Source organism: Rhizobium sp. BG4 (assembly GCF_016864575.1).
Lineage (GTDB): Bacteria > Pseudomonadota > Alphaproteobacteria > Rhizobiales > Rhizobiaceae > Rhizobium.
On the sequence record NZ_CP044125.1, the window covers coordinates 837,352 to 945,089 of the forward strand.

Genomic DNA, 107,738 nt, shown 5'->3' on the forward strand with positions numbered 1-107,738 from the left:
GAAATAGCGGAGAACGTCGCGATTATCGCCGCTCGCGAAGAAGTGCAGCGTTCGTTGCCTTCAATTGTGAGACGAGAAGCCTTATCTGTTAAGATGTTCTCGGAAGGCGAACCGAGTGATTCCGAGATCAACGACCTAATGTCAAAATTGGACAAGAATGGAGACAACAAGTGAGAGAGAGCGAACTTTCATTTGTTCAGGATCGGCTCAGAACTGCCCCGATAGATGTTGTCGGGATTATTGAAGATTTGGGTATTGAATACGAGGAAAAGCCCATGCCACCGGGCGTCGATGGGCGCATCGACTTCAATGGGGGAAGTTGCAAGATAACCGTAAACTCGGAGCAATCTCGGCAGCGTAAGAACTTTACTGCCGCCCATGAGCTTGCCCATTACTTGCTGCACCGTGATCTGCTTGAAGAGCGCGGCCACCTTGATCGTCTATTCGATGCGCCGACCGCAGCCAATCCATCTGAGCCATTCAGGCCTTCTCACGAAGTGCAAGCGAACAAGCTGGCAGCGCAGATACTTATGCCGCGTGAAGCAGTCTTGAGCGAGATGGTTTGGCAAGATTACGATCTACAAAAAATTTCGCGCATGTTTGCGGTATCGCCACAGGCGATGGAAATTAGACTCAAGACACTCGGCATCGACCTTGAAGGCGAGCGGCAGCGGGAGCTCCGTGGCGAATTTAACGTGAGAGTATAACAGGGGCACCCACCCATGCCCGTCTACATCGCCCTCATCCGCTCCATCAATGTCGGCGGCACCGGCGCCTTGCCGATGGCGGAACTGAAGGCGATCTGCGATGCGCTCGGGTTCGAGGATGCCAAAACCTATATCCAGAGCGGCAACGTCGTCTTCCGCTCCGCTGACGGCGAAAAGGCAGCAGGCGAGAAGCTCGACGCGGCGCTGGGGGAGAAGCTCGGCAAGAAGCCGGGCGTGATGATCCGCAGCCGCAAGGAAATGGAAACGATCGCCGGAAACGCCCCCTTCCCCGATGCCAAGCCGAGTTTCGTGCTGGTGCATTTCCTGCCGGACGCGGCACCCAAGGATGCGCTCGATAACATGAGCGCGCCGGATGGCGAGGAGGCGGTGGTCTCCGGCCGGGAGATCTATGTCCACTATCCCATAGGCTCCGGCAAATCGAAGCTGAAGCTCTCGGCGCTGAAGGCCGGAACGTCGCGTAATATCAACACGGTGCGCAAGCTTGTGGAGATGGCGGCGGCGCTGGAGAGCTAGCCGCCCACGCGCAAACGCGGGCGGCCATTTGCGTCAGGACGCGGCAGTCGCCGCCTGCCTGCCGCGCAGGAGGACGGCGATGACGAAGCCGCAGGCTGCGGTGAGGCTGCCGGTGAGGAAGACGGCGCTGTAGCCGGCGCGGTCGGCCAGGAGCCCGGCGAGCGGGCCGGTGAGCCCATAGGCGAGATCCTGGAAGGCCGAGAAGCCGCCGAGTGCGGTGCCGCGCAGATGCGGGGCGACGAGGTGGACGACCTCGCGGCCCATGGCCGGGAAGACCATCGAGCAGCCGAGGCCGGTCATGAAGGCGCCGAGAAGCGCCAGATCAGGACTGCCGGCACTCCAGATCAGCATCTGGCCAACCGCTTCCACAGCCATCGAGACGACGGCGACCGTCAGCCCGCCGAAGCGGTCCGGCAGGTGGCCGAAGAGGATGCGCACCAGCACGAAGCCGGTGCCGAAGGCCGTCAGCCCGAGACCGGCATAGGCCCAGTGCTGATCGCGGAAATAGAGCGTGAAGAACGAGCCGATCGCCGCAAAGCCGATGCCCTGCAGGCAGACGACGAGGCCATGCGGCCAGATGCGGCCGATGACGCTCCAGAGCGGCGGGCGGCTAACGGCCGCATGCACGGCGACGGCCGGGATCGGGCGGATCGCCAGAAGCCCGAGCAGCGGCAGGATGGCGCTTGCCGCCATGGTGCCGGTGAAGCCGAAGCGATCGAGCAGCAGCAGGCCGACCGGCCCGCCGACGGCGAGCGCACCGTAGATCGCCGCCCCCACCAGCGCCAGCACCCGGCCGGAATTCTGCGACCCGACGATGCCAATCCCCCAGGAGATGACGCCGACGGCGACCATGCTTTCGCCGAGGCCGATCAGCAGGCGCCCGGCGACCAGCACCGCAAATGAGAGGACGGGCGAACCGAGCGTCAGCCCGGAGGCGAGCGAGACCAGAGCGCCGATCACATAAAGCCCGAGGCCGCGCTGAACAGCGCGTTTGCCGCCCTCTTTATCGGCGAGCGCCCCGGCATAGCCGCGGCTGAGGATGGTGGCGAGAAAGGCGACGCCGACACCAAAACCGGCCCAGCCATTGCCGAGGCCAAGCGTCGCCGTGACATGAACGGGAACGACAGGCAGGGCGACTGCGACGCAGAGATAGGAAATGAACAGAATGGCGGCCAAAAGCAGCAGACGGCGCTGCTCGGGATCGCGGGTCATGCGGAAAGCCATGATATCCTCCTGGCTATTCCTTGGCGGCGGGCACAAAAAAACGCACTCCGACCGGCAAAGGATCGATAAGTGCGTTGCTTGACGTCAAACGCTTACGGCCAGCGAACCGGCATAAGCATGGCCTAATAAAGATTGCGGCCGGTGTCAATGCGGCTCAGGCGCCGAGGACATAGCCTAGCCTGGCGCGGACGGTTTCGAGCACGCCATCGGCAAGCGCGGGGTCGGATTTCAGGATGCCGCGGGAGATGACGATGGCGCCGAGTTCGGCAGCGATCGCGGTGATCGCCAGCGCACGGCGCTCGTCGTCGGTCATCTGCGGCGGCGCGGCGGCGGCGAGCGCCGCCACCATGTTTTCGAACCCCTCGGCGAAGGAGCGGCTGACCTCGGCGCTGCCGCGGGCGATCTCGCTGCCGGAAGCGGTCATCGGGCAGCCCTCCTCCATCGCGTCGCGCATGTGCCGCGACAGCAGGAAATCGAGATAGCCGCCAAGCGTCGGCTGTGCGTCGCCGGCCGACGCCTTCACATCGCTCAGGCTCTTCTGCATGCCGGATTTCAGCGCTTCGGCGGCCAGCATCTCCTTGGACGGGAAATGCGCGTAGAGCGCGCCGTGGGTGAGCCCCGCCTCCTTGGCGACTTCGGCAACGCCGACGCCATCGACACCCCTGATGCGGAACAGACGGCCGGCGGCATCCACCAGCGTTTCACGGTTTGCCGCTGCCTGTTCCCTGGACACCCTGACCATCTGCATTCCCCCGCCTATTGACAGGCCGGATTTTTAATTGCATTTGCAATCAAAGTCAAATGATTGCGATCGCAATCAATAATCACGAGGACTGTCATGCAGGAATTTCTACAGGCCATCATCGACGCCCATGGCGGACTGGAGCGCTGGAACCGGCTGAGCTCGGCCGAGCTCGATCTCAATTTTTCCGGCATCGTGCTGGAAATGAAGGGCTTTCCGCGGCACCTGCGGCCGCATTGCGCCATCGACCTGCGCAGCCAGCGCGTCGTCATCCAGGGGATCGGCGCGCCCGACGAGCTCTGCGTCTATACGCCGGACCGGGTCTGGAGCGAGCGGCCGGACGGCACCGTGACGGCAGCGCTCGATGCGCCGCGCGAGGCGCTGAAGCAGGTGCCGCGCGAGGAACCCTGGCATCCGCTGCACCTCACCTATTTCATCGGCTATGCGCTTCGGAACTACCTGACGATGCCCTTCACCTTTGCCGAACCGGGCATGCGCTTTCGCGATCTCGGCACGCATGCCGAAGCGGGCGAGACCTGGCGGAAGCTCGAGGTCAGCTATCCCGGCGACATCCCGGTTCATACCGCGACGCAGACGCTCTATTTCGGTCCCGACCACCTGCTGCGGCGGCTGGACTATTCGGTCGATGTTCTCGGCGGCGGGCCGGCCAATCATTATTGCTACGACTACCGCTCCTTCGACGGCATCATGGTGCCGATCGTCAGGCGCGTCGTCAGCCCGGTCGACATGGGACCGCTGCAGGCAGGGCGCACGACGATCTTCCTGCTCGACTATGTCGATCTCGTCTTCCACGGCACGAAGGGCTGAGGGCGGCGGCCTTCAGAGCCAATACTTGACCGCATAGACCACCGCCATCACCGCGCCGGTGACGATGACGAACCAGCGGACGATGGCGGCGGGGAGGATGCGGACGAGGTAACCGCCGAGATAGCCGCCGAACAGGGCGCCTGAGAGCATGACCAGCGTCTGCGGCCAGCTGACGGCGCCCTCGAGGATGAAGATCGTCACGGCGGCGATGCTGACGGCGGTTGCCAAGAGGTTCTTCAGCGCCTTGACGCGGCGGATGTCGTTGGGGTCGCCGATTGCCAGCACCGCCGTCAGGATGACGCCGAGACCGGCGCCGAAGAAGCCGCCATAGATAGAGGCGAGCGCCAGCACGGAGGAACCGGCAAGCTGCGACGGCTCGCTGCCGCCGCGGCGGCGCTCCGCCCAGGCGGCGATCTGCGGCGAGAACAGGAAGAGCAGCGTCGCGGCACCGATCAGCGCCGGTACCGGCAGCACGAACAGCCGCTCCGGCAGGGCCAGCAGCACAAGGGCGCCGAGAATGCCGCCGATCAGGCAGATCAGAACCGAGAGGCCGAGTTTGAGATCGAGCGGCTGCAGCTTGCGGTGATCGGCGAGCACCGCGAGCAGATGGCCGGGGACGATGGCGACGGCATTGGAGGCGTTGGCGGTCACCGGCGGCAGGCCGGCGGCCAGCATGGCGGGAAAGGTGAGCAGCGTCGCGCCGCCCGCCAGCGCATTGATGACGCCGCCGGCAATGCCCGCGGCAAACAGCAGAATTGCGATCTCCAGGCTCATCGGCGGCTCCCCATCCCCCTGCCCTAGCTAGCCGCCTCACGCCGCGCCGCCAAGCCGCCGCTGGCGGCGAACGGTTCTGCCTCATGACGATTTTGAGATTTGCCGCGGCAATGCGATAATCGCCTGAGGAGAGAGCGATGGGGCGTCACTGGCGGATCCTGACTGCGCTGCTTTCACTGGCGCTCGTCAGCGCCGGTCCGGCCGACGACGGCCGCTGGTATGCCGGCGACTTCTCCTTTTCCGACGAGCTCGGCGGCTTCCATATCCTGGCCATTTCAGGCAGCGGCACGCGGGACGATCCGATCGAGATCACCGAGGCAATGACCTCTTCCGATCCGGTGACGCTGATCATCCGCGCTGCGAACCCGGCCACGCTCGACACGCTGCGGCAGAACTCCATGCACCTGCGCATGGTGACGGTGAACGAGAGCAAGCTCGCCTGGATCGGCTTCGAATTCGAGCTGGAGGAAATCCGCGGCAAGCCCAGCGATTTCTATGACGGCCTGTCCTTCGGGCAGACCAATCCCAATCCGGATTTCATCTCCTCCGACCGGTTTGCGCATTTCCAGAATCAGTTCGAGAGCTTCGACCGGCTGCGCTTCGACCAGGGCCATGCCGACCCGAAGACCAAGGCGAGCTTCGGCTTCTTCGTCACCGACGTGACGCCGGTGCCGGAATTCTTTCTGGTGCAGGATCCGCTGATACCGGATTCATGAGCGGCTATCAGCCGAGGCTGACAAGCGCCGTTCCGGCGATTGCCATGGCCGCACCGGCCCAGGCATAGGGCTGCGGCATCTTTCCGCTTCTCAGCCACACCATTGGCAGGATGACGATCGGGGTCATGGAGGAGAGCGTCGAGACAATGCCGACGCTGCCGGTTTTCAGCGCGCCCATCAGCAGCGACATGCCGAGCGCCGTGCCGAAGAAGGCGGAGATGACGGCGAGCGGGAAATCCTGCCTTTGGACCTCGCCGGTCTGGCGGCGGATGGCGGGCAGCAAAAGCAGCGCCCAGAAGAAGATGACGGCAAGGCCGGAGCGGACGGCCATGGCGGCGAATGGCTCGACACCGGCGGCCATTGCCGGGCGGGCAAGAAGGCTGCCGACGGCCTGGCCGAAGGCGGTGACGACGCCGAGCGCGATGCCTTTCAGCGACGGGCTTTCCTGCGGCGCGGGCGCCTCGATCGGCTCGCCATCGGCAAGCGGGATCATCGGCGCCGGGCGGCGTCGGCGCACGCCGATGGCAATGACGATGCCGCAGAGAATGAGCGCGACACCGGCGCCCTGCATGGCGCTGATGGTTTCCCCGAAGACGACATAGCCCATGGCGAGCGCGAAGGGCGATGCCAGCGAGAAGAGCAGCGCCGTGACCCGCGGCCCGGCCGCATAGATCGCCGCGAAATAGGTGGTGCTGGCGAGCACGATGCCGAACAGGCCGGAGCCCGCGAGCGCCGAGAACTGCCAGGTGCCGAGCGTCGCCCAGCCGCCGAGCGCCGTCGCTGCAAGCGCCGTCATCAGGAAGGCGGCGGTGATCTGCCAGCGGGCAAGGCGCATCAGCGGCACCCGGCCGTTCAGCTCGTTGATGAACATCGAGCTCAGGGCCATGCAGATGGCGGAACCAAGGGCAAGCGCTTCGGAAATCAGCATAGGGGGCTCCAGGACGGGAGGCATCCATGGCCGTCGTTCCGCAGCCTGTCAATGCATTGCTTAGCAATTGCTTTTATTGCCGGAAGGTCGTCACCGCACCCGCCTTCGGCTGGAACAGCAGCTTGATCAGCGAGCGCAGCACGAGGATCTGCTCGGCGAGGCTGTTCGGCTCCTTCAGCGCCCGCGACAGCACGATGCCGCCTTCGAGAACGGTGGAAACCATATCGGCGAGCTGATCGACCTCAAGCGGTTCGCGCGGCCTGTAGACCGCCATGATCTCCTCGAACATCCGCCCGAAGCGCCGGCGCCAGGCGAGCACGGCGTTGCGGTTAGTCTCCTGGATCTCGCGGTCGAAGATGCGCTCGTAGTAACAGACGGTGGCGACGAGGCAGCCGGGGTGGCCGTTCGGCAGATCGGCGAGCAGTTCGGAGAGCAGCTTGAGGCCGAGTAAAAAAGCCTGGAGAGGATCGTCCGTCAGGTCGCGGGCGCGGCTGAAGATCTCGTCATAGATGCGCTCGTCATTTTCGATGTAGCGGTTGAGCAGCGCCTTGGCGAGTTCGTTCTTGTCGCGAAAATGGTAGAAGAAGCCGCTCTTGGTGATGCCGGTTTCGGCGATCAGTTCCTCGATCGACGTGCCGCCGAAACCTTTCTGCAGCACGGCGGCTTCGGCGACATCAAGGATGCGCGTCCTTGTTTCGGTGCCCTTTTTCATGCGCCCTCCTGTACCGCCGGTACAGTTTTCAGTTGCTGAAACGTTTCGCGAACCGCAACCCGGCAATCGGAAAACGCGAGCAAGCTCCTGATTTCCATAGGCAATAATCTCAAGAGGGGAGAGTATACCGCAAGTCGCCTAGTTTCGCATGCGTTTTAGCGCGAGAACTCTAGTCGCCGGTCTCCGGACGTGCGGCATGTTCAGGGCGGATTTTCAATGGCGAAGTACAGACGAAAACTACCGCAGCTCGGCGGCGGCACCTTCATTACCGATGGCGGCATGGAAACGGTGCTGATCTTTCACGACGGCATCGAGCTTCCGCATTTCGCGGCCTTCGTGCTGCTTGCGTCTGAAGACGGGCGCGACCGGATGCGGGCCTATTACCGGCGCTATCTCGACATCGCCCGGCGCCACGCCACCGGCTTCCTGCTCGACAGCCCCACATGGCGCGCCAATGCCGACTGGGGCCACAGGCTCGGCTATTCCCGCGCGGCGCTGAAGGCCGCCAACGAGGAGGCGATAGGGCTGCTATCGGAGCTGCGCGGCGACTTCGAGCGGCCGGGCATGCCTGCCGTCATCAGCGGCGCGATCGGCCCGCGCGGCGACGGCTACAAGGCCGGCCGGATGGCTGCCGACGAGGCGGAGGACTATCACAGTGAACAGATCTCGACCTTTGCCGGAACCGAGGCCGACATGGTGAGCGCCTATACGCTGACCGGCACCGGCGAGGCGATCGGCATTGCGCGCGCGGCCCGGGCGCACGGCATGCCCTGCGCGATCTCCTTCACCGTCGAGACCGACGGGCGGCTGGCCAGCGGGCGCAGCCTCGAGGAGGCGATCGAGACGACCGATGCGGCGACCGACGGGACGCCCGCCTATTACATGATCAACTGCGCCCATCCGGCGCATTTCGAGACTGCACTCGATCCCAGTCGCGGCTGGGCGAAGCGGATCGCCGGCATTCGCGCCAACGCCTCTCAGATGAGCCATGCGGCACTCGACGAGAGCGAAACGCTGGATGCCGGCGACCCCGCCGACCTTGGCCGCCGATACCGGCAGCTGATGACGCGGATGCCGCAACTGAACATCCTGGGCGGCTGCTGCGGCACCGATCACCGGCATGTGGCGGCGATCTGCGAAGCCTGCCTGCCGCAGGCGATGAGTGCGTGAGGAGGGTAACGCCATGACGAGCCTGAGAAAGAAGCTGAGCCCGCGACGGCTGATCCGGATGGTGACGCATCACCCGGTGTGGCCGAAGACCAAGAGCAAGGCCCGGCAATGCGCCGACGCCGGCATGATGCCCTTCGAAACCGTGGACAGCCACCTGCTGCGCGACATCGGCATCGGCCCGCATGGGCGGCGGTCGACGTGTGAGTGAGTGAAAAGCGAATAGCGAATAGCGAATAGTGAGTAGCGAATGGGGAAGTCCGGGTGCGTTGTGCCCGGGCTTTTTTGGCGTTTCAGACGGGTTTTTTGCCCTGCCTGCGGAATGGTTGACGGCGGGCCTCCTCAATAATAGACCGATATGGTCGAATGCCTACCGATTCGGTTTGTAACGCTCGAATGGCCGCTGAACGCGCCGTTCGGGTGATGGCGAGCCTTTGACCTTTCACATGTCTGGAACACATCACATGAGACTCCTCAGCGAACCCATCGCGATCATCCGGCGGCACAGGCGGGCCTATCTGCTGTTGAACGCCGCCTTTTACGGCCTGTTTGCCTGCGCCATGGCGCTGACGTTGCTTGCGCCCGGACTGCAGGGCTTCTTCAAACCCGATATCGACCAGGCCTATCTGAAACCCGGCATTCTGAAGTCTGTGGCGGACGCCTATGCCAGCGAGAACCTCCTGCTGGCCATCGGACTGACCTTTGCCGTCAACCTTGCGGTTGCGGTGTTCATGACCACGCTTCCGTCGTTGATCATTCCGTTCATCGGCATCCTTGCAGTGCTGCAGCGCGGCATTCTCTGGGGCATCATGTTCGCGCCCATCGGCCCGCATCCGGCGATGCTGATCCCCCATTCGCTCACGCTCTTCATCGAGGGGCAGGCCTATGTGCTGGCAGGCTTTGCCGCCTATGTGCACGGCCGGACCTTTCTGCGCTTCGATCACTATCGCCTGAGCTCTAGCTGGGAAGCCTACAAGGCGGGAACCGTCTCGACAGTCCGGCTCTATGCCGCCGTCATCCTCGCCCTGCTGATCGGTGCGATCTACGAGGTCCTGGAAGCAATCTACATCATCCCGCACCTCCTCTAACCAAACACCTCTCCCCACTTACCCCGACGCCATCATGCGCAGCTCGTGCAGCCGATGACGCATGCCCGAAAGGACCCGAAATGCAGATGAAAACGACCGTGATGCTGACGCTTGCCGCCACGCTCCTGATCTCAGGATGCCAATCGGCGCAGCAATCGATGGACAGCGCCTATGTGACCTGCGCCGATGCCGGCGCGCCCCCCGGATCGTGGCAGCACGAGCGCTGCACGCGAAACGTCTATGCCGAGAACCGGCGGAAATCGGATGAGGCGGCGGCGGCCGTGGCGGTCGGCGTTGCCGCCGGTGCGGTTGGCGCCTATGCGATCTCGCAGGCGGCCAAGGACGACCGCAAGGACTGGGACCACCGGCACCGGCCACGGCCGCGCTGGTAAGCGGTGCAACCCTGAAAGAAATCCGCCCGGGCCGTCATCGGCCCGGGTATTTTAATGGCCGAGCGCATCCATGGCGGCAGCGGCGATCAGGCCACGCCATTCCTTCGAGAGCTTGCTCTGTACAGCGATGCCGGCGGTGACACCGAGCCCGGCAAAGGCGCTGGTGACGCGCACCAGCCTATCCATCTCCAGGTTCGCCAGGTCGATGCCGAGCGCCTCGTACATGACGAAGCCGATTGCCGTCAGTTCCTCATTCTCAGGATCCGGGTTGACGGCGATGCGGTTGCTGAGCGCCGAAATACCGGGGCGTTCGAAGGCGAAATCGATGGAGGCCTCGACCACGGCCCGGTCGCGCTCGATGCCGACAGGCAGCGCTCTGACAGCGGCCGCCATGGCCTCGATATGCGCGCGCAGGGCGTCGATCACGGCGTCGTAGAGCGCCTTCTTGCTGGGAAAGTGGTGCAGCAGCCCCGCCTTGGAGTAACCGACCGCATCGGCGATCTGCTGCAGCGAGGTGTGCTCGAAATCATGCCTGGCAAACAGCGCGGCGGCGCGGTCGACGATCTCGGCGTCTATCTGGGTCCTGGTCGGTCTGAGCATGGGCGGATGTGCGTTGAGGTGATCTTGGATCACCCTATACGCAATAAGGCGGCACTTGTCTGTGTCGCATTTCCGGTGTCCCCGTCTAGTGCTCGGCGCTCGCCACGGCTTCCTTGCGGCGGTGGCCGCTGATTTCCGAGCCGGCGTTCGGGGCGAAGCGCAGGTTCCAGATGGTGGCGGCGAGCGAGATGATGGTGACGACGATGAAGGCGGTCGAGAAATCGTGGAGCTTCGGCTGCTCGCTGCCTGAAATCGTCATCGAACCGTGCAGCGCCAAGGCGCCGATGCAGATGCCGAGCGACAGCATCAGCTGCTGGAAGGTGGTGTAGAAGCTGGTGGCCGAGCTCATGCGCTCGTGGCTGATCTCGTCGTAGGCGATGGTGTTGTAGGCCATGAACTGGAACGACAGGAAGAAGGCGCTCAGCGTCAGCACCGCGAACATGACGCTGACGGGCCACTCCGGGCTGAAGGCGGCGCAGAGGCCGTAGCCGAGCGTGCCGAGCAGGCCGTTGATGATCAGGCTGTTGCGGAAGCCGAGGCGGCGGAAGACCGGGCCGGAGAGCGGCTTCATCGCCATCGAGCCGATGGCGGTGGCGATGACGATCTGGCCGGCGGTTGCCGCCGACATGCCGAAGCCGACCTGGAAGAGCAGCGGCAGCAGGAAGGGCTGCGCGCCCTGGGTGATGCGCGTCAGCGAACCGGCGATCACCGAGGTGCCGAAGGTCGGCACCTTCATCAGCGAGAAATCCATGATTGGCGCCGGATGCTTGCGGGCGTGGCGCAGATAACAGATGCCGAACAGCAGGCCGATGGCGATCAGGAAAACGGCGGCCGAGGCCTCGCCCTCGCGGCTCGACATTTCGAAGCCGAACAGCAGCGATCCCAGCGAAATGCCGGAGAAGATGAAGCCGACGGTATCGAAGGGGCCGATCGCCTTGCCCTTCACCTCGTCGATGAAGATCGACACGAGGATGAAACCGACGATGCCGATCGGCACGTTGATGTAGAATATCCAGCGCCAGTCGAGATAGGTGACGATGAAGCCGCCGAGCGGCGGGCCGATGATCGGGCCGATCAGCGCCGGAATCAACAGCCAGGACATGGCATTGACCATATCCTTGCGGGCGACGCTGCGCATCAGCACCAGACGGCCGACCGGCATCATCATGGCGCCGCCGACGCCCTGGATCAGCCGGGCGACGACGAGCAGGAAGAGGTTCGGCGCCAGCGCACAGGCGATCGACCCGGCGACGAAGACGGCGATCGCCGAACGGAACACGGTGCGCGAGCCGAAGCGATCCGCCATGCGGCCGCTTGCGGGGATGAAGATCGCCAGGCTCAGAAGATAGGAGGTGAGCGCGATACTCATCGACGGCGCATCGACGCCGAAATCGCGCGCCATCGTCGGCAACGCCGTCGCCAGCACCGTGGCATCGACGTTTTCCATCAGCATGGCGCTCGCAACGATCAGCGCGATCGTGCGAAAATTTGGGGCAGCCCGGTCGGTTCGAACGGGGTGGAATATCTGATCCGGCATCAGCAGGGATCACTCGCAATGACGCGGCGAAGCCATTGATGACGACAGGGCCGCAGATGTGAAATGGCATGATGCCACACGGGGGATAACGACGTGTATACGCCCGCAAATGTGGCAAAGGCATGCATTCTGGGAAATGCTGGCATGATGTAACCGAATGGCTACTTGGGTGGGCGCAGGAGGGTAACGTAATCGCTCCCGCATTCCCCCCACCCCACTTTCCCGCTACACTCCAACCCCTGGTGGAGGTTTTCTTGCATGGCGAAGCTTGTGTTTGAGATGAACCAGTCGATCGACGGCTATGTGGATCATGACCGGATGTCGCCGGAGCCCTTGTTCGGCCATTGGGTGAAGCGGACGCAGGAGCTGAGCGCTACCGTCTACGGGCGGACGATGTATGGGCTGATGCGTTATTGGGACGAGGATCAGGAGGGCTGGGGCGATGAGCACCGGGCCTTTGCCGAAGCCTGGCGGAAGCTGCCGAAATGGGTGGTGTCGCGGTCGCTGACGGAGGTCGGGCCGAATGCGGTGCTTGTCCGCGACAATGTGGAGGCGGTGATCGCCGGGCTGAAGGCGGAGCGTGAGGGGGAGATCACGGTTGCCGGGCCGGTGCTGGCGCATAGCCTGGCCGATAGCGGGCTGATCGACGAATACCGGCTCTATACACATCCGGTCGTGCTTGGGCAGGGGCGGCCGTTCTTTGCCGGACCGCGCCCGCCGCTCAGGCTCGCCGCCCATGAGCGGATCGTCGGGGATGTGGTGCGGCTGACTTATGTGCCGGCGTAGCGGCGTAAGCGGCTTGCGCCTCCTCCACCCCGGCCCTACCTATTGAGGCATGAGCTCAGCACCGTCACAGAATGCGCCTCGCGCCGCCGTATTTCCGTTCGACAACAGCTATGCCCGGCTGCCGGCGCATTTTTTCGCGCGCCAGACGCCGTCGCAGGTGGCGGAACCCTGGCTGATAAAGCTGAACGAGGAGCTCGCAGCCGAGCTCGGGCTCGATGTCGAGCGGCTGAAGCTTGATGGCGCGGCGATGTTTTCCGGCAATCTCGTGCCTGATGGCGCCGATCCTTTGGCGATGGCCTATTCCGGACATCAGTTCGGCCAGTTCAATCCGCAGCTCGGAGACGGGCGGGCGATCCTGCTTGGCGAGGTGATCGACCGGAAGGGCAAGCGCCGCGACATCCAGCTGAAGGGCGCGGGACAGACGCCGTTTTCCAGGCGGGGTGATGGGCGCGCCGCGCTCGGGCCGGTGCTGCGCGAATATATCGTCAGCGAGGCCATGTATGCGCTCGGCATTCCCGCGACACGGGCGCTCGCGGCCGTCTCGACCGGGGAACCCGTCTATCGCGAGCGGGTGCTTCCCGGCGCGGTCTTTACCCGCGTGGCGGCCAGCCATATCCGCGTCGGCACCTTCCAGTTCTTTGCGGCGCGCGGCGATACCGATGGCATCAGGGCGCTCGCCGATCATGTGATCGAGCGGCATTATCCGGAGATTTCGGGCGCCGAAAACCGCTATCTCACGCTCTACGAAGCCGTTGCCGAGCGGCAGGCGGCGCTGATCGCCCGCTGGCTGCATGTCGGCTTCATCCATGGGGTGATGAATACCGACAACATGACGATCTCCGGCGAGACGATCGATTTCGGCCCCTGCGCCTTCATGGATGCCTATGATCCCAGCACCGTGTTCTCCTCGATCGACCAGCAGGGGCGCTATGCCTATGCCAACCAGCCCGGCATCGGCCAGTGGAACCTGGCGCGGCTCGGCGAGACGCTGATCCCGCTGTTCGACGAGGATCAGGACAAGGCGGTCGATCTCGCCAATACGGTCATCAAGGGTTACGGCGAGCGCTTCCAGGCCCATTGGCTCGACGGCATGCGCAGGAAGATCGGGCTTGTGTCCGAAGAAGATGGCGATCTCGACCTGATCCAGGCGCTGCTGGCGGCCATGCAGGCCGGACAGGCGGATTTCACGCTGGCCTTCCGGCGGCTTTCCAAGCTCGCGGGCGACGATGCCGCCGAGGGCGAATTTCTCTCGACATTCGATGGCATCGGCGAGGCGATGGGCTGGCTGGTGCGCTGGCGCGAGCGGATCGCATGCGATCCACAATCGGCAGAGGCCCGGAGTGCGGCGATGCTTTCGGTCAACCCGGCCTTTATTCCGCGCAATCACCGGATCGAGCAGGCGATCAACGCCGCCATGGAAGACGGCGATTTCTCGCTGTTCGAGGCGCTGGTGAAGGTGCTGGCCAATCCCTATCAGGATCAGCCGGCATTTGCGGCCTATATGGATCCGCCGAAGCTGGAAGAGCGGGTGCTGCAGACGTTTTGCGGGACTTGAGGCGGACAAAACCGACAATCTGTTCGGTCTCGGCCAGAGCCCCTTTCACCCTACCCACCGGGGTCGAGCCGACGGTCTCGACCCGTCCTTCGGACCCCCGTGGGGGAGAAGGGAAGTCGCCCACCGACCAACGCTACTTGCCGTGGCCTTCGTGACCCGAATGTGCGGCTGAGGCGGTCGCAGCACCCAGCGTCACCGTGCCCTCGAAGCTGGCGAAGGCTTGCAGGGTTTTCGGATCGGCTGTGGCTTCGGCATCCTTGAGAGCAGCGGCCAGCGCGGTCGCGTCGGCGGCGGGGACACCGGCTTTCGCGAGCGCCTCGGCTTCCCTGATCGCATCGCCGCTGCAGAGCAGCGGACGCCAGCCGTGTTCCCCGTTCTGCAGCAGGATGCGGCCGCCGCGGCCGTCCTGTTGCCAGCCGGCGATGGCCCAGCCGCCCTGGACCGTGACCGGGCCGATGGCGAGCGGTTTGGCCGGGGTTTCGAACATCGTCTTCAGCACATTGGAAATCAGCTGCTGCGGATCGCCGGAGGGCGTTTGGTCCATCGGCATGTCCATCGTCGTGCCGTCGGGCATCTGCATCGTCTCGGCATGGGCAATGATAGGTGCTGCCAGCGAGAGGGCGGCGGCGATCAGGATCGGGACGGTTTTCATCATCGTCTCCCTCACGAAAACGCGCGCCGCAGCGGCGGCACGAAGCGGATGACGAGCTGGTCGAAGGCGATCATCGCAAGGATCGCGAGGCCGGTCAGCGGGAAAGCCAGCGAGAAGGCGAGCGCGATCACCCATAGTCCGATATAGACCGAGCGCTGCGGCGGCAGCGGCGGCACGCCGACGCGCCCGAGCGGGCGGCGCTTCCACCACATGACGACGGCGGTGACGCAGGAGAGAATGATCGCGAGGCAGGTCGCCAGCATCAGGAATTGGTTGAACCGCCCCCATTCCTGCCCCTGATGGACATTGATGCCCCATTCGATCGCCTTGCCGAGGAAGGGATAGGCGCCGAAGCTGATATCGACCAGCGGCTTGCCGGAATATTGATCGATATGCAGCGTGCGCTCGCGGGAGAGATCGTCGGGGAAGATCGCCGCGGTATAGACGCCTGATGCGGTTGACGGGATCGCCATGTCGAAGCCCGGGGTGACGCCCGCCGCCTTGGCGATCTCGACGGCCTTGTCGAGCCCGATCGGCTGTTTCGACTGGGCGGCGGCGATATCGGAGAGCGGCACCGGCGCCTTCTCGACGGTCCAGCCGACCTTCGGCAGGATATCCTCCGTCACCTTCGCCGATTTCGGCACGTCGTCCCAGAGCTGCGCCGGATAGCCCATGCCGTGGCTGCCGAGGAACGACTGCACATTGGCGCCCCAATAGCCCGACCAGGGCATGCCGGTGACCGCCAGGAACAGGATGAGAAGACCCGCAAAGGCGCCGGTGACGGCATGCAGGTCGCGCCAGAAGACGCGTCTGTCAGGCGTGCCGCGAACGCTGATGACGCCGCCGGTCTGGCGGCGCGGCCACCAGAGATAGATGCCGGTGACGACAAGCACCATGGCAAAGCCGCCGGCGATCTCCACCAGGCGGTTGGCGAAATCGCCGAAATAGGCAAGGCTGTGGATGTGCTTGACGACGGTGTTGAACTCGCCGGCCGAGGCGACCTTGTCCAGCACCTTGCCATCATAGGGATTGACGAAAACCAGCGTCGGGCCGCCCGCGCCTGAGACCGTGACGATCGCCGAGCGCTCCGGCGTCGCCGGGTCCCTGTAGGTGGTGGCGACGGAGCCGGGGACGGCCGAGGCGGCGATATCCGCGATGGCCTGAGGCGCCAGCGGCTGGCCCGACGCGGCGACGTCGTAGCGATAGGCGAACAGGCTGTTGTTGATCTCGTCCTTGAAGAGATAGAGCGAGCCGGTGATCGCCAGATTGAGCATGAAGGGCACGGCGAGCAGACCGGCGAAGAAGTGCCAGCGCCAGATGGCGCGGTAGAGCGAGACGCCCGAAGCGGCGCTCTCCACCGGCTCGGCGGAGGTGATTGAAGACATGAGAGAATTTCCAGATCCATGGCAGCGCCCGAGACGCAGCCGAAAGCGAAGCACGCCGCCGGGCCGGATGACCGGGGCGCGGGTTCAGGCAGTCAGCGGATCTGCAGGGGGCGCTCGCGGCCCTGTATTCGGCGGGAACGGATCGCGGTGGAAGACGGCGGCGCGCAACGGCACCGCTTCTGAAACGGCATAGCCGAGCGGCGCACCCGACACATCGGCCGGAGACGGCAGCATCGCGGTGGCGCTGATGCGGCAGGCTTCGCAGCCATGATTGTGATCGGCGCCATGCTGGGTCTTGCCGCTATCGTCGGTGACGGTAACGCAGAGCGTCGGCAGGGTTCCATCCGGCAGCGCATAGGCGGAATAATCGGCGGGGCCGGAAAGCTCGGCTGCCGAGACCGGCAGCTGATGAGCAAAGCCGACGGAGACGAGCGCGATGGCGCATAGAATGCGCACCGCCCACTGCTCGAATCTGCGACCAAGATATTTCATGTGACCCCTGCCCTGAAGGCGCGGAAGGGTTGATAGCGGCATCGCCTTCAAAGCTCAATGCGGCATTAGCGCCGATCGCCATTTCGGCCCGTATCCAGCGCATGGCTGCCCTGCGCAGGTTGCGGCAATTGTGGCGGTTGAAAGGCAGAAGTCTCGCTCTATGTGCTTGAGAATGCTTGCGGTGGCAGCCTCCAGCCCTTGCCGCGGGCCTTTTCGCAATTCGATCCCGGCACCCGGGAAACCCTGCCCGCGCTCCGCCCCCGGAGGCGGGTTTCAGCGGGAGATCCTTTCATGGCGATTGCCATAACCTCCATCCTCTTTCTTCTCATCGGACTGGCGCTTGGCGGCGGCGGGCTCTGGCTCGTGCTGCTCGGTGGCAGCATCTTCTACCTGTTCGCCGGGTTGATGTTCATCATCACCGGCGTGCTACTCTTCATGCGCAAGGCGGTGGCGCTCTGGGTCTATGCGGCGCTCGTCGTCGCGGCGCTGATCTGGGCCGTCTGGGAAGTCGGTTTCGACTGGTGGCAGCTCGGGCCGCGCGGCGGCCTGATCATCCTGCTCGGGCTCTGGCTGCTGACGCCCTGGATCCGCCGGCCGCTCGGTTTTGCGAGCCCGACCGGTGCCGTCTACAGCACCAATCCCTGGCCGCTCGGCGTGCCCGTGATCATCGCCATCCTGGTTGCCGGCTACTCGATGACCACGGATCCGCATGATCTTGCGGGCGACCTGCCGAAGGATGTGGTGGCGGCCGCCCCGCCCCTCGGCGGCGACGTGCCGGATGGCGAATGGCATCAATATGGGCGCACGCCTTTCGGCCAGCGCTATTCGCCGCTCGACCAGATCAATGCCACCAACGTCAAGGACCTGAAAGAGGTCTGGCGCTACCAGACCGGTGACGTCAAGCGGCCCGACGATGTCGGCGAGACCACCTATCAGGTGACGCCGCTGAAGGTGAACGACACGCTCTATCTCTGCACGCCGCATAACTGGGCGATCGCGCTCGATGCCAAGACCGGCAAGGAGAAATGGAAGTTCGACGCCAATTCCGGCATGAACCCGGACCGGCAGCACCAGACCTGCCGCGGCGTCACCTATTATCGCGACACGGCGACGGCGGCAGGCCAGCCCTGCGCCGACCGCGTCTACCTGCCGACCTCGGACGCGCGGCTGATCGCGCTCGATGCCGCCGATGGCAAGGTCTGCGAAAACTTTGCCGACAAGGGCACGCTGCATCTCGAGACCGGCATGAAATACAATCCGGCCGGTTACTACTATTCGACCTCGCCGCCGGTTGCCGTTGCCGGCAAGCTGATCATCGGCGGTGCCGTCAACGACAATTATTCGACGCAGGAACAGTCCGGCGTCATCCGCGCCTTCGACATCAATACCGGCGCGCTGCTCTGGAACTGGGATTCCGGCAATCCGGATGTGACGACGCCGCTGCCGCAGGGGCAGACCTACACGACCAACTCGCCGAACAGCTGGTCGGTGCTCTCGGTCGATGAGGGCCTCGGCATGGTCTATATCCCGCTCGGCAACCAGGTGCCCGACCAGCTCGGGATGAACCGCAGCGCCAATGTCGAGAAGTTCTCGTCGTCTGTCGCAGCGCTCGACATCAATGGCGGGCAGCTGAAATGGGTGCAGCAGTTCGTCCACCACGATCTCTGGGACATGGACGTTCCGGCCCAGCCGGTGCTCTTCGACATGACCAAGCCCGACGGCTCGGTCGTGCCGGCGCTGGTGGCGCCCACCAAGCAAGGCGATATCTATGTGCTCGACCGGCGCACCGGCGAGGCGATCATTCCCTTCAAGGAAATCCCCGCCCCCGGGGGCGATCCCGGAAGACAAGACGGCGCCGACGCAGCCGATCTCGGATCTGACTTTCTCGCCCGATCCGCTGCAGGAAAAGAACATGTGGGGCGTCTCGCTGTTCGATCAGCTCGCCTGCCGCATCGAGTTCCACCGCTACAAATACGAGGGCCGCTACACGCCGCCGTCGCTTCAGGGCACGATCGTCTATCCCGGCAATTTCGGCACCTTCAACTGGGGTTCCGTCGCTGTGGATCCGGAGCGGCAGATCATGTTCGGCATGCCGACTTATCTCGCCTTCACCTCGAGGCTCGTTCCGGCCGCCGATATCCCGCCGCGCGGCCAGGACGAGAAGGGCAGCGAACAGGGCCTCAACCGCAATGACGGCGCGCCCTACGGCGTGTTCATGGGCCCGTTCCTCGGACCGCTCGGCATCCCCTGCCAGGCGCCGCCATGGGGCTATGTCGCCGGCGTCGACCTGCGCACCGGCAAGATCGCCTATATGCACAAGAACGGCACGGTGCACGACATGACGCCGCTGCCCCTGCCCTTCAAGGTCGGCGTCCCCGGCATCGGCGGCCCGATGATGACCAAGGGCGGCGTGGCCTTCCTGGGTGCCGCGGTCGACAATTATCTGCGCGCCTATGACGTCACCAGCGGCGCGCAGCTCTGGCAGGCCCGCCTGCCGGCCGGTGGGCAGGCGACGCCGATGACGTACACGACCTCTGACAACAAGCAGTATGTGGTGATGGTTGCCGGCGGGCATGGGTCGGTTGGGACCAAGCCTGGGGATTATGTGATTGGGTATACGTTGCCTTGATGGAGGGTTCTCGTCAGTAGAAGGTCCGTCTCACCCGGAGCCCCCTCACCCTACCCTCTCCCCAAGGGGAGAGCGACTGTCTTCTGCGTCAAGCGTCTTGCCATGGTTTGTTGTCCCTGATGATGGCGTTGAGGATGGTGAGGAGCTTTCGCATGGTTGCGACGATAGCGACGATCTTCGGCTTGCCTTGTGCGACGAGGCGATCGCGGAAGGTTCTGAGGGCGGGATTGTAGCGGCTGGCGACCAGAGCCGCCATGAACAGCACCGCACGCACCTTGCCCCTGCCGCCGCCGATGAAGCTCTTGCCCTTCCACTTGCCCGATTGCCGCGTCCAGGGCGCAAGGCCTGCCAGCGACGCGATCTGGCGACGGTCGAGACTGCCGAGCTCTGGCATCTCGGCCAGCAGCGTGCGCGCGGTTGCCGGCCCGACGCCCGGCACCGATGTCAGCAGCGCTTCGCGCACCCGCCAGACAGGCGACTTGCGGATATGGCCGTCCATATCGGCGTCGATGCTGGCAAGCTCGCGCCTGAGTGCGGCGAGCAGGCGCTGGATACTCTTCTGCGCCTGCCTGTCGCGCACCATGCGCGCCCGGTTCTCTTCCGCCACGATCATCTGCACGATCTGCTGCCTGCGGCTGACGAGAGCCGACAGAGCTTGCGTCTCAGCATCACGTAGCGGCCGGATAGCGGGCTTGGTCGCCGCAACGAAGGCGGCAATGACGGCCGCATCGATCGGATCGGTCTTGGCCCGGCGGCCGATCGCCTGCGCGTAGGCACGCACTTGAGTAGGGTTGACGACAAGCACCGTCAATCCCGCCGCAGACAAGCCTGCTGTTGCCAGGGTCTCGAAACCGCCAGTCGCTTCGAGCGCGATTGCATCGGCGCCGATCGCCTTCAGGCGGCTGGTCAGTTCGCGGATGCCATCGTCGTCGTTGCCGACAGCAAAAGCCTCGCCCTGCGGCCAGACGGCAACGTCGAGCCGCTCCTTCGAAACGTCGATACCGATGATCCTATCCATCTGATCCCATCCTTGCCTAATCGGGCTTTGCTTTCGCAAGCGGCCCTGGCGACTGTTCGGGTTCAATGGAACGGCGGGCGAGGACCCGTGCTCTCCCGCGGGCTTGGTGTCCCAGAGGGGCCTCGGTCTCTCGCTCGCCACCGCTGAAGCCATCAAAGCCTCAAAGCCGGCGTTTGGGAAGTTACAAGGGGAAGTTGGCACAAGAGGCATCGACGGCATTCCCTTCTCCCCAGCGGGGAGAAGGTGCCCAACGGGCGGATGAGGGGGCTCCGGGCGCTGATTTCACCCAGTCAAAGCACAGCCTCAATATCCGTCTGCGCGAAGTCATCCCCCTTGTAGAGCAGCGGCACGCGCTGTTCACGGGCGCAGGCTTAGGCGAAGCAGTCGCCGAAGTTGAGGACGGCCGGGTGCCGTGATTTGCCGAAGCGGGCGTAGGCGGCGATGGCGGCGTGGCGGGTTTCTGCCGGAACGGCGATGACCTCGATCGAGGCGAGCTGCAGGAAGTCTTCGACTGCCTGGTGGGCGTCCGCCACATCGAGGCCGAGGATGCGGGCGACGGCGACCGCCGTTTCCCAGACGGCGAGCGGCGACGTGAGGCGGCGATCGCCTGATTGTAGGCGCGCCAGCAAGTCTGGGCCATCCGCCTCGGATGTCAGGATGGCGGTCAGGGCCGATGCGTCGACAAACATCATCAGTCCTCGTAGAGGCTATCGATGAAGGCCTTGCCGGCAGGCTGGCGGGCTGCGGGGTCGCCTTTCGCTCTGAGCTTGCGGGCGAACTCCATGCCCTTTTCGACAAGCGAAGGCTTGATGCCCTCTCGCTCGATTTCCTTCTGCAGGACCTGCCGCAACAGTTCGGTCTTGGTCTGCCGCCGGGCCTTCGCCAGCCGCTCGACCTCCTCATCCTTGACGTAGAGAGCCATGGGATATCCTTTCCGTAAAAGGGATATACCACACCCCTCACCCGCTGTCAGCAAACCTAGCCATCCACCTTTTCAGCACAACCTTAAATAAGCAAATCCAGCTTCGCGCATGTTTCCGCGCCGATGGTCTGCGCAATCTTTGAGGGAGTCCTTTTCATGGAAATCAACGGCAGTGTTCTAAGCCTTTTCAATCCCTACAATCTTTCCAGCGACCAGCGCGCCAAGCAACAGCAGCAGAACGCGCCGATGCAGACGGAGAGCAGTGCGCGTGAAGTCGGCGGCGGGATGGCGCCGAGCTATACGGCGCCTTCGATCTCCAGCGTGATGTGGTCGATGCAGACGGCATCGGATACGACGATCGCGCAAGAGACGGACGCCGATGTCGAGGCCAAGCAGAAGCACGATGCGCTGCTTCAGGAATTCCAGGACTACGCCAACATGACGCCGGCGGAGAAGATCCGCAAAAGCATCCTCGACCAGATGGGCCTCAGTGAAGAGAGCCTCAAGGCGATGGATCCGGACGCCCGGGCGGCGATCGAAAAGCAGATCGCCGATGCGATCAAGAAGCAGCTTACCGGCATCGACGACGACGGCAAGGGCAGCCAGGCGACGGCAGACGTGCCGCAGACAGCATCCGACAATCAGACCACTTCGGGCTGACCGGTCCCGGGCCGATCGGCACAGTCCGGCGCCCCTTCATAATCCGATTCAAGTCCATGCGGCGGAGATTCACATCTCCGCCGCATCGACTTGATGGAATTGATTATTGCAGCATGCCGGCGGCGATCTTGGCGACTTCGGCAAAGACTTCGTTGAGCTCGGAAACCGGCGCCGTCGCCTCGGCGATATAGGTGGCGACCAGGATCGGCGAGCCGCTTTCCTCCGGCCAGAGGACGGCGATATCGGCGGCCGAGCCGTTATTGCCCGTGCCGGTCTTGTCGCCGATCTTCCACTCCTCCGGCAGCCCAGCGCGCAGGCGGGCGGCGCCCGTGGTATTTGCCACCATCCAGTCGATCAGCTGCGTGCGCGAGGGCTCCGACAGAACCGAGCCGAGAGTGAGATTGCCGAGCGTATCCAGCATCGCATCCGGCGTCGTCGTGTCGCGCGGGTCGTCCTTCTTGCCTTCGTTGAGCGCGGTCTCGATGCGGTCGAGGCGGGTCGAGGTGTCGCCGATCGAGCGCAGCCATTTGGTCAGCTCTTCCGGGCCGCCGAGACTTTCGAGCAGCAGGTTGCCGGCGGTGTTGTCGCTGAGCGTAATCGCCGCCTTGCAGAGCTCGCCGACGGTCATGCCTTCGGCGCCGACATGCTTCTCGGTTTCCGGCGAATAGGTGACGATCTTGTCCTGATCGTAGGTGACGCGGCGTTCGAGATTTTCTTCGCCCTTATCAACCCGGGCGAGCACCATGCCGGAGGCCAGGACCTTGAAGGTGCTGAGCAGCGGGAAGCGCTCGGTCTCGCGATTGGAGAAGCTGACATTGGTGCCGGTGTCCATGACCGAGACGCCGAGGCGCCCGCCCGTGCGCTTTTCGAGTGCCGCCAGCTGCTGGTCGACATCATCGTCATCGGCCCGCGCTCCCGGCACCAGCATGACGGCAGGATAGAGAAGCGCAGAGCCAATCATCAGGCTCCGGCGGGTCAGGGCAATGGGCATGAAATCCTCCGGCAGAATCACCGGAGGACAGAATTAAGGAGCGATTGTGGCGCGATGTCGCCGCGCCAAAAAAGATATCAGGCTGCAGCCCTTGCGCGGCTGACCTCCACCGTCACATGCGACAATTCGCCGATCGCCTCAAGCTTCGCCTTATAGACCTCGGGCGCCTGTGGATCGGCGCTGACGAGGGCGACGATCGCCGCGTGGTGGCCGGGGCCGACCTGCCAGACATGCAGGTCGGTGATGCGGTCGCCGCCGGTTTCGATTGCCTGGCGGATTTCGCCGGGCAGATCCTCGTTCTCTTCCATCGCATCGAGCAGCACGCGGCCGGAGGATTTCATCAGGCCGTAGGACCACTGGGCGATGATGACGCCGCCGACGATGCCCATCAGCGGATCGAGCCACAGCCAGCCATAGACGCTGCCGAGCGCAAGCGCGGCAATAGCGAGCACCGAGGTCAACGCATCGGCGATGACGTGGATATAGGCGGCGCGCATGTTATTGTCGGCGCCGTGGCCGTGATTTCCGGGGGCGTGATGGGCGTGATCCCCGTGGTGGTGGTGGTGACCGTGATCGTGGCCGTGGCCACTAGCATGGCCGTGATGATGGCTCTCGCCGCGCAGCAGCCAGGCGCTGGCGAGATTGACGGCGAGACCGGCGACGGCAACGCCGATCGCCTGGGCAAAGCTGATCGGCACGGGATGGGTGATGCGCAGGAAGCTCTCCCAGGCCATCAGCAGCGCGATCAGCGCCAGGATGATGGCGCTGGCGAAACCGGCGAGATCGCCGAGCTTGCCGGTGCCGAAGGTGAAGCGTGGGTTATGGGCCTGCTTGCGGGCATAGAGATAGGCGCAGGCCGAGATCAGCAGCGCGCTTGCATGGGTGGACATGTGCCAGCCATCGGCGACCAGCGCCATGGAGCCGTAATAGGTCCCTGCCCCGATCTCGACGACCATCATCACCGCCGTCAGCGCGATCACCAGCCAGATGCGGCGTTCGTTGCGGTCGTGATCGGCGCCCAGGAAGACGTGATCATGTTCAAGCGTGTTCGCAGTCATTGCGCAGTCCTCAACTCGTCAGCGGATATAGGTCCGCAGCACTTCCGAAATCTCTTCCACGGCCTCCGCCCGCGCCTTCTCGTCGGCGGCGTGGAGGACGTGTTCATGCAGGTGATCGTCCAGCACCTCGCCGGTCAACCCGTTCAGCGCGCCGCGGATCGAGGCCAGCAGCTGCAGGATGTCGCCGCAGGGCCGCCCGGCATCCAGCGCGCGCTCGACGGCCTCGAGCTGGCCCTTGAGGCGGCTGATGCGGGCGATCAGCTTCTTTTTCTGGTGCTGGGTGTGGGACATGTCTGCTCTCGATTTAATATAGGGGGTACCCTATCATATGTATTCCCTTTCACGAAAGAGCCAAGCTGCCGCAGGTCCATCTTGAATTTATATAGGACTCCTATATATAGGCATCATGGAAACGCCATCTGACCCGACCCCGATCTCACACCGCATCAGCGAAGGCCTGGCGCGTCTGGCAGCCGCCATGCGCAGCGACGACTGGACGCGCGCCGAAGCGACCGGCCTGAAGCCGACGCAGCTTGCGATCCTCGATTACCTCGCCGGGCGCGACCGGCCGGTGCGCGTCAAGGAGATCGCCGTCCATCTCGGCGTCTCGCAGCCGACGGCGACGGATTCGATCGCAGCGCTGGAGCGCAAGGGCTATGCGGAAAAGGCAGCGGCAGCGGGCGACAAGCGCGCGGCGGCCGTGGTGGTGAGCGCTGCGGGACGCGCGATCCTGGCCGAGGCGAGTGCAGCCGAGGGATCGGCGGCAGCGGCGGCGCGGGCGCTTCCCGCCGGTGAACAGGAAGATTTGCTGATGTCGATCGTCAAGATGATCCGGCATCTCCAGGAGGCCGAGGCGATACCGGTGCAGCGCATGTGCGCCACCTGCCGCTATTTCCGCCCCTACCAGCACGATGACGCGGCAAAACCGCATCATTGCGACTTCGTGAATGCGGCCTTCGGCCAACGCGATTTCCGCGTCGATTGCCGCGAACATGAAACTGCCGATCCGGCAACCCGGGCTGCCACCTGGGACGCCTTTCAAAAGGGATAGGCAGGCTCTCCAGGCAAACAGGAACAGGAAAGGAACCGACCATGTTCAGGCCTATACTGACCGGCGCGCTGATCGCCGGCACGCTGGCGCTCGCGCCGAATTTCACTGCTGCCCATTCCGTCGAGGCCAAGCCGGACGACAAGGTGAAGGCGGCGTTCGACATCATCGAGACGCGGATCACCACGACCAGGGACAGCGCCACCTTCTCGACCCGCGTGCGCGGCGAGGCAGGTAGCGAAAAGCCCGCGGCGACAGGCAAATTCGAGGGATCCGGCGTCTATGCCTATGTCTGGCCGACCTCGCTCAACAGCGGCGATATCGGCTTCGAGAAGGACAAGGGGATCGTCGCGCTCGCCGTCACCTTCCATCCGGATTTCGACGATGCCGCCTATGGCAAGCAGAACCGCTCCGTCTGGCATCCGCATTGGGTGGTGCTGAACGAGGACAAGGCCTGCGCCGGCGGGCTGAAGGTCAGTGATATCCCCGAAGGCAGCAAGCCGAAGCTGCCTGCCACCTGGCCGGGCGTGCCGCTTCTGATCGACAGCCCGGAATATCCGACGGCGCTGAAGGGCGATACGGTCGACGTCACCATACCGCTGTCCTTGATCGGCGGCATCAAGGGCGCGTCCTATGATGGCGTGACGGCCGGGCTGAAGATCAACGGCAACCTGCACTCGCCGCTGCTTTGCGTCGACAATGTCTTCAAGGTGGCCTCGGGCAATCTCAGTCTTCCCGGCAAGGTCATGCCCGCCAAGTGAGGAAGGCGCCGGTCCGCCAACTGCCATCGGCGGACCGGCATGTTCCTCTCTCCAGGCAAATGGAAAAGAGAAAGCCGCCCAGACTTACTCCCCCGCATGCGCCGTTTGCAACTGCGCCGGGGCGGGCCGGCTCACGAAAGGATTTCAGCAATGCCGAACGAAACCGCTATTGCCGCGCCGGAACTCGCCGTCAGCCAATGGTTCAACACCAGGACGCCACTGACCCTCGAAGGCTTGCGCGGACGGGTGATCTATCTCCACAGCTTCCAGCTTCTCTGCCCGGGCTGCGTATCCGAAAGCCTGCCGCAGGTGCGCCGCATCGAGCGGCTCTTCGGCCATACCGACCTGCAGGTCATCGGCCTGCACACCGTCTTCGAGCATCACGAGGCGATGACGCCGGTGACGCTGAAGGCCTTCATCCACGAATACCGGCTGACCTCGCCCATCGGCGTCGATCAGGCCGACGGCCAGTCGGACATTCCCGTCACCATGCGCCGCTACGGCCTGCGCGGCACCCCCTCCTCCGTCCTCATCGGCCGCGACGGCACCATCCTCCACCACGCCTTCGGCGTCGAAGACGACATGGCCGTCGGCGCCAGGATCGCCATGGCGCTGGCGGCGCCGGTGAAGGATGCGGGCGAGAGCGCGGGCGGCGGCGATGGCTGCGCGGATGGGCGCTGCGAAGTATCCGAACGCTGACGCCGATTTCCGGCGCCGACATGTCAAATGCAAAAGCCAGACCGGCACCGGCAGTGTACCATCCCTGCCGGCGCGTTTTCATGGGGATGCAACGGCTGACACCGAGCGGCGATGCGAGGTCTCCCGATGGAGAATTCCGGGGATGAACAGCAGGAAGTAAAGGCCGAAGCGGTGGCATCCGCCGCTCCGGCACAAATCGAACCGGCGCTGCGGCGCCTGCCGCAATCCGTGCGCCGGGCGCTCGGCTGGTGCGCAATCACCCTCGCCGTCGCCCTGATCTTCAGCCTCTCCTCGCTTGCGGCATGGTGGCCGCGATGAGCGGCCGGATCGAACGCGGCACACTCGCCCTCATCTGCATCGCGGCGATCGCCGGGCTGATCTATGTGTTTTGTTAATTGCGCAGATACCTCCAAAAGCGCCCGAAAGTGCCATTGACAAAATCGGCGATCTGGAGAATCTATCGCTTCATGATCAAGAACGCGCACATCACCAGCACGTATTTTTGGCTGTACCTGTAAGGGGCGGCTCGACAGATCATATTGTCAACAAGCCGCCGTCAGGCGGCTTTGTTGTATCGGCAGCGTCCTGACGGCAGAAATAGAAAAGGACGCGAAGGCCATGATTGAAATCGAAGACAGCGAAATCTCATTGATACGGGCGCCCGTGGTGACGATCCGCACGGCAAAGCCGCGCGATCTGCCCGAACTCAACGAAATGATCAGCCTCTTGGCGCTGCATCACGGCGATGCCGCAGGATCAACGCCGGAGCAGTTGGAGCGCGATCTCTTCGGCCCGGTTCCGTGGATCACCGCGCTGGTGGCCGAGACCGACGAGGGCTTGATCGGCTACGCCATTCTCTGCCCGCTCTACCGCGCCCAGGAAGGCAAGCGGGGCATGGACCTGCACCATCTTTTCGTGCGCGACGGCCATCGCGGCCATGGCATCGGCCAGCATCTCGTCAACCGCGCCCGCGAGACGGCGAAGACCGCCGGCTGCGACTACCTTTCCGTCAGCGCCGCGACCGGCAATATCCAGGCGCACCGCTTCTACCAGTACATGGATTTCACGGCGCGCCCGGTCACCGGCATGCGCTACATGCAGGCGCTCGCCTGAGCGCCAGCAAGGCTTTTCAGCGGATCACCGGCTCGCCGTGGAAACGGCGCCGGGACGGCTTCGAGACGCCGAAGCCGACTTCCATCATCAGCCGCGGCGCTGTTTTCGGCACCGTGCCCATGTGGAAACCGAACGGATCTTCGACGAAGCCCTGTCCGGCCTTGCCGGTCAGCGTCACCGCGCTGTCACTGCCGTAATAATCGAGGATCTCATCGGCCGGGTGGCCGACGAGCAATGTCAGCTGGTGCTTCATCCGGCGCCGTTTGTGGCTGCCCCTGACATAGATATGCGGACCGGTGTCCTCGTCGACATCGACGAGATAGAAGAAGAATTTCAGCATCCGCCAGTCGTCGAGATCGAAGTGATACTTGTCGAGCGAGGCAAGGCTGCGGTCTGCTTCGCTGGCTTCGGTCGGGAAGCTCCACCAGATGCGGGTGGTGATGAGCTGCGCCTGCGCGCCGAGATAACGCCGGGCGACCGCAGATAGCAGCGGATCCTTCTGCACGGCGAGCACGGCATCGCAATCCAGCGCGCGCTCGAAATGATGGCCGCTCAGGAGCGCGCGGCCGAAGCGCTTCTCGGCATCGCGATGCTCCGATGCGCGAAATTCCAGGCGGCGGTCGAAATTGCCGAAGCACGGCGTCTCCGCGGCAAAACCGGCGATCTCGCGGTGGATATGGCCGGGCAGGACGAGCCCCGAAAACAGCCCCTCTCCCTTAAGGCTATCCACGACATCATCCACCTCGACGCCTGCAAACAGCGACGACAGCACCTGCGGTCCGTCGTTGACGCGCCTGGCCGTCAGCCAATGGGCGCGGCGGCCGGGAATGGTGCGCGCCAAAAGAAACATCGGCAGCCAGGCCGGGTTTTCCCTGATATCGGCGAGATAGGTGGGGATGCGCACCGCCATGCGGCGCAGCTTGCCACCCTTGCGGGCGACGGCTTCAAGATCATTCGACGAGGAGACAGACATGCCGTGCATTCAACTATCCTTTTCTTTCGGAAGACCAGAGTGTTCTTCAGTCAGTCGCGGACGAGAGCTTGCCAGGGCGGCAAGTATTGAGCAGCGCGAGCAAGATTGTGCTGCAATGCGGCATTTCTTTGTTGATAGGAAAATGGCTATACTTTTTGAAACCAAATATAACCATGACGGGACGGTGGATCGACTTGCAACCTTCTCTGCCGGCTGCATTCGCCAAGCTTTGCCGAAGAAGATGGGAACCTCGATACTTCTTTCGGATTAACCCCTGGAGATCGGCACAGTCCTGAGGAGAAAAGCGTGAGCGAGACGAAAGAACAGCTGGCGGCTCTCTACCGCGGCTATATCGATTGCCTGAACGCGCAGGACTGGGCGCAGCTCGGGCGCTTCGTCCATCCCGACGCGGAACGTAACGGCCGGCCGCTTGGGCTTTCCGGGTATCGCGCCATGCTGGAGAAGGATTACCGGGAAATCCCCGACCTGCGCTTCACCATCGACCTCCTGATCTCCGACCCGCCGCATATCGCGGCACGGCTCGCCTTCGATTGCGCCCCAGTGGGGGAGTTCATGGGACTGCCGGTGAATGGCAGGCGCATCGTCTTTGCGGAGAATGTCTTCTACCGCCTCGAGGACGGGAAGGTGCGCGCGGTCTGGTCGGTGATCGACAAGGCGGCGGTCGAGGCGCAGCTGGGCGCTTGAGGATATAAATGAAAAGCACCCCAAGCGGGCTTGGAGTGCTTTCTTATGTGGCCTGCCCTGCGCTTGCGGCGTTCGCCGCCGCCAACGCGACAGCAGTTGCTTACTGCCAGACGACGATCGGGGTCTTCTGCGGTACGCGGTCGTAGAGGTCGATTATGTCCTGGTTTAGCAGGCGGACGCAGCCGGATGAGACGGCCTTGCCGATCGAGCGCCATTCCGGATTGCCGTGCAGGCGGTAGAGCGTGTCTTCGCCATTGGAGAAGATGTAGAGCGCACGCGCGCCCAGCGGATTTTTCAGGCCCGGCTCCATGCCGCCATTGGCGATCGAATACTTGGTGAGCTCCGGCTGGCGGGCGACCATCTCATTCGGTGGCTTCCAGCGCGGCCATTTCTGCTTCCACTGGATCACGCCGTTGCCGGACCAGGCAAAGCCTTCGCGGCCGATGCCGACGCCGTAGCGCATCGCCGTGCCGCCCGGCTGGACGAGATAGAGGAAGCGCGAAGGCGTATCGACGACGATCGTCCCCGGCGCCTGGCCGGTGGGGTCGATGACCTGCCGGCGGTAGAAGCGCGGATCGATCTGCTGATAGGGAACGGCGGGGATCAGGAAGCCGCCGTCTTCGATCGGACCATACATGACTTCCAGTTCGGCATCGGTGGGGGCCGGCGTCGTCTGGAAGAGCCGCGGAACGCGGAAGGCTACGGGCTGGACGCCCGGGGCACTGGATGTGGAAGCGCAGCCGGCGAGCGCGGAGGCCGCGGTCAATGCCGAGAAAGACAGAAAGCTGCGGCGGGAAAGAGGTTTTTCGAAGCTCATGGCCTGGGAGGGACTTCCTTCTGACGCGGAACCGGCCCGTAACGGCAGGCCGGTCCCCGTTTGATTCATTCGACGCAATGAACGTCTCTTTGAAATCTATCGGCCCCAGCTAAATAAACCATAGCTTCACGAAGTCTTGTCCAGCAGTGAGCGCACGATATCGGTGGCGCTGTTGCGCTGCTACATCACCACGATCTCAGCCTTGGCGGAAACCCGGTCGTAGAGATCGACGACATCCTGGTTCAGCATGCGTACACAGCCGGACGAGGTCGCCTTGCCGATCGACTGCCATTCGGGCGTGCCGTGGATGCGGTAGAGCGTGTCCTTGCCGTCATGGAAAATATACATGGCGCGGGCGCCGAGCGGATTGCCGAGGCCGGGATTCATGCCGCCGTTCTCGGCGGAGAAGGAGCGCACGTCGGGCTGACGCTGGACCATTTCGTCGGGCGGCGTCCAGCGCGGCCATTTCTGCTTCCACTGGATCACGCCACGGCCCGACCAGGCATAGCCCTCGCGGCCGAGACCGACGCCGTAGCGCATCGCCTTGCCATTGGGCTCGATGAGATAGAGGTGTTTGGTTCGGGTATCCACAACGATCGTGCCGGGCTTTTCGTTGCTCGGATAATCGACTTCCTGGCGCAGGTACTCGGAACTGACGCGGCTGACGGGAATGGCCGGCAGCCGGAAATCGCCATCCTGCTTTTCGGCATACATGGCGACACTGACAGGATTACTGACCGGCAGGCCGTAAGTCCGGCTGGATGCAGCACTTGGGATGCCGTAAGTAACGCCCGGATCGGTGGCGCCCAAGGTGCGGCCGGGGATGCCGTAGCTCTGATTGTAGATCGTCGCCGGAACGCCGGGCCGCTGCGGCACCGGCGCATCGATCGGGCGCACGCGATTGGGATTGGTGCCCGGCTGATAGAAGACCGGCGCAGTCTCCTGCACGAAACGGGCGGGATCAGTGGCGCCGGTATCGGGGATCAGCACGTTGCAGCCGGCAAGAGACAAGGCAGCAACAGCAAGCCCGGCAAGAGGCAGCACCCGGCGCAAGAATTCCATAAATCCACCCTTATCGAAATCGGCAGAGAAACATATCTGCCGGAAGGATGGCATTTGCGGCTGGCGTGAAGCTGGTGTCGGGGGCGGTTTTTACGCCGCCACGCCCTGGAAGAAGTGGATGCTCTGGGCGATCTCGGCGGGGAGTGCCGAGGTGTGGTTGCCGGCGACCGTGTCGGTTTCGATGCGGATGTTGGCGCGCCGCGCGCGCCGCGCAAGCAGGTCGGCGCGGTCGTTGAAATGCTCCTCTTCCGTGCCGTGGACGACGCGGACCGGGCATTTGAAGCTTTCGGCGTAGCAGAGCGCGGTACGGACCTCGAATTCCCGCTCGTTGCTGTCGTCGAAGCGGATATCCTGCGGGTAGCGGTTGAAGAAGCGGAAGGCGTCCGGATTGCCGGAGATCGGGGCTGCGGCGCGGAACTTGTGGGTCGACATCGCCGCCAGCATGGTCAGCGTGCCGCCGATGCTGTGGCCGGCGATGAACAGGCGATTCTGGTCGACACCAGGCAGGTGCGCCATGCGGTCGGCGGCAGAGAGCACGTCGTCGACTTCGTCGTAGAAGCCGGAGAAATTGCCCATCTGGCCGTTTTCGCCGCGCAGCGACGGCATCATCACCACGAAACCGGCATCCATATAGGGCTTCATCAGCACCCAATGGCCCATGCCCATGGCATTGCCGCCATGCAGGAAGAGGACGGCGGGTTTGGGCTGGCGGGTGCGGGTATATTTGCTGACCCAGGCGCGCAGTTCCAGTTCACTGCCCGCCCCCGAGCGGTAGAAGATCTGGTCGCCATCGGCGGGTGCCACGAGGGTTTCGTACTTGTCCGGCGCCGGGCCTTTCTGCAGCAGCTTGGTGCGGAAATGGCTGCGGACCTTGGCGTAGTCGTGGGAGATCAGCTTGGGCTTTGCGGGAACGTCGAAAGCGCGGGCCATGCCCGGCAGCAGCAGGCTTCCGGCAATGCCCGCAAGAACCGAGCGGCGCTGACGGAAGAAGGCATTCTGGTCATCGGTCATTGTTCAGCACTCTATGTACCCGGCCGCTAAAATGTGCCTGCAAATGCAATGACAACCAATACACATTGTGTTGAAAATGTGACCCTGCGGCATTTTGCGCAGGCGCGTCATTCCGCCGCCCTGGCGTCGATCATGGCGACCAGCGTTTCCAGCCGGTCGGCCTCGTAGCTGGGCTTGTCGGGCCTGAGACGCGAGATGCGCGGGAAACGCATCGCCACGCCGGATTTATGCCGGGTCGAGCGGTTGATTCCCTCGAAGGCGACCTCGACGACGAAGCCGAACTCCTTGTCCGCCCTGACGGCGCGGACCGGGCCGAAACGCTCGGTGGTGTTGTTGCGCACGAACTTGTCGAGCACTTCGAGCTCCTGATCGGTGAAGCCGAAATAGGCCTTGCCGACGGGCACCAGCTGTTCTCCATCCGGCATCTCGGCCCAGACGCCGAAAGTGAAATCGGAATAATAGCTGGAGCGCTTGCCGTGGCCGCGCTGCGCATACATCAGCACGGCATCGACATTATAGGGATTGCGCTTCCACTTGAACCACGGCCCCTTCATGCGGCCCGCCTGGTAGACGCTGTCCCTGCGCTTGATCATCACGCCTTCGATAACCGGATCGGGGGGCGTGGAGCGCAGCCCGTCGAGCTCCTCCCAGGTGGAGAAATCGACGAGCGGCGAGAGGTCGAAGCGGTCGTGCGGCGCCTGTTCGATGATCTCCGAGAGGCGGTCGCGGCGTTCGGTGTAGACAGTGCCGCGCACATCCTCCTCGCCGTCGAAGAGCAGGTCGTAGGCGCGGATGAAGGCCGGGTATTCCTCGAGCATCTTGCCGGTCACCGTCTTGCGGTTCAGGCGCTGCTGCAGGTCGGAGAAGGTGCGCGTCGGGCTGTTGGAGCGCGCCGTGCCGCCGACCAGCAGCTCGCCGTCGACGACGCCGTTGAAGCTGATGGCATCGAGGACATCGGGGAAGGCGCCGGAGATGTCGTCACCGGAGCGGGAATAGATCTTTCGCGTGTCGCCGGAGCGGGAGAGTTGGACGCGAATGCCGTCCCATTTCCACTCGGCGGCATAGTCCTTTGGATCGAGATTGGTGAGGTCGCCCTCCTCGACGGGATTGGCGAGCATGACGGAGTGGAAGATCGCCGGCGTCGCCAGCACCGGCTTGCCGCCCTTGCCTTCCAGCCATGCGAACAGCGATTCATAGGGCGGTTCGAGGCCGTGCCAGAGCGTCTCGATCTCGGTGACATCCTTCGCCCCGAGATCGGCGAGCGCCTGCTTGGCGAGGCGGGCGGAGACGCCGATGCGCAGTGCCCCGGTGGCGAGCTTGATGAAGGCGAAGCGGCCGGAAGAATCCAGCCGGTCGAGCAGGTCACGGACATAGCTGCGCACTTCGGTGCGCCCGAGCGCGTTCATATGGCTGATCACCTCGCCAAGACGCGGCTGGGCAAGCGCCGAACGCTCGATATCCTTCTCATTGTCCCAGACCAGCGAAATGGTCTCGGCGAGATCACCGACATAGTCGTAGGAATAGCGGAACAGCACCTCGTCCATGCGCTCCAGCACGAGTTCGCGCAGCATGGCGGGCTTGACGTTGCGGACTTCGAGTGTGCCGGCGATGGCGGCAAGGCCGTAGCCGCGATCCGGGTCCGGCGTGTCGCGGAAATAGTCGGTGAGCAGCTTGAGCTTGCCGTTTCGCGAGGGGGTGAGGACGAGACGGTCGAGGAGGTCGGCGAAGGGTTTCATGGGTGGGGGCCGCCTGAACTCTGGGTGGGGTACCCCCTCTGTCCTGCCGGACATCTCCCCCACAAGGGGGGAGATTAGCTGGGCTCGCCCGCTCGCTCCAATCTCGATTGTTTGGGGAGATGCGCGCCGCGAGTCGATCTCCCCCCTTGTGGGGGAGATGCCCGGCAGGGCAGAGGGGGGTCGCTGCACACTCCACAATCAATCCCCCTCATCCTCATAACCCACCAGATGCAGAGGCTTCGCCTTCACACCCTGCAGCTCGCACCAGCGCACCAGCGCCTCCTCGCGGCCGTGCGTGACCCAGACTTCCGACGGGTGCAGTTCGGTGATCGTTTCGGTCAGTTCCGGCCAGTCGCAATGGTCGGAGATGACCAGCGGCAGTTCGACGCCGTTCTGTTTGGCGCGCTGGCGCACCATCATCCAGCCGGAGGCGAAGGCGGGGAGCGGTTCGTGGAAGCGGCGCGCCCAGCGGTCGGCGAAGGCGGATGACGGGCCGACGACGATGGCGCCCTTGAAGGCGGATTTGTCGCGGCCTTCGACAGTGGCGGGCAGCAACTCTCCGAGATCGATCCCCTGCCCCTGATAGTAATCGCAGAGCCGCTCCATGGCGCCGTGGATATAGATCGGCTGGTCGTAACCGGCATCGCGCAAAAGGCGGATGACGCGCTGGGCCTTGCCGAGCGCGTAGGCGCCGATCAGGTGGGTGCGCTCGGGAAATTGGCGCAGCGACGCGAAGACCTTGCCGATCTCGTCCATCGGGTCCGGGTGGTGGAAGACCGGCAGGCCGAAGGTCGCCTCGGTGATGAAGACGTCGCAGGGGACGGGTTCGTAGGCGGCGCAGGTCGGATCGGGGCGGCGCTTGTAGTCGCCGGAAGCGACGATGCGGGTGCCGTTCTTCTCGACCGCGATCTGTGCCGAGCCGAGGACGTGGCCGGCTGGATGGAAGCTCACCTTGACGCCGTTGACGGAGATTTCCTCGCCGAAGGCGGCGGCCTGTTCGCTGCCGGCAAAGTCCTCGCCGTAGCGCAGCCGCATGATATCGAGCGTCTGGCGCGTTGCCAGCACATGGCGATGGCCGGGGCGCGCGTGATCGGAATGTCCGTGGGTGACGAGCGCCCGGTCGACCGGCCTGACAGGATCGATATAGAACCCGCCCTCCGGGCAGAAGAGCCCTTCGGGGGCGGGATAAAGCAGGGCGTCGGGTCGCATCATCCGAGGGAAGATAGCGGCATCGCTGCGAAGCGCCAGTAGCGGGCGGAAATTGCGCCGCCCGCTACTTGAGCATGCGCACCACATCGCCCGGCGGCAGCGGCTTGGCAAAGCGGAAGCCCTGGGCCTCCTCGCATTTTGCCCAGCGCAGGAATTCCAGCTGGGCGTCGCTCTCGACGCCTTCGGCGACGACGGTCAGCTGCAGGGTCTGGGCGAGCGAGATGACGGCCGAGGCGATGGCGACGGCGGTCTTGTCGCCGGGGAGCGCCTCGACCAGCGAGCGGTCCATCTTCAGCCGGTCGAAGGGGAAGGTCTTCAGCGCCGCGAGGCTGGAATAGCCGGCGCCGAAATCGTCGATCGACAGGCGCACGCCGAGCCGGTGCAGGCGGCCCATGATGCCGATCGCCTTGTCGACGTCCTGCATGACGGTGCTTTCGGTGAGCTCCAGCTCCAGCCAGCGCGGATCGAGGCGGTGGCGCTCCAGCGCTTCGTGGACGTGGCCGGCGAAATCCGGATCGGCGAATTGCTTGGCGGACACGTTGACGGCGACGGTGACGGGCTTCAGGCCGCGATCCTGCCATTCGCGCGCCTGGCGGCAGGCTTCGTTCAGCACCCAGAGACCGAGCGGGATGATGAGGCCGCTCTCTTCGGCAAGCGGGATGAAATTGCCGGGCGGGATCATGCCGCGCTGCGGATGGTTCCAGCGCACCAGCGCCTCCAGGCCGGTCAGGCGGCCGGAGACGACGGCGACCTGCGGTTGGTAATGCAGGCAGAGATGATCGGCGACGATCGCCTGGCGCAGCTCCTCTTCCTCGGTCAGCGGGATATCGACGCAGTAGTCGCGCTGGCGATTGTGATATTGCAGCCTGTTGCGGCCGAGTTCCTTGGCCCGGTACATGGCCTGATCGGCATTGGCGATCAGCTCTTCCGGCGTGTTGCCGCCCGCGGGGAAGGCGGCAACGCCGATGCTGCTGGTGACGGGGAATTCCGTTCCATCGAGGATAACCGGCCGGGTCAGTGCCTTCTGCAGCTCGCGAAGGCGGCGCTGGATGCCGGCATCGTGGCTGGACTGATGGACGAGGACGACGAGGAACTCATCGCCGCCGAGACGGACGACCATGTCGGAAGCGCGCACGCAATTGACCATGCGTGCGGCAATCTCCTTCAGAACCTCGTCGCCCGCAGCATGGCCGTGGCTGTCGTTGATGTCCTTGAAATTATCGAGGTCGATATAGGCGACGGTGACCTTGCGGTTGTTGCGGCCTGCCTGGAACAGGGTTTTTGCCATGCGCTCCTTCAGGAAGGCGCGGTTCGGCAGGCCCGTCAGGTCATCGTGATGGGCCATGAAATAGATGCGGTCGTCGACGCGTTTGCGCTCGATGGCGATGCCAGCGATATGGGTGGCGACGGCCACCATTTCGCGCTCGTGCTCACTGGGTTCGCGCACCGTATCGGAATAGAGCGCGAAGGTGCCGAGCACGTTGTTCTGCGAGGTCAGGACCGGCGCCGACCAGCAGGAGCGGAAGCCGAATTCGGCGGCGACGCCGCGGAAATCTTCCCAGAGCGGATCGGAGAGCACATCGGAGACGATGACGGTCTTGCCGCGCCAGGCGGCGGTGCCGCAGGAGCCGACCTTCGGGCCGATCGGTATGCCGTCGATCATCCGGCTATAGGCGCTCGGCATGTTCGGGGCCGCACCATGATGAAGCCGGGTGCCGTCGCGGTCGAGCAGCAGGACGGAACCGGTGACGCCATCGAGCTCGGCCTCGATGAGCAGAACGAGCGCCTCGAGGATCATTTCCAACGGCTCGTTGCGGGCGATCATTTCGAGGAGGGCCGACTGGCCGCGGCGCAGGTCTTCCTGGCGCTTGCGCTCGGTAATGTCTCTGGAGACGCCGATGAGGCCGACCACCTCGCCGCGATCGTTGCGCAGCGGGATCTTCGAGGTCAGCCGGCACATCGGCTTGCGGCCGGGCATCGGGATGATCTCTTCCATGTCGAGCGCCGGAACGCCCGTCGACATGATCTCCTGCTCGATATCGAAATAGCGCCGCGCCATCTCGAATTCGAAGAGATCGAAATCGCGCTTGCCGGCAATATCGGCGGCATTCTCGAAATTGTGGCTGCGGGCGACGACGGCATTGGCGAAGACGAAGCGGCTGTCGCGATCCTTGACGTAGAGGAAATCGGGAAGCGCGTGGACGATCGCCTTGAGGCGGACATTCTCGATGCCGTCGGACTGATGGGCGTTGGCGGCCATCATCGCTTCGGTGGCGACAACGAGACGCTTGGTTTCTTCTGCAAGATCGCCGTCAGACTGCCATTGTTTGGCACTCATTTCGTTCATGACGACGCTCCCAACCGGCCCAGGCCGTACGCTGCAAAAGTGACAATAGAAATTGCGAATAGGCTAATGCGCATTCCCTTCGGCTTGCTTAAATGGAAAGGTGAAAGGGCGCCAAATAATCATCTACAAGAGTTTGCGTTTGCGCCCTGCGGTTACTGACAGGCAAGGTTTTCGTGCCAAAAACAAACATCCATTTGTTCCGAAATAGCTATATGTTCCATAGCAACCAGAGGATGCCGCATGGTTGAACGCCGGGCTATACTTGCACTGCTTGCTACGGCGGCGGCCCTCCCCTTTGCGCGCCCTGCCCTTTCGGCCAGCAAGCCGCCGGCGCTGCGCGGCGCGCTCGATGCCTCCAGCATGAAGAAGAGCGACCTGCAGGCGATGATCGACACGGCGACCGGCAGCGATACGCCGCTTTACCTGCCGCCCGGAACCTACAAGGCGACCAATCTCGTGCTGCCCGACCGCACAAGGATCACCGGCGTTCCCGGCGCGTCGCGCATCGTCCATACCGGGCCGCTGAACTCTGCCGAAGGGGCGCGGCGGATCGAGCTTTCTGGCATCACGATCGAAAGCGGCGGCGGCACGGCGGAGGATCTGAACGGCGGGCTTCTGCAGCTGACGGGGATCGGCGCACTCTCGATCGACAATTGCGAGATCCGCGGCGGCACCAAGCACGGCCTGAGGCTGGAGCGCTGTGCCGGGCGGGTGGAGCGCTCGCGCTTTTCCGGCGCCGGACAGGCGGGCATCTTCGCCGTCAATTCGGCGGGACTGACGATCGACGGCAACACCGTGGCCGACTGCGGCAATGGCGGCATCCTGGTGCACCGCTCGGAGAAGGGCGAGGACAACAGCGTCGTCACCGGAAACCGCATCACCCGCATTCGCGCCGATGACGGCGGAACCGGTGAAAACGGCAATGGCATCAACGTGTTCCGCGCCGGCGGCGTGATGGTTGCCAACAACCATATTTCCGACTGTGCCTTCACCGCCATCCGCGCGAATTCCGGCGACAACGTGCAGATCAGCGCCAATCAATGCCTGCGCTCCGGCGAAACGGCGATCTATGTCGAGTTTGCGTTTCAGGGCGCTGTGGTCTCCGGAAACCTCGTCGACGGTGCCGCGAACGGCATCTCGATTGCCAATTTCAACGAGGGCGGCCGTCTCGTCAGCATAACCGGCAACGTCGTGCGCAATCTGAAGCTCAACGGACCCTACAAGCCCGACGTCGCCTTCGGCACCGGCATTGCCGCGGAAGCCGATACGGTGATCTCCGGCAACGTCATCGAAGGCGCGCCTTACTGGGCGCTGCAGCTCGGCTGGGGTCCCTATCTGCGCAATCTTGTGGTCACCGGAAACGTCATCCGGCAATCGGCCGTCGGCTGCGCCGTTTCGGTTGCCGACGGGGCGGGAACCGCGATCATTGCAGACAATGTCTTCGAGGCGATGAAGGATGGCGCGGTCTTCGGCTATGCCTGGGAGAAGAGGCAGACCGGCGAGCTCGCGAAGGCGGGCGCGGAGGCCTTTCCGCATCTGCAGATCGAGCGAAACCGCATCATCTGACGACATATCAAAAGCTTTCATCGGTCCATCAGCCACAGCCACTTTTCCGCAGGCAGCGGCGTTTATAGGGTCCGCGCGAAACCAGAGGGGATACCGACATGCTGAAGATCTACGGCGTTTACCGCTCCCGCGCCTCGCGCGTCTACTGGATGGCCGAGGAGCTCGGCATTCCGTTCGAATATGTCCCGGTTCTGCAGGTCTTCCGGATCGCCGATCCGGCTGCGGCCGGCACGCCGCTCCACACGCGCTCGCCCGAGTTCCTCGACGTCAATCCGATGGCGATGATCCCGAGCATCGAAGACGACGGGTTCGTCATGCACGAGTCGCTGGCGATCACCCAGTATCTCGCCAAGAAGCATGGCGGGGCGCTGGCGCCGAGGACGCTGCAGGAAGAGGCGCTGATCAGCATGTGGTCGATCTGGGCAACATCGGAAGTCGAAGTGCAGACGATCCAGATCGTCAAGACCTATGACAATGGGCTTGAGAATACCGAAGGCGGCAAGTCGGTGATCGCCGTTGCCGCCCGCCAGCTGAAACGGCCGCTCGACGTGCTGGAGCAGCATCTGTCCAGGAATGAATGGATCGCCACCGACCGCTTCACCGCCGCCGACCTCAACATCGCGGAAGTGCTGCGTTACGCGCAGACGGAAGAAGCGCTGTTTACCGCACGGCCGCATATCGACGCCTGGATCAAGCGCTGCCAGTCGCGCCCGGCTTACCTGAAGATGCAGGCCGGCCGCGCCGCCGAGCCCAGCTGATCAGGCAAACAGCGCTTCCGTTTCCTTCATCTCGAAACGGATCCACTCCTTGAACGCGCGGACCTTCTTCGGCTCGCGCGTGCCTTCCGCAGTGATGAAATAATGGCCGAAGCCGGTTCTGGCGCGGATGCCGAAGGGCGCCACGAGCTGGCCGGCCTGCAGCGAATAACCCGCCAGCGTCTGCCAGGCGAGCATCACCCCCTGCCCGGCGATCGCCGCATCGAGACAGAGCGAGGCGTCGTTGAACACATGCCGCGTCGTCAGCGTCGAGCCCGACAGGCCGGCCTCGCGCATCCAGACTTCCCATGAAAACATCGCCTTGCCGTCGATGATGGCGGGGAGTTTCAGGATATCCCGCGGCTCCCGGAGCCCTTCGGCGACGCGCGGCGCGCAGACGGGAAAGACCTCCTGCTGCAACAGCAGCTCCGCCCTGACGCCCGGCCACTGGCCGCTGCCGACGCGGATGCCGAGATCGACATCGGAGGCCGCCGGATTGACGAGCCTGGTCGTGGCATCGATGCGCAGATTGATATCGGGGAAATGCTCGGCAAAACGATCGAGCCGATAGACCAGCCAGCGCGCCGCAAAGACCGGCGCCACCGAAATCGTCAGCGTCGTCTCATCCTTCTTCTGCGCCATCGACACGGCTTCCGAGAGACGCGCCATGCCCTCGCTCAGCGCCGCCAGAACCGCCGCCCCGGCTTCGGTGACCACCATGCCCTTCGGCATACGCTCGAAGATCGCCCGCTCCAGCTGCGCCTCGGCCTTGATGACCTGCTGGCTGACGGCGCCGACGGATACGCCGAGCTCATCGGCCGCCAACTGCAACGAGCCGAGACGGCCAACCGCTTCCAGCGCCCGCAGGCCGTTCAGATGGACGGAGTTCAGGTTTCGCATATAGGTTTTCTATAGTGGGCGCCGCGTAATCTCAATTGAAAACGAGTGTGGGGAGCGCGATATTTCAGGCATCAAGATCGACCGGAACCAACTTTATGCGGGGCTTTGAACGTTGCCGCGCTGCCGTTCCGTTTTGCGAGGAAAGCGAGGATTACCATGTCGCTTCTGAAGTTTTTCTGGAATAAACTGGTTTCGGCTCCAGTAGCGCCTGATGATCCGCTGGCGCATTGCGAGATTGCGGCGATGTCGCAACGGGAGATCGCCGATTTGCCGCTGGGTTTTCCGAAGCCGAAGCCGACGCGGTTTGAGGTGGCGCGGCTGGCGCGGTGCGCGTGAGCTGACACGGTGGCGCTCTCACCCGGAGCCCCCTCGAAGGGTCGGATGAGGGGGCCGCGGGCGCCAAGTTATCGGTCCGCGAGATGCGTTCACCGTGATAGACTCTCCCACGCCGAAATGAGGGAGAACAACGCCATGCCCGAAACAATGGACAGCATCTTCACCCGCCTGATCCGGCTTGCCGAGGAAGCCGGGCTGCCCGGCGTCGAGCAGAGCACGACCTATGGCAATCCGGCGCTGAAGGTTGGCGGCAAGGCGTTTGTTTCGGTGAAGAACGACGAGACGCTGGTGCTGTCGATCGCCATTCCGGACAAGGAACAGCTGATCGAGATGGCGCCGGGGATCTATTTCCAGACGGATCACTACAAGGGCTGGCCGTCGCTGCCGGTCAGGGCGGCGGCGATCGGCGATGACGAGCTGCGCGGGCGGCTCGTCAATGCCTGGCTGTTCCGGGCGCCGAAGAAGCTGGCGGCGACCTACCGGGCTTAGGCCTGGTCTTTCGCCAATGCCGCCTTGACGGCCGGGCGTTCCAGCATGCGGGCATAATGGGCCGCGACCTTAGGGAAGCGGGCCATGTCGACGCCATCGCCGGGGAGCCACTTGGTCATGGTGAAGAGATAGCCGTCGGCGACGGTATACTGCTCGCCCATGGCCCAGGGGCCGGCGAACATCTTGTTCTCGATCATCTCAAAACTCTCGCCCATGGTCTGCGGCACCTTGGCGCTCATGTCGGCGATCGCGGCGGGATCATTGGCCCAGCGGGCGCCGCGGCGGCTATGGGCGTGATTCACATGCACGGTGGAGGAGAGATAGCTGTTGAAGGCCTGCAGGCGGGCGAATTCGAAGGGGTCGTCGAGCGGCGCGAGCTTTGCCTGCGGCACGGTCTGGGCGATATAGGCGAGGATGGCGATGGTTTCCGTCAGCACACCGCGATCGGTGACCAGCGCGGGGACGCGGCCCTTCGGATTGATCGCCAGATAGTCGGCCGCACGCTGCTCGTTGTCCTTGATGCTGAGCTTCTTCGGCTCATAGGCGAGACCCGCCTCCTCCAGCGCGATCAGGCTCGCGAGCGCGCATGTTCCCTGGGCGAAATACAATGTCAGCATGATCGTCTCCCTGTTTTGGGGAGACGTATAGCGTGGCGGCGAAGCGGCTGCCATGAGGAAATCGGACGCAGCCCCGACGCTCCCTCATCTCTGCGACATCCCGTGGGCATAGCCCTAAGGGCACAGAGATGAGGGAGCTGTGCGAGCCCTTACGCCGCCACCGCACACCCCGGCACATCTTCCAGCCGGTGCCAGACCGGGATGCCGCGTTCGCGGGCGATGCGGACGTCGTTGTCGGCGCCCTTGGAGTCACCCGGCAGGCGCAGCACGCCCTCGCAGAGTTCCAGCAGGCGGTGGGCGACGGGGTAGAAAATTTCCTCGTGCAGGGCGTCGCCGATCGTCTGACCGCCCGCGGCATGCCAGACCGGCAGCGCCACCCATTCGCCGATCATCGGCACATGGCCTGCCCGGAACAGCGCGTAGGACGGCTCTTCCAGCCGCTTCAGGTTGGCAGCCATCTTTGCCGGGTCGTCGCCCGTGCCAGACCGGTAGGGACCGGCAATCAAAATCAACATGATCAAAACTCCACAACTCCCGGCCTCATGCACGGGATCTCACGATAATGCGCGAACTTACTTGCTTGTCGAGTCATTTCAGGCAATATCGTGAGGTATCGTAAATTTCCGTGCAGGACCATGCTGACCACACAACGTAAATCCCTGATCCTCGACATCCTGCGCCGCGACGGCCAGGTGGTGGCCAAGCGCGTTGCCGAAGACTTCTCGCTGTCGGAGGATACGATCCGCCGCGACCTCCGGGAGATGGCGGCCGAGGGCTTGCTGAAGCGTGTGCATGGCGGGGCGCTTCCGGTCTCGCCGGATTTGCCGGATTTTTCCGCGCGTCGCGCCGTCACATCAGATGCCAAGCAGCGGCTGGGTGCGCTGGCAGCGGGAATGGTGAAGGCGGGGCAGCTGATCTTTCTCGACGGTGGCACGACGACGGCGGAGATTGCCCGGCGGCTGCCGCGCGACATCGCCTTCATCGTCGCCACCCACAGCCCGACGATCGCGGCCGAACTGGAGCATCATCCGACCGCCGAGGTGATCCTGACCGGCGGGCGGCTCTACAAGCATTCGATGGTGGCGACGGGGGCGGCGGCGATGAGCGCGATTTCGCAACTCAGGCCAGACATCTTCTTTCTCGGCGTTACCGCCGCGCACCCGGTTCACGGGTTGTCGACCGGGGATTTCGAGGAGGCGGCGATCAAGCGGCATATCGCCCGCTGCGCCGTCGAGACCTATGTGCTGCTGACGGAGGAGAAGCTCGATCTCGCCTCGCCCTGTCCGGTTCTCGGTATTGGTGAGGTTTCCGGGCTGATCGTGCCGGAGGGGATTGCGGAGGCGCGGCTTTCTCCCTACCGGGTGCTCAACGGCGCGATCCTCGTGGCATGAAGGGTTCGAGCAGCCGTTCCCGCAGCAGCGCCAGGTCCTGTGGCAGCAGCGTTGCGGCCAGGCCGGCGGCGAAGAGGCCGAGCACCGCATAGGCGGGCACCATGCTGCCGGTTCCGAGATCGAGGGCATTTTCCAGCGGCGCCTGAAGGCCGGCGATCGAGGATACAATCCAGGGCATGCCGATCAGGCGGGCGGGCGCGGCGGCGAAGCCCGGTGTTTGCGCCAGTGCCGTCAGCGCGCCATAGGCGGCGCAGAACCAGAGCAGCCCCTTGAGCCAGAGCCATTCCCCGAAAGGCACGGTGCGCCCTTCCTCGAACGGGATTGCCAGATAGGCGCAGAGGACATTGATGAACAGGAACGCCCCAGGCAGACTTTCGGCGACCATTTCCGGCCGCAGCATGCCTGTCCAGCCGGCCGCGAGGATGCCCGGGAAACCCGCCGAGGCATAGAACCAGAGCAGCGCCGCGGCGGCCCATGCCCATCCGGCCTTGAGATAGCGCAGCCGCGCCACGGTGCAGACCACCATGATCAGGCTCGCAAGCCCCATGCCGGCCGGCTTCATCGCGCCCGACATGGTGAGCACGATCGGCCCGCAGGAACCGGCCACTTCGGCGCAGCCGGACATGGCGACGATCGCCCAGGTGACGTAATCGAAACACATGGAAAAGAACAGGAAGACCGCGACTGCGATCAGCATCCACCAGAGATAGCGGCCTGCAAACATATCCTGCCCTCATGGCATAGAAGGAGTGGAACCTCGCGCCAATGTAGGACAAATTCCGGCGGCCGCACGCGCAGCCGCCGGAATTGGTTTAATCCATATTAGTGTTTGCTGATTTTTGTAAAGCTTATGTGCCGCAACGGTACGAGTCGTTAGGAAAACGCAGCCGTGGCGCGCACCTCGCCCACCACTGCGCCATTGCGATTGTGAATCGGACGGGTGGCGAGCGCCATCAATGCCGCATGCGTTTCGCCGCCCTTTTCGAAAAAGCGGGCGAGTGTGGCGGCAACCATGGCTTCGGCGGCGCGCGTCGTGCCGTCTTCGCATTTCAGTGCGACAGCAATCCCCTGCTCCGGAAGCGTGGCGCAGAAGACGCCTTCGGCACCGGTCTTGGCGAAGATCTTGCCGGGGGCGATCTGCATCAGCGCCGTGCAGGTGCCGCCGGTGCCGGAGACATAGAAGGGCTCGGCCATACAGGCTTCCATCAGCCGCTTCGAGGCGCGGGCGCGCAGCGGCTCAAGGCCATTGCCGGTCGTCATCTTGGCAAAGCCATGCGCCAGGCGCCTCAGCGGTACGGCATAGGTCGGGATGGCGCAGCCGTCGACCCCGCAATTGTCATGGGCGAGCACGGCGCCCGTCAGGCTTTCCATCGTGCCGCGGATTTCCCGCTGCAGCGGATGGTCGTAGCCGACATAGCCCTTGGTATCGATGCCCTGATGGACGCAGGTGCAGACGAAGCCGGAATGCTTGCCGGAGCAATTGTTGTGAAGCGCATTCGGCTTGTCGATCGTCCGGGCTTGATGGATCAGGGTCGCCTGGTTGCCCGACCAGTGGGTGCCGCATTCGAGCGCGCTCTCGTCACGCCCGGCGCGCGCCAGCATCGAGGCGGCGAGCTCGACATGCGCATCCTCGCCGTAATGCGAGGAGCAGGCGAGCGACAATTCGCTGTTGCCGAAACCAAAGGCATCCGCCGCGCCGCTTTCGACCAGCGGCAGCGCCTGCATCGCCTTGCAGGCCGAGCGCGGAAACACCGCCGCATCGGCATCACCCAGCGAAAAGACCACCTTGCCGTCCCCATCGACAGCAACCACCATGCCGCGATGACGGCTTTCGACGAGCGAACCACGGGTGACTTCGACGGTAACGGGATTGGACATGGGGGATTCCTGCGGCTGGTGTTTCGAGAGCAATAGCCATTTGCCGGAGCCTTGCCAACCGCTCAGTCAAAACCATGCTGCAAGCGGCCCAGCGCTGTGGTAGCGTCCCTGCAACAAGGAATTTCCGATGCCGAAACCACAACACCGGATTGCCGTCGAACTGCCGGAAGAGCTGGAGAGCAAGGTCGCCTCGCTTGCAGCCAGCACCGGCCGTTCGCAGGCCGAACTCGTGACCGAGGCGGTGGAGAGCTATATCGCCAACACGGCACGCTGGCAGCAGGACATGCAGGAGGCTCTTGATGGCATCGGCGATGGCGGCCATGACGGAGACGACGTCCTGAAGTGGCTCGACAGCTGGGGCACGGAACGCGAGCTTCCGCGCCCGGCCCTTCGTCCCGTCCGCTGATTTCCCGGCATGGAGCTTCGCTTCAGCCGCCAAGCGCTCGCAGATCTCGACGACCTCAAGCAGTGGCTTGGCCCACGCAGCCCGCAAGGACACAGAAGCGTTGCGGCCGCCCTTTCCCGCTGCATCCGCAAGCTGACCGACCATCTGGATGCCGGCGCCCGACCGCCATGCCTGACATTCGCGAGCTGATCGAGCCCCGCTACGGCTTCATCATTCCCTATACACAGCGCGGCGGCATCATCTGGATCCTGCGGGTCTACAGCGCGCGGCGATATCCGCTGAACCTCACCGAAATCAAACGCCCGCCGGATGCCTCATGACGGGCGCAATTGCGCCATCATGATCGGGAATATCATCCTATCGGCGCTGGTTGAGGGGCTTTGGCGTTCATGCGGTTTTTCAAGAGGCTGTTTCTGGCAATCGCGGTCATCTATCTGCTGCCGGCGATCGCGGCTGCCGGGTGGTGGGCGCTGAAGGAGCGGCCGCAGAGCTGGCGCGAGGCGAAGTGGACGTCGGCGGGCGTGCTGCCAAAGCCGGATGCCGACAGCGAGGCGGCGATCTACATTCTCTCCGCCTCGACGGGCGGGATGAAGGGTGCCGTCGCCAGCCATTCCTGGATCGTTACCAAGGGTGCGGGAGACACTGCCTATAACCGCTATGACAAGGTCGGCTGGGGCTCGCCGATCCGCCGCAACAACTATCAGCCGGATGCCTACTGGTATTCGAATACGCCCCATATCGTGCGGGCGCTGAAGGGACCGGAGGCGCAGGCGCTGATCCCCAGGGTCGAAGCGGCGATCCAGTCCTATCCCTATGCGGCGACCGGTGACTACCGCATCTATCCGGGACCGAACTCCAACAGCTTCGTCGCCCATGTGCTGCGCACCGTGCCCGAACTCGGCACCGTCCTGCCGCCCGATGCCGTCGGGCGCGATTTCCTCACCGATGGCCGTTTCTTCGAGATCGACCCCGATGGTCGCGACATGCATGCGACGCTCTACGGCCTGATCGGCTTTGCCGCGGGGGCGCGCAGCGGCTTCGAGGTGCATTTCATGGGGCTGGTCGCCGGCATCGACATCGCCAATCCGGGCGTGAAGATCCCGGCATTCGGGCGGGTGGGGATTTGATCTCAGTGCAGCGTCACGGCGGGATTGAACACCTGCCCCAAGAAGGAGCGCAGGACATCTCGCGAATGATCCGACGGGATGTTGTGGCCGCAATCGAAGATGCGGAGCTCGACCGGAACACCCGCGTCTGACAGCGCCTCGGAGAACATTTCTGCCTGTGTGACGGAGGCGCGGTCGTCATGCCTTCCATGCAGCAGCAATGTTTCCGCCTGGAATTTGTGGGCGTGATGGAGCGCCGAGCGGGCGCGGAAGGCGTCTTCCGACAGGCCGGCTTCGCGCTCGATCGCCTGACGCAGACCCGGCCATGCGGTGTCAAAAGCGGCTTTCAAATCATAGACGCCGCCGGAGAGGATGATGGCCCGCAGATCATCGACTTGGGCTGCGGCCATGGCCGATGCGACGGCACCGCGGCTGTGGCCGTAGAGCACGATGCGATGTGGATCGACGGTGGGTTGCTGGCGGAGAAATGACAGGGCGGCAATGATTGCCTGCTGGGTCTTCGGGCCGCAGAAATCAGGCGGGCCGTCCGATGCGCCGAAGCCCGGCTGGGAGACGGCGGCCGCCGTGATATCCAGTCTCGACGAGAAGCGGGCGAGCATGCCGGAATCGGCAGCTTCGCTGGCGCCGATCAGGCTGCCGCCCTGATTGCCGTGGACGAAAAGCAGTGCGCCTTTCGGCACCGGATTTGCCGGTTGCGCCTGGATGAGCTCGACGGTTGCCCCGTCTCCCCGGTCGATCAGATGCCGCGTTATCCTGGGCATGAAGGCTCCGCTTGATGAGTGCGCGCAAAAGTAGCGTCGCTTTCGCGAGTCGGCAATCACGCGCCGTCGCACCCCATCACACGAATTGACATCCCCATCACAAACTATCGTTTTCCGATCGCGCCTCGCGGGACTACAGGTAGCGCATCGGGAATCACGTTCATGCCATCTGCCTTCTCCGTCATCATCCGCGAACCGAAAATCCGCATTCCGGCGATCACGCTGGTTGCGCTCGCCTTCACCTATGCCTCGACGCTGCCCTATCAGTCGATCATCGGCATCAACGAGCTCGGCATGAGCGACGGTGCCTATTCGGCGCTGGTGTTCTTCTCGGCGCTTGCGAATGTCGCGACCAGCCTGACGCTGGGGATCTGGTCGGACCGGATGGCCGACAGGCGGCCGCTGGTGCTGATGCTTTCGGTCTGCGGCATGGTGGGCTTCGGCTCGGTCTTCATCTTTCACACGGCGCCGGTCTTCGTTCTCTGCGTGCTCCTGCTGATCCCGATGAGCAACTCGACCTATTCGATCCTGTTTGCCAGCATCCGCGCCACGACCAACCGGATGGACCGGGGTTTGGCGGGGTCGATCTCGTCGACGGTGCGGGCGCTCTATTCGGGATCTTGGGCGCTGGCGCCGGGGGTGATCGGGCTTTATCTGGCGACCGCGCAGTCGATGACGCCGGCCTATGGGATTGCCGGGGCGGCGAGCCTCACCTGCTTCCTTCTTTATTTCTTCTTTGCCGGGAAGACGCCGAAATCTTCCGGGCCGCTCTCGGAGGCGCCGGGTTTCCTGCCGTCGCTGAAGCGCATCCTGCAGCCCTATATCCTGAAGCGGATCATCGCCATGTCGCTGCTGCTCGGATTGCAGCGGCTGAACACCATGCTGTCGCCGCTGATCATCACCCATCCGGCGGGAGGTACCGTCGTCGATGTCGGCTTCATGGCGGGGCTGACGGCTTTTCTGGAAATGCCGTTCATGATGATGTGGGGGACGCTGCAGAAGCGCTTCCGCAACGTGCATATCCTCGCTGCCGGCAGCCTGATCTACTGCCTCTACCTGACACTTGCGGGTTTTGCCTCGGCGCCCTGGCACATCTACGCGCTGGTGGGGATCAATGCCTGCGGCGCCGCGGCGATCCTCAGCGTTCCCATCACCTATCTGCAGGACCTGATCGCCGACCGGCCGGGGCTCGGCAGTTCGCTGATCTCGGTCAGCGTCTTCATCAGCAACGGCGTGGCGGCGACGATCTTCGCGATCGGCACGACGCTGACGGATTATTCGGGAACGGCGCAGATCGCAGCATTCGCCGGTCTGGGCGCAATCGGCTTCCTGCTGTTCCTCGAAAGCAGCAAGCGGCAGCTGAGCCCTGCCTAGGCGCTGATCCGGTAGGCGCAGCGGCGGGCGCCGAGCAGGATGTGTTCGGAGCGCTCGACATCAGCGCCGAGCACGCTGCGGAAGGTCTCGATCTCCGAGCGGCAGAAGCCGGCGCAGACACTGGCGGCGGCACAGATCGGGCAGTGGTTTTCGACGAGCATGAAGGAGCCGTCTTCCTCCCGCCAGCAATCGGCCATGTAGCCCTCGCGGCTTCTGACAGCGGCGAGCTGTCTGACGCGCTCGGACAGTGCTGCGGCCGAGACGTCCTGCCGGTAGCGGGCAAGGGTTTCCGTTTCGCGGGCGGCGATGACGGCGTCGAGGGCGGCTGGGCCGAGCTGCGCCGTGATGATCGAGAGCAGGCCGGCGGTGAGTTCGGCATGGCCGTCGGGAAAGGTCTGGTGGCCTGCGGCGGTCAGCTGCCAGAGCTGTTTCGGGCGGCCGCGGCCGGCGCCCTGCTCCGTCACCGGTTCGGCAAGGCCCTCTTCGGCGAGCTTCGTCAGCTGCTGGCGGGCCGCCTCGGCAGAGATGCCGAGATGGCCGCCGACATCGGCGCCCAATTGCGGGCCTTCGGTCTTCAGCAGAAGCAGGATACGGTTGGCAGGCGATTGGCGCATTTATTTTTCCAAGTTCAGACTTGTTTTAATAACACAAGCATGCAATTTTCCAACTTATAAATTGGAAAATAATATCCGTCAGGGAAAACATCAAGGCATACAGGCATGACCAGCATCGATCAGGGCGCCGCCCCGAAATCCTCCGTCTTCCAGCTCTTCACTCCAGCCCTGCTTCCGGCGACGCTGATGCTCGGCGGCGGCGTGACGCTCTACGCCGTCGAGAGCTACATCATGGCGACGATCGCGCCGTCGATCGTGCGCGATATCGGTGGATTGCCGCTGCTCTCCTGGGTGACGACGCTTTATGTGGCGGCTGCGGTTCTCGGTTCGATTTCGGTTGCGATGCGGCCGCGGGGCATGGGGCTCAGGATCGCCTATGTGTTCGGCGCCGTGCTCTTCGGCGGCGGCAGCCTGATCTGCGCGGCGGCGCCCGCCATGGAAGTGGTGCTTGCGGGACGCGCCGTGCAGGGTTTCGGCGCCGGCATTCTGGCGGCGCTGGCCTATGCCTTCGTGCGCTTTGCCTTTCCCGAACATCTCTGGCCGAAAGCCTCGACGCTCTATGCGGCGATCTGGGGGATTGCGACGCTGCTTGGCCCCAGCGCCGGCGGGTTGTTTGCCGATGGCAGCAACTGGCGCCATGCCTTCATCATTCTCGTGCCGCTCGGCGTGCTGATGGCCGTGCTTGCGCCCTGGCTGCTGCCGAAGGCCCGGGACGACCGGGCGGAGAGCCGGATTCCCTTCGTGCAGATCGCCCTTCTGATCGGGGCCGTGCTTCTCGTCAGCATTGCCGGAACGCTGGAGCATACGGGCGGCAAGGCGCTGCTCGTGGCGCTCTCGGTGATCGCGATCGCGTTGATGCTGGTGATCGAGCGGCGGGGCAGGACGCGGCTGCTGCCGACGGGGGCGGTGACGCTCGTCAAGCCGGTCGCCCGCGTCTATCTCACCATGTTCACGCTGCTCGTGGTGCTGACCAGCGATATCTACATTCCCTATTTCCTGCAGGTCCTGCATGGCGTCACGCCGCTGATCTCCGGCTACCTGACGGCGCTGGTGGCGCTCGGCTGGACATTTGCCGCCTTTTTCAGCGGCAATCTGCGCGGACCCGCGGCCATCAAGGCGATCATCGCCGGATGCGTGATCGAGGCTCTCTCGACGGCGGCACTCGCGCTGCTTCTGGCGCGGGAAAACCATGCGGCCGACATCCTGATCCTCGCACCGGCGGCCTTCGCCATGCTGATGATGGGCTTCGGCGTCGGGCTCGGATGGGCACATCTCGTCACCAAGGTGCTGCAGCTGGTGCAGAATTCCGAACAGGACAAGGCATCGGCGGCGATCTCCACCGTACAGTCGCTCGGCAGCGCCTTCGGCGCAGCAATCGCCGGGGTGATCGCCAACAGCACCGGACTGGTGCATCCGGGCGGGGTCGAGGGCAATATTTCGGCGGCGCACTGGCTCTATGCGGCCATGGCCCTGCCGGGGATCGTGACGGTGGTTGCGGCGCTGTCGCTGAGGGACAAGAGGGGTTGAAGTCCCAACGTCGACCGTTGCAGATGCTCGGGACAGGCCCGAGCATGACGGCGGTGGGGAGTGGATGAAGCCTAGAGCTTCAGCATGATCTTGCCGATATGGGCACTGGTTTCCATGCGGCGGTGGGCCTCGACGACGTCTTCGAGGGCATAGACCTTGTCGATGACGGGTGAGACGCTTCCCGCCTCGAGCAGCGGCCAGACCTGCGAGAGGAGATCGTCGCGGATGGCGCGTTTTTCTTCTGCGGTGCGCGGGCGCATGGTCGAGCCCGTCACCGTCAGCCGCTTGACCATGATCGGCGTCAGATTGACCTTTTCGGCCATCGAGCCGCCGAGGAAGGCGATGATCGACAGGCAGCCGTCCTTGGCGAGCGAGGCGATATTCTTCTCGAAATAGGCCGCACCGATCATGTCGAGCACGACGTCGACGCCCTGCCCCGCGGTTTCCGCCTTGATGACCTCGGCGAAATCCTCCGTCTTGTAATTGATCGCTTTCGTCGCGCCGAGCTTGACGCAAGCGTCGCATTTGTCGGCCGAACCGGCGGTGGCATAAACCGTGGCGCCAAAAGCCTTGGCGAGCTGGATCGCCGTGGTGCCGATGCCGCTGGAGCCGCCGTGGATCAGCACGCTTTCGCCTTCGGTCAATCCGGCCATCTGGAAGAGATTGGCCCAGACGGTGAAGAAGGTTTCCGGCAGCGCGGCAGCCTTGACGGCATCGTAGCCCTTCGGGAAGGGCAGCGCCTGACCTGATGGCAGCAGGCAATATTCGGCATAGGCGCCGCCATTGGCGAGGCCGCAGACCTTGTCACCTATCGCGTAGCCGGTGACGCCGGGGCCGATCGCTACGACTTCGCCGGAGAGTTCGAGGCCGAGAATGGGGCTGGCGTCCTTCGGCGGCGGATAGGCGCCCTGGCGCTGCGCGACGTCGGGGCGGTTGACGCCAACGGCTTCGGTCTTCACCAGGATCTGCCCCTCGCCCGGAACCGGCAGCGGTCCGTTTGCGATCTTCATCGCATCGGGCGCACCGAAGCTTGGCAGATCGACGAAACGCATGGTCGACGGCAGGGGCATATCCGGTCTCCTCATTCCGAAAGCACAGGAGATAATTCAGCGCCGGATGCTTGAAAAGGCGAGAAGTAGCAAAGGCGTCAATTCGCCTCGCCCAGGAGATGGAAGACGAGACCGTCGAGGCTTTCCTTGGCCGCCGCCTTGACGTGAGCGATCTCGGTGCCGACGCGGTTGATATCGTCGATGACGAGGCCATCCGGCAGCTCGAGAACGCCGATCGAGCAGCGCATCAGCGGGAACAGTGCTTCGGCGCCGGAGCGGTCGTGGCCGCGGATGCTGCCCTTGGCGCGGTCATGGTCGGAATAGAGCGCCAGCACATCCTCGTGGAAATCGCTGATCAGGCGGTCGAGAATCTCGCTGAGTTCGGCCTGCGTCCAGCCAACGACGCCGATGAAGAAATCGTCGCCGCCGACATGGCCGAGGAAATGGCGCTCGGCGAAGAAGTAGCGGCGCATCAGCGCGGCAAACAGCGAGATCGCGTGGTCGCCGAGATGGAAGCCGTAGGCATCGTTGAACGGCTTGAAATTGTCGAAGTCGCAGTAGCAGAAGTGGCGCACGCCATCGCCGTCGCGGCCGGACTGGCGCATGAAATCGCGGATAGCGTGATTACCCGGCAGGCCCGTCAGCGGGTTCTGGTCCTGGGCGATCTTCAGCTGCTTTTCGTTGATGACCTTGATGAGCGCTGCGGCGGAGACGACGCCGGCATAGCGCATGTTATCCGTCAGGATCAGGCAGTTGCTGCCTTCCATATTGGCGAAGATCGACATCAACCGCTCGGCATCGCTGTCGAGGCTGACGATCGGGGCGATCTCGACGAATTCGGAGATCGGCCGCTCGTAGATCTTGTTCTTCAGCAGATCGCGGCCGAAGGGGTGGTAGATGTATTGCTTCAGGTGATGTTCGTGGATGATGCCGCGCGGTTCGCCATTGGCATTCAGAACCGGGAAGAAGCCCTGGCGCGGATTGCGGCGGAAGAGCTCGAACACCGTATCGATGCTGTCGTTCTCGAACACCGTCGGCAGCAGTTCGATCTGCTTGCGGATCAGGATTTCGTCGAGCGACTGGGTGTTGCGCTTGTTCTGCCCGAGTTCCTGCAGATGCGGAAAGGCCGGGACGAGCTCCGAAATATGCGTGGTCGGGCGGGCGATGAACCAGCCCTGGACGAGATCGACGCCATATTCGCGGCAGGCCAGGAACTCGGCCTCGGTCTCGATGCCCTCGGCGATGACACGGGTGCCGAGAACATGGGCGATGTTGACGATGTTCTTCAGGAGATGGCGCTTGCGCGGCTTGGTGTCGATATCGGCGACGAAGTGGCGGTCGATCTTCAGGTAATCGACGGCATAGTCGCAGAGCAGCTTCATCTCGCCATGACCGACGCCGAAATCATCGATCGCCAGCTTGAAGCCGGTGCGGCGCAGCTTGGAGACCAGCGCCTCGAATTCCGGCACACTGGTATTGTCGAAGCGCTCGGAGAATTCGAAGCAGACGGACGACGGCGGCAGGTTGGCGGCCTTCAGCTGCTGCAGCAAGTTTTCGATCAGCCGGTCGCCATGCGGGATCAGGCGGACGTCGAGATTGAGGAAGAGCGTCGATGTCGCGTAGTTGCCGAGCGTCGCGAACTTCGCCAGCGCGCGGCTGGCAACCATCTGCTCGAGCGGCAGAAGCTGGTTGGAGCGATAGGCCTCGTCGAGGATTTCGACCGGGGAATCGAAGCCGATCCGCTCCTGCCCGCGCATGAGGGATTCATAGCCGAATACCGTTCCGGTTCCGGCCTCTACGATCGGCTGGAAGGCGTTTTCTACGACAAGCTTTGCAAGCGTCACGATCTGATCGCTGGCATAGCGACGAACGACGCCGGGCGCGACGGCGGCAGTCAGAGACATGCCATTCTCCACTGTGAAGTCTTCTATTTCGCAGCGAAGATGGAGGAGAAGGGTCAACGAACCCTTTCCCCAATGTGAAAGTTTTGTGAAAGCTGCGGACGCCTGTGACGCCCGCCCCACAATTCAGATTCTTCTTATTTTATCAATCGCTTGACTAAGCCGTGCGGCGGCGGACCGCTTCATGATCGGCGAACATGTCGGCCACGCAACGGCCACTGCCAGCATGGCTTTCTCCAGCGAGAACCTCGTCCTTGTATTCGCCGAGCTTGCGGGCGGCATCCCAGAGGCGGAGCGCCTCGCGAACCACTTCGCTGCTCGATGCATAGCCGCCGCTATCGACGGCATCACGGATGCCTGCTGCCTGTACCGGTGATATGGAAACTGTGACCATCGGCATGAAATTCCTCCCTTCGTTTTGCCGGGCAGAACCTGCCCAACGGGGGACGCATGACCATTCTTGGCGTTTTGTCCGGCGGTCCATCGCCGGTGCCTTGGTATGCGTTAATTTTAGACCTGCGTCATATGCTTGTCAAAAAAAGAAATAATCCGTGATCGGGCCTGTGGATTACGGTCATAAACTTCGCCGCAGCGCCAGGCCGAAGGCGAGCATGGTCGAACCCTGCAGCAGGAGATCTGCGGCGAGGAAGAGGCCGAGGATCCAGAGGCTGTTGACCGGCCATCCAAGGGCGATGACGAAGCCCGCGAGCGCGGTGACCACGCCGCTCGCAACAATCCAGCCCCAGCCCTTCACCGGCTTCATGCGTCGGCCGATGAAGGCGCGGAAGACCCCGGCAATGACGAGCGCCACCGCAAGGAACAGCGTCAGTGCTGCCGAAGCGAGGATCGGGTTGATGAAGGCGAAGAGCCCGGCCAACACATAGAGCAGGCCGCTCAGTACCCAGAAGAGGATGTGGTCCCAACCCCTCACCTGAAAGGCATGGGCGAGATAGACGATGCCGCCCGCCAGCATCAGCATGCCGACATAATAGACCGAAGCGACGGTGGCGACGAAGATGTTTGCGAAAGCGATGACGCCGCAGATCATCAGCAGCACACCGAGACCGGCGAACCAGATCCATTTCGAATGCAGGGACGAAGACGGCATTCCCAAGACGCTTGCCATGACACACCTCCTGTGAGCGGGAGATATGTTGCACGATCCCCATCCGGAAAGACTTGACCTTCATCAAGACTTCGCAAGATTTTTATTGATTGGTCAGTCAATCAAAAATAAGGTGACCTCAACTTCGAGAAAGTTGAACGTCATGCCGAAGGTCGGAATGGAGCCGGTGCGCCGCAAGGCGCTTGTAGATGCTGCGCTGCGGGTGATCGGCGATCACGGCTCGCTGACTGTCACCATGTCCGAAATTGCCCGCAAGGCCGGTGTCTCCCCCGCGCTCGCGCACCACTATTTCGGCAGCAAGGAACAGCTGCTGATCGAGACGGTGCGCTCGCTTCTACGCCAGTTGCGCGACGACGCGGTGACAGCGCTGAAGGCGGCGCCTACGCCGCGCGAAAAGCTTTCGGCCGTCATCCGCGTCAGCTTCCAGGCCGACCAGTTTGCGCCCGAGACGATCGCCGCCTGGCTCGCCTTCTATGCCGAGGCGCAGAGCTCGGAAGAGACCCGCCGCTTCCTCGTCATCTACGCGCGCCGCCTGCGCTCCAACCTGCTCGCCAACCTGAAGGCGCTCTGCCCCGCCGATGCCGCAGAACGCATTGCCGAAGGCGCTGCGGCGATGATCGACGGCCTCTATATCCGCCAAAGTCTGAAATCGGCGCCCATCAGCATCGAGGCTTCGATCGGGCTGACGGAGGATTATGTGAACGCGCTTCTGGCGACCGCCACCCGTGCCGCCCCCTCATCCGGCCCTACGGGCCACTTTCTCCCCGAGGGGAGAAGGGACGAACACCACGAGCCCAAGGACAAACGACCATGAAAGCCCAGCCGAAAGCATCGCATTTCATCGACGGCGAGTATGTCGAGGATGACGCGGGCAGCGTGATCGAGAGCATCTATCCCGCAACCGGCGAAGTGATCGCCCGGCTGCATGCGGCAACACCCGATATCGTCGAGAAGGCGATCGCCGCAGCCAAGCGCGCCCAGCCGGAATGGGCGGCGATGAGCCCGACGGCGCGCGGCCGCATCCTGAAGCGGGCGGCCGAGATCATGCGTGAGCGCAACCGCGAACTCTCCGAGCTCGAGACGCTGGATACCGGCAAGCCGATCCAGGAAACCATCGTCGCCGACCCGACCTCGGGCGCCGACAGCTTCGAATTCTTCGGCGGCATCGCGGCGACGGCGCTGAACGGCTCCTACATCCCGCTCGGCGGCGACTTTGCCTATACCAAGCGCGTGCCGCTCGGCGTCTGTGTCGGCATCGGCGCCTGGAACTATCCGCAGCAGATCGCCTGCTGGAAGGGCGCCCCGGCACTGATCGCGGGCAATGCCATGGTTTTCAAGCCTTCCGAGAATACGCCGCTCGGCGCGCTTGCCATCGCCGAAATCCTGCATGAGGCCGGCCTGCCGAAGGGGCTCTACAACGTCATCCAGGGCGATCGCGAGACCGGGCCGCTGCTCGTCAACCATCCAGATGTCGCCAAGGTTTCGCTGACGGGATCGGTGCCGACGGGCCGCCGCGTTGCGGCTGCGGCTGCCAGCCACCTGAAGCATGTGACGATGGAGCTCGGCGGCAAGTCGCCGCTGATCATCTTCGACGACGCCGATATCGACAGCGCCATCGGCGGCGCGATGCTCGGCAATTTCTATTCGACCGGACAGGTCTGCTCCAACGGCACGCGCGTCTTCGTGCAGAAGAAGATCAAGGGCGAATTCCTGAAGCGGCTGAAGAGCCGCACCGAGGCGATGGTGATCGGCGATCCGATGGACGAGGCAACGCAGATCGGCCCGATGGTTTCCTGGGCGCAGCGCCAGAAGGTTCTCGAGTATATCGAGAAGGGCAAGGCCGAGGGCGCAACGCTGCTGACCGGCGGCGGCATTCCGAACAATGTGGCGGGCGAAGGCTATTACGTGCAGCCGACCGTGTTTGCCGACGTTACCGACGAGATGACCATCGCCCGCGAGGAGATCTTCGGGCCGGTCATGTGCGTGCTCGATTTCGACGACGAGGCCGAGGTGATCGGCCGCGCCAATGCCACCGAATTCGGCCTCTCGGGCGGCGTCTTCACCGCCGACATGACCCGCGCCCACCGCGTCGTCGATCTGCTGGAAGCCGGCACATTGTGGATCAACACCTACAATCTCTGCCCGGTCGAAATCCCCTTCGGCGGCTCCAAGCAATCCGGCTTCGGCCGCGAAAACTCGGCAGCGGCGCTGGAGCACTATTCCGAACTGAAGACCGTCTATGTCGGCATGGGGCCGGTGCAGGCGCCTTATTGAGACGCTGAAATTAAAAGAGACCCCTCCCCAACCCCTCCCCACAAGGGGGAGGGGCTAGCTTGCAGCAACCGGTCTGCCCTGAAGCGGGCTGAAACAGCGCAGCGAATTAAGCCCCTCCCCCTTGTGGGGAGGGGTTTGGGGCGGGGTCTTGAAACCACACGCTGAAACCCATCGAGATCCACCATGCAGCAAGCAGATTTCGTCATCATCGGCTCCGGCTCGGCAGGCTCCGCCCTTGCCTATCGTCTCTCCGAAGACGGCAAGAATACCGTCATCGTCATCGAGGCCGGCGGTTCGGATTTCGGGCCGTTCATCCAGATGCCGGCAGCGCTTGCCTGGCCGATGAGCATGAAGCGCTATAACTGGGGCTATCTCTCCGAGCCCGAGCCCAATCTCAACAACCGGCAGATCACCGCGCCGCGCGGCAAGGTGATCGGCGGTTCGTCGTCGATCAACGGCATGGTCTATGTTCGCGGCCACGCCGAGGATTATAACCGCTGGGAAGAGCTCGGCGCGCAGGGCTGGGCCTATTCCGACGTGCTGCCCTATTTCAAGCGCATGGAACACAGCCATGGCGGCGAAGAGGGCTGGCGCGGCACCGACGGGCCGCTGCATGTGCAGCGCGGCGTCTTCCGCAACCCGCTGTTCCAGGCCTTCGTCGAGGCCGGCAAGCAGGCGGGTTTCGAGACGACGGAGGATTACAACGGCTCGAAGCAGGAAGGCTTCGGGCTGATGGAGCAGACGATCTTCGGCGGCCGCCGCTGGTCTGCGGCATCGGCCTATCTAAAGCCGGCGCTGAAGCGGCCGAACGTCTCGATCGTCTATGGTCTCGCCCGCAAGGTGGTCATCGAGAACGGCCGGGCCGTCGGCGTCGAGATCGAGCGCGGCAGCAGCGTCGAGGTGATCAAGGCGAACCGCGAGGTGATCGTCTCGGCCTCCTCCTTCAATTCGCCGAAGCTCTTGATGCTCTCGGGCATCGGCCCGGGCGCGCATCTGCAGGAGATGGGCATCGAGGTGAAGGCCGACCGGCCGGGCGTCGGCGCCAACCTGCAGGACCATATGGAATTCTATTTCCAGCAGGTCTCGACCAAGCCGGTATCGCTCTATTCCTGGCTGCCGTGGTTCTGGCAGGGGGTCGCCGGTGCGCAGTGGATGTTCACCAAGTCGGGCCTCGGCACCTCGAACCAGTTCGAGGCCTGCGCCTTCCTGCGCTCGGCGCCTGGGATCAAGCAGCCCGATATCCAGTATCACTTCCTGCCGGTCGCCATCAGCTATGACGGCAAGGCGGCGGCCAAGAGCCATGGCTTCCAGGTGCATGTCGGCTACAATCTCTCGAAGTCGCGCGGCAATGTCACGCTACGCTCGTCCGACCCGAAGGCCGATCCGGTCATCCGCTTCAACTATATGAGCCATCCGGAGGATTGGGAGAAGTTCCGCCACTGCGTGCGCCTCACCCGCGAGATCTTCGGCCAGCAGGCTTTCGACCAGTATCGCGGACCGGAGATCCAGCCGGGCGAAAAAGTGCAGAGCGACGACGAGATCGACGCCTTCCTGCGAGAGCACCTGGAAAGCGCCTACCACCCCTGCGGCACCTGCAAGATGGGCGCTAGCAACGACCCGATGGCCGTCGTCGACCCGGAAACCCGGGTCATCGGCGTCGACAACCTGCGCGTCGCCGATAGCTCGATCTTCCCGCATGTGACCTACGGCAACCTCAACGGCCCGTCGATCATGACCGGGGAGAAGGCTGCGGATCATATCCTCGGCAAGCAGCCGCTGCCGCGGTCGAACCAGGAACCATGGGTCAACCCGCGCTGGGCGGTGAGCGACCGGTAAAGGGGCTAGTGGTAGTCGTCTTCGCGTTGGTGGCGGATGGCGGCAATGGTGACGGCCTGGCTTCCGTCGATGTGAAAGAGAACCACATATCCCGAAGAGCCAAAGGGTACCAGCAATTCGCGCATCAGCGTATTCTCGGCGCTCGCCTTGCGGCACGAGAATGGGAATTCCTCAAGCACGACCAACGCCTTCATGATGGCATCATAGGCGCGGTCGGCGAGGTCGAGGTCGTAGGCGATAAGATAATCGTAGAGTCGGTCGAGGTCTTCCAGCGCCTCGTCGGTGAAGCGAAGCTGATAGCTCATTCCTGCCCGGCCGCACGCTTTGCCTTGGCGGCATCAAGCTTGGCCTTCAACATGGCCATCACGTCTTCAGCACTGTGATAGACACCCGTCCGCTCGGCTTCCGCCAGCGACGCCAGCCCCCGCGCGATAAATTCCGCCTGCGTCTTGCGATAGTGAACCTGACGCCGCAGCGAGTCTTCCATCAGCGCCGACAGGGTCTCCCCTTCCTTCAGCACACTTTCGGCGGCAGCGCGCAATTCGGGATCGACACGGAGGGACGGCAGGGTTGCGGTTTTCATGGGGCGCTCCATGCGTTGCAATTGCGATGCATGATGCTCTTAAAGTGATTTCCTGGCAAGTCCGGCGCTAGCGCCGATAGGGTATCCGTATGCCGGGATCCCCCGCCGGAAAATCCTTGGTGTTGCGGGTGACGAGCAGCATTGCGTGAACCTCGGCGGAAGCCCAGATGATCGCGTCGGGCAGCTTGATGCGATGTTCCTGCCTGAGACGTACGGCGCTTTCGGCGATACTGCCGTCGAGCGCGATGACATCGAAGCCGTTGAGGAAGCCGCGGGTGGCGGCGGCGTGCTCCGGTCTGGCGCCGATCAGCACTTCCATCCAGGTGATGATGCTGATCGAGCGCTGCTCGTAGCGCAGCAGTTCATCGCGCGCCTCAGGCACGGCGTTCAGATAGTCGATCAGGATATTGGTGTCGAAGAGCGCCTTCACCATTCGCTGCGGAGCTTTTCCTGATAGGCCAGGCCATCTACGGCCTGATCGCCCCAAAGGCCGAAGGCTTCCTCATCCTTCAGCCGGTCGCGGCGTTTCAGGAAATCATCGACGGCCTCGCGGATCAGCGATGCACGCGAGACTTTCTCTTCCCGGGCGATCTCATCCAGTGCCTTAAGCTCGGCCTCGCCGATATCGATCAATGCGCGCATACTCGGACCCTGATGATATCAGATATGTATATCATACTCCGCCGATACGGAAAATTCCATGCCGAACTTCAAGTTCAGAATCAACTAGAGGAAACCAATCCATCGTCCCGCCAAGAGACTCGCAATCCAGGCGCAGAGGGAGATACCGGCGGCGTATCGGATGCGGCGTGGTGCGATCTCGTCGGCGAGCGTGTGGCGCCAACCCTTCCCTGTATGGATGAGGATGGCGTTGAGGATGCCGAGGGCGATGATCGAAAGCTTGGCGAGGAAGGCGGGGTTCTCCGCATATTCGGCCGGGCGGACGCTGAAGAGGAGTGCGCCGGTGAGGATGGCGAGGGCGAGGCCGGTGGCGGCGGCGGTGGAGAGGAAGGGGCCGATGACGGCAAGCGGGACGGACTGGAACCAGCCCATGAGCCTGAGATCGAGCGGCAGGATGGCGCCGATCAGCAGGCCGATCGACAGGATGTGGGCGGCGTTGACGACGATATAGAGCAGCGCCGAGCGCCGGAGGGCGGCGGCCGGCGGTGCTGCGGCGATCCATTCGAAGAGGTCTGCGGTCATCCGTCAGTTCGTCTGGATGCGTTCGGGATAGATGTCGTAGCGCTTGCCTGAGACTGTGATGCGCACCGCCTTCAGGCGCTTCTCGCTGGCGTCCTGCGAGCGGTTGCCGAGGGCGACGATGGCGTCACCATTCTTCGCCGAGCCCTCGATGAAGCCCGAGCGTTCCGTCTGGCGCGGATTGCCGAGCTCGACCCGCCAGACGCCATCGGCCGCGGCAACGTCGAGCGACGGATGCGGGCCGCCCATCGAAATCTGCTGGATCGTGCCCGTCAGCTCCATCTGCTCGGCCTCCGCCCAAGACCAGCCGTGATGGGCTGCGGCGCCTGTTGCGAAGACTGCGGCGAGTGCTGCGGCGGCGATCGATTTCCTGATCATGGATATGCGCATGTCATGCCTCCCTACCCTGTTCCGGCAAGGGGCAAGTGGCGCGGTGGGCATGCTTGGGAAGGTATTTCACCAAATGTTGAAACAAGGGGTGATCTTTGCCGACGATTGGGACTAGAAGGGGATGCCCCCATCACGTGCCAGAGTTCGCCATGCCCTCCTCCCATCGCAATTCCAAGCTGCTCCGCCGTTCCCGCGTCATCTGGGGATCCTTTTCGCTCTGGCGGCCGCGGCTGGTCTTCTGGTGCGGGGCGCTGGCGATCGGGGTGATCAGCGTCGGCTTTGCCAAGCTCGCCGATCTGGCGCAGAAGGCCTTTACCGGACTGACATCCTCGGGCGAGTGGGCCTTCCTGCTGCCGCTGGTCCTGACGCCCTTCGTCTTCATGCTGTCGGCCTATCTGGCGGCGACGCTGTTTCCGAATTCGCAGGGCAGCGGCATTCCGCAGGCGATCGCCGCCCGGCATCTGCGCGACGAGGAAGACCGGACGCGGCTCTTGTCGCTCCGGATCGCCTTCGGCAAGATCGTGCTGACGGTGCTCGGGCTGTTCTCGGGCGCCTCGATCGGCCGCGAAGGACCGACGGTGCAGGTCGGCGCGTCGATCATGCTGGCGGTCGCCCGGTTCGGCGGCATGGCACAGGCGCGCGGGTTGATCCTGGCGGGGTCTGCAGCCGGTATCGCGGCGGCGTTCAACACGCCGCTCGCCGGTATCGTTTTCGCCATCGAGGAAATGAGCCGCACCTATGAGTCGCGGGCCAACGGGCTGGTCCTCACCGCGGTCATCCTCTCCGGCCTTGCGGCGCTGGGGCTTTCCGGCAGCTACAACTATTTCGGCGAAGCCTCCGTGGCGCCAACGCAATTGCGCGACTGGGGCCTCGTGCTGGTCTGCGGCATCGGCGGCGGGGCGCTGGGTGCTGCCTTCAGCGGCTTTGCCCTGCATTTCGGTCAGAAGATCCGCCGCTGGGCGCAGCCGCAGCCACTGAAGCGCATGCTTGTGCTGGCCGGCATCTGCGGGCTGGCGATTGCCGTGATCGGCATCCTCTCCGGCGGCACGACATTCGGCACCGGCTACGAGCAGGCGCGCGGCGCGGTCGAGGGCCATGCGCTGCCGCTGCTGTTCTTCGTCGAAAAACTGGCCGCCAGCTTCCTGTCGATGATTTCAGGCATTCCGGGCGGCATCTTCGCGCCATCGCTTGCCGTCGGCGCCGGTTTCGGCAGCACGGTCGGCTCGCTGCTCGGCACCAGTGTCGCACTCGCCGCCATCCTCGGCATGGCCGGATATTTCTCCGGCGTCGTGCAGGCGCCGATGACCGCCTTCGTCATCATTCTCGAAATGACCGGAGACCACCAGGCCGTCATCCCGATCATGGCCGTCTCGATGATCGGCTATGTGACGTCGCGCATCCTGTCGCGCGAGCCGCTCTATCACGGCCTGTCGCGCGTCTTCATCGCCGCGGCCATCCGGGCGCGGCGGGCGATCGAGAAGGAAGAGGTGGCAGGCTAGGCGAGCATCCGCGTCACGACGGCGCCCTTTGCGGGGGCGACGGCGTCGGCGATCGTCGTCGAGAACAGCACCTTGCGGGTGGCGTCGGCGACTTTGGCGAAGACGTGGCGGATTTCGCAGTTCTGTTCGCCGTCGCAATCATCGCATTTGCGGTAGGCGGTGATCGACAGGCAGGGAAGCGGCGCGATGGGGCCGTCGATGATGCGCAGGATTTCGCCGAAGGTGATCATGTCGGCTGGCTTCAGCAGCAGATAGCCGCCTGCCTTGCCGCGGCGGCTGACGACGATGCCCTGATGTTTCAAGTCGAGAAGGATCTGCTCGAGGAATTTCTTCGGAATCTTCTGCTGGGCGGCAATGTCGGAGATCATCACCGGTTCGTCGGCGTCGGCCTCGGCCAGCACCGTGAGCGCCCGGAGCGCATATTTTGCTTTCTGCGTAATCATTTCAGACCGTCACACACACCTGCGGCCCGTGAGCCCCGCCGCACTTCAAGCTTTGCTTTATCCCCTATGGCACAGCCAGCATGAACGGAATTTGAACGTGCCGGCAAAAGCCTTGAGATACAAGCATTTTGGCCCTGTTTTTCAAGCTTGGCCAATGGGCTTAATTCTACGTCAAAATTGCGTCTTCCGCATCTTTCGGCGCATCACTTCAGATTTCGAATTGACAGGCGGCGTGTAACTCTACTAAATCACTAGACATTAGCGCTGCCCGCCGGTTTTCATCGCCGGGGCGGCTGCTTTTCTGCATTGCGGCAGCTTCGGAGAGATATTTGCTCCTGCTTATGCTGCTTTCGAAATCCCTTTTTCTGTCCGATCCCTCCTCCAGCTGCGATACTCCGGCCAACATCGAGGACAGGATTGCCATGACTGTTATCCATACAATCGAAGAGGCCGAGGCGCTGAATGCCAAGCTCGCGTCTCTCGACCTTGCCGGAAGGCTGGCCTTTGTCGCCGGTCTCGGCGGCCGCGCCGTCTTCACGACGTCGCTCGGCATCGAAGACCAGGTGATCACCGCCGAGATCGGCAATCACCGTCTGCCCATCGACGTCGTGACGCTGCAGACCGGACGGCTCTTTCCCGAGACGCTGGCGCTGATCGACGAGACCGAGAGCCAGTACGACATCAAGATTTCTCGCTACGAGCCCGAACAGGCCGATATCGACGCCTATGCGGCGAAGTATGGCCTGAACGGTTTCTACGAAAGCGTCGAAGCCAGGCATGCCTGTTGTGGCGTGCGCAAGCTGAAGCCGCTTGCGCGCGCACTCAATGGGGCAACCATCTGGATCACTGGTCTGCGCCGCGGTCAGTCCAACAACCGCGCCGACACGCCCTTTGCCGAATATGACGCCGAGCGTCATCTCCTGAAGGTCAACCCGCTGGCCGACTGGGATATCGACGTGATCAAGGCCTATGTCGCCGACAACAGCGTGCCGGTGAACCCGCTGCATGCGCGCGGCTATCCCTCGATCGGCTGCGAGCCCTGCACCCGCGCCATCAAGCCCGGCGAGCCCGAGCGCGCCGGCCGCTGGTGGTGGGAGCAGGACGAAAAGCGCGAATGCGGGTTGCATGTTGCTGAAGAGGCGTCGGCGATCCCGGCTGCTCAGTAAGCGAGGGCAACGCCTGGAGCCCCCTCATCCGGCCCTTTCGGGCCGCGCGGCGCAACGCCGGTGAGGCCACGAAGCAAATCACGCAGAGACATCTCTGCACACGAATTGAGAAGTCTGGAGTAGGAAATGCCCGATACCCGCAAGGATACGGAACTCAGCAATCCCCAGAGCAGCAAGCCGCCGCTCGATCCGCACCTGAAGGCACTTGAGAACGAAGCGATTCACATTTTCCGTGAGGTCGCCGCCGAATTCGAACGCCCGGTCATGCTTTACTCGATCGGCAAGGACTCCTCCGTCCTGCTGCATCTGGCGCGCAAGGCCTTCTATCCGGGCCGCGTCCCCTTCCCGCTGCTGCACGTCAATACCGGCTGGAAGTTCGCCGAGATGATCACCTTCCGCGACAAAATCGTGAAGGAATATGATCTCGACCTGATCGAGCATATCAATCCGCGCGGTGCGGCCGAAAACATCACGCCGTTCACCTACGGCTCGGCCCGCTATACCGACATCATGAAGACCGAGGCGCTCCGTAATGCGCTCGACGCCGGCAAGTTCGACGCGGCCTTCGGCGGCGCGCGCCGCGACGAAGAGGCAAGCCGCGCCAAGGAGCGCATCTACTCGTTCCGCACGCCCGACCATCGCTGGGACCCGCGCAACCAGCGCCCCGAGCTCTGGAACGTCTATAACGGCCAGATCCGCCAGGGCGAAAGCGTTCGCGCCTTCCCGCTGTCGAACTGGACCGAGGTGGATATCTGGCGCTACATCCAGGCCGAGGACATTCCGATCGTGCCGCTCTATTTCGCCGCGAAACGCCCCTTCGTCGAGCGCGACGGCATGATGATCGATGCGACCGATCCGCGTCTGGAGCTGTTGCCCGGCGAAACGAAGCAGGAGGATTACATCCGCTTCCGCACGCTCGGCTGCTTCCCGCTGACGGGCGCCATCCGCTCGAACGCCACCAGTCTTGAAGAGATCATCGCGGAGTTGGAAATCGCCACGGTTTCCGAGCGCCAGGGCCGCGCCATCGACCGGGACCAGTCCGGCTCCATGGAAAAGAAGAAGCGTGAAGGATATTTCTGAGATGACCGCAGCAAACCTCGCCAACGCCGTTGCCCAGCCCGCAGCAGAGCCCGTTGCGGCCCTGCGCGACACGCGGCCGTTGCGCCTCATCACCTGCGGTTCCGTCGATGACGGCAAGTCGACGCTGATCGGCCGCCTGCTCTGGGATACCAAGGCAGTCAAGGAAGACCAGGCCGCGACCCTGCAGCGCGATTCCACCGGCAAGCAGAACGATCTCGGCCTGCCCGACTTCGCACTGCTGCTCGACGGCCTGCAGGCCGAGCGCGAACAGGGCATCACCATCGATGTCGCCTATCGCTATTTCTCGACCGACAAGCGCTCCTTCATCGTTGCCGATACGCCCGGCCACGAGCAGTACACCCGCAACATGGCGACCGGCGCCTCGACCGCCGATCTCGCCATTCTGCTGGTCGATGCCCGCGCCGGCATTCTCGAGCAGACGCGCCGCCACGCGACGATCGCTTCGCTGATGGGCATCAAGCAGTTCGTGCTGGCCGTCAACAAGATCGACCTGACGAATTACGATCGCGCCGGCTTCGACAAGATCACCCACGAATTCAAGGAATTCGCGCTGTCGCTCGGCGTCAAGCAGATCACCGCGATCCCGATGTCGGCGCTGAAGGGCGAAAACGTCGTCTATTCCGGCCAGGCAGCAATGCCCTGGTATAACGGCCCGACGCTGGTCGAGACGCTGGAGCTTGCAAGCGTGCGCTCGGGACAGTCGACCGGCTTCCGCCTTTCGGTCCAGCGCGTGTCGCGCCCGGGCGAGAGCTTCCGCGGCTATCAGGGCACGGTTGCCGGTGGCTCGGTCAAGCCGGGTGACAGCGTCATGATCCTGCCGTCGGGCATGGTCGCCAACGTCTCCAAGATCGTCACCTTCGACCTGGTGCGCAACGCCGCCGTTACCGGCGATGCGATCACGCTCGTTCTCGACCGCCAGGTCGATGTTGCCCGCGGCGACATGATCGTCTCGATCGACGCACAGCCGCAGACCGGCATCAACTTCGACGCCCAGATCGTGGCGCTGCAGCCTGAGGGCATCGAAGCCGGCAAGCGCTACTGGCTGAAGAGCGGCAGCCGCCGCCAGCGTGTCCAGGTGCAGCCGATCGCGCAGCTGGAACTGAAGTCCGGCGCCTGGGCTCCGGCCGACCGGCTCTACATGAACGCCATCGGCAAGGTTCGCCTGGTATTCGACGAAACGGCGATCTTCGACCCCTATGAGCAGAACCGCGCATCGGGCTCCTTCATCCTGATCGATCCGGAAACCAACAACACGGTTGCCGGCGGCATGGTGAGCGGCAAGCGCAGCGACGTCAGCGGCCTGCACGGCGGCGACGCCCGCGTCATTCTCTCGCTGCCGGCCGATCTCGCCGAGCAGATCATGGCAAGCGAACTCTTCGCCAGCCGCCGAGACGAAGCGCATGTGCAGCGGATGACCGCCGCAGAAGCCGCCGATCTCTGGAAGAACGCCGCCAGCGATATCTGAGCGGCATTCCGGAACGGATAAGACCTGCGATGACCGGCCATTATTTTGGCCGGTCATCGAGAGCGTCTCTCAGAGATGAGATTTCTGAAGCGCGGCCTATAGTTCGCCCGTGTCTTCCCGAACCTTCAGGATGCGGTCGATAAGACCCCATTCCAGCGCTTCCTCCGCCGTCATGAAGCGGTCGCGATCCATCGCGCGCTCGAAGTCTTCGTAGGAACGTCCGCAATGCTCGGCGTAGAGCCGTGTCATGCGGTGCTTGGTCTTCTGCATTTCCTCCGCATGGATCAGCATGTCCGACGCCTGCCCCTGGAATCCGCCCAGCGGCTGGTGAATGTGGATGCTGGCATTGGGAAGCGCCGTGCGTTCGCCCGGCTGGCCGGACATCAGCAGGAACGAGCCCATCGAGCGGGCGGTGCCCATGCACAGCGTATGCACGGGGGCGCGGATGTAATGCATGGTGTCGTACATGGCGAGGCCGCTGGTCACGACGCCACCCGGCGAATTGATATAGAGATGGATCGGCTTTCTGGGATTTTCCGCTTCCAGAAACAGCAGTTGCGCGCAGACGAGCGCCGAGACGGTATCGTTGACCTCGCCATTGAGGAAGATGATCCGCTCGCGCAGCAGCCGGGAATAGATATCAAAGGACCGCTCCCCTCGGCTGGACTGTTCGACGACCATAGGGACGAGTTGCATCGCTTCGCGCATCGGCGACCTCCAGGCTTTCAGATTTTGAGGGGGAAGGCTCGCCGTCAGGCGGCGAGCATGAGCAGCGGGCTGTTGCTGTTTGCCGGCGCTCTGGTCATTTCATCGAGCCTCGCGTCCGTGAGCTCGTGGACGATCCGCAGGCACGTGCCGCCATCGGCATTCGGGGTGAGCGTGAAGGTCACGATACTTTCAAAAAAAGGCGGCGTGTCGTCGCGCAGCCTGTAGCGAACCTGCTCACCGGGGGTGACCGATATCGCATCGGGATCGGCCAAGGATTCCTTCGGCAACCACCTTTCCCTAAGTTCGGGAATGGTGACGGCGCGCCAGACCTTTTGTGGCGGATCGCCGAGGTCGAACTCCAGCTCGATGCCGCTCTCCTGCTCGCTCACCTGCGCTTCGCTCATTGATCCATGTCCTTCAGCAAGACTTTGAGTGCTGCGATACGGTCCGGCCAGTAGGCGCGGTATTTCGCCAGCCACTGGGCGATGAGAGCCAGCCCATCGGGATCGACCTCGTAGATCACGAACCGCCCCTGCCGCTCCTCCCTGACGAGCCTTGCGCTGCGCAGAACCGCGAGGTGCTGCGACATCGCCGGCTGGCTGATCTCCATGCCCTCGCGCAAGGCGCTGGCGTTCATGCTGCCTGCCGCCAGCTTTTCAAAGATCGCGCGTCGGGTCGGGTCTGCCAAAGCCCGGAAGAAATCGTTCTCTATCATGTGAACACATAAGCACGCACTTATGCGATTCGCAAGCGATTTCGCGGCAGGTTTCTGGCGGCGTTATGGAAATTGCGTCTAGCGTGTGGAGCCGCGCTCGACGATCTTGAAGCCGAAATCGACATGGGCTTCGTACGGCTCTTCCTCGCGGACAGCCTTCAGCAGCATATCGGCGACGCGGTGGCCGATATCGTAGCGCGGGATGCTGACCGTCGTCAGCGCCGGTTCGCAATGGATCGCGTAGTCGAGATCGTTGAAGCCGCAGATGCCGATATCCTCGGGGACGCGCAGGCCGCGCGTCCAGCATTCGAGAAGCGCGCCGACGGCGAGGTCGTCGCTCTGGCAGAAGACCGCGTCCACATCCGGCGCAACCTCCACCAGCTTGCTGAAGAGCTCGCGTCCGGCGCCGATGCCGATTGCACCCACCTGGCTTGCGACCAGTGCCTCGTCGAAACAGCCGGCTTCGCGCATGACATCGGCATATCCATCGAAGCGGCGGCGCGGGCGGGTATCGCGGCGGCAGCCGACGAAAGCGATGCGGCGGTAGTTCTTCGACAGCAGCATGCGGGTGGCGGCAGCACCCGCCGCATAGTGATCGACGGCGGCGACCAGGCCCTCGGCCTTCTGGCTGGAATCGACGATATGGGCAACGGGGCAGGCAGCGGCGCTTAGCAATGGCGCCAGCGCATCGTAATATTCCGCGCCGGCAACGATGATGCCGGCCGGCTTCTGCGCCAGGAAGGATTTCAGCTGGTTCATTTCCTGGTCGGGATCATAGAGCGTATTGGCATATTGGACGCGCAGGTCCGTCGCCCGCAGGCGATCCTCGATGCCGCTCATGATATCGGTAAAGGAGTGCTGATGGAGGGCTGGCGTAATGACGCCGACGACGCCGCTATGGCGGCTGGCAAGGGCGCGGGCCGCGAGGTTGGGGACATAACCCATCTCATCGACGGTGCGCAGGATGAGCTGACGCAGATCTTCGGAAACGATCTCCGGATTGCGCAGTGCCCGGGAGATGGTGATGGGACTGACGCCCACCTTCTTAGCGACATCGCTCAATCTGACATGCGCTGAGCGCTTGCTTTCCCTACCCGGCACTTGATTCCCCATTCCGGCATTACACGCTGCGAACCCCTCCCCCTTCGACTCGCAGATGCCTTTGTGAAGAGAAATTAAATTAGAGTCCACTAACCCTTTTGCTTTTGCGACGAAAGGCTAAGCAAAGGGCTGCGTTTGCAGCGCTTTTAGATACGCTGGAGGCCGCCTGCTGGATCACAGCCCCGATAGAACTGTCCAGATTCCGGGAAAATAGACGATTTTGGAATGGTACGAGCCGCAGCGCAGCCTATTCCATGGCGACGAGGATCTCGCCGCTTTCGACCATTTCGAACATCGAGCTGTCGATCAGCCTGACGGCATCGCCTTCGGCAGTGCACCAGAAGCGGGCGCCGACATAACGGCGCGGCCCGGCGGCGGTCTGGCTGAGGATCACGTGGCGGCGCTCATAGAGCCTGACCGGCAGACCGTTACTGTCGATACAAGCCCGCTCGCTGATCGTCTCGACCGTCTTCTCGCCGTCCATGTCCATGAGGATGTACTCGCAAAGCCATAAAAGAAAAAACCCCGCCGAAGCAGGGTTTTCGGCTGGTCGGAGTGGCAAGATTCGAACTTGCGACCCCCACGTCCCGAACGTGGTGCGCTACCAGACTGCGCTACACTCCGTGACCAGCGGCGCCTCTATAGAACGGCCCATCTTATTGCGCAAGCGCCAAATTTCAAAAAACTGACGCATTTTTTCGAGGCCCGCGAATGGCCGCTTGGGACGCCCTGAACTGCAACAAAAAGCCACACCGGCCGCAAATTTCGCGAATGCGAATGAAGGGCAATTTTCTTTTGCCGGGTTCCGCGCTAAAGCCCTTTCCGGGACAAGCGGAAACCGCTCGGACATAGCGATTCCCGCCGTCGAATGCGCGACAATTCAGGGACGATACATATGAAACTCCGCACCTTTGCCGCGGCCGGGCTCGCTATTGCGCTTGCCGGCTGCACGACCATTCCTTCTGCCGGCGATCCCGTTTCCGCACGCTGGAACGGCCAGTCGGCCGGAAAGTTCTTTGCGGCCTACGGCCCGCCGCTGAGCGACGCCGAAAACGGCTCCTCCGTCGTCTACACCTGGAAGGGCGGCTACAAGACCGTGCGCGTTCCGGCGAAATATGCCGAAGGCGACAACGGCAAGCGCGGCAAGCAGACGGCACCGGCGCGCACCATGTACCTGCGCTGCCAGGCCGAAATCACCACCAATTCCGACTACACGATCCGCAGCATCCGCACGGTCAACGACATGCCCGGCGAAAGCGGCAAGTCCTACTGCGCCGAATTCCTGGCCCCGGCCCAGCCGGCAGGCTGATCGGGATCAACGATCGGGTTTGATGCAGGCGGCCGAGAGGCCGCCTGTTTTCGTTTGTGCCCCTCAAAACTGCTGGTGACCGAACACACGAAATCGACCGATAATCCCTTCGCTCGAAGCCCCGGCGAGCCATGCACGCATTATCGATATAAACTTGCGTTGCGCACAAAAATGTGCGCATTTAAGAGGGCGAATGAAACGCGAGCAGCTTCTGCGTGACCTTCGAAAGCTCGCCAAGGAAAGGGGCAAGCAGTTCGACGTCTATGAAGACCGGGGCAAGGGATCGCATTATCGCGTCACGTTCGGAGACCGTTTCACGACGATAAAGTCGGGCGAGCTTACGCCCGGCTATGTCCGGCTGATCAGAAAGCAGCTTGGCGTCGATTGAACGCTGAGGCACGGAGAGAGCACGATGCGATATGTCTACATGGCAAATCTCGAAACCGATCCCGACGGCGGAATGCTTGTGACCTTTGCCGACGTGCCGGAAGCGATCACCCATGGCGAAACGCTTTCCGAGGCGCTGAGCAATGCAAGGGAAGCGCTCGGCCTGGCACTGCGGGGTATCGTTCAGGAAGGGCGAGCGACGCCGGAACCTTTGGCCGTTGATGGTGTGGCAGTGGCCGTCGATGCGGAGGAGGCAATCAAGCTCGCGGTCATCGAGGCGTTCCGCGAGGCCGGAATTTCGAAACGGGAGCTGGCGCGGCGGCTGAACAAGAGCGAAAACGAAGCCCGCCGCATCCTCGACCCGGACCACCCTTCCAAGCTCAGCCAGCTGCAGGATGCAATGCAGGTACTGGGCAAGACGATTGTCATTTCCGTGCTGCAAGCGGCGTAGGGAAGACAAGTAGAACCCAAAACAATGGCTGGGGCGCCAGGAGCCCCACTGATTGATGGATAACATCCAGAAATTATTGTAATTATTGACTTATGCCGCTGCCGTGAGCTACCAACGTGTACTACTTGCGTGTACTACCGGGGAGCAAATGGCCGATACTCGATACCTGAAACAGCGGCGGCAGGGCTGGTACTTCGCGATGAAGGTTCCTGCCGATTTGGTCGACAAAATAGGCAAGTCAGACATCGTGCAATCGCTGCGCACCCGAGATCTGACGCAAGCGCAGAAAGATCGCTGGCCACTGGTTGCGGAGTGTACCGCACAGTTTGAAGTCCTCCGTGGCAAGCGCACGTGGACACCTACAGAAATCGAGGACAAGGCACAGGAGGAATACGAAGCCACGCTGAAGATGCTGGCAGAGCACAACGAAAGCGAGGAGAACGTCGATATCTTCGCCGAGCTTGAAGCCGAGAAGCTGGAGAGCGGGAAGCTCAACGATCTGGACCATGCCCTCGTTTCGGCACGCATTGCAGCGGCAGCGGGACGCAGAGCTGTCATGGACGGGAGAACCTTCACCCTGCCACGCGCCTTCGGACGCAACGGCATCGACATGGAAACCCTCCAGCCAGTCACTTTGAAGAAGCGAAAGACCGGGGAAGCCTTCGCCGACGCGGCCCGTCGCTACATCGAGGAAATCCAACGCGACAGCTCTGCGAAGCTCACAGAGCAAACACGCGGTCAGTACGAAGCCGTGTATCGTCTGTTCGACCAGTGGGCGGGCAAGCCAAGCCTGGATGAGGTTGACCGTAAACAGGCGGCGGAGTTTCTCGACAAGATTGCCACCCTTGACCCTCACTGGGGTCGAAGCCCGCAGACGAAGCAGCGGACATTCAGCGAGATTGTTAAGGATTTCGGCAACCACGAAATCGGACTTAGCAACAGGACGATCAACCGATACGCCACGGCCCTTTCCATGGTGTGGCAGTGGGCCAAGCGACGGGGTCTGTTGACTAGCGAAAACCCGTGGGAGGATCAGTACCGCAAGATCGGTGAGAAGCGGAAAACCAAAAAGCTCCCCTTCACCGTCGAAGAGATGAGGAAGCTTCTAGCCACACGACCGGAAGTTCGCCCAGCAACGCAGGACAACTCCAACACACTGGCGTGGCTATGCCTGATCTCCGCATACAGCGGGATGCGCTTGAACGAAATGTGCGATCGCAAGGTCGTCGATATAAAACAGGAGGACGGAGTGTGGTATTTCAACATTACCAACGCCAAGTCAGAGGCGGGTGACCGCAAAGTGCCTCTCCACTCTCGCCTCATTGCTGCTGGCCTGCTCGACTTCATGCGCCATCATAAGAGCGAGTGGCTGTTCCCCGCATTGAAGCCCGGTGGTCCCGACGGTAAGCGATCATGGTACATCTCGAAACGCTTCACGGAGCGCCGACGGGCACTGAAAATCACCCGACCTGACGAGCGAACTGGCAAAGATCGCGTTGACTTCCACTCATTTCGCCGTAGCGCCATTAAGGTGCTTGAACGGGCAAGACTTCCACAAACGGAAGTGGCGCAGGTTGTCGGCCATGATCGGGAGGGGATCACATTTGGCACCTACAATCCCGATGGTCTCGATATTCACGCTCTTCAGCACGTTGTCGAGGCGATCAGATACCCTGAGATTGAACAGGCCTCTGCGGCGGCTGCATGAAAGAACATGCGCAAAGGTCGCTTCTTAAGGCTCTTCGATAGGCCTTCACGGCCGCATCGACACAAGGGGCCATTTCCCGTTAAGAGGTGTCGGCCATTTTAGGCCTCTGCATGTCTGAACGATATAGGACGCCTGACAGCGTCTCCACTGCGAAGATTGGCAGGTTTCTGGCCCCGAGATTTCCGTACCATAGTTCCCGCCTTCGTGCTGTTTTCGGTCCATTGAGATCGAGGCCTTGCAGCTGGAATTTCGGCAGCAGGGGGAACCGTCGCGGTTTTTTCATCGGTACCTTACTGCATGCAATAGCAGCAAGGGGAAGCGTCTCCGACTTCTTCGTCCAGACCAAGGCTGTGTTGCCGTTCATGCTGTCACTGACACCTCAGACCACCCCTTCGGAAATACCTCCACTGTGATGACCAGAAAATCGTACTCTCGAATTACCACGTAATTAGGGAGAAAGAATACGGTTGTATTATATGGGATTGGAGCAACCCCTGATTACCCCTCACTTAAGAAGAAGGGAGAAGACCAATATCGAGAATGAACTGGAATAGAGGATGACTGATGAAATCAGGATCATCTCTATTTGTTCTTCATGGGTGTGATATTCATGAAACAAACCCTAGTGCACTTATGGTTTCCCTCGCGTCTCCCTGAGGTATCCTTTCCGGGAACGCCGAGAAGACCATCCAATCCCGCACAGTCCTTTCGACGGACGCTCGACACTTGAGAGTGCGGTGGTCGGCCATCATCGTCATGGCTGGCCCGTTCTCATGGGTGTGGTGACCCTCGGTCCTCTTATCGCAACTGCTTGGCTTAGCCTCGTGGTCCTGCTGACGAGAGGGCCGGTCTAAGTTGCCACCCCGCCAAGATCGTCACCAGCACAGCCATTAGAGAAATCCATGCACCACGAAACTTCCCCCGGTCGGGCGGATGGCGAAGCTATGCCTTCAGCTACATCGACCACGAAAATCGTCATCAAGCCCGTCCACCTCGACAAGCGCGGGCAAAATTACTCGGTCTCCCTCGAAGCAAAGACCCTCATCGCCAAGACCCGCAACCCTACCGCCGATGCTTGCCGCCGTCTGATCGCTCTCGGTCTCTCGGGCCGGCTTGAGGTCTGGGACGATGAGCGGGCATTTCCCCGCATGATCATCCCGGACATCAGCAAGGCGGCGAAACTGACAGTCGCTGAGAGTGCCACGCAAAGCCCCCGTATTGTGCCTTATCAGCCGTTCCATTCTTCCGTCTTTGCGACAGAAGCAGCGATATGAACTACGTCGAGGAGATATTAGACAGGAAGACCGGCGAACTGGTCTCGGTCGACAAAGGCGATTGGATCACCATCGCCGAACTCGCAAGGTTCCTCGGTTTCGGTCGAAGACGGGCGACGACAGTTCTCCGTCATCTGGACTTCCTGCAAATCGAGGGAGTTGGCCGTGACAGTCGCCACCGCATTGCTGATTGGGTCGTTCAACGCGGCTGGGGCAAACGCCTCCACCGCAAGACGGACAAGTTCCCCTTCGATGTGATTGGGCCTGATGCGGTCCAATGGATCAAGGAACGCTGGCAAGGCGCTGTCACCGCCATTGAGCGAGAGACGTTCAGCGGACCAGTGGCCGAGGCCAAGGCTGCTCTCGATGGCTTCCAAGCTGCTTATGGTCGCAAGGAAATGACTGTCCAGATGGAGGTATCCTGGTTGGCTGATATCTTCCCCGACCTCACGCAGGAGCAGATGAGCAGCATTCTTGATGTCTCTCAGCAGTTGGTGAGCCGGTTCCTGTCGGTCCGGTCTGAGCAGTTGCAGAGGGCCAAGGCCCTGAAAGCGTCGTTTCGATGATCCGGTCTTGGAGACAGGGTGTAGTACTTGTCTCGCCTGGGCCTATACGGAAGGGTACAACACCACGAAAAATGACCATTGAACCTGATCGCCACCGGTCTCCCCGACCCCGGCATTGACCACCACCCGATAGCCATTCCCGCTAATGGCATGTCGGCGTAAATGGACATCGGGCGTTTGGCCGGTGTCTCAGCCTTCGTGATCGCTGACGCCTCTAAACGGCCACCGCCGCGTAAACGCAAATAGCGGTCCCGCCTTACCCCTTGTGGGCAACCTTCCAATGCGTTCCATGCGGAACCGTCAGTTATCCAGAGGTTGCCTGTGAGGGGGCGGGGTCATTATCGACCATCCCGAAATGGTGAGCGTGAAATTTCGAAACCCCAATCAGATACAAAGAACCCGCCAGTTCCCCCCGTGCCCCTCTCCGGGCCGCAGGCAGAGCCTAACGGTCATACCTGCATTGTGTATCGGTCACCTTTACTCGTAGAAGCGGCTCCAATGAGAACCCGGGCCTTAACGTCACATCCACCGTGGTGCTGCCGTATCCAGAGCTGACGTACAGCGTTGAATATCCCTGAAAACTCCTGCGGCTGGGCAATAGGTCGTCTCTGTGCTCCATTCGAGCTTCGACATCGCAGCTAACACTGAACGTCCCTTCGACATCTCTGTCTCCGTTATACTCAACCGTGACCGTATAATCACAACTACTATAGCCGCCACTGATGTAATCCTCTTTGCAGTCGAGATCTGAGTTGCTTATCGAGAAAGGCGAGGTGTAACGAGGCGCTTTAGGCCCTGCCTCTGGGGGTGAGTTGGGCGGGGTACGAGACACCTCCGCAATGAACTTCTCCCGCACCCAACCCGTCTTCGTTGCATTATCGATGACGGCACCGATCTCTCTCCAATCGCCAACGTGTCCACTGAGGATCGCAATCTTCATGCCCAGCGGTAGCTCTGCGACCACGGCGCCCTGTGTGTTCGGCTGTGCACGCATGTTAAGCTTTTGCGTCACCACTACACCGAGCTTCATCTCCTCAGCCCGCATATCACACGGAATGAAAACCACCATGCAGGTAAGCATAGCGCAACATCTATGTATCATCGTATCCCCACGCGCCGTAAATGCGGGTGCAGTCTGCACCTGTCGCCCGCCTTAACGTATTCATATGATTGCATTGAGCGCCATGTTGCACATTGCTTATCCCCAGCGCATCCAGTGGTGTGATTTAAGTACACCTCACGAGAACCATTGCCGAACTGGTTCGATAAATACCGATTGACAAATCATATCGAACCAAAGATATGAGAACCACCCATAACGAACTGAGGTGGTTTTCCATGCATGTCCGCGCGTATCTCCGAGCCAGCACCAAGGACCAAGACGCCAGCCGCGCAAGGGACGACCTGTTCCGCTTCGCCTCCGAGCGTGACCTGAAGATCGCCGCCTCCTATGTGGAGAACGAGAGTGGCGCGACCTTGGCCCGTCCTGAACTGTTCCGGCTGCTCTCAGACTGCCATCCCGGTGATATTCTCCTGGTGGAGCAGGTCGACCGCTTAAGTCGGTTGAACGCTGCCGACTGGGAGAGACTGAAGGCTCAGATACAACAGCGAAGGGTGAAGGTGGTGGCCTTGGACCTTCCTACATCGTGGATGATGGCCACGGCCGACAAGGACGATATCCAGAGCCGCATGCTGGACGCCATCAACGGGATGATGTTGGACATGCTCGCAGCGATCGCCCGCAAGGACTATGAGGATCGTAGAAGACGACAGGCGCAAGGTATCGCCAAGGCGAAGACTGAAGGTATCTACAAGGGACGGCCTGAGGACGCCGAACGAAACGAAGCCATCATGAAGATGCTCGCAAACAAGCAGAGCTGGAACAGCATTGTGAAAGCCACCGGATGCTCCCGTTCGACGCTATCAAGATTGTCGAAACGCGTTGCTGCGTCGACCTTGCCGTAATTGCATCGACGGTGCTCCGTGGCCCCGATTATGTGTTTTCGTGCCTAGCGAAGGCCGGCGGCCTCGAACTGGTCGACCATGTTGATCAGGGTGTGAGTAGCGCTACTGAAGTTAGCCATTTGATCCTTGAGGCCATATGCCCATTTTTCTCCATGAAAAAGGTTGTTGCGAAGTCGATACGTTATGAAAAGTAACGCTTCGAGTTGGTCACTCGGCGAGGTGGCCTTGCCTGTCAGCACTTCAGAGGCCTTTTCCTTCGCAGCAACCTCGCCTCCCTTGCGCCATTTTAGACCATCAAATCGCCCATCTTGGTGGCCATTTGGAAAGTATCGCTCGCTGAAATGTTTTAGCGCCGTTTGAAAGGCCTTTACATCGATGCCGTTCTTGCTCTCCCTCAACTTCTCTACTGCCGCTCTAATAGAGGCGACGTTTGCATCTTTCCCGCAAACTACGTTTTCGAAGTAAGTCCATACGACCGAAAACTCCTCGATCGCTCGAACCTCACTTGCTTCCAGGTCGCCGTAGCCATGCGCACGCGTGAGAAGCCATTGGCTCACATTCATCTTCCCCTCCTCGAGCTTCAACCGTTACACTGCGCATCGATTAATGTGCGCTAGCAACCTCTCGTAACAACAACTCCGCCTGGGCCAACACGGTTTGAACGGCATCCTGCTCCAGATCAGGCGGATATCCGAACTTCTTGAGGATGCGTTTCACCAGCACCCGCATCTTCGCCCGAGCGGCTGCCCTATGCTGCCAGTCGACGGTTACAGACTTGCGCATTTGCTCAACAAGCTCATGGGCGATCACTCGAAGCTGGTCGCTGCCCATAGCCTGAACAGCGCTGTCATTGGCCGCGAGGGCATCGTAGAAGGCAATCTCCTCCTGCGAGAGGCCCAACTCTTCTCCCCGTGCGGCTGCGGCCTGCATCTCCTTGGCGAGCGCTATCAGCTCTTGGATCATCTCGACGGTGGAGATCGCGTTGGCATGGTAGCGGGTAACCGCCTCCTCCAGCCGCTTGGAGAATGCCTTGGACTGGACCACGTTGGTTTGTGAGCGGCTCTTAATCTCGCCATTCAGTAGCTTCCTCAACGCCTCCAGCGCGAGGTTCTTCTTCGCCATACGCTGCACGTCGGCAAGGAACTCATCTGACAAAACGGAGATGTCCGGTGACTGCAGCCCGGCAGCTTTGAGGATGTCGATGATCTCGGCATTGGCGACAGCCTGATTAAGCAACTGCTCGACAGCGAGCGACTTGGCCTTGTCCGACATCTTGCCGGTTGCGGTCGTCTTCACGAGCGCAGCGCGTACGGCCTGGAAGAAGCCTACCTCGTCGCGGATTTCTGCTGCGGCATCGCTTGCCGAGGCGAGCGCATAGGCCTTGCTCAATTCCAACACTGCATCCTGATAGCGACGATGTGCCTTCTTCTTGGCCTCGATGCCCTCGACCTTGGTGGCTTCCTTGTGCTGCCACTTCAGTATCCAGTCGATGCCATCAGCCAAAGCCTTCAAGCGCTGCTGCGGGGCGCCAGATATGCCGAGGCTGTAGTCGTGACCATTGAACATCGCGCGCACGATCTCGTACTTCTCCAGAAGGACGGCAACGGCTTCCTCCTCATCGATGCCGGTCTTATCTCGGTCGGACTGGGAGTACTGTGCCAAAGCCTTCTTCAGGTTCTGGGCAATGCCGATATAGTCTACGATCAGCCCACCCGGCTTGTCCTTAAAGACGCGGTTGACGCGGGCGATCGCCTGCATCAGACCGTGGCCGTGCATGGGCTTGTCGACATACATGGTGTGCATACAGGGCGCGTCGAAGCCGGTCAGCCACATGTCGCGCACGATCACAAGCTTCAACGGATCGTCGAGCTTGCGCGCTCGCTTGGCGAGATCGTCGCGCCGCTTTTTGTTGCCGATGTGCGGCTGCCACTCCAGCGGGTCGGAAGCCGAGCCGGTCATCACGATCTTGATCGCGCCTTTGTCGTCATCGTCCGAATGCCAATCGGGCCGAAGCGCAACGATCTCATTGTAGAGGTCGACACAAATGCGGCGGCTCATGCAAACCGCCATTGCTTTGCCCGGCAAGCCTTCAACGCGTTTCTCAAGGTGCGAGACGAGATCGGCCGCAACCTGGGAGAGGCGCTTCTTCGAGCCCACCAGCCGCTCTACGGTCGTCCACTTGGCCTTCTGCTTCTCCTGCTCGCTCAAAGCGTCGTCTTCGAGCATCGCCTCGATCTCGGCATCGATCTTCGGCTTCTCGTCTTCGTTCAGCTCGATGCGGGCCAGCCGGCTCTCGTAGTAGATCGGGACCGTCGCCTTGTCCTCGACTGCCCGGCTGATGTCGTAGATGTCGATGTACTCTCCGAAGATAGCCGGCGTGTTAACGTCGTCTGCCTCGATCGGCGTTCCCGTGAAGCCGATGAAGGAGGCATTTGGGAGAGCCTCGCGGATGTAGTGGGCGTAGCCATAACGGCGCTTGCCAGTTTCCTTGTCCAGCTTTGCGTCGAACCCGTACTGGCTACGGTGAGCCTCGTCCGCCATGACGATTACGTTGCGCCGGTCCGTCAGCATCGGGAAGCGTTCCTCACCCGCCTCGGGCGTGAACTTCTGAACGGTGGTGAAGATCACCCCACCTGATGCCCGGTTCAACAGTCGCCGTAGATCGTCCCGGCTATTGGCCTGCTCGGGCGTCTGGCGGATCAAATCCTTGCAAAGGCTGAAGGTGCCGAAGAGCTGATCGTCAAGGTCGTTGCGGTCAGTCAACACGATCAGCGTGGGGTTCTCCAGTTCCCGCGAGCGGACGATCAAGCCTCCGAGAAACGCCATCAGGAAGCTCTTGCCAGAGCCTTGGGTATGCCAGATCACGCCGATCTTGCGGTTGCCGTCCGGCTTTGCCGCCTCGATGGCGCTGGCAATCGCTTTACGGGCACCGTGGAACTGGTGATACCCGCCGATGATCTTAAAGGCGCCTGCTCCCTGGTCACCGAATACGATGAAGTCGCGGATGAGCGCAAGGAACCGTTCCTTGTCGAACACGCCCCGCAGCAGCGTATCCATCTCGTAGGGACCATGCGGCGTGAAGTCGCCAGCCGCGCCCGTCACAGAGCGCCAGGGCATGAAGCGCTCCTCGTCTGCTGTTAGCGAGCCGATACGAGCCAGCATGCCGTCGGAGGCGACCAGCACGGCATTGGTGCGGAAGAGCGAAGGCACCTGGGCCTTGTAGGTCTGAAGTTGCTGGAAAGCGTGGTCGATGGTCGCAGCCTCGCTGCCAGCGTTCTTCAACTCGATGATGCCGAGTGGCAGACCATTTACGAAGACCAGCACGTCCGGACGACGGGTGTACTTGCCCTCGACGACGGTGAACTGGTTGGTCACAAGCCAGTCGTTGTCGCCAGGGTTGTCGAAGTCGATCAGCCAGACCTTGTCGCCTTTTACCTCCCCATCGCCGATGCCAAATTCGACATCGACGCCCTCGGCAATCAGCTTGTGAATGCGGCGATTTTCCTCCACCAGCGAGGGCGTCTCGGTCACCAGTAATTGCCTGATCGCCTGCTCGCGAGCTTCAGCTGGGATTGTCGAGTTCAGCCGCGCAACGGCCGACCGCAGGCGTTCGATCAGCAGAACATCGCCGTAGGCCTCACGGGCGGGTGCGATGCCATCGGGAGAGACCACCGCTGCGTTCTCGTAGGAGTAGCCCAGATCGCGGAAGGTGCCGATCACCGCCTCTTCGACAAGGCCTTCGTTGAAGCCACTCTTGCTGTGTTCGGAAGCTGACTGCGTGTAGAGGACGTCGCCCATCACCAGACCTCGAAACGTTCAAGATTGCGCTCACCGGCTCGCTGCAGTAGCGCGGATCGAAACTCTTCTTTGATCACACCGGCATCGCGGAAGGCGGTGGCCAAGTCGTCCACATCAGGGATTGCGGCGAGCCAAAGGACCTCAAACTCTGCTGCTGTCAGTCGCTCGACTTCTTTCTGAAGAAGCGGTGCCAGAATGCTGTCCCAAGGCTCGTCGTCTTCAAAGTGCGGACCATTTTGGGCATCGTGGCAAAGCTCATCCCAAAGGCTTTTGTGATCGTAGTCGCCACCAAATACGCCAGAAGCATGCTGACGCTGGAGGGCATGGACGATCCTCCCTGCCGCGCGCTGATTGTATTCTGCCGCGAGGCGAACCAGGGCAGACAGCGCCGCATTCTCCAGACCATAGCGAGCGCTGGAGGCGGCCATCATCTTGCGCCCTTCACTGCGTCCAGGATGGCATCCAGATCTCCAACTGTCTTTGGCACGAAACGCCACGCGTCCCCGCGATGCAGTCGGTCCATGGTCTTTAGGGCGGAGTGTCGGCCATACTGCATTCCACCCTTGGGACTGGGCACCGAGTATGTCTCAGTTCCTGGCCGTCCTTCCCCACACAAAGCCCTTGCCGCCGAACCATCGATTGCTCTCGCCTCGCACCAGAACTGCAGGCTGTTGCCTTTCACGATGACCACGACCTCGACGCCGCCGAGCGCCGCATTCGGCACAATGTATCGGCGGGCGTGGACGTTCTGGTGCTTGGACCGGTGAACCGCCGCCTCCTTGTCCAATCTCGCAACGGCTTGCTTCTTGATTAATTCCGCCTGTGGTGTCACTGCGCCGCCTCCAATACTTCATCCGCTTCCTGAAGCCGGATTTCGCCAGACATCAACTTAGGAAGGAGGATGTCGCGGGTCGCTGCAAGCGTGCCAGATTGGTCGGAATTGCATGTAACCAGGTCTCGTAGAGGCCCTACAACCTCGTCAAACGCAGACTGCAGGCTCTTTGGAGCGACTGTCACCACCAGACCTCCAAGCGAGGCAGCGTTTAATTCGGTCTGGCCGGTCGAGCCATGCCCCAAGGTTTCAATCAGGCTCTGCTTGTCCTCCATGAACAGGGACAGGATGAGCTTGGAGATTTTGGACGCGTCAGCCCGGCAAATCGTGACGTGACTATCAACTGTGGCAGCCTCCTTCAGTCCACGAACGGTCGCCACTCGGCCAAGGGTGCCGACACCCGTGGAGTTCACAAGCACGTCGTCTTTCTCAAGCGCTCGCTCTTTGGGCGCCCTCTTCGCCACATCGTGCCGTCGGGCAAGCGTGAAGTTCACCGCTTTGCCACGAATGCATTTTTGGTTGATTACGAGTACCCCGTCATCGCAGTAGGACGGCGCGATGCCACGCTTTAGCAAGGTGACGACCGAGGCGACCTCTGCCTCTCTCCATCCCTCCGGCAGCCCGTTGTCCCCGAGCCTTATCGGGAAGAGATCGGCGAGCGCTTGCGCCCGCTCGACATCGGTGACGAGGCCTCCCATGATCTCGAAGGGGTCGGATGCGCCCTCAAGCTTGCGGCGGGTGGGGCCGAAATCGACGAACCAATCGCGGAAGATCGCCTGCGCCATCGCCTCCAGCGTTTCGTTCATCCGCCGGTTCAGTTCGATCTTGTCATCGAGGGAGCCAATCACTTCCACGATCCTCCGCTGCTCCTCTATGGGCGGCAGCGGCAAATGCAGCTTTCGCATGTCGCGAATGGGGAGTTGTGGCTGCGCGCTTCCGGATGTCAGCGACTTAATCTGCTTATCAAACGATGGAGATCGAACTGCGAAATAGAAGAAGCGTGGCAGTAGTTTGTTTAGGTCAGGCCGGAGGATCACCATCCCTGAGTTTATGCGCACGTTGGCATATTGAACTGTTGGACCATAAAAGGCGAAATTGCCTACGGTTCCTCTCGTTGTGACTACGGTGTCGTTGCGGAGGAGCCTACCTTTTCGAAGCTTGCGGTCACGCTCTTCGGATATGAAAGCGCATTGATCGAAGGCGAAACCATCGGCTGTGACGTTTCCGGCATTCAGAAAAAGGCAGTAGCCGGCGGGAGTGAAATCGGCTTTCTTCGGGTATTCCGCGCCACGGTCACCATCTATAATCTCGACTGGATAGTCCTCCAGTTTCAAGATTGGCCACTCACTCATTTGCAAGCACCCCGTTAAGGGCGGTCTCGATCCGCTCCTCCAACGCTCGCCCCTCAGCAAACTGAGCCAGCAGCGTCTCCCTCAATCCCTCGAACTTCTCGGCAAACGAAACGCCATCGTCCTCTGCATCCGCTGCTCCGACGTAGCGCCCCGGGGTCAAAACATGTCCGTGCGAGCGCACCTCCTCCAAGCTGACCGCCTTGCTGAAGCCGGGCTCGTCCGTATATTCCGCCCAGCCGTTCTTCGCCAGTATTTCTGGCTTCGAACGCCAGCGGTGAAAGGCGCCCGCGACCTTCTCAATGTCCTCCCCAGTGAACTCGCGGCGAACACGGTCCACCATAAAGCCAAGCTTGCGGGCATCGATGAACAGGATTTCACGGCGCCGGTCGCGGTGGCCATTCGCGCTCTTGTCGCGGGCCAATATCCACAAGCAGGCGGGTATCTGCGTCGAGAAGAACAGTTGGCCCGGTAGCGCCACCATGCAGTCCACCTGATCAGCCTCGATCATTGCCTTGCGGATGTCGCCTTCGCCGGACTGCTGCGAGGACATCGAGCCGTTGGCCAGCACCACACCAGCCGTGCCGCGAGGGGCGAGATGGTGGATGATGTGCTGTAGCCAGCCGAAGTTGGCATTGCCTTTGGGTGGCACGCCGAATTTCCAGCGGGCATCCTCCGCCAGCCGCTCGCCGCCCCAATCGGAGATGTTGAAGGGCGGGTTCGCGAGGATGAAATCGGCTTTCAGGTCCGGTAGCTCGTCGCGATGGAAGCTGCCCTCGTTGTTCCATCGGATATCGGCATCGATACCCTGCACGGCGAGGTTCATCTTTGCGAGGCGCCACGTGGTGTGATTGATCTCTTGCCCATAAATGGCGATGTCGTTTCGCCGTCCGCCGTGCTCCTCGATGAACTTCTCTGACTGCACGAACATACCGCCCGAGCCGCAGCAAGGATCATAGACGCGTCCCTTATAGGGCTCCAGCAGCTCGACCAGCGTCCGCACCACAGAACGGGGAGTGAAGAACTCGCCACCACGCTTGCCCTCGGAGCTGGCAAAGCCCGATAGGAAGTACTCGTAAACGCGGCCAAGCAGGTCCTTGGCCTTGTCCGAACTGTCATGCATGCCAATGTTGGAGAACAGGTCGATCAGCTCGCCGAGCATTGTCTTGTTCAGCGTCGGGCGGGCGTAGTTCTTCGGCAGTACGCCCTTCAGGCCCTCATTGGAGGGAGCCTTCTCGATCGCCTCCATCGCCTCGTCGATCAGCTTGCCGATCTCCAGGCGCTTGGCGTTCGCCTGCAGGAACGTCCAGCGCGCCTCCTTAGGCACCCAGAAGACGTTTTCGGCAAGATACTCCTCCGGGTCTTCGGCGTCCGCATACTCGTCTGCGTCAAGCTTCGCATGGAGCCCGTCGAATGCATCGGAGATGTATTTCAGGAAGATCAAACCAAGAGCGACGTGCTTGTACTCCGACGGCTCCAGATTGCCCCGGAGTTTATCCGCCGCCTTAAAAAGCTCAGCCGTGAAGCTGAGGTCACCATTCACTTCTTTCGCCACGTTTGCGCCCCCAAATCAGTGGGGATGACGATAGGATGTGGGCATGGCGGGTGTAAAGGACAAAGCGCAAGCCTCAGTTGTCCACCCAGCGTGTACCACTGACGTGTACCGCCGGCGACACACGCAGGCACCTAAGTCGTTGAATTTATTGCATAAATTCAGTGTGGCTGGGGCGCCAGGATTCGAACCTGGGAATGCCGGTACCAAAAACCGGTGCCTTACCGCTTGGCGACGCCCCACCAGAGCTTTTGCGGAAGCGAGGCCTGATTAGCAAAGGTGGTGGCGCGTCACAATCACTAAGTTCGGCGGGCCAGCATATTTCTGTGCGCGCGGGCGGCAGGCGTGGTAGGTCTTCGGGCGAGATATGAATGCCTGCCGGAGTTGCCATGAGCCAGTACCGTGCCCGCCCGCCTGCCCTTGCGACGCTGCTGCTTGACGATGCCGTGGTGCGCATCACCCGCTGGGATTTCGAACCGGGGGCAGATACCGGGGTGCATACGCATGGCTATGGCTATGTCGTGGTGCCGATGACGGATTGCGCCTTTCTGATCGAGGAAGGGGCGGAAAGCCGCCGGGTGGATATCGCCAAGGGTGCCGCCTACCGGCGCGAGGCGGGTACCGAGCATAATGTCGTCAATGCCGGCGATCAGCCGATGTCCTTCATCGAGATCGAATACAAGTAGATCATGCCGAGCCCGCGATTCGACCTGAGTTTCGACCCGGCCTACGGCACGCCCGTTGCCGTTGCGCCCGGCATCCAGCGGCTGACGGCCAACAATCCGAGCCCGTTCACCTTTCACGGTACCAACAGCTATATCGTCGGTGCCGGCGATACGGTTGCCGTGGTCGATCCGGGGCCGGAAAGCGATGCGCATTTCGAGGCGCTGATGGCTACGCTCGGCCAACGGCGCGTCTCGCATATCCTGATCACCCATACGCATCGCGACCACTCGCCGCTTGCGGCGCGGCTGAAGGCTGCGACCGGTGCGCCGACGGCCGGCGAAGGGCCGCATCGGGCCTCGCGGCCGCTTCATGCGGGAGAGGTCAATCCCTTCGCGGAGAGTTCCGACATGGGTTTCGTGCCGGATATCCCGCTTGCCGATGGCGACGTGATCGAAGGTGACGGCTTTGCGCTCAGGGCGATCGCGACGCCCGGGCATGCGGCCAATCATCTGGCCTTTGCTCTCGAGGGTAGCGACATCCTGTTGTCCGGCGATCACGTGATGGCCTGGGCGACCTCGATCGTCGCGCCGCCGGACGGTTCGATGGCCGATTACATGGCTTCGCTCGACACGCTGATTGCCCGGCGCGACCATCTGCTGTTGCCCGGCCACGGCGGCCCGGTGAAACACCCGCTGACCTTTCTAAGAGCGCTGAAGACGCACCGGCGTATGCGCGAGCGGGCGGTTCTGGAGCGGATCAAGACGGGAGACCGGAAGATCGCCGACATGGTGAAGGCGATCTACCGCGATACCGATCCGCGGCTCCATGGGGCGGCGGCGCTTTCGGTGCTGGCGCATATCGAGGATCTCGTCGAGCGCGGCAAGGTGGAGACCAACGGCCCGCCGTCGCTGACAGGCGATTACTGGGTGGTCAAATGAGCGGGCCGAGGGATGCCTACAGCTTTCGCAGTGATGCCGGCGTTCCCGCCTTTCCCGATGATCAGCCGCTGATCATCTTCGACGGCGAATGCATCTTCTGCTCCGGCTGGGTGAAATTTGCGCTGAAGCACGATAAATCCCGGCGCTACCGGTTTCTGACGGCGCAATCGCCGCTCGGCGAAGCGCTCTACCGGCATTATGGGCTCGACAGCCGCGACTACGAGACCAACATCTTCATCGACAGGGGCATCGCGCATTTCAAATCCGACGGCTCGATCCGGATGATTGCCGGGCTCGGCTTTCCCTGGTCGCTCGTCACCGTCTTCCGCCTGCTGCCGCGAGCGCTTGCCGACCGGCTCTACGAATTCGTCGCCCGCAACCGGCTGCGGATCGCCGGGCGCAGCAGCAGCTGTTTCGTGCCGACGCCCGAGGTGAGGAGCCGGTTCCTGGGATGACAAGCAGCGGGCTTCGCGTGCTCATAATCGGCGGTTACGGCACCTTCGGCAGCCGGTTGGCGCGGCTGCTGAAAGACGATCCACGCTTTCGCCCGATCATCGGCGGCCGGTCGCTGGAGAAGGCTCGTGGATTTGCGGCGGAGCTCGGCGGTCAGGCAGAGGGCACGCAGTTCGATCGCGATGCGGAGCTGATCCCACAGCTGACGGCGCTGATGCCATCGGTCATCGTCGATGCATCCGGCCCGTTTCAGGCGATGGGGGAGGATCGCTACCGGGTGGCGGAAGCGGCGATCGCGCTCGGCATCTCTTATCTTGATCTTGCCGACAGCCGGGCCTTCGTTGCCGGGATCGGCGCCCTTGATGCGGCGGCCAAGGAAAGCGGCGTCTTCGTGCTGTCGGGGCTCAGCAGCTTTCCGGCGCTCTCCTTTGCGGCGGCGGAGGTGCTTGCAGACGAGTTCAGCGAGGTGACCGATGTGAGTGCGGGCATTGCGCCCTCCCCGCGCGCCGGGATCGGGCTCAATGTCATCAAGGCGATTGCGAGCTATGCCGGGAAGCCGGTGCCGATGACGAAGCATGGGCGGGTGCAGGATGGCGTTGGCCTTGTCGATTTCAGGCGGATGGTGATCGCGCCGCCCGGGGCTGTGCCACTCCGGGCGCGGGATTTCCTGCTGGCGGATGCGCCGGATCTTGCGCTGCTGCCGATGCGCTTTCCGGGGCTGAAGACGGCGTTCACCGGCGCGGGAACGGAGCCGCGCTGGCTGCAATCGCTGCTGCGGCTGGCGGCGCGGATGGTGCGTTTCGGGCTGCTGCCGTCGCTTTCGCCGTTTGCCGGGCTCATCCATGCCGCGAGCCGCCGTCTTGCCTTTGGCGAGCATCGCGGCGGCATGTTCGTATCGGTCGAGGGCAAGGGGCTCGATGGTGGGGACTATCGAGCCGATTGGCATCTGATCGCCGAGGGCGATGACGGGCCTTTCATTCCGGCGACCGGCGCAGCGGCGCTGCTGCGGGCGCTTGCGGATGGCCAGCGGCCGGCCTCCGGGGCGCGGCCGGCGATCGGTGAAGTGCCGCTATCGGCATTCGAAGCGGCATTCCGGCCGCTGGCGATCCGGACCGGGATACGGCGGCATCGCGCTGGCGATCGCGATCTGCCGCTTTATCGGCGGGTGCTGGGCGATGCCTGGGCTGCATTGCCGCCGGCTGTCGCGGCGATGCATTCCGTCAGCGGCGGCGAATACCGCGTCTCCGGCCGGGCGCGGGTGGAGCGGGGCAAGGGTCTGCTTGCCTCGATCGTGGCCGCGGTGATCGGCTTTCCCAAGGCGGCGGAGGATATTCCGGTCAGCGTGACCTTCTCGGTCGAAGACGGACGGGAGACATGGCTGCGCGATTTCGGCGGGCGGCGGTTTTTCAGCCGCCAGCTTGAGGGCAACGGGCGGCATGCGCATCTGCTGGCAGAGCAGTTTGGGCCGGTCCGGGTGTTTATCGCGCTGGTGCCCGAAGGCGGACGGATGCGGCTGGTGATCCGCGGATGGCAGGTCTTCGGTCTGCCGCTGCCGCGCTTTCTGGCGCCGGATGGCGATACGTTCGAGGAGGAAGCGGACGGGCGCTTCCGCTTCCATGTGGAGATCGGCGGACCGCTGACCGGGCTGATCGTGCGCTATACCGGCTGGCTGATGCCCGATTAGCCAGCGATGCCGAGGAGCTCGGAATCCAGCGCTTCCAGGAACTGGTCGGCAAGGGCTGCGCTGAAGCCGAGATCGTGCGGGCCGTAGCGCGAGGCGACGCGGATATCGACGAAGGTGGTTTCGGCCTCTTCGCGCAGGCGGATGATGACATCGAAGCGCAGGCCGAGAATGAGGGTCTTGTCCTCGCCCTGCAGGGTGACGCCATTGGCGCCGCGGATCAGCTTGGCGACATCGTCGTCATAGGGGCGCGGGGTCGGCACCGGCACCTGATCGGGCGCTTCGGCCACGGCATCACCGGCGCCGGGTGCCGGCGGCTTGGCGGGCACGTCTTCGAGATCGCGGCCGGGATCACTGGCATCGCTGGTCTTGGTGATGACGATGCCATTCTGGCGGGCGACTTTCTTGACCGCTTCGAGAACACGGTCGATGGCGCCTTCGTAGCGGCGGCCCGTCAGTTCGGGATAGGCTTCCAGCTGCTTTTCGCGGTCGGTGCCTGTGACTTCCGGGCGCTTCATCCAGATCTGGTCGGCATGCGGCTGGGAAAGCCATTCCGGCGCCGAGACGAGATCGGTGGAGACATCGTAAATCTGAGGCAGGGTGAAGTAGCGCTCGACGGCGAGGCCGCCGAAAGCCAGAGGTGCTGCGGCAAAGATGATCGCCTTCAGTGCGTCGAGGCCGCCTTCGGCGCCTGTCAGCCAGAGGCTTCTCAGGCCGACGAGCGCCAGCAGCACGGCGAGCGCAGCACATCCGGTGGCGACGAGAACGAGCAGCACCATGTAGGGCGTGGCGAGGCCGCCGAAGCGGTGAGCGGCGAGCACGGCTACCCAGAGGACCAGCGCAAACGCTCCGAAGCGCCGCGCGAAGCGGGCCGAACTGGAAACGGGGCGGTCGAAACGGATGGCCATCAAACTTACCGGTTATACGCGGGCACACGCCCGTCGCGGACACGCGAAGCACCCACACCTTGTTTATGGCAAGATTCGCCTAGTTTTTGAAACTGTTGTCTCTCGTCAGCGCCGCCAATCCACCGAAAGGCGGAGATGGTCTTTATGAGCGACATCTGATATGCCGTAAAATGGCCATTCTGGCGGGCTTTCATGCTGCCGGGAGGTTTGAAGCATGCTTAAGGCAAAAGCATGCGCGTTTCAGGAGAAGAGCCATGCTTTCACCGGAAATGACCGAAAGACAGCAATCGCCGGCGCTCGGTGCCGTCGATTCATCCGAACCCTTCCTGCCGATGGAGCTTCTTGAACTGGAGCTCTCGCTGGAAGGCTATAATGGCGGCGAAGCGGGTTTCTGCGAAGCCGTGCGCACCGCTGCCGGAAAGGCTGGCGGAGAGTTCCTTTTCGACCTGCCTGCAGCCGGCCTGATCGAGGACTGCCGCCGCATCGCGGTGCTGCGGGTTCCGACATCGAGCGACGACATGCGGGTGGTGCTTGCCGTGCTCGACCGTGACGGCGTCGAGATCCGGATGCAGGCGCCCGACGAGGATACCGTCCATCTCGTGCGCTTTGCCGATGCCTTCATCGAAGTGCTGGAACGAATCTGACCGCAGCCGCGTTGTCTCAGGCTGTTGATGCGGTGTTGACGCGGGCTGGCAAATCGCCTCATGTCCGGACGACCGCTTCACGCACCGGAGACTGTACCATGCGTCTTTCCGCCCTCTCGCTCACGCTCGCTGCCCTGGCGATCGGCCTTTCGGCCTGCCAGACGATGACGCCTGAAGAGCGGCGCGCGGCCGATGAGCGGCAGTGCCTGAGCTACGGCTTCAAGCCGGGCACCAATGGTTTTGCCACCTGCCTGCAGCGCATCGATCTCGACCGCCGCGCCGATGCCCGCGCCTTCCGCATCCAGGCCGACGAGAACTTCGACGACTTCATGGCCGAGCCGCGTTACTACCCCCGCTATTATTACCGCCGCTAGAATTGACCTGCCTCAGTGGCCGCCGTTGATGGCGGCCTGCGCTGCCGCCAGCCGTGCGATCGGCACGCGGAAGGGCGAGCAGGAGACGTAGTCGAGGCCGATCCTTTCGCAGAAATGGATCGAGGCGGGATCACCGCCATGTTCACCGCAAATGCCGAGCTTCATGTCGTTGCGGGTGCGCCTGCCGCGCTCGGCGGCAATGCTGATCAGCTCGCCGACGCCATCGAAATCCAGCGAGATGAAGGGGTCATGCTCGATGATGCCCTTGCGCTGGTAGGTGGGGATGAAGGCCGAGGCGTCGTCGCGCGAGATGCCGAAGGTGGTCTGCGTCAGGTCGTTGGTGCCGAAGGAGAAGAATTCGGCAGCTTCGGCAATCGTGTGGGCGCGCAGGGCTGCGCGCGGCAGTTCGATCATCGTGCCGACGAGATAATCGATCTTCATGTCCGCTTCGGCCATGACCGCCTTGGCGATCGTATCGATGCGTTCCTTGACGTAATCGAGTTCGGAGCGCAGGCCGACCAGCGGCACCATGATTTCGGGCACGACTGCGGCACCGGTTTCGTGGGCGGCGGCGACCGCCGCCTCGAAGATGGCGCGGGCCTGCATTTCAACGATTTCGGGATAGGAGATCGCCAGGCGGCAGCCGCGATGGCCGAGCATCGGGTTGAACTCGTGCAGCGCATCGACGCGCTGGCGCAGGGCATGAGGCTCCATGCCCATAGCCGCCGCGACATCGGCGATTTCCTCGTCCGATTTCGGCAGGAATTCGTGAAGCGGCGGATCGAGCAGGCGGATGGTGACCGGCAGGCCGTGCATGACGTTGAACAGGCTGGTGAAATCCTGCCGCTGCATCGGCAGCAGCTTGTCGAGCGAGGCGCGGCGGCCCTTTTCGTCTTCCGCCAGGATCATCTCGCGCATCACATGAATGCGGTCGCCCTCGAAGAACATGTGCTCGGTGCGGCAAAGGCCGATGCCTTCGGCACCGAAGGAACGGGCGGCGCGGGCATCGGCCGGCGTATCGGCATTGGTGCGCACGGTCATGCGGCGCACGCGATCGGCCCAGCCCATGATGCGGCCGAAATCGCCGGAGAGTTCCGGCTGGATCATCGGCACTTCGCCCTTCAGCACCTGGCCGGCCGAGCCATCGATGGTGATGATATCGCCCTTCTTCAGCGTCACGCCGACGCCGATCAGGCGCTCGTTGCGCAGATCGATACGCATGGTGCCGGCGCCGACGACGCAGGGGATGCCCATGCCGCGGGCGACGACGGCGGCGTGGCTGGTCATGCCGCCGCGGGTGGTGAGAATGCCTTCGGCGGCGTGCATGCCGTGGATATCTTCCGGGCTGGTCTCGACGCGCAGCAGGATGACCTTGCGCCCCTCCTCCTCCGCCGCAACCGCCTCCTCAGCGGAGAAGACGATGGCGCCGGTCGCCGCCCCCGGGGAAGCCGGAAGGCCGCTGCCGATCACCTGGCGCTGAACGCGCGGATCGATGGTCGGGTGCAGAAGCTGGTCGAGCGTCGAGGGCTCGATGCGCAGCACCGCTTCCTCCTCGGTGATCAGCCGCTCATCGACCATGTCGACGGCGATCCGCATGGCGGCGCGGGTGGACCGCTTGCCGGAGCGGGTCTGCAGCATCCAGAGCTTGCCGCGCTCGATGGTGAACTCGATGTCCTGCATGTCGCGGTAATGTGCTTCGAGCTCCGAACAGATGCGGGTCAGCTCGGCGAAGGCTTCCGGCATCAGCTTTTCGAGCGACGGGCGCTCCGAACCGGAATTCAGCCGCCCCTCCTCGGTGATGCTCTGCGGCGTGCGGATGCCGGCGACGACATCCTCGCCCTGGGCATTGACCAGGAACTCGCCATAGAAGGACTTTTCGCCGGTCGAGGGATTGCGGGTGAAGGCGACGCCCGTTGCCGAGGCATTGCCGAGATTGCCGAAGACCATCGCCTGGATGTTGATCGCCGTGCCCCAGACTTCCGGAATATTGTGGAGCATGCGGTAGGTGACGGCGCGCGCGCTCATCCAGCTGGCGAAAACGGCGCCGACGGCGCCCCAGAGCTGGACTTCCGGCTCCTGCGGGAAGGCTTCGCCGAGCTCTTCTTCGATGATATCCTTGTAGAGCGTGACGATATGCTGCCATTCGGCGGCAGTCAGCTCGGTATCATATTCGTGGCCGAGCCTTGCCTTCTCGTCCTCGAGGATTTCCTCGAAGACCTCGTTATCGAGGCCCATGACGACATCGGCATACATCTGGATGAAGCGGCGGTAGCTATCCCAGGCAAAGCGCGCGTCGCCGGCATCGTGGCCGAGCGCCTGCACCGTCTCGTCGTTGAGGCCGAGATTGAGCACCGTATCCATCATGCCCGGCATCGAGACGCGGGCGCCGGAGCGGACGGAAAGCAAAAGCGGATGGGCGGTATCACCGAAGCGGCGGCCGGTCGCCTTCTCGATGCCTTCGAGGCCGCTGCGGATCTGCTCCTTCAGGGCATCTTCGAGCGTGCGGCCATTCTTGTAATAGGTGGTGCAGGCATCGGCGACGATCGTCAGCCCAGGTGGAACGGGAAGTCCCAGCGCGCACATTTCGGCAAGATTGGCGCCCTTGCCTCCCAGAACGTCCCGGTCGCGCGCACGGCCTTCCGCCTGCCCGTTTCCGAACGTATAGACCAGCTTGGACATCTTCCCCCCGTCTCATTCTCCGGGACCACCTTAATCCCTTGGTCCGGAAATGAAAATCGACAAATACGGCAAAATGTTGCACCGCACAATGAATGCGGGACATCAAACCGTTTTAATGAGGGAAGCGCATAAAAAAAGCTTTGCGGGACTGCAACAACGGTCCCGCAAAGCCTTATTTCCGTCCAGCCAGGAAAACTGGACGGGGGGTCCACCTATGCCATCAAGCCCGGTTTTTGCCCTCGTCCCGGACCGTCTAGCAGTATCCAACATGCGCGACGGAGCTCACTTTTCAGCAATCTCTTTGTTCGCTAGGACAACTTCTAATGCAAAAGCAAGCTGAAAGCATCACCCAATTGGGTTAAGGTTTCCGCCAGACCCGTACTTTTTTGGGGTTTTCTTGAAAAGCTATTGTTTTCAAGCGGTTTCGCGCAGTCGCTCGGCCGTCTGAAGGTCGACGGATACAAGCTGTGAGACGCCCTGCTCTGCCATCGTCACACCAAATAGGCGATTCATGCGGGCCATGGTGATCGGATTGTGAGTGATGATCACGAATCGCGTTTCCGTCGAGGCGGCCATCTCATCCATCAGGTTGCAATAGCGCTCGACATTGTGATCGTCGAGCGGCGCGTCCACTTCGTCCAGCACGCAGATCGGCGCCGGGTTGGTGAGAAATACCGCGAAGATCAGCGCCATGGCCGTCAGCGCCTGCTCGCCGCCGGAAAGCAGCGTCATGGTCTGCGGCTTCTTGCCGGGCGGGCGCGCAAGGATTTCGAGGCCGGCTTCGAGGGGATCGTCGGATTCGATCAGCTGCAGCTCGGCGGTGCCGCCGCCGAAAAGGTGGGTGAAGAGGCGCTGGAACTGGCCGTTGACCACGTCGAAAGCGGCGATCAGCCGCTCGCGGCCTTCGCGGTTCAGGCTCTGGATGGCGCCGCGCAGCTTGCGGATGGCGTCGATGACGTCGTCGCGCTCCTTGATCAGCGCTTCGAGCTTCTCGCTGAGCTCCTTCTGCTCTTCCTCGGCGCGCAGGTTGACGGCGCCGAGACGCTCACGCTCCATCTTCAGGCGCTCCAGATCACGCTCGACTTCGCGCGGATCGGGGATTGCCTGCATCGGTTGAAGGCCGGTGAGGCGGAAGGCTTCGTGCGGGGCGACGTTCAGCGCCTCGCGGATGCGGCCTTCGCTCTCCTGCCGCTTTTCGCGGGCTGAAACGAGACGCTCCTCGGCGCGGCCACGGCGTTCGCGGCTTTCGGCGAGTTCGGAGAGAGCGGTGGCGGCCTTGTGATCGGCATCGCGCTGCACGAGCTCGGCGGCGGCAAGCAGATCGGCGGCGTTGCGGCGGGATTCATCGGCCTTCTGCAGCTCGCTCAGCAGCGCCCGGCGCTTGTCGTCGAATTCATCCGGCGCCATTTCGAGCTCGGCGGCTTCGTCGCGGGCTTCTTCCTCGCGATCGCGCAGCGTGGCGATATGGTCTTCGGCGCTGGCGGCGCGCTGGCGCCAGGTTTCGCGCTCCTGGCCGATCGCCACGATGCGGCGCTGGCGAGCGTCGTTTTCGCGGTTCAGGCTCTCGTGGCGGGCGCGCGCTTCGGCAGCGAGGCCACGATCGGTCGCGACCTCGACCTGCTGCAGGCGCAGCCGCTCGTCGATCGCCGTCAGATCAGGCGCGTCTTCCAGCTCGATACGGGCGTTCTCTTCCTGAATCGAAAGGTCTTCCTGCTGCGACTGCAGCTGGCTGACGGCCTCGGCAACGACATCGCGGCGGCGCACGAGGTCGCCGGACGCGCGCTCGGCGGCGGCAAGCGCATCACGGGCTTCGGCGAGATGACGGGCCGACAGGCGGCTCATGTCGCGGGCATCGTTGAGACGGCGCTCCTCGCCGCGAATGCCTTCGGCGGCAGCGGCAAGGTGCTCCTCGGCTTCGGTGAGAACATCGCGGGCGAGCGAGACTTCGCTTTCCAGTTCCGCAAGGCGGTTCTTCTGGGCAAGGCGGAGGGCGGCGGCGCTCGGCGCATCGGCGCCGGTGACGTGGCCATCCCAGCGATAGACGGCGCCTTCCTTGGTGACCAGGCGCTGGCCGGGCTTCAGATCGCGCACGAGGCGGCGGGCATCGGCTTCGGCAACGAGGCCGATCTGCTGCAGGCGGCGCGTCAGGGCGGCGGGAGCGCGGACATGGTTGAGGAGCGGCGTCGCACCGGCGGGCAATGCGGGGTCAGCGGCGCCATCGCCATTTTCGGACCAGTGGGCCGGCGCCTTCGGATCAAGCGGCGATTCAAGATCGTCGCCGAGTGCTGCACCGAGCGCCGTCTCGAAGCCGCGATCGACGCGCAGCTCTTCGGCAACCGGCGGAAACTCGCCTGCGGCGGCACCGGCAGCGAGCATGCGCTGGATGGTGCGGGCTTCGGTTTCCAAGCCATTGAGCTTGGCGCGGGCTTCATCGACCGGGGCACGCGAAAGCGCCTCGGTGCGGCGGGCTTCGGCGAGCGCCTGTTCGACCGCCTGGATCGCGGCTTCGGCTTCGGCAACGGCGATCTCGCCTGCCTCGACCATCCCCCGCTTCTCCTCGGGATCGGGAAGCGCCGAGACCTTTTCCTCGATGGCGGAGAGTTCGCGGTTTGCCTCGTCCATCTGGCGCTCGAGGCGCATCTTGCGATCGGCGAGATCGCGGATGGCGCGTTCCAGCTGGTTGCGGCCGGCGGCGGCTTCGGCGCGCTCGGCGGTCAGCGAGGTGAAGATGCGCTCGCTGTCCGAGAGTTTGGCGGCGGCTTCCTCGAAGGCTTCGCGGAGCTCATCGGCGTGGCGGCCGGAATCCGCCAGAATCTCGGTGATATCGGCCTCTTCGGCATCGAGACGCGCGAGGATTTCGGCATTGTCGGAGACCAGCCGCTCTTCGCGGCGGATGTCCTCGGCAAGCTGCGTCAGGCGGCGGGTCAGCTCGTCGCGGCGGCGCAGGATGCGGTTGGCATCCTCTTCCAGCTGCGTCTTGGCGATCTGCAGGCGCTGCAGGGCGGCGGCGGCGCGCGCCTCGGCATCACGCAGCTCCGGCAGCTTGAGGCTGGCGATGCCCTGAGACTTCGCCGCCTCCATCTGGGTCTGCGCCTTCTCGGCGACGACGACGGTGGCCTGGTTCAGCGCGCTGTCGGCCTCGGCCTCGGCTTCCTTCGCCTGCACCCAGCGGATATGCAGCAGCATCGCCTCGCGGGCGCGGATATCGGCCGACAGCGTCTTGAAGCGGTTTGCCTGGCGGGCCTGGCGCTTCAGGCTCTCGATCTGGCTTTCCAGCTGCGAGGTGACATCGTCGAGGCGCTCGAGATTGCTCTCGGCGGCGCGCAGGCGAAGCTCGGCTTCGTGGCGGCGGGAATGGAGACCGGAAATGCCGGCCGCTTCTTCCAGCAGCTGGCGGCGGGCCTGCGGCTTGGCCGAAATCAGCTCGCCGATACGGCCCTGGCCGACCATCGACGGCGAGCGGGCGCCGGTCGAGGCATCGGCAAACAGCAGCTGCACATCCTTGGCGCGGCTTTCCTTGCCGTTGATACGGTAGATCGACCCCTGCTCGCGCTCGATGCGGCGGGTGACCTGGATTTCGTCGCTGTCGTTGAAGGCGGCAGGCGCGGTGCGCTCGCCGTTATCGAGATAGAGAGCGACTTCGGCGGTGTTGCGCGCCGGGCGGTTTCCGGAGCCCGAGAAGATGACGTCATCCATGCCGGATGCGCGCATGTTCTTGTAGGAATTCTCGCCCATCACCCAGCGGAGCGCCTCGACAAGATTGGACTTGCCGCAGCCATTCGGCCCGACGACGCCCGTCAGGCCGCGCTCGATGATGAATTCAGTCGGTTCTACGAAGGATTTGAAGCCGACAAGGCGGAGCTTGTTGAACTTCATGCGGTCGTCTCCAATCGACGGACCGTGTGAGGAGGCAGGAAGGATGCATTGAAGCTTTTGCTCCGTGGCCCACTCATCCGCCCTTCGGGCACCTTCTCCCCGCTGGGGAGAAGGGAAGGCACAGAATAAAAGACGGGCGCGCGGCTTTCGCCGCCCGTCAGATCAAAACGGTACGGTTCAGAGCAGGCTGTCGATAAGTGCCGACATGGAGTCAACCGTCATGTCCCCAGCGTAACGCTTGCCGTTGATCAGGAAAGTCGGCGTGGCGTTGACACCGAACTCCTTGGAGCCCCTTTCCCGGGTCGCGTTCACTTCATCCAGAAGCTTCTGGTTCGTCAAGCACTTCGTAAAGCTATCCTCACTAAATCCAGCGAGTTTGGACATCTGCAGAAGTGCGGCGCGGCGATCGTCGGCGGCAGCCCAGGTTTCCTGCTGCTTGAACAGCATCGAAACCATCGGGAAATACTGTTCCGGCGTGCTGAGCTTCGTCGGGTCGGAGGCGTTGCAGCGCGCCAGCATGAAAGCGGCGGCGGCGGCCGGATCGAAGGGGAACTCGCGGATGATGAAACGGACCTTGCCCGTTTCGACATACTTCTTCTTGATCTCGTCGAAGGTGGTGTTGTGGAAGTGGGCGCAATGCGGGCAGGTCATCGACATGTATTCGACGATCTTGACCTTGGCGTCCTCAGGACCGAGCGCCATTTCCGGCAGCTCGCCGGGCTTCAGCACCGCTTCCATATCGACATCGCCTTCCGGCTGCGGCATTTCAACCGCTGCATGGGCCGCGGTGGAGAGCGCGAGCGTCGCGGTCGCTGCGGCGACACCGCTCATGAGCTGGCGCTTCGTCAGTTGCATTTCAGAAAGCTGCATGGGTTCCCCATAAACAAAAGTGGCGGCTGCATGTGCGATATAACGGCCAATGGCCGCGAACAAGGCACGCTTGGCCAACTTTCTTCAAAGAATTGTGACCTTGCAAAGGCTATAGGATGAATTGTTCTTCATCTAGCGTGATTGGTCGAGAAAATCGACGTTGATATCATCACAATTAAAATGATATCATACGCATGATATGGAGGCCCAGATGTCCGCTATAGTGGTTCGTAACCTGCCCGGAGAAACGCACCGCGCATTGAAGCAGCGTGCGGCGAAGAATGGCCGAAGCACCGAGGCTGAAATCCGCAGTATTCTCGAAGAGGCGGTCAGGCCATCCGGGCGGCTGAAGATCGGTTCGGAATTGGCCGCCTTCGCCAAGGAGATCGGCGATGCGGATCTGATCTTCGAACGCGATCAGACACCTGTCGATGCCGCGGACTTCGAATGATCATTCTCGACACCAACGTGATTTCGGAGCCGATGAAGCCCGATGCTGATCCGAAGGTGCTCGCCTGGCTGGACGATCAAGCGGCGGAAACGCTTTATCTCACGTCGGTCAATCTTGCCGAATTGCTGTCCGGTATCGAGGTTCTTCCCGATGGCCGGCGAAAGGCAGGACTTCATCAGAAGCTTGTGGAGTTGATGGCGCGCTTGTTCGAGGATCGGATATTGCCCTTCGATGAACCGGCAGCAAGGGAATTTGCGCCGCTGATCGGAAGAGCACGCAGCGCAGGCCGCGTCATCTCCATGGCCGATGGCCAGATTGCGGCAATCGCCAGAACACGCGGCTTTACCGTCGCGACGCGGGACGTGGCGCCTTTCGAGGCGGCCGGGGTGCCGATCATCAATCCGTGGGAAAGCTAAGGCTTTACCGCCGCTTCCCCAGCACCGCCGTGCCCAGCCTTTTCACCGCCTCGCGCAGCTTGTCGCCCTCGATGCCTTCCATCATGCCTTCGAGCTTGCGGGCCGCTTCGCCTTTCAGCGGTGGCGGGGTGCGGGAGCGTTTGCTGGCCTGGGAGACCGGTTTCTGGACGATGCGGATCTGGTGGACGGCGGAGAAGCCGAAGAAGCTGTTGATGCGCTGGATGAGTTCGCCCTGGGCGTGGGTGAGAAACAGGGCGCGTGCGCCTTCGCAGGCGATCGTCAGAACGCCGGGCTTGTAGGTGCCGTCTTCGCTGCCGCGGGCCCAGGCGATCTTTTCCGGGCGGGTGCAATCGGCAAAGTCCTCGCCGGCGATTTCGTCCCATGAGCCGAGCAGCGCTGTGTTGATACCGGCGCGCTTGGCGAGCACGGGATCGATCAGCCCGTTCGCCAGCTCGGAGATCTGCTTTTCACCTTTGCGTGGATAACTCATCGAAACCTTCTGATGCCGCCGCCAATTGGCGTTGCTGCCTTGATCCGCGGCAATGCTTCGCCAATTATAGGCCACTCCCCTGCCTCCGGTAAATGATGACTTCCACGACACTCCTCGCGCCAAGCGCAAAAGACCTGCTCGACTGGTATGACCGGCACCACCGCGACCTGCCCTGGCGCGTCTCGCCGCCAATGGCTGCGCGCGGCATCAAGGCCGATCCCTATCGCGTCTGGCTCTCCGAAGTGATGCTGCAGCAGACGACGGTGCAGGCGGTCAAACCCTACTTCGCCAATTTCCTGGCGCACTGGCCGACGGTGAAGGATCTGGCGGCGGCGCCGAGCGAGGACGTGATGGCGGCCTGGGCGGGGCTCGGCTACTACGCCCGCGCCCGCAACCTGAAGAAATGCGCCGAGGCTGTCGCGGCCGATCATGCGGGCGTCTTTCCCGATACCGAGGAGGGCCTGAAATCGCTGCCTGGCATCGGCGACTATACGGCGGCTGCCGTCGCCGCCATCGCCTTCAACCGGCAGGCAGCGGTGATGGACGGCAATGTCGAGCGGGTGATCTCCCGGCTCTACGCGATCGCCACCCCCCTTCCCGCCGGCAAGCCGCTGATGAAGCAGAAGGTGGCACTGCTGACGCCTGCCGACCGGCCGGGCGATTTCGCGCAGGCGATGATGGATCTCGGCGCGACGATCTGTACGCCGAAGCGGCCGGCCTGTTCGCTCTGTCCGTTCAGGGATGCGTGCGAGGCGCTGCGCGTCCACGATCCCGAGAAGTTTCCGGTCAAGGCGGCGAAGAAGGACAAGCCGGTGCGCGTTGGCGCCGCGTTCATCGCCGTCACCGCCGATGGCGAAATCCTGTTGAAGAAGCGCGTCGAGAGCGGGTTGCTCGGCGGCATGACCGAGGTGCCGACGACAGGATGGACGGCGCGGATCGACGGGGCGACCGGGACGGATGCGGCACCTTTCGCCGCCGACTGGCAGGCGTCGGGAACGGTCACGCATGTCTTCACGCATTTCGAGCTGCGGCTGTCGATCTATCGCGTCGCCATTGCCGATCCCATTGAAATCAATGACGGATGGTGGGAGCCGGTTACAAATCTTGAAGCCCAGGCGCTGCCGACCATCATGAAAAAAGCGATCGCAGCGGCTATTCCTCTCGCGTTCAAATCAGCCAAGGAATGATAGATGCCCATCAATCATATTGTCTTCGATATCGGCAAGGTGCTCATCCACTATGATCCCAGCCTGCCCTACCAGCGGCTGATCCCCGATGCCGGAGAACGCAAGTGGTTTTTCGACAATGTCTGCACCCATGACTGGAACATCGAGCAGGACCGCGGCCGCACCTGGGAAGAGGCCGAAGCGCTGCTGATCGAGGCGCATCCCGAGCGTGAAGAGCAGATCCGCCATTTCCGCAAATACTGGCACGAGATGGTGCCGCATGCCTATGACGATAGCGTCGCCGTGATGGAAGAGCTGATCGCGGGCGGGCACGACGTGACGATGCTGACCAACTTCGCCTCCGACACGTTCCGCGAGGCGCAGGTGCGTTACCCCTTCCTGACGAAGACGCGCGGCGTGACCGTCTCGGGCGATGTGAAGCTGATCAAGCCGGATGTGGCGATCTACGAGATGCATGCCGGCAGCTTCGGCCTCGATCCGGCAACCACCGTGTTCATCGACGATACCGTCGCCAATGTCGACGGCGCCAAACAGGCCGGATGGCAGGCGGTGCATTTCACCGGCGCCGACAAGCTGCGCGCCGATCTGACCGCACTCGGCGTGAGGGTCTGATCATGGCGTTCGATCCTGTCGAGGAAATCAAGCTCTTCCACGGCGCCATCAACGCGCTGGATTTCGAAACCATCGAGAACTACTTCGCGGAGGATGCGACCTACGTCTCCAACGGCGTCGGCAGCCTTGCCGGGCGCGGCGAGATCATGGCGGCCTTCCGCAAGTATTTCGACGATTACCCGGACCAGACGGCAATCGATACGCTGGTCGAAAAAGTCTCGCCCCGCGCCGGCCGCGCGGTGTGGTCCGTCCGGGCCACGCATAGCGGCACCGGCAAGCCGCTGATCCGCGAGGGTGAGGAAACGATCACCTTCGACGAGGACGGCCATGTGACCCACGTGCAGGTCACCGACTACCAGGCCTTCTGACCGGCAGGGCGGCACCGCTGCCGCCCTTTCTGCAACAATCCCTGCAAATGTTGCAACCAACTCAAAGACTTCAGGAACATTCTCGGTTTCCCGCTGTTTTGATCCCAGCCGCACAGATTGCGGCATGCATCAATCAGCAGCCCGGCATGGCCGGCAGGAGGACTAGGATGGGTAGAGGTATATTGCTTTGGTTTCTCGGGGTTCCGATTCCGCTGATCCTGATCATCCTTCTGTTCTGGCACTAGGGGGATCACGATGTCGCAACCCCTATCGAGCGCCGTCACCGGCGCTCCGCAGGAATCGTCGTCCTCGGCTGTCAGCTGGGGACCGATCCTTGCGGGCACGCTCGCCGCCACGGCGATCACCCTGATCTTCATGCTGATCGGCTCCGGACTGGGGCTGACGATGATTTCCCCGTTTGCCGGTGGCAGCAGTTCGCTGGCGACCATCGGCGCGACGGCGGCCGTCTGGCTGATCGTCGTGCAATGGGCATCGTCGGCGCTTGGCGGCTACATTACCGGGCGGCTGAGATCAAAATGGGTGGGCGTTCACACCTATGAGGTGTTCTTCCGCGATACGGCGCATGGCTTCCTTGCCTGGGCGCTGGCGACGTTGATCGTCGTCGGCCTGCTCGGCTCTGCGATATCGTCTCTCGCCAGTGCCGGAGCCAGCGCGACGGCGACCGCGGTTGGCGCCACGGCCGCGGCAGGTGGTGCCGGAGCAGCGGCGGCGGTCTCGAACTCGGACAGTACCGGCGGCTTCTCGACCTCCTACTTCACGGATGCCCTGCTGCGCCCGGCCGATGGCCGCAGCGCGCCGCAGAACCAGAGCAATGAAGCCGTCAGCGCCGAGATCTCCCGCGTGCTGATCAATGGTGCGGCACAAGGCGAGATTTCCGCCGACGACCGCGCCTATCTCGACCAGGTGGTCGCTACGCGGACCGGGCTTTCGGAAGCCGATGCGAAAACCCGTGTCGATGGCGTGCTGAAGCGCATCGACGACGCCAAGGCAGCGGCGCAGAAGGCAGCCGATACGGCGCGGAAGACGGCGTCGAGCGTTGCCCTGATCGGCGCGATGTCGCTGCTCGTCGGCGCCTTCATCGCCAGCGTCTCGGCCGCAATCGGCGGCCGCCAGCGGGACGACGACGAGGAGCGTCAGGCGCTGCTGCAGCGGTAAGCCGAAAAAGAAGACGCCCGGGGTGTTGATCCCCGGGCGCCATGGGCCTTCTTCCGTAACTGGAGGTACAAAAACCGGAAGAAGGTAGTCTCGACCGGTAAAGGCTTACGTTATTCCGCCTTTGCCAGATCACTGCGGATGACGGACCGGAGATCGTCGATCGGGCGCAGGGTCTGCCCGTCTTCGTAATGCCAGAAGGTCCATCCGTTGCATGCATCAAGACCCTGGACCTTAGCCCCAAGGCGATGAATGGAGCCAGCGTCACCGCCGGAAGCCACGGTGCCGTCAGCGCGGACGATCGCGCTGTAGCGGCGGCGGGCGTCATGCAGCACTTGGCCGGGCTTGATCAGGCCGCTTTCGACGAGAACGTTGAAGGCAACGCGCACTTCCTGCTTCTTGCCGGTCATGACCGTCAGTTCCGCCTTGCCGAGCGGCTCGACGGCGGCGATGCGGGCGGATGCCGCATCGATATAATCCTGCTCGCGCTCGATGCCGACGAAGTGGCGGCCGAGGCGCTTGGCAACGGCACCCGTGGTGCCCGAGCCGAAGAACGGATCGAGGATCACGTCGCCGGGCTTCGACGAGGCCATGATGACGCGAGCCAGCAGCGCTTCCGGCTTCTGGGTCGGGTGGACCTTCTTGCCGTCGTCGCCCTTCAGGCGCTCGCCGCCGCTGCAGATCGGGAACAGCCAGTCCGAGCGCATCTGCACGTCGTCATTGGCAGCCTTCATCGCATCGTAATTGAAGGTGTAGCCCTTGGCCTTGGCATCCGGACTCGCCCAGATCATCGTTTCATGGGCGTTCTGGAAACGGCGGCCCTTGAAGTTCGGCATCGGGTTGGTCTTGCGCCAGACGATGTCGTTGAGAATCCAGAAATTGAGATCCTGCAGCGTGGCGCCGACGCGGAAGATGTTGTGATAGGAGCCGATGACCCAGATCGTGCCCGTCGGCTTGAGAACGCGGCGGCAGGCGAGCAGCCAGGCGCGCGTGAAGGCATCATAGGCTTCGAAGGAGGCGAACTGATCCCACTCGTCGTCGACGGCATCGACCAGCGACTGGTCGGGACGGTGCAGCGTGCCGCCGAGCTGGAGGTTATAGGGCGGGTCGGCGAAAATCACATCGACGGAATTGGTCGGCAGGGCCTCGAGGGCAGCGACACAATCACCCTTGATGATCGTGTCGATCCAGGAATCCGATTTTGCGGAGGCCTTCAGATCGGCAAGCGGAAAGACAGACGCCATTATGATACTCGCTCATACACTTACGCTTTTTACTGATCGTTATGGTTACCCAGTTTGGTTACCAAAGCCTGAAGCGGTGAACGATTTCGGGAAATTATTCAAAAGATACACGCATAAAACGAAGAAGGCGGGCCCCCTGCCCGCCTTCCCTCAATTCGTCAGCCTGAGGCCGCTCGTGGCACTCGCCGCCTTGCTGAACAAGGCCGACATCGAGGCGGCCATGTCATCGGTCGGCTTCACCTCGAAGAACAATCCCTCGGTGGCGCAGGCTTTCAGATTGGGGCCGATATTCTTGGCGAAGACGGGGTTGATCGCCTGGTTCCAGATCGGATCCGTGGGGATCGGCAGGTAGGTGGTGTAGAGCACCGCCACCTTGATGCCGCGGTCCTTCAGCGCCGAACAGAGTTTCGGGTCGATCGGCTGCAGGCAGCGGTCGGGATTGGACCACCAGGAGCCGCCGGTGCAGCTGTCCCTGCGGCTGTCGCCCATGCCGTCGGTGACGAAGAAGACGACTTCCTGGCGGTCGCCGGTGCTGGCGCCGGTGCCGCCATCCGTCTTGATCTCCTTGCCGATGCTGGTCAGCGCCGTATCGAAGCTCGTCAGCGCATCCTCGTTGAACTGGTGGTGCTGCGTCGTCATCAGGCTGATCTGGCCGATGGCGTTGCGCATCGTCGAGAGGTCGCCGGTCAGGCTGGCGATGCGCGAGATGCTGTAATAGGGCGCGGTTTCGGAGGCTGCCGCACCGAACGTATAGGCGGCGAAGCGGTACTGGTTCGGCTGCGTTTCCTCGGCGGCATCGTCCATCAGACCCTTGACCGCATCGGTGACCACGTCGATGCGCAGCGTGATGTCGTTGGCGCGGGCGATGATGTAATCGCTGTCGGTGTTTTCGACGCCGCTGCCCCAGACCATGTGGCAGGCGAAGGCACAGTTGCGGCCGGCGGCATCCGGGGAATTGGCGGTCGCCTTCACCAGTGCGTCGATATCGGCCTGTGTCGCGCCGATACCCATCGAGGGCGTGTTGTCGAGCAGCAGATAGAAATCCGTGTAGCTGGCGCTCGACATGCCGCCGCTCGTCGCCGTGGCCGTGCCTGCGACGGTCATCGTGTCGACGCCCAGAACCTTCATGAAGGTGGTCGGCGCATCGACACTGAAATTGACGGTCGAGGTGACGACGCCGCTTGCCTTCGCGACCTTGATCGTGATGTTGAGCGGCAGGTCGGAGAGCGACTGGCTGAGGCCGCTGGAGCGCTGCGCCATGAACATGTCCCTGGCGTCCGCCTCGGCCACGGTGATCTCGCCATCGCCGGTCATGGCCTGGACGGCCTTGTAACCGGCGGTATCGGGAGCGATCGCGCCGAGGGCGGCAGCGTCTGCGGCCTCCATCAGCTCGGTGTGCATTTCGCTTTCGTTGCTGTAGTCGACGGCGATGCCTGCGGCACCCAGGAGCGGCACCATGAGAATTGCTGTCATCACGCCGAAATTGCCGCGCCGGTCCTTGAGAAAGGGACGAAAAACACGCATTAGGAATATGCCTCGGATCTAAAATATAAATCCGTTATGCGGGAAATTCGATAATATACCGTAAGCATGGAAGCGCTTTCACGGCTTCGTGACAGTAAAATAATACCTTATATACTTTAGATGATAGTGATATCCAAGTTCTATTCTACCAGTAATGGAATGCCGGCAGAACTACCGGCACGCCCTCGTTGATATCCGCTTCAGGCGCCTGCTGCGTCATGAACCCTGCGGCTGTCCTCTGGCGCCTCGTCCCGCTCGAACATGCCGTAGTCGCGCACGATATGGCCGATGCGCAGGCGGTAGTCGGCGAAGACACCGTTGCGGCCGGCGGCCTGGGCGTTGCGGTGGGCCTCGCGGTTGCGCCAGTTCTTGACGGCCTCCTCATCGCGCCAGAAGGACAGCGAGAGGATCTTGCCGCGCATGGTCAGGCTCTCGAAGCGCTCGATGGAGATGAAGCCATCCATGCTCTCGAGTTCGCCGCGCAATCCCCCGGCGAGATCGAGATACTTGTGGCGCTCGCCCATGAAGGGCACGACTTCGAAGATGACGGCGATCATGGCAGCACCAGCTCGGCATGGGGAGCGGAGACATTCTTCAGGAAGATGCGGTCTTCCTTCAGGATGAAGCGCTCGCGTTTGGCAAATTCGTAGTTCTCGCGGCCGAGAGGATCGGCGGCGAGCCTGGCACGATAGGCCTCGTAGGCGGCCAGGCTCTCGATATTGTAGACGCCGTAAGCCGTCGTCAGCGAGCCCTCATGCGGGGCGAAATAGCCGATAAGATCGGCGCCGTTCCTCGGGATGGCCTGGCCCCAGTTGCGGGCATATTCGGCGAAGGCCTCCTTCTTGAACGGGTCGATCTCGTAGCGGATGAAGCAGGTGAGCATCTCTTTCTCCTGTCGTTGTGAGAAGAGTTTTGCCATGTTGCGGCACCGGCATGCTTCGGTTACGATCGAAGTATGAAAGAAGGACCAGACATCGCACAGATCGGCTCGCTCATCGGCGATCCCGCCCGCGCCAACATGCTGACGGCGCTGATGGGCGGCAAGGCGCTGACGGCGACGGAGCTTGCCGCGGCCGGCGGCATCACGCTGCAGACGGCGAGCACGCATCTTGCCAAGCTCGAAGCCGGTGGCCTGCTGGCGCAGCGCAAGCAGGGGCGGCATCGCTATTTCGCGCTGGCCGACGACGCGGTGGGCAAACTGCTGGAAAGCATCATGGGCTTTGCGGCCGGGCGCGGGCATCTTCGGCATCAGCCGGGACCGAAGGAACCGGCGCTGCGCAAGGCGCGCATCTGCTACGACCACCTTGCCGGCGACTATGGCGTGCGGATGCTGGACAGCCTGATCGCCTCAGGCGCGATCGATGCCATCGGAGACGGGCTGGTGGTGACCGAGAAGGGCGAAGACCGGTTCAAGTGCATCGGCATCGACCTGCACGGCCTGAAATCGTCGCGGCGGCCGCTCTGCCGCTCCTGCCTCGACTGGAGCGAGCGGCGCGCGCATCTGGCTGGCAGCCTCGGCAAGGCGCTGCTTTCAAATTTCTTCGACAAGGGCTGGGCGCGGCGAACGGCGGAAAGCCGGTCGGTGATCTTCTCCCCGGAAGGCGAGCGGCAGTTTCTGCAGCTGTTTCCGGCGGACTAAACACAGCCGCCCACAGCGCGCATCGCAGCCATGCCGCCCTGCCCGTTGAGATTTTCCGTTCCATCGTGTAAACGGCGGCGTCCCCAAACAAGGCTGGAAGAATATGCAAGGCTTCGACCTTATTATCTTCGACTGCGACGGCGTTCTGGTCGATTCCGAAATCATTGCGGCGCAAGTCGAGTCCGGGCTTCTGACCGAAGCCGGTTATCCGATCAGCCCCGAGGAAATGGCCGAGCGTTTTGCCGGTATGACCTGGAAGAACATCCTGCTGCAGGTCGAGAAGGAAGCGAGCATTCCGCTTTCGGCCTCGCTGCTCGACAAGTCCGAGAAGCTGCTCGACCTGAAGCTCGAAAGCGAAGTGCAGGCGATCGCCGGTGTCGAGGCTGCGGTTTCGAAGCTGCCGCTGAAGCGCTGCATCTGCTCCAATTCCAGCTCCCACCGTCTCGACATGATGCTCGGCAAGGTCGGCCTCAAGCCG

The 107,738-nt window shown here is 62.8% G+C and carries 119 protein-coding genes, 2 tRNA genes and 1 pseudogene (2 of these 122 only partly in view); 58 read left to right on the forward strand and 64 right to left on the reverse strand.

Going from position 1 to position 107,738, the window contains the following annotated elements:
* The 3 genes in view from F2982_RS04420 to F2982_RS04430 are tightly spaced (at most 15 nt apart) and all read left to right on the forward strand, a layout consistent with a single transcriptional unit that may run on beyond the window.
* Positions 1–174 carry the final stretch of a hypothetical protein gene (locus tag F2982_RS04420; RefSeq protein WP_203429355.1) on the forward strand. Its footprint begins 180 nt before the window's first position, so the window shows 174 of its 354 coding nt (coding positions 181–354); the start codon falls outside the window, past its left edge; it ends in the stop codon at positions 172–174.
* The gene (locus F2982_RS04425) at positions 171–707 is read left to right on the forward strand and encodes an ImmA/IrrE family metallo-endopeptidase (RefSeq protein WP_203429356.1); all 537 of its coding nucleotides are present in this window, start codon (positions 171–173) and stop codon (positions 705–707) included. The genes F2982_RS04420 and F2982_RS04425 overlap by 4 nt, the downstream gene beginning before the upstream one ends.
* A gap of 15 nt (positions 708–722) precedes the next feature.
* On the forward strand, positions 723–1,241 hold the full coding sequence (locus F2982_RS04430; protein WP_203429357.1) for a DUF1697 domain-containing protein: 519 nt from the start codon (positions 723–725) through the stop codon (positions 1,239–1,241).
* 33 nt (positions 1,242–1,274) lie between these two features.
* On the opposite strand, the gene F2982_RS04435 is transcribed toward F2982_RS04430, so the two are convergent.
* Together F2982_RS04435 and F2982_RS04440 are read right to left on the reverse strand one after the other, a co-directional pair.
* Positions 1,275–2,465: an arabinose transporter gene (locus tag F2982_RS04435; RefSeq protein ID WP_203429358.1), complete on the reverse strand. Its 1,191-nt coding sequence runs from the start codon at positions 2,463–2,465 to the stop codon at positions 1,275–1,277.
* A gap of 154 nt (positions 2,466–2,619) precedes the next feature.
* Positions 2,620–3,207, reverse strand: a complete 588-nt coding sequence (locus F2982_RS04440; RefSeq protein ID WP_203429359.1) for a TetR/AcrR family transcriptional regulator — start codon at positions 3,205–3,207, stop codon at positions 2,620–2,622.
* Positions 3,208–3,303: 96 nt separating this feature from the next.
* Between F2982_RS04440 and F2982_RS04445 the strand changes: the two genes are divergently transcribed.
* Positions 3,304–4,035, forward strand: a complete 732-nt coding sequence (locus F2982_RS04445) for a hypothetical protein (protein WP_203429360.1) — start codon at positions 3,304–3,306, stop codon at positions 4,033–4,035.
* A 12-nt stretch (positions 4,036–4,047) separates the two neighbouring features.
* On the opposite strand, the gene F2982_RS04450 is transcribed toward F2982_RS04445, so the two are convergent.
* A complete protein-coding gene (locus tag F2982_RS04450) occupies positions 4,048–4,809 on the reverse strand; it encodes a sulfite exporter TauE/SafE family protein (protein ID WP_203429361.1) in 762 nt (253 codons plus the stop codon).
* A gap of 137 nt (positions 4,810–4,946) precedes the next feature.
* Between F2982_RS04450 and F2982_RS04455 the strand changes: the two genes are divergently transcribed.
* Positions 4,947–5,525, forward strand: a complete 579-nt coding sequence (locus F2982_RS04455; RefSeq protein ID WP_203429362.1) for a hypothetical protein — start codon at positions 4,947–4,949, stop codon at positions 5,523–5,525.
* A 7-nt stretch (positions 5,526–5,532) separates the two neighbouring features.
* Here F2982_RS04455 and F2982_RS04460 read toward each other — a convergent pair whose 3' ends face one another.
* Together F2982_RS04460 and F2982_RS04465 are read right to left on the reverse strand one after the other, a co-directional pair.
* The gene (locus F2982_RS04460) at positions 5,533–6,453 is read right to left on the reverse strand and encodes a DMT family transporter (protein WP_203429363.1); all 921 of its coding nucleotides are present in this window, start codon (positions 6,451–6,453) and stop codon (positions 5,533–5,535) included.
* 73 nt (positions 6,454–6,526) lie between these two features.
* Positions 6,527–7,165, reverse strand: a complete 639-nt coding sequence (locus tag F2982_RS04465) for a TetR/AcrR family transcriptional regulator (RefSeq protein ID WP_203429364.1) — start codon at positions 7,163–7,165, stop codon at positions 6,527–6,529.
* Between the two features lie 216 nt (positions 7,166–7,381).
* On the opposite strand from F2982_RS04465, the gene F2982_RS04470 reads away from it, so the two are divergent.
* The 4 genes from F2982_RS04470 to F2982_RS04485 all read left to right on the forward strand — a co-directional run bounded on the left by F2982_RS04470 (position 7,382) and on the right by F2982_RS04485 (position 9,812).
* Positions 7,382–8,335, forward strand: a complete 954-nt coding sequence (locus F2982_RS04470) for a homocysteine S-methyltransferase family protein (protein ID WP_203429365.1) — start codon at positions 7,382–7,384, stop codon at positions 8,333–8,335.
* 13 nt (positions 8,336–8,348) lie between these two features.
* Positions 8,349–8,543: a hypothetical protein gene (locus F2982_RS04475; protein ID WP_203429366.1), complete on the forward strand. Its 195-nt coding sequence runs from the start codon at positions 8,349–8,351 to the stop codon at positions 8,541–8,543.
* 253 nt (positions 8,544–8,796) lie between these two features.
* Positions 8,797–9,420: a hypothetical protein gene (locus F2982_RS04480; RefSeq protein WP_203429367.1), complete on the forward strand. Its 624-nt coding sequence runs from the start codon at positions 8,797–8,799 to the stop codon at positions 9,418–9,420.
* A gap of 80 nt (positions 9,421–9,500) precedes the next feature.
* Positions 9,501–9,812, forward strand: a complete 312-nt coding sequence (locus F2982_RS04485; RefSeq protein ID WP_203429368.1) for a hypothetical protein — start codon at positions 9,501–9,503, stop codon at positions 9,810–9,812.
* Between the two features lie 51 nt (positions 9,813–9,863).
* Here the strand turns inward: F2982_RS04485 and F2982_RS04490 are convergent, their stop codons facing one another.
* Both F2982_RS04490 and F2982_RS04495 read right to left on the reverse strand, forming a co-directional pair.
* Complete coding sequence (locus tag F2982_RS04490; RefSeq protein WP_203429369.1) at positions 9,864–10,412, reverse strand: helix-turn-helix domain-containing protein; 549 nt, start codon at positions 10,410–10,412, stop codon at positions 9,864–9,866.
* 85 nt (positions 10,413–10,497) lie between these two features.
* Positions 10,498–11,949 carry an MDR family MFS transporter gene (locus F2982_RS04495; RefSeq protein WP_203429370.1) on the reverse strand — a complete coding sequence of 484 codons (1,452 nt, stop codon included), beginning with the start codon at positions 11,947–11,949 and terminating at the stop codon, positions 10,498–10,500.
* A 258-nt stretch (positions 11,950–12,207) separates the two neighbouring features.
* Here F2982_RS04495 and F2982_RS04500 point away from each other — a divergent pair, with 258 nt between their 5' ends.
* Both F2982_RS04500 and F2982_RS04505 read left to right on the forward strand, forming a co-directional pair.
* Positions 12,208–12,735 carry a dihydrofolate reductase family protein gene (locus F2982_RS04500; RefSeq protein WP_203429371.1) on the forward strand — a complete coding sequence of 176 codons (528 nt, stop codon included), beginning with the start codon at positions 12,208–12,210 and terminating at the stop codon, positions 12,733–12,735.
* A 49-nt stretch (positions 12,736–12,784) separates the two neighbouring features.
* Complete coding sequence (locus tag F2982_RS04505) at positions 12,785–14,290, forward strand: protein adenylyltransferase SelO (RefSeq protein WP_203429372.1); 1,506 nt, start codon at positions 12,785–12,787, stop codon at positions 14,288–14,290.
* Between the two features lie 133 nt (positions 14,291–14,423).
* Here F2982_RS04505 and F2982_RS04510 read toward each other — a convergent pair whose 3' ends face one another.
* The 3 genes from F2982_RS04510 to F2982_RS04520 form a co-directional block, all read right to left on the reverse strand.
* Positions 14,424–14,945: a copper uptake system-associated protein gene (locus F2982_RS04510; protein ID WP_203430131.1), complete on the reverse strand. Its 522-nt coding sequence runs from the start codon at positions 14,943–14,945 to the stop codon at positions 14,424–14,426.
* 8 nt (positions 14,946–14,953) lie between these two features.
* Complete coding sequence (locus F2982_RS04515) at positions 14,954–16,327, reverse strand: PepSY domain-containing protein (protein ID WP_203429373.1); 1,374 nt, start codon at positions 16,325–16,327, stop codon at positions 14,954–14,956.
* Between the two features lie 84 nt (positions 16,328–16,411).
* The gene (locus tag F2982_RS04520; protein ID WP_203429374.1) at positions 16,412–16,819 is read right to left on the reverse strand and encodes a hypothetical protein; all 408 of its coding nucleotides are present in this window, start codon (positions 16,817–16,819) and stop codon (positions 16,412–16,414) included.
* A gap of 291 nt (positions 16,820–17,110) precedes the next feature.
* Between F2982_RS04520 and F2982_RS04525 the strand changes: the two are divergent.
* A pseudogene (locus F2982_RS04525) lies at positions 17,111–19,448 on the forward strand (glucose/quinate/shikimate family membrane-bound PQQ-dependent dehydrogenase).
* A gap of 88 nt (positions 19,449–19,536) precedes the next feature.
* Here F2982_RS04525 and F2982_RS04530 read toward each other — a convergent pair.
* From F2982_RS04530 to F2982_RS04540, 3 genes are all read right to left on the reverse strand, one after another.
* The gene (locus F2982_RS04530) at positions 19,537–20,466 is read right to left on the reverse strand and encodes an IS110 family transposase (protein ID WP_203428144.1); all 930 of its coding nucleotides are present in this window, start codon (positions 20,464–20,466) and stop codon (positions 19,537–19,539) included.
* Positions 20,467–20,837: 371 nt separating this feature from the next.
* Complete coding sequence (locus tag F2982_RS04535) at positions 20,838–21,158, reverse strand: type II toxin-antitoxin system VapC family toxin (RefSeq protein WP_348652513.1); 321 nt, start codon at positions 21,156–21,158, stop codon at positions 20,838–20,840.
* Positions 21,158–21,388, reverse strand: a complete 231-nt coding sequence (locus F2982_RS04540) for a type II toxin-antitoxin system VapB family antitoxin (protein WP_203429375.1) — start codon at positions 21,386–21,388, stop codon at positions 21,158–21,160. Before F2982_RS04540 ends, F2982_RS04535 begins: the two co-directional genes overlap by 1 nt.
* Positions 21,389–21,544: 156 nt before the next feature.
* Here F2982_RS04540 and F2982_RS04545 point away from each other — a divergent pair, with 156 nt between their 5' ends.
* Positions 21,545–22,048 carry a hypothetical protein gene (locus tag F2982_RS04545; RefSeq protein ID WP_203429376.1) on the forward strand — a complete coding sequence of 168 codons (504 nt, stop codon included), beginning with the start codon at positions 21,545–21,547 and terminating at the stop codon, positions 22,046–22,048.
* A 103-nt stretch (positions 22,049–22,151) separates the two neighbouring features.
* Here F2982_RS04545 and bla read toward each other — a convergent pair whose 3' ends face one another.
* From bla to dmeR, 3 genes are all read right to left on the reverse strand, one after another.
* Complete coding sequence (gene bla / locus F2982_RS04550) at positions 22,152–23,039, reverse strand: class A beta-lactamase (RefSeq protein WP_203429377.1); 888 nt, start codon at positions 23,037–23,039, stop codon at positions 22,152–22,154.
* Between the two features lie 77 nt (positions 23,040–23,116).
* Positions 23,117–24,097 (reverse strand): CDF family Co(II)/Ni(II) efflux transporter DmeF, encoded by a 981-nt coding sequence (gene dmeF / locus F2982_RS04555; RefSeq protein ID WP_203429378.1) that lies wholly within the window; start codon positions 24,095–24,097, stop codon positions 23,117–23,119.
* 18 nt (positions 24,098–24,115) lie between these two features.
* Positions 24,116–24,388, reverse strand: coding sequence for a metal/formaldehyde-sensitive transcriptional repressor (dmeR, locus tag F2982_RS04560; protein ID WP_203429379.1), 273 nt, complete (start codon positions 24,386–24,388; stop codon positions 24,116–24,118).
* A 115-nt stretch (positions 24,389–24,503) separates the two neighbouring features.
* On the opposite strand from dmeR, the gene F2982_RS04565 reads away from it, so the two are divergent.
* From F2982_RS04565 to F2982_RS04585, 5 genes are all read left to right on the forward strand, one after another.
* Positions 24,504–25,148, forward strand: a complete 645-nt coding sequence (locus tag F2982_RS04565; RefSeq protein ID WP_203429380.1) for a helix-turn-helix domain-containing protein — start codon at positions 24,504–24,506, stop codon at positions 25,146–25,148.
* Positions 25,149–25,189: 41 nt separating this feature from the next.
* Positions 25,190–25,906 carry a hypothetical protein gene (locus F2982_RS04570; protein WP_203429381.1) on the forward strand — a complete coding sequence of 239 codons (717 nt, stop codon included), beginning with the start codon at positions 25,190–25,192 and terminating at the stop codon, positions 25,904–25,906.
* Between the two features lie 150 nt (positions 25,907–26,056).
* Complete coding sequence (locus F2982_RS04575; protein WP_203429382.1) at positions 26,057–26,605, forward strand: redoxin family protein; 549 nt, start codon at positions 26,057–26,059, stop codon at positions 26,603–26,605.
* Between the two features lie 126 nt (positions 26,606–26,731).
* Positions 26,732–26,923 carry a hypothetical protein gene (locus F2982_RS04580; protein ID WP_199626420.1) on the forward strand — a complete coding sequence of 64 codons (192 nt, stop codon included), beginning with the start codon at positions 26,732–26,734 and terminating at the stop codon, positions 26,921–26,923.
* A 300-nt stretch (positions 26,924–27,223) separates the two neighbouring features.
* A complete protein-coding gene (locus F2982_RS04585) occupies positions 27,224–27,718 on the forward strand; it encodes a GNAT family N-acetyltransferase (RefSeq protein ID WP_199626418.1) in 495 nt (164 codons plus the stop codon).
* Positions 27,719–27,734: 16 nt separating this feature from the next.
* On the opposite strand, the gene F2982_RS04590 is transcribed toward F2982_RS04585, so the two are convergent.
* A complete protein-coding gene (locus F2982_RS04590) occupies positions 27,735–28,700 on the reverse strand; it encodes a phytanoyl-CoA dioxygenase family protein (RefSeq protein ID WP_203429383.1) in 966 nt (321 codons plus the stop codon).
* Here F2982_RS04590 and F2982_RS04595 point away from each other — a divergent pair.
* Together F2982_RS04595 and F2982_RS04600 are read left to right on the forward strand one after the other, a co-directional pair.
* Entirely contained in the window at positions 28,690–28,962 is a 273-nt protein-coding gene (locus F2982_RS04595; RefSeq protein WP_203429384.1) for a hypothetical protein, read from the forward strand. The two genes, F2982_RS04590 and F2982_RS04595, sit on opposite strands and share 11 nt — an antisense overlap.
* Positions 28,963–28,997: 35 nt before the next feature.
* The gene (locus tag F2982_RS04600; protein WP_203429385.1) at positions 28,998–29,396 is read left to right on the forward strand and encodes an ester cyclase; all 399 of its coding nucleotides are present in this window, start codon (positions 28,998–29,000) and stop codon (positions 29,394–29,396) included.
* A gap of 100 nt (positions 29,397–29,496) precedes the next feature.
* Here F2982_RS04600 and F2982_RS04605 read toward each other — a convergent pair whose 3' ends face one another.
* From F2982_RS04605 to F2982_RS04630, 6 genes are all read right to left on the reverse strand, one after another.
* Entirely contained in the window at positions 29,497–30,213 is a 717-nt protein-coding gene (locus F2982_RS04605) for a L,D-transpeptidase (protein ID WP_203429386.1), read from the reverse strand.
* A 180-nt stretch (positions 30,214–30,393) separates the two neighbouring features.
* Complete coding sequence (locus F2982_RS04610) at positions 30,394–31,275, reverse strand: L,D-transpeptidase (protein ID WP_112719235.1); 882 nt, start codon at positions 31,273–31,275, stop codon at positions 30,394–30,396.
* Positions 31,276–31,365: 90 nt separating this feature from the next.
* A complete protein-coding gene (locus tag F2982_RS04615) occupies positions 31,366–32,286 on the reverse strand; it encodes an alpha/beta fold hydrolase (RefSeq protein ID WP_130278808.1) in 921 nt (306 codons plus the stop codon).
* A gap of 107 nt (positions 32,287–32,393) precedes the next feature.
* Positions 32,394–34,022, reverse strand: a complete 1,629-nt coding sequence (locus F2982_RS04620; protein ID WP_203429387.1) for a cisplatin damage response ATP-dependent DNA ligase — start codon at positions 34,020–34,022, stop codon at positions 32,394–32,396.
* A gap of 198 nt (positions 34,023–34,220) precedes the next feature.
* Positions 34,221–35,231: a ligase-associated DNA damage response exonuclease gene (locus F2982_RS04625; protein ID WP_203430011.1), complete on the reverse strand. Its 1,011-nt coding sequence runs from the start codon at positions 35,229–35,231 to the stop codon at positions 34,221–34,223.
* A gap of 64 nt (positions 35,232–35,295) precedes the next feature.
* Positions 35,296–37,578: an EAL domain-containing protein gene (locus tag F2982_RS04630; RefSeq protein WP_203429388.1), complete on the reverse strand. Its 2,283-nt coding sequence runs from the start codon at positions 37,576–37,578 to the stop codon at positions 35,296–35,298.
* A gap of 240 nt (positions 37,579–37,818) precedes the next feature.
* On the opposite strand from F2982_RS04630, the gene F2982_RS04635 reads away from it, so the two are divergent.
* Positions 37,819–39,144: a TIGR03808 family TAT-translocated repetitive protein gene (locus F2982_RS04635; protein ID WP_203429389.1), complete on the forward strand. Its 1,326-nt coding sequence runs from the start codon at positions 37,819–37,821 to the stop codon at positions 39,142–39,144.
* A gap of 98 nt (positions 39,145–39,242) precedes the next feature.
* Positions 39,243–39,902 carry a glutathione S-transferase family protein gene (locus F2982_RS04640; protein WP_203429390.1) on the forward strand — a complete coding sequence of 220 codons (660 nt, stop codon included), beginning with the start codon at positions 39,243–39,245 and terminating at the stop codon, positions 39,900–39,902.
* On the opposite strand, the gene F2982_RS04645 is transcribed toward F2982_RS04640, so the two are convergent.
* The gene (locus tag F2982_RS04645; RefSeq protein ID WP_203429391.1) at positions 39,903–40,799 is read right to left on the reverse strand and encodes a LysR substrate-binding domain-containing protein; all 897 of its coding nucleotides are present in this window, start codon (positions 40,797–40,799) and stop codon (positions 39,903–39,905) included.
* A 156-nt stretch (positions 40,800–40,955) separates the two neighbouring features.
* Here F2982_RS04645 and F2982_RS04650 point away from each other — a divergent pair, with 156 nt between their 5' ends.
* Both F2982_RS04650 and F2982_RS04655 read left to right on the forward strand, forming a co-directional pair.
* Positions 40,956–41,135, forward strand: coding sequence for a hypothetical protein (locus F2982_RS04650; RefSeq protein WP_203429392.1), 180 nt, complete (start codon positions 40,956–40,958; stop codon positions 41,133–41,135).
* A 135-nt stretch (positions 41,136–41,270) separates the two neighbouring features.
* Positions 41,271–41,624, forward strand: coding sequence for an MmcQ/YjbR family DNA-binding protein (locus F2982_RS04655; RefSeq protein ID WP_203429393.1), 354 nt, complete (start codon positions 41,271–41,273; stop codon positions 41,622–41,624).
* Here the strand turns inward: F2982_RS04655 and F2982_RS04660 are convergent.
* Together F2982_RS04660 and F2982_RS04665 are read right to left on the reverse strand one after the other, a co-directional pair.
* Positions 41,621–42,241 carry a glutathione S-transferase N-terminal domain-containing protein gene (locus F2982_RS04660; RefSeq protein WP_203429394.1) on the reverse strand — a complete coding sequence of 207 codons (621 nt, stop codon included), beginning with the start codon at positions 42,239–42,241 and terminating at the stop codon, positions 41,621–41,623. The genes F2982_RS04655 and F2982_RS04660 overlap by 4 nt on opposite strands.
* 149 nt (positions 42,242–42,390) lie before the next feature.
* A complete protein-coding gene (locus tag F2982_RS04665) occupies positions 42,391–42,756 on the reverse strand; it encodes a DUF4406 domain-containing protein (protein ID WP_203429395.1) in 366 nt (121 codons plus the stop codon).
* 120 nt (positions 42,757–42,876) lie between these two features.
* Between F2982_RS04665 and F2982_RS04670 the strand changes: the two genes are divergently transcribed.
* Entirely contained in the window at positions 42,877–43,632 is a 756-nt protein-coding gene (locus F2982_RS04670; RefSeq protein WP_203429396.1) for a DeoR/GlpR family DNA-binding transcription regulator, read from the forward strand.
* Here the strand turns inward: F2982_RS04670 and F2982_RS04675 are convergent.
* The gene (locus F2982_RS04675) at positions 43,607–44,356 is read right to left on the reverse strand and encodes a hypothetical protein (RefSeq protein ID WP_203429397.1); all 750 of its coding nucleotides are present in this window, start codon (positions 44,354–44,356) and stop codon (positions 43,607–43,609) included. The two genes, F2982_RS04670 and F2982_RS04675, sit on opposite strands and share 26 nt — an antisense overlap.
* A gap of 149 nt (positions 44,357–44,505) precedes the next feature.
* A complete protein-coding gene (locus F2982_RS04680) occupies positions 44,506–45,510 on the reverse strand; it encodes an asparaginase (RefSeq protein WP_203429398.1) in 1,005 nt (334 codons plus the stop codon).
* 127 nt (positions 45,511–45,637) lie between these two features.
* Between F2982_RS04680 and F2982_RS04685 the strand changes: the two genes are divergently transcribed.
* The 3 genes from F2982_RS04685 to F2982_RS04700 all read left to right on the forward strand — a co-directional run bounded on the left by F2982_RS04685 (position 45,638) and on the right by F2982_RS04700 (position 47,043).
* The gene (locus F2982_RS04685) at positions 45,638–45,916 is read left to right on the forward strand and encodes a ribbon-helix-helix protein, CopG family (RefSeq protein ID WP_112719249.1); all 279 of its coding nucleotides are present in this window, start codon (positions 45,638–45,640) and stop codon (positions 45,914–45,916) included.
* 167 nt (positions 45,917–46,083) lie between these two features.
* Positions 46,084–46,236 (forward strand): hypothetical protein, encoded by a 153-nt coding sequence (locus F2982_RS04695; RefSeq protein WP_203429400.1) that lies wholly within the window; start codon positions 46,084–46,086, stop codon positions 46,234–46,236.
* A gap of 69 nt (positions 46,237–46,305) precedes the next feature.
* The gene (locus F2982_RS04700; protein ID WP_203429401.1) at positions 46,306–47,043 is read left to right on the forward strand and encodes a DUF3750 domain-containing protein; all 738 of its coding nucleotides are present in this window, start codon (positions 46,306–46,308) and stop codon (positions 47,041–47,043) included.
* A gap of 2 nt (positions 47,044–47,045) precedes the next feature.
* Here the strand turns inward: F2982_RS04700 and F2982_RS04705 are convergent, their stop codons facing one another.
* Positions 47,046–47,804 carry an alpha/beta fold hydrolase gene (locus F2982_RS04705; RefSeq protein WP_203429402.1) on the reverse strand — a complete coding sequence of 253 codons (759 nt, stop codon included), beginning with the start codon at positions 47,802–47,804 and terminating at the stop codon, positions 47,046–47,048.
* Positions 47,805–47,966: 162 nt separating this feature from the next.
* Here F2982_RS04705 and F2982_RS04710 point away from each other — a divergent pair, with 162 nt between their 5' ends.
* Entirely contained in the window at positions 47,967–49,178 is a 1,212-nt protein-coding gene (locus F2982_RS04710) for an MFS transporter (RefSeq protein ID WP_203429403.1), read from the forward strand.
* Here F2982_RS04710 and F2982_RS04715 read toward each other — a convergent pair.
* On the reverse strand, positions 49,175–49,792 hold the full coding sequence (locus F2982_RS04715; protein WP_203429404.1) for a metalloregulator ArsR/SmtB family transcription factor: 618 nt from the start codon (positions 49,790–49,792) through the stop codon (positions 49,175–49,177). The two genes, F2982_RS04710 and F2982_RS04715, sit on opposite strands and share 4 nt — an antisense overlap.
* A gap of 105 nt (positions 49,793–49,897) precedes the next feature.
* Between F2982_RS04715 and F2982_RS04720 the strand changes: the two genes are divergently transcribed.
* Positions 49,898–51,319 carry an MFS transporter gene (locus F2982_RS04720; protein ID WP_203429405.1) on the forward strand — a complete coding sequence of 474 codons (1,422 nt, stop codon included), beginning with the start codon at positions 49,898–49,900 and terminating at the stop codon, positions 51,317–51,319.
* A gap of 71 nt (positions 51,320–51,390) precedes the next feature.
* On the opposite strand, the gene F2982_RS04725 is transcribed toward F2982_RS04720, so the two are convergent.
* From F2982_RS04725 to F2982_RS04740, 4 genes are all read right to left on the reverse strand, one after another.
* Complete coding sequence (locus F2982_RS04725; RefSeq protein WP_203429406.1) at positions 51,391–52,389, reverse strand: NAD(P)H-quinone oxidoreductase; 999 nt, start codon at positions 52,387–52,389, stop codon at positions 51,391–51,393.
* A 77-nt stretch (positions 52,390–52,466) separates the two neighbouring features.
* Positions 52,467–54,272 (reverse strand): EAL domain-containing protein, encoded by a 1,806-nt coding sequence (locus tag F2982_RS04730; RefSeq protein WP_203429407.1) that lies wholly within the window; start codon positions 54,270–54,272, stop codon positions 52,467–52,469.
* Positions 54,273–54,426: 154 nt separating this feature from the next.
* Positions 54,427–54,669 (reverse strand): type II toxin-antitoxin system ParD family antitoxin, encoded by a 243-nt coding sequence (locus F2982_RS04735; protein WP_203429408.1) that lies wholly within the window; start codon positions 54,667–54,669, stop codon positions 54,427–54,429.
* 174 nt (positions 54,670–54,843) lie between these two features.
* Entirely contained in the window at positions 54,844–55,395 is a 552-nt protein-coding gene (locus F2982_RS04740) for an HdeD family acid-resistance protein (protein ID WP_203429409.1), read from the reverse strand.
* A gap of 142 nt (positions 55,396–55,537) precedes the next feature.
* Between F2982_RS04740 and betI the strand changes: the two genes are divergently transcribed.
* From betI to betA, 3 genes are all read left to right on the forward strand, one after another.
* Positions 55,538–56,209, forward strand: coding sequence for a transcriptional regulator BetI (betI, locus tag F2982_RS04745; RefSeq protein ID WP_203429410.1), 672 nt, complete (start codon positions 55,538–55,540; stop codon positions 56,207–56,209).
* Complete coding sequence (gene betB, locus F2982_RS04750; RefSeq protein ID WP_203429411.1) at positions 56,206–57,669, forward strand: betaine-aldehyde dehydrogenase; 1,464 nt, start codon at positions 56,206–56,208, stop codon at positions 57,667–57,669. The genes betI and betB overlap by 4 nt, the downstream gene beginning before the upstream one ends.
* A gap of 183 nt (positions 57,670–57,852) precedes the next feature.
* Positions 57,853–59,505, forward strand: a complete 1,653-nt coding sequence (gene betA, locus F2982_RS04755) for a choline dehydrogenase (protein WP_203429412.1) — start codon at positions 57,853–57,855, stop codon at positions 59,503–59,505.
* Between the two features lie 5 nt (positions 59,506–59,510).
* On the opposite strand, the gene F2982_RS04760 is transcribed toward betA, so the two are convergent.
* The 6 genes from F2982_RS04760 to F2982_RS04785 all read right to left on the reverse strand — a co-directional run bounded on the left by F2982_RS04760 (position 59,511) and on the right by F2982_RS04785 (position 61,678).
* Positions 59,511–59,810: a type II toxin-antitoxin system RelE/ParE family toxin gene (locus tag F2982_RS04760; RefSeq protein ID WP_112712743.1), complete on the reverse strand. Its 300-nt coding sequence runs from the start codon at positions 59,808–59,810 to the stop codon at positions 59,511–59,513.
* Positions 59,807–60,088: a YlcI/YnfO family protein gene (locus F2982_RS04765; RefSeq protein ID WP_130278833.1), complete on the reverse strand. Its 282-nt coding sequence runs from the start codon at positions 60,086–60,088 to the stop codon at positions 59,807–59,809. Before F2982_RS04765 ends, F2982_RS04760 begins: the two co-directional genes overlap by 4 nt.
* 67 nt (positions 60,089–60,155) lie before the next feature.
* On the reverse strand, positions 60,156–60,521 hold the full coding sequence (locus tag F2982_RS04770; protein ID WP_203429413.1) for a type II toxin-antitoxin system VapC family toxin: 366 nt from the start codon (positions 60,519–60,521) through the stop codon (positions 60,156–60,158).
* Entirely contained in the window at positions 60,515–60,730 is a 216-nt protein-coding gene (locus F2982_RS04775; protein WP_112712749.1) for a CopG family transcriptional regulator, read from the reverse strand. The genes F2982_RS04770 and F2982_RS04775 overlap by 7 nt, the downstream gene beginning before the upstream one ends.
* A gap of 84 nt (positions 60,731–60,814) precedes the next feature.
* Entirely contained in the window at positions 60,815–61,291 is a 477-nt protein-coding gene (locus tag F2982_RS04780; RefSeq protein WP_203429414.1) for a DUF6644 family protein, read from the reverse strand.
* A 3-nt stretch (positions 61,292–61,294) separates the two neighbouring features.
* Positions 61,295–61,678, reverse strand: coding sequence for a DUF6152 family protein (locus tag F2982_RS04785; protein ID WP_203429415.1), 384 nt, complete (start codon positions 61,676–61,678; stop codon positions 61,295–61,297).
* A 149-nt stretch (positions 61,679–61,827) separates the two neighbouring features.
* Between F2982_RS04785 and F2982_RS04790 the strand changes: the two genes are divergently transcribed.
* Complete coding sequence (locus tag F2982_RS04790) at positions 61,828–63,177, forward strand: chloride channel protein (RefSeq protein WP_203429416.1); 1,350 nt, start codon at positions 61,828–61,830, stop codon at positions 63,175–63,177.
* Here F2982_RS04790 and F2982_RS04795 read toward each other — a convergent pair.
* Both F2982_RS04795 and F2982_RS04800 read right to left on the reverse strand, forming a co-directional pair.
* The gene (locus tag F2982_RS04795; protein WP_112712759.1) at positions 63,174–63,620 is read right to left on the reverse strand and encodes an Rrf2 family transcriptional regulator; all 447 of its coding nucleotides are present in this window, start codon (positions 63,618–63,620) and stop codon (positions 63,174–63,176) included. The genes F2982_RS04790 and F2982_RS04795 overlap by 4 nt on opposite strands.
* A 208-nt stretch (positions 63,621–63,828) precedes the next feature.
* Entirely contained in the window at positions 63,829–64,044 is a 216-nt protein-coding gene (locus F2982_RS04800; protein WP_130278838.1) for a hypothetical protein, read from the reverse strand.
* On the opposite strand from F2982_RS04800, the gene F2982_RS04805 reads away from it, so the two are divergent.
* The 3 genes from F2982_RS04805 (at position 64,043) to cysN (ending at position 67,352) form a co-directional block, all read left to right on the forward strand.
* The gene (locus F2982_RS04805; RefSeq protein WP_112714314.1) at positions 64,043–64,786 is read left to right on the forward strand and encodes a phosphoadenylyl-sulfate reductase; all 744 of its coding nucleotides are present in this window, start codon (positions 64,043–64,045) and stop codon (positions 64,784–64,786) included. The genes F2982_RS04800 and F2982_RS04805 overlap by 2 nt on opposite strands.
* Positions 64,787–64,912: 126 nt before the next feature.
* Complete coding sequence (cysD, locus tag F2982_RS04810) at positions 64,913–65,866, forward strand: sulfate adenylyltransferase subunit CysD (protein WP_203429417.1); 954 nt, start codon at positions 64,913–64,915, stop codon at positions 65,864–65,866.
* Between the two features lies 1 nt (position 65,867).
* A complete protein-coding gene (cysN, locus tag F2982_RS04815; protein WP_112712763.1) occupies positions 65,868–67,352 on the forward strand; it encodes a sulfate adenylyltransferase subunit CysN in 1,485 nt (494 codons plus the stop codon).
* Between the two features lie 96 nt (positions 67,353–67,448).
* Here cysN and F2982_RS04820 read toward each other — a convergent pair whose 3' ends face one another.
* The 6 genes from F2982_RS04820 to F2982_RS04845 all read right to left on the reverse strand — a co-directional run bounded on the left by F2982_RS04820 (position 67,449) and on the right by F2982_RS04845 (position 70,500).
* Positions 67,449–68,060, reverse strand: coding sequence for an ATP-dependent Clp protease proteolytic subunit (locus F2982_RS04820; RefSeq protein WP_203429418.1), 612 nt, complete (start codon positions 68,058–68,060; stop codon positions 67,449–67,451).
* A gap of 44 nt (positions 68,061–68,104) precedes the next feature.
* The gene (locus F2982_RS04825) at positions 68,105–68,464 is read right to left on the reverse strand and encodes an SRPBCC domain-containing protein (protein ID WP_203429419.1); all 360 of its coding nucleotides are present in this window, start codon (positions 68,462–68,464) and stop codon (positions 68,105–68,107) included.
* Complete coding sequence (locus tag F2982_RS04830) at positions 68,461–68,775, reverse strand: metalloregulator ArsR/SmtB family transcription factor (RefSeq protein WP_130278842.1); 315 nt, start codon at positions 68,773–68,775, stop codon at positions 68,461–68,463. Before F2982_RS04830 ends, F2982_RS04825 begins: the two co-directional genes overlap by 4 nt.
* A gap of 78 nt (positions 68,776–68,853) precedes the next feature.
* On the reverse strand, positions 68,854–69,888 hold the full coding sequence (locus tag F2982_RS04835; RefSeq protein ID WP_203429420.1) for a LacI family DNA-binding transcriptional regulator: 1,035 nt from the start codon (positions 69,886–69,888) through the stop codon (positions 68,854–68,856).
* 235 nt (positions 69,889–70,123) lie between these two features.
* On the reverse strand, positions 70,124–70,366 hold the full coding sequence (locus F2982_RS04840) for a hypothetical protein (protein WP_203429421.1): 243 nt from the start codon (positions 70,364–70,366) through the stop codon (positions 70,124–70,126).
* A 57-nt stretch (positions 70,367–70,423) separates the two neighbouring features.
* Positions 70,424–70,500, reverse strand: a tRNA-Pro gene (locus F2982_RS04845).
* A 271-nt stretch (positions 70,501–70,771) separates the two neighbouring features.
* Between F2982_RS04845 and F2982_RS04850 the strand changes: the two genes are divergently transcribed.
* The 6 genes from F2982_RS04850 to F2982_RS04875 all read left to right on the forward strand — a co-directional run bounded on the left by F2982_RS04850 (position 70,772) and on the right by F2982_RS04875 (position 75,571).
* A complete protein-coding gene (locus F2982_RS04850; protein WP_130278879.1) occupies positions 70,772–71,185 on the forward strand; it encodes a hypothetical protein in 414 nt (137 codons plus the stop codon).
* A gap of 193 nt (positions 71,186–71,378) precedes the next feature.
* On the forward strand, positions 71,379–71,573 hold the full coding sequence (locus F2982_RS04855) for a type II toxin-antitoxin system HicA family toxin (RefSeq protein ID WP_203429422.1): 195 nt from the start codon (positions 71,379–71,381) through the stop codon (positions 71,571–71,573).
* A 24-nt stretch (positions 71,574–71,597) separates the two neighbouring features.
* Positions 71,598–72,023 carry a type II toxin-antitoxin system HicB family antitoxin gene (locus F2982_RS04860; RefSeq protein ID WP_203429423.1) on the forward strand — a complete coding sequence of 142 codons (426 nt, stop codon included), beginning with the start codon at positions 71,598–71,600 and terminating at the stop codon, positions 72,021–72,023.
* Between the two features lie 148 nt (positions 72,024–72,171).
* Entirely contained in the window at positions 72,172–73,731 is a 1,560-nt protein-coding gene (locus F2982_RS04865; protein WP_203429424.1) for a site-specific integrase, read from the forward strand.
* 902 nt (positions 73,732–74,633) lie between these two features.
* Complete coding sequence (locus tag F2982_RS04870; RefSeq protein ID WP_203429425.1) at positions 74,634–75,005, forward strand: hypothetical protein; 372 nt, start codon at positions 74,634–74,636, stop codon at positions 75,003–75,005.
* Entirely contained in the window at positions 75,002–75,571 is a 570-nt protein-coding gene (locus F2982_RS04875; RefSeq protein WP_203429426.1) for a hypothetical protein, read from the forward strand. The genes F2982_RS04870 and F2982_RS04875 overlap by 4 nt, the downstream gene beginning before the upstream one ends.
* Before the next feature lie 442 nt (positions 75,572–76,013).
* Here F2982_RS04875 and F2982_RS04880 read toward each other — a convergent pair whose 3' ends face one another.
* Positions 76,014–76,640, reverse strand: a complete 627-nt coding sequence (locus F2982_RS04880; protein ID WP_203429427.1) for an SH3 domain-containing protein — start codon at positions 76,638–76,640, stop codon at positions 76,014–76,016.
* Positions 76,641–76,909: 269 nt separating this feature from the next.
* On the opposite strand from F2982_RS04880, the gene F2982_RS04885 reads away from it, so the two are divergent.
* Positions 76,910–77,536: a recombinase family protein gene (locus tag F2982_RS04885; RefSeq protein WP_203429428.1), complete on the forward strand. Its 627-nt coding sequence runs from the start codon at positions 76,910–76,912 to the stop codon at positions 77,534–77,536.
* Positions 77,537–77,580: 44 nt separating this feature from the next.
* On the opposite strand, the gene F2982_RS04890 is transcribed toward F2982_RS04885, so the two are convergent.
* The 6 genes from F2982_RS04890 to F2982_RS04915 form a co-directional block, all read right to left on the reverse strand.
* Positions 77,581–78,099 (reverse strand): hypothetical protein, encoded by a 519-nt coding sequence (locus tag F2982_RS04890; RefSeq protein ID WP_203430132.1) that lies wholly within the window; start codon positions 78,097–78,099, stop codon positions 77,581–77,583.
* A gap of 40 nt (positions 78,100–78,139) precedes the next feature.
* Positions 78,140–81,334, reverse strand: a complete 3,195-nt coding sequence (locus F2982_RS04895; protein WP_203429429.1) for a type I restriction endonuclease subunit R — start codon at positions 81,332–81,334, stop codon at positions 78,140–78,142.
* Positions 81,334–81,765 carry a hypothetical protein gene (locus tag F2982_RS04900; RefSeq protein WP_203429430.1) on the reverse strand — a complete coding sequence of 144 codons (432 nt, stop codon included), beginning with the start codon at positions 81,763–81,765 and terminating at the stop codon, positions 81,334–81,336. Before F2982_RS04900 ends, F2982_RS04895 begins: the two co-directional genes overlap by 1 nt.
* Positions 81,766–82,162: 397 nt before the next feature.
* Positions 82,163–83,500: a restriction endonuclease subunit S gene (locus tag F2982_RS04905; RefSeq protein ID WP_203429431.1), complete on the reverse strand. Its 1,338-nt coding sequence runs from the start codon at positions 83,498–83,500 to the stop codon at positions 82,163–82,165.
* A gap of 10 nt (positions 83,501–83,510) precedes the next feature.
* The gene (locus F2982_RS04910) at positions 83,511–85,070 is read right to left on the reverse strand and encodes a class I SAM-dependent DNA methyltransferase (protein WP_203429432.1); all 1,560 of its coding nucleotides are present in this window, start codon (positions 85,068–85,070) and stop codon (positions 83,511–83,513) included.
* A gap of 164 nt (positions 85,071–85,234) precedes the next feature.
* Positions 85,235–85,309, reverse strand: a tRNA-Gln gene (locus F2982_RS04915).
* Between the two features lie 147 nt (positions 85,310–85,456).
* Between F2982_RS04915 and F2982_RS04920 the strand changes: the two genes are divergently transcribed.
* Genes F2982_RS04920 through F2982_RS04935 form a run of 4 tightly spaced genes read left to right on the forward strand, consistent with a single transcriptional unit; the run spans position 85,457 to position 88,808 of the window.
* Entirely contained in the window at positions 85,457–85,753 is a 297-nt protein-coding gene (locus F2982_RS04920; RefSeq protein WP_112714318.1) for a cupin domain-containing protein, read from the forward strand.
* 3 nt (positions 85,754–85,756) lie between these two features.
* Positions 85,757–86,671 carry an MBL fold metallo-hydrolase gene (locus F2982_RS04925; RefSeq protein ID WP_203429433.1) on the forward strand — a complete coding sequence of 305 codons (915 nt, stop codon included), beginning with the start codon at positions 85,757–85,759 and terminating at the stop codon, positions 86,669–86,671.
* Positions 86,668–87,126 (forward strand): DCC1-like thiol-disulfide oxidoreductase family protein, encoded by a 459-nt coding sequence (locus F2982_RS04930; RefSeq protein ID WP_203429434.1) that lies wholly within the window; start codon positions 86,668–86,670, stop codon positions 87,124–87,126. Before F2982_RS04925 ends, F2982_RS04930 begins: the two co-directional genes overlap by 4 nt.
* On the forward strand, positions 87,123–88,808 hold the full coding sequence (locus F2982_RS04935) for an SDR family oxidoreductase (RefSeq protein WP_203429435.1): 1,686 nt from the start codon (positions 87,123–87,125) through the stop codon (positions 88,806–88,808). Before F2982_RS04930 ends, F2982_RS04935 begins: the two co-directional genes overlap by 4 nt.
* Here F2982_RS04935 and F2982_RS04940 read toward each other — a convergent pair.
* On the reverse strand, positions 88,805–89,713 hold the full coding sequence (locus tag F2982_RS04940) for a DUF1499 domain-containing protein (protein WP_203429436.1): 909 nt from the start codon (positions 89,711–89,713) through the stop codon (positions 88,805–88,807). The genes F2982_RS04935 and F2982_RS04940 overlap by 4 nt on opposite strands.
* 254 nt (positions 89,714–89,967) lie before the next feature.
* On the opposite strand from F2982_RS04940, the gene F2982_RS04945 reads away from it, so the two are divergent.
* Together F2982_RS04945 and F2982_RS04950 are read left to right on the forward strand one after the other, a co-directional pair.
* Positions 89,968–90,357, forward strand: a complete 390-nt coding sequence (locus F2982_RS04945) for a hypothetical protein (protein ID WP_112712787.1) — start codon at positions 89,968–89,970, stop codon at positions 90,355–90,357.
* 98 nt (positions 90,358–90,455) lie between these two features.
* Positions 90,456–90,731, forward strand: a complete 276-nt coding sequence (locus F2982_RS04950) for a hypothetical protein (protein ID WP_203429437.1) — start codon at positions 90,456–90,458, stop codon at positions 90,729–90,731.
* A gap of 12 nt (positions 90,732–90,743) precedes the next feature.
* On the opposite strand, the gene ppdK is transcribed toward F2982_RS04950, so the two are convergent.
* The 3 genes from ppdK to F2982_RS04965 form a co-directional block, all read right to left on the reverse strand.
* Positions 90,744–93,410, reverse strand: a complete 2,667-nt coding sequence (gene ppdK / locus F2982_RS04955) for a pyruvate, phosphate dikinase (protein WP_203429438.1) — start codon at positions 93,408–93,410, stop codon at positions 90,744–90,746.
* A 414-nt stretch (positions 93,411–93,824) separates the two neighbouring features.
* On the reverse strand, positions 93,825–97,286 hold the full coding sequence (gene smc, locus F2982_RS04960; protein WP_203429439.1) for a chromosome segregation protein SMC: 3,462 nt from the start codon (positions 97,284–97,286) through the stop codon (positions 93,825–93,827).
* Positions 97,287–97,463: 177 nt separating this feature from the next.
* Positions 97,464–98,156 (reverse strand): DsbA family protein, encoded by a 693-nt coding sequence (locus F2982_RS04965; protein WP_199626362.1) that lies wholly within the window; start codon positions 98,154–98,156, stop codon positions 97,464–97,466.
* Between the two features lie 211 nt (positions 98,157–98,367).
* Between F2982_RS04965 and F2982_RS04970 the strand changes: the two genes are divergently transcribed.
* Entirely contained in the window at positions 98,368–98,607 is a 240-nt protein-coding gene (locus F2982_RS04970; RefSeq protein WP_203429440.1) for an Arc family DNA-binding protein, read from the forward strand.
* The gene (locus F2982_RS04975; protein ID WP_112712795.1) at positions 98,604–99,023 is read left to right on the forward strand and encodes a type II toxin-antitoxin system VapC family toxin; all 420 of its coding nucleotides are present in this window, start codon (positions 98,604–98,606) and stop codon (positions 99,021–99,023) included. The genes F2982_RS04970 and F2982_RS04975 overlap by 4 nt, the downstream gene beginning before the upstream one ends.
* A gap of 4 nt (positions 99,024–99,027) precedes the next feature.
* Here F2982_RS04975 and F2982_RS04980 read toward each other — a convergent pair whose 3' ends face one another.
* Positions 99,028–99,513 (reverse strand): DUF721 domain-containing protein, encoded by a 486-nt coding sequence (locus tag F2982_RS04980; protein ID WP_112714324.1) that lies wholly within the window; start codon positions 99,511–99,513, stop codon positions 99,028–99,030.
* 95 nt (positions 99,514–99,608) lie between these two features.
* On the opposite strand from F2982_RS04980, the gene mutY reads away from it, so the two are divergent.
* The 4 genes from mutY (at position 99,609) to F2982_RS05000 (ending at position 102,856) form a co-directional block, all read left to right on the forward strand.
* Positions 99,609–100,700, forward strand: coding sequence for an A/G-specific adenine glycosylase (mutY, locus tag F2982_RS04985; protein ID WP_203430012.1), 1,092 nt, complete (start codon positions 99,609–99,611; stop codon positions 100,698–100,700).
* 3 nt (positions 100,701–100,703) lie between these two features.
* Complete coding sequence (locus F2982_RS04990) at positions 100,704–101,312, forward strand: HAD family phosphatase (protein WP_203429441.1); 609 nt, start codon at positions 100,704–100,706, stop codon at positions 101,310–101,312.
* Between the two features lie 2 nt (positions 101,313–101,314).
* Positions 101,315–101,680, forward strand: a complete 366-nt coding sequence (locus tag F2982_RS04995) for a nuclear transport factor 2 family protein (RefSeq protein WP_203429442.1) — start codon at positions 101,315–101,317, stop codon at positions 101,678–101,680.
* Positions 101,681–101,935: 255 nt separating this feature from the next.
* The gene (locus tag F2982_RS05000; protein WP_203429443.1) at positions 101,936–102,856 is read left to right on the forward strand and encodes a hypothetical protein; all 921 of its coding nucleotides are present in this window, start codon (positions 101,936–101,938) and stop codon (positions 102,854–102,856) included.
* A 110-nt stretch (positions 102,857–102,966) separates the two neighbouring features.
* On the opposite strand, the gene F2982_RS05005 is transcribed toward F2982_RS05000, so the two are convergent.
* The 4 genes from F2982_RS05005 to F2982_RS05020 form a co-directional block, all read right to left on the reverse strand.
* The gene (locus F2982_RS05005) at positions 102,967–104,097 is read right to left on the reverse strand and encodes a site-specific DNA-methyltransferase (protein WP_112712803.1); all 1,131 of its coding nucleotides are present in this window, start codon (positions 104,095–104,097) and stop codon (positions 102,967–102,969) included.
* Positions 104,098–104,247: 150 nt separating this feature from the next.
* Entirely contained in the window at positions 104,248–105,621 is a 1,374-nt protein-coding gene (locus tag F2982_RS05010) for a pilus assembly protein TadG-related protein (RefSeq protein WP_203429444.1), read from the reverse strand.
* Positions 105,622–105,821: 200 nt separating this feature from the next.
* Positions 105,822–106,178: an antibiotic biosynthesis monooxygenase gene (locus tag F2982_RS05015; RefSeq protein WP_199626356.1), complete on the reverse strand. Its 357-nt coding sequence runs from the start codon at positions 106,176–106,178 to the stop codon at positions 105,822–105,824.
* Complete coding sequence (locus tag F2982_RS05020; protein WP_112712809.1) at positions 106,175–106,504, reverse strand: NIPSNAP family protein; 330 nt, start codon at positions 106,502–106,504, stop codon at positions 106,175–106,177. The genes F2982_RS05015 and F2982_RS05020 overlap by 4 nt, the downstream gene beginning before the upstream one ends.
* 72 nt (positions 106,505–106,576) lie before the next feature.
* Between F2982_RS05020 and F2982_RS05025 the strand changes: the two genes are divergently transcribed.
* Positions 106,577–107,260, forward strand: a complete 684-nt coding sequence (locus tag F2982_RS05025; protein WP_203429445.1) for a helix-turn-helix transcriptional regulator — start codon at positions 106,577–106,579, stop codon at positions 107,258–107,260.
* Positions 107,261–107,363: 103 nt separating this feature from the next.
* Positions 107,364–107,738, forward strand: partial view of an HAD family hydrolase gene (locus tag F2982_RS05030; RefSeq protein ID WP_112712813.1) — the 5' portion only. Its footprint extends 315 nt past the window's final position; 375 of the gene's 690 nt are visible here — the first part of the coding sequence; its start codon is at positions 107,364–107,366; the stop codon falls past the right edge of the window.

What these genes read in the sequence shown, in the direction of transcription:
- F2982_RS04430 (WP_203429357.1), top strand. Translation starts at nt 723, where the DNA reads ATGCCCGTCTACATCGCCCTCATCCGCTCCATCAATGTCGGCGGCACC.
- F2982_RS04435 (WP_203429358.1), bottom strand. Translation starts at nt 2,465, where the DNA reads ATGGCTTTCCGCATGACCCGCGATCCCGAGCAGCGCCGTCTGCTGCTT.
- F2982_RS04440 (WP_203429359.1), bottom strand. Translation starts at nt 3,207, where the DNA reads ATGGTCAGGGTGTCCAGGGAACAGGCAGCGGCAAACCGTGAAACGCTG.
- F2982_RS04445 (WP_203429360.1), top strand. Translation starts at nt 3,304, where the DNA reads ATGCAGGAATTTCTACAGGCCATCATCGACGCCCATGGCGGACTGGAG.
- F2982_RS04450 (WP_203429361.1), bottom strand. Translation starts at nt 4,809, where the DNA reads ATGAGCCTGGAGATCGCAATTCTGCTGTTTGCCGCGGGCATTGCCGGC.
- F2982_RS04455 (WP_203429362.1), top strand. Translation starts at nt 4,947, where the DNA reads ATGGGGCGTCACTGGCGGATCCTGACTGCGCTGCTTTCACTGGCGCTC.
- F2982_RS04460 (WP_203429363.1), bottom strand. Translation starts at nt 6,453, where the DNA reads ATGCTGATTTCCGAAGCGCTTGCCCTTGGTTCCGCCATCTGCATGGCC.
- F2982_RS04465 (WP_203429364.1), bottom strand. Translation starts at nt 7,165, where the DNA reads ATGAAAAAGGGCACCGAAACAAGGACGCGCATCCTTGATGTCGCCGAA.
- F2982_RS04470 (WP_203429365.1), top strand. Translation starts at nt 7,382, where the DNA reads ATGGCGAAGTACAGACGAAAACTACCGCAGCTCGGCGGCGGCACCTTC.
- F2982_RS04475 (WP_203429366.1), top strand. Translation starts at nt 8,349, where the DNA reads ATGACGAGCCTGAGAAAGAAGCTGAGCCCGCGACGGCTGATCCGGATG.
- F2982_RS04480 (WP_203429367.1), top strand. Translation starts at nt 8,797, where the DNA reads ATGAGACTCCTCAGCGAACCCATCGCGATCATCCGGCGGCACAGGCGG.
- F2982_RS04485 (WP_203429368.1), top strand. Translation starts at nt 9,501, where the DNA reads ATGCAGATGAAAACGACCGTGATGCTGACGCTTGCCGCCACGCTCCTG.
- F2982_RS04490 (WP_203429369.1), bottom strand. Translation starts at nt 10,412, where the DNA reads ATGCTCAGACCGACCAGGACCCAGATAGACGCCGAGATCGTCGACCGC.
- F2982_RS04495 (WP_203429370.1), bottom strand. Translation starts at nt 11,949, where the DNA reads ATGCCGGATCAGATATTCCACCCCGTTCGAACCGACCGGGCTGCCCCA.
- F2982_RS04500 (WP_203429371.1), top strand. Translation starts at nt 12,208, where the DNA reads ATGGCGAAGCTTGTGTTTGAGATGAACCAGTCGATCGACGGCTATGTG.
- F2982_RS04505 (WP_203429372.1), top strand. Translation starts at nt 12,785, where the DNA reads ATGAGCTCAGCACCGTCACAGAATGCGCCTCGCGCCGCCGTATTTCCG.
- F2982_RS04510 (WP_203430131.1), bottom strand. Translation starts at nt 14,945, where the DNA reads ATGATGAAAACCGTCCCGATCCTGATCGCCGCCGCCCTCTCGCTGGCA.
- F2982_RS04515 (WP_203429373.1), bottom strand. Translation starts at nt 16,327, where the DNA reads ATGTCTTCAATCACCTCCGCCGAGCCGGTGGAGAGCGCCGCTTCGGGC.
- F2982_RS04520 (WP_203429374.1), bottom strand. Translation starts at nt 16,819, where the DNA reads ATGAAATATCTTGGTCGCAGATTCGAGCAGTGGGCGGTGCGCATTCTA.
- F2982_RS04530 (WP_203428144.1), bottom strand. Translation starts at nt 20,466, where the DNA reads ATGGATAGGATCATCGGTATCGACGTTTCGAAGGAGCGGCTCGACGTT.
- F2982_RS04535 (WP_348652513.1), bottom strand. Translation starts at nt 21,158, where the DNA reads ATGATGTTTGTCGACGCATCGGCCCTGACCGCCATCCTGACATCCGAG.
- F2982_RS04540 (WP_203429375.1), bottom strand. Translation starts at nt 21,388, where the DNA reads ATGGCTCTCTACGTCAAGGATGAGGAGGTCGAGCGGCTGGCGAAGGCC.
- F2982_RS04545 (WP_203429376.1), top strand. Translation starts at nt 21,545, where the DNA reads ATGGAAATCAACGGCAGTGTTCTAAGCCTTTTCAATCCCTACAATCTT.
- bla (WP_203429377.1), bottom strand. Translation starts at nt 23,039, where the DNA reads ATGCCCATTGCCCTGACCCGCCGGAGCCTGATGATTGGCTCTGCGCTT.
- dmeF (WP_203429378.1), bottom strand. Translation starts at nt 24,097, where the DNA reads ATGACTGCGAACACGCTTGAACATGATCACGTCTTCCTGGGCGCCGAT.
- dmeR (WP_203429379.1), bottom strand. Translation starts at nt 24,388, where the DNA reads ATGTCCCACACCCAGCACCAGAAAAAGAAGCTGATCGCCCGCATCAGC.
- F2982_RS04565 (WP_203429380.1), top strand. Translation starts at nt 24,504, where the DNA reads ATGGAAACGCCATCTGACCCGACCCCGATCTCACACCGCATCAGCGAA.
- F2982_RS04570 (WP_203429381.1), top strand. Translation starts at nt 25,190, where the DNA reads ATGTTCAGGCCTATACTGACCGGCGCGCTGATCGCCGGCACGCTGGCG.
- F2982_RS04575 (WP_203429382.1), top strand. Translation starts at nt 26,057, where the DNA reads ATGCCGAACGAAACCGCTATTGCCGCGCCGGAACTCGCCGTCAGCCAA.
- F2982_RS04580 (WP_199626420.1), top strand. Translation starts at nt 26,732, where the DNA reads ATGGAGAATTCCGGGGATGAACAGCAGGAAGTAAAGGCCGAAGCGGTG.
- F2982_RS04585 (WP_199626418.1), top strand. Translation starts at nt 27,224, where the DNA reads ATGATTGAAATCGAAGACAGCGAAATCTCATTGATACGGGCGCCCGTG.
- F2982_RS04595 (WP_203429384.1), top strand. Translation starts at nt 28,690, where the DNA reads ATGCCGTGCATTCAACTATCCTTTTCTTTCGGAAGACCAGAGTGTTCT.
- F2982_RS04590 (WP_203429383.1), bottom strand. Translation starts at nt 28,700, where the DNA reads ATGCACGGCATGTCTGTCTCCTCGTCGAATGATCTTGAAGCCGTCGCC.
- F2982_RS04605 (WP_203429386.1), bottom strand. Translation starts at nt 30,213, where the DNA reads ATGAGCTTCGAAAAACCTCTTTCCCGCCGCAGCTTTCTGTCTTTCTCG.
- F2982_RS04610 (WP_112719235.1), bottom strand. Translation starts at nt 31,275, where the DNA reads ATGGAATTCTTGCGCCGGGTGCTGCCTCTTGCCGGGCTTGCTGTTGCT.
- F2982_RS04615 (WP_130278808.1), bottom strand. Translation starts at nt 32,286, where the DNA reads ATGACCGATGACCAGAATGCCTTCTTCCGTCAGCGCCGCTCGGTTCTT.
- F2982_RS04620 (WP_203429387.1), bottom strand. Translation starts at nt 34,022, where the DNA reads ATGAAACCCTTCGCCGACCTCCTCGACCGTCTCGTCCTCACCCCCTCG.
- F2982_RS04625 (WP_203430011.1), bottom strand. Translation starts at nt 35,231, where the DNA reads ATGCGACCCGACGCCCTGCTTTATCCCGCCCCCGAAGGGCTCTTCTGC.
- F2982_RS04630 (WP_203429388.1), bottom strand. Translation starts at nt 37,578, where the DNA reads ATGAACGAAATGAGTGCCAAACAATGGCAGTCTGACGGCGATCTTGCA.
- F2982_RS04635 (WP_203429389.1), top strand. Translation starts at nt 37,819, where the DNA reads ATGGTTGAACGCCGGGCTATACTTGCACTGCTTGCTACGGCGGCGGCC.
- F2982_RS04640 (WP_203429390.1), top strand. Translation starts at nt 39,243, where the DNA reads ATGCTGAAGATCTACGGCGTTTACCGCTCCCGCGCCTCGCGCGTCTAC.
- F2982_RS04645 (WP_203429391.1), bottom strand. Translation starts at nt 40,799, where the DNA reads ATGCGAAACCTGAACTCCGTCCATCTGAACGGCCTGCGGGCGCTGGAA.
- F2982_RS04650 (WP_203429392.1), top strand. Translation starts at nt 40,956, where the DNA reads ATGTCGCTTCTGAAGTTTTTCTGGAATAAACTGGTTTCGGCTCCAGTA.
- F2982_RS04655 (WP_203429393.1), top strand. Translation starts at nt 41,271, where the DNA reads ATGCCCGAAACAATGGACAGCATCTTCACCCGCCTGATCCGGCTTGCC.
- F2982_RS04660 (WP_203429394.1), bottom strand. Translation starts at nt 42,241, where the DNA reads ATGCTGACATTGTATTTCGCCCAGGGAACATGCGCGCTCGCGAGCCTG.
- F2982_RS04665 (WP_203429395.1), bottom strand. Translation starts at nt 42,756, where the DNA reads ATGTTGATTTTGATTGCCGGTCCCTACCGGTCTGGCACGGGCGACGAC.
- F2982_RS04670 (WP_203429396.1), top strand. Translation starts at nt 42,877, where the DNA reads ATGCTGACCACACAACGTAAATCCCTGATCCTCGACATCCTGCGCCGC.
- F2982_RS04675 (WP_203429397.1), bottom strand. Translation starts at nt 44,356, where the DNA reads ATGTTTGCAGGCCGCTATCTCTGGTGGATGCTGATCGCAGTCGCGGTC.
- F2982_RS04680 (WP_203429398.1), bottom strand. Translation starts at nt 45,510, where the DNA reads ATGTCCAATCCCGTTACCGTCGAAGTCACCCGTGGTTCGCTCGTCGAA.
- F2982_RS04685 (WP_112719249.1), top strand. Translation starts at nt 45,638, where the DNA reads ATGCCGAAACCACAACACCGGATTGCCGTCGAACTGCCGGAAGAGCTG.
- F2982_RS04695 (WP_203429400.1), top strand. Translation starts at nt 46,084, where the DNA reads ATGCCTGACATTCGCGAGCTGATCGAGCCCCGCTACGGCTTCATCATT.
- F2982_RS04700 (WP_203429401.1), top strand. Translation starts at nt 46,306, where the DNA reads ATGCGGTTTTTCAAGAGGCTGTTTCTGGCAATCGCGGTCATCTATCTG.
- F2982_RS04705 (WP_203429402.1), bottom strand. Translation starts at nt 47,804, where the DNA reads ATGCCCAGGATAACGCGGCATCTGATCGACCGGGGAGACGGGGCAACC.
- F2982_RS04710 (WP_203429403.1), top strand. Translation starts at nt 47,967, where the DNA reads ATGCCATCTGCCTTCTCCGTCATCATCCGCGAACCGAAAATCCGCATT.
- F2982_RS04715 (WP_203429404.1), bottom strand. Translation starts at nt 49,792, where the DNA reads ATGCGCCAATCGCCTGCCAACCGTATCCTGCTTCTGCTGAAGACCGAA.
- F2982_RS04720 (WP_203429405.1), top strand. Translation starts at nt 49,898, where the DNA reads ATGACCAGCATCGATCAGGGCGCCGCCCCGAAATCCTCCGTCTTCCAG.
- F2982_RS04725 (WP_203429406.1), bottom strand. Translation starts at nt 52,389, where the DNA reads ATGCCCCTGCCGTCGACCATGCGTTTCGTCGATCTGCCAAGCTTCGGT.
- F2982_RS04730 (WP_203429407.1), bottom strand. Translation starts at nt 54,272, where the DNA reads ATGTCTCTGACTGCCGCCGTCGCGCCCGGCGTCGTTCGTCGCTATGCC.
- F2982_RS04735 (WP_203429408.1), bottom strand. Translation starts at nt 54,669, where the DNA reads ATGCCGATGGTCACAGTTTCCATATCACCGGTACAGGCAGCAGGCATC.
- F2982_RS04740 (WP_203429409.1), bottom strand. Translation starts at nt 55,395, where the DNA reads ATGGCAAGCGTCTTGGGAATGCCGTCTTCGTCCCTGCATTCGAAATGG.
- betI (WP_203429410.1), top strand. Translation starts at nt 55,538, where the DNA reads ATGCCGAAGGTCGGAATGGAGCCGGTGCGCCGCAAGGCGCTTGTAGAT.
- betB (WP_203429411.1), top strand. Translation starts at nt 56,206, where the DNA reads ATGAAAGCCCAGCCGAAAGCATCGCATTTCATCGACGGCGAGTATGTC.
- betA (WP_203429412.1), top strand. Translation starts at nt 57,853, where the DNA reads ATGCAGCAAGCAGATTTCGTCATCATCGGCTCCGGCTCGGCAGGCTCC.
- F2982_RS04760 (WP_112712743.1), bottom strand. Translation starts at nt 59,810, where the DNA reads ATGAGCTATCAGCTTCGCTTCACCGACGAGGCGCTGGAAGACCTCGAC.
- F2982_RS04765 (WP_130278833.1), bottom strand. Translation starts at nt 60,088, where the DNA reads ATGAAAACCGCAACCCTGCCGTCCCTCCGTGTCGATCCCGAATTGCGC.
- F2982_RS04770 (WP_203429413.1), bottom strand. Translation starts at nt 60,521, where the DNA reads ATGGTGAAGGCGCTCTTCGACACCAATATCCTGATCGACTATCTGAAC.
- F2982_RS04775 (WP_112712749.1), bottom strand. Translation starts at nt 60,730, where the DNA reads ATGCGCGCATTGATCGATATCGGCGAGGCCGAGCTTAAGGCACTGGAT.
- F2982_RS04780 (WP_203429414.1), bottom strand. Translation starts at nt 61,291, where the DNA reads ATGACCGCAGACCTCTTCGAATGGATCGCCGCAGCACCGCCGGCCGCC.
- F2982_RS04785 (WP_203429415.1), bottom strand. Translation starts at nt 61,678, where the DNA reads ATGCGCATATCCATGATCAGGAAATCGATCGCCGCCGCAGCACTCGCC.
- F2982_RS04790 (WP_203429416.1), top strand. Translation starts at nt 61,828, where the DNA reads ATGCCCTCCTCCCATCGCAATTCCAAGCTGCTCCGCCGTTCCCGCGTC.
- F2982_RS04795 (WP_112712759.1), bottom strand. Translation starts at nt 63,620, where the DNA reads ATGATTACGCAGAAAGCAAAATATGCGCTCCGGGCGCTCACGGTGCTG.
- F2982_RS04805 (WP_112714314.1), top strand. Translation starts at nt 64,043, where the DNA reads ATGACTGTTATCCATACAATCGAAGAGGCCGAGGCGCTGAATGCCAAG.
- F2982_RS04800 (WP_130278838.1), bottom strand. Translation starts at nt 64,044, where the DNA reads ATGGCAATCCTGTCCTCGATGTTGGCCGGAGTATCGCAGCTGGAGGAG.
- cysD (WP_203429417.1), top strand. Translation starts at nt 64,913, where the DNA reads ATGCCCGATACCCGCAAGGATACGGAACTCAGCAATCCCCAGAGCAGC.
- cysN (WP_112712763.1), top strand. Translation starts at nt 65,868, where the DNA reads ATGACCGCAGCAAACCTCGCCAACGCCGTTGCCCAGCCCGCAGCAGAG.
- F2982_RS04820 (WP_203429418.1), bottom strand. Translation starts at nt 68,060, where the DNA reads ATGCGCGAAGCGATGCAACTCGTCCCTATGGTCGTCGAACAGTCCAGC.
- F2982_RS04825 (WP_203429419.1), bottom strand. Translation starts at nt 68,464, where the DNA reads ATGAGCGAAGCGCAGGTGAGCGAGCAGGAGAGCGGCATCGAGCTGGAG.
- F2982_RS04830 (WP_130278842.1), bottom strand. Translation starts at nt 68,775, where the DNA reads ATGATAGAGAACGATTTCTTCCGGGCTTTGGCAGACCCGACCCGACGC.
- F2982_RS04835 (WP_203429420.1), bottom strand. Translation starts at nt 69,888, where the DNA reads ATGGGGAATCAAGTGCCGGGTAGGGAAAGCAAGCGCTCAGCGCATGTC.
- F2982_RS04840 (WP_203429421.1), bottom strand. Translation starts at nt 70,366, where the DNA reads ATGGACATGGACGGCGAGAAGACGGTCGAGACGATCAGCGAGCGGGCT.
- F2982_RS04850 (WP_130278879.1), top strand. Translation starts at nt 70,772, where the DNA reads ATGAAACTCCGCACCTTTGCCGCGGCCGGGCTCGCTATTGCGCTTGCC.
- F2982_RS04855 (WP_203429422.1), top strand. Translation starts at nt 71,379, where the DNA reads ATGAAACGCGAGCAGCTTCTGCGTGACCTTCGAAAGCTCGCCAAGGAA.
- F2982_RS04860 (WP_203429423.1), top strand. Translation starts at nt 71,598, where the DNA reads ATGCGATATGTCTACATGGCAAATCTCGAAACCGATCCCGACGGCGGA.
- F2982_RS04865 (WP_203429424.1), top strand. Translation starts at nt 72,172, where the DNA reads ATGGCCGATACTCGATACCTGAAACAGCGGCGGCAGGGCTGGTACTTC.
- F2982_RS04870 (WP_203429425.1), top strand. Translation starts at nt 74,634, where the DNA reads ATGCACCACGAAACTTCCCCCGGTCGGGCGGATGGCGAAGCTATGCCT.
- F2982_RS04875 (WP_203429426.1), top strand. Translation starts at nt 75,002, where the DNA reads ATGAACTACGTCGAGGAGATATTAGACAGGAAGACCGGCGAACTGGTC.
- F2982_RS04880 (WP_203429427.1), bottom strand. Translation starts at nt 76,640, where the DNA reads ATGGTGGTTTTCATTCCGTGTGATATGCGGGCTGAGGAGATGAAGCTC.
- F2982_RS04885 (WP_203429428.1), top strand. Translation starts at nt 76,910, where the DNA reads ATGCATGTCCGCGCGTATCTCCGAGCCAGCACCAAGGACCAAGACGCC.
- F2982_RS04890 (WP_203430132.1), bottom strand. Translation starts at nt 78,099, where the DNA reads ATGAATGTGAGCCAATGGCTTCTCACGCGTGCGCATGGCTACGGCGAC.
- F2982_RS04895 (WP_203429429.1), bottom strand. Translation starts at nt 81,334, where the DNA reads ATGGGCGACGTCCTCTACACGCAGTCAGCTTCCGAACACAGCAAGAGT.
- F2982_RS04900 (WP_203429430.1), bottom strand. Translation starts at nt 81,765, where the DNA reads ATGATGGCCGCCTCCAGCGCTCGCTATGGTCTGGAGAATGCGGCGCTG.
- F2982_RS04920 (WP_112714318.1), top strand. Translation starts at nt 85,457, where the DNA reads ATGAGCCAGTACCGTGCCCGCCCGCCTGCCCTTGCGACGCTGCTGCTT.
- F2982_RS04925 (WP_203429433.1), top strand. Translation starts at nt 85,757, where the DNA reads ATGCCGAGCCCGCGATTCGACCTGAGTTTCGACCCGGCCTACGGCACG.
- F2982_RS04930 (WP_203429434.1), top strand. Translation starts at nt 86,668, where the DNA reads ATGAGCGGGCCGAGGGATGCCTACAGCTTTCGCAGTGATGCCGGCGTT.
- F2982_RS04935 (WP_203429435.1), top strand. Translation starts at nt 87,123, where the DNA reads ATGACAAGCAGCGGGCTTCGCGTGCTCATAATCGGCGGTTACGGCACC.
- F2982_RS04940 (WP_203429436.1), bottom strand. Translation starts at nt 89,713, where the DNA reads ATGGCCATCCGTTTCGACCGCCCCGTTTCCAGTTCGGCCCGCTTCGCG.
- F2982_RS04945 (WP_112712787.1), top strand. Translation starts at nt 89,968, where the DNA reads ATGCTTTCACCGGAAATGACCGAAAGACAGCAATCGCCGGCGCTCGGT.
- F2982_RS04950 (WP_203429437.1), top strand. Translation starts at nt 90,456, where the DNA reads ATGCGTCTTTCCGCCCTCTCGCTCACGCTCGCTGCCCTGGCGATCGGC.
- ppdK (WP_203429438.1), bottom strand. Translation starts at nt 93,410, where the DNA reads ATGTCCAAGCTGGTCTATACGTTCGGAAACGGGCAGGCGGAAGGCCGT.
- smc (WP_203429439.1), bottom strand. Translation starts at nt 97,286, where the DNA reads ATGAAGTTCAACAAGCTCCGCCTTGTCGGCTTCAAATCCTTCGTAGAA.
- F2982_RS04965 (WP_199626362.1), bottom strand. Translation starts at nt 98,156, where the DNA reads ATGCAGCTTTCTGAAATGCAACTGACGAAGCGCCAGCTCATGAGCGGT.
- F2982_RS04970 (WP_203429440.1), top strand. Translation starts at nt 98,368, where the DNA reads ATGTCCGCTATAGTGGTTCGTAACCTGCCCGGAGAAACGCACCGCGCA.
- F2982_RS04975 (WP_112712795.1), top strand. Translation starts at nt 98,604, where the DNA reads ATGATCATTCTCGACACCAACGTGATTTCGGAGCCGATGAAGCCCGAT.
- F2982_RS04980 (WP_112714324.1), bottom strand. Translation starts at nt 99,513, where the DNA reads ATGAGTTATCCACGCAAAGGTGAAAAGCAGATCTCCGAGCTGGCGAAC.
- mutY (WP_203430012.1), top strand. Translation starts at nt 99,609, where the DNA reads ATGACTTCCACGACACTCCTCGCGCCAAGCGCAAAAGACCTGCTCGAC.
- F2982_RS04990 (WP_203429441.1), top strand. Translation starts at nt 100,704, where the DNA reads ATGCCCATCAATCATATTGTCTTCGATATCGGCAAGGTGCTCATCCAC.
- F2982_RS04995 (WP_203429442.1), top strand. Translation starts at nt 101,315, where the DNA reads ATGGCGTTCGATCCTGTCGAGGAAATCAAGCTCTTCCACGGCGCCATC.
- F2982_RS05000 (WP_203429443.1), top strand. Translation starts at nt 101,936, where the DNA reads ATGTCGCAACCCCTATCGAGCGCCGTCACCGGCGCTCCGCAGGAATCG.
- F2982_RS05005 (WP_112712803.1), bottom strand. Translation starts at nt 104,097, where the DNA reads ATGGCGTCTGTCTTTCCGCTTGCCGATCTGAAGGCCTCCGCAAAATCG.
- F2982_RS05010 (WP_203429444.1), bottom strand. Translation starts at nt 105,621, where the DNA reads ATGCGTGTTTTTCGTCCCTTTCTCAAGGACCGGCGCGGCAATTTCGGC.
- F2982_RS05015 (WP_199626356.1), bottom strand. Translation starts at nt 106,178, where the DNA reads ATGATCGCCGTCATCTTCGAAGTCGTGCCCTTCATGGGCGAGCGCCAC.
- F2982_RS05020 (WP_112712809.1), bottom strand. Translation starts at nt 106,504, where the DNA reads ATGCTCACCTGCTTCATCCGCTACGAGATCGACCCGTTCAAGAAGGAG.
- F2982_RS05025 (WP_203429445.1), top strand. Translation starts at nt 106,577, where the DNA reads ATGAAAGAAGGACCAGACATCGCACAGATCGGCTCGCTCATCGGCGAT.